Annotated in this window: 96 protein-coding genes (2 of these 96 cut by a window edge); 47 read left to right on the top strand and 49 right to left on the bottom strand. The window is 53.1% G+C overall.

What is annotated here, in order from left to right; all coding sequences use genetic code 11:
* On the top strand, positions 1-474 hold the end of the coding sequence (locus ABD843_RS07295) for a c-type cytochrome (RefSeq protein WP_345080775.1). Its footprint begins 510 nt before the window's first position; only the last 474 of its 984 coding nucleotides appear in the window; its start codon lies beyond the left edge, outside the window; the stop codon is at positions 472-474.
* 7 nt (positions 475-481) lie between these two features.
* Here ABD843_RS07295 and ABD843_RS07290 read toward each other — a convergent pair whose 3' ends face one another.
* The 4 genes from ABD843_RS07290 to ABD843_RS07275 all read right to left on the bottom strand — a co-directional run bounded on the left by ABD843_RS07290 (position 482) and on the right by ABD843_RS07275 (position 3,363).
* Positions 482-1,360 (bottom strand): diacylglycerol/lipid kinase family protein, encoded by an 879-nt coding sequence (locus tag ABD843_RS07290; RefSeq protein ID WP_345080772.1) that lies wholly within the window; start codon positions 1,358-1,360, stop codon positions 482-484.
* Positions 1,357-2,196 carry a carboxylating nicotinate-nucleotide diphosphorylase gene (nadC, locus tag ABD843_RS07285; RefSeq protein ID WP_345080769.1) on the bottom strand — a complete coding sequence of 280 codons (840 nt, stop codon included), beginning with the start codon at positions 2,194-2,196 and terminating at the stop codon, positions 1,357-1,359. The genes ABD843_RS07290 and nadC overlap by 4 nt, the downstream gene beginning before the upstream one ends.
* Before the next feature lie 89 nt (positions 2,197-2,285).
* Positions 2,286-2,825, bottom strand: coding sequence for a YcxB family protein (locus ABD843_RS07280; RefSeq protein ID WP_345080767.1), 540 nt, complete (start codon positions 2,823-2,825; stop codon positions 2,286-2,288).
* A 94-nt stretch (positions 2,826-2,919) separates the two neighbouring features.
* A complete protein-coding gene (locus tag ABD843_RS07275) occupies positions 2,920-3,363 on the bottom strand; it encodes a hypothetical protein (protein ID WP_345080764.1) in 444 nt (147 codons plus the stop codon).
* A 149-nt stretch (positions 3,364-3,512) separates the two neighbouring features.
* Here ABD843_RS07275 and ABD843_RS07270 point away from each other — a divergent pair, with 149 nt between their 5' ends.
* From ABD843_RS07270 to ABD843_RS07255, 4 genes are all read left to right on the top strand, one after another.
* Positions 3,513-3,965: a hypothetical protein gene (locus ABD843_RS07270; RefSeq protein WP_345080761.1), complete on the top strand. Its 453-nt coding sequence runs from the start codon at positions 3,513-3,515 to the stop codon at positions 3,963-3,965.
* Positions 3,966-4,064: 99 nt separating this feature from the next.
* Positions 4,065-5,900 (top strand): DNA mismatch repair endonuclease MutL, encoded by a 1,836-nt coding sequence (mutL, locus tag ABD843_RS07265; protein ID WP_345080758.1) that lies wholly within the window; start codon positions 4,065-4,067, stop codon positions 5,898-5,900.
* A 360-nt stretch (positions 5,901-6,260) separates the two neighbouring features.
* A complete protein-coding gene (locus ABD843_RS07260; RefSeq protein ID WP_345080755.1) occupies positions 6,261-10,865 on the top strand; it encodes a PKD domain-containing protein in 4,605 nt (1,534 codons plus the stop codon).
* 8 nt (positions 10,866-10,873) lie between these two features.
* The gene (locus ABD843_RS07255; protein WP_345080752.1) at positions 10,874-11,977 is read left to right on the top strand and encodes a PorP/SprF family type IX secretion system membrane protein; all 1,104 of its coding nucleotides are present in this window, start codon (positions 10,874-10,876) and stop codon (positions 11,975-11,977) included.
* A gap of 74 nt (positions 11,978-12,051) precedes the next feature.
* On the opposite strand, the gene nhaD is transcribed toward ABD843_RS07255, so the two are convergent.
* Complete coding sequence (gene nhaD / locus ABD843_RS07250; protein WP_345080749.1) at positions 12,052-13,320, bottom strand: sodium:proton antiporter NhaD; 1,269 nt, start codon at positions 13,318-13,320, stop codon at positions 12,052-12,054.
* Positions 13,321-13,666: 346 nt separating this feature from the next.
* Between nhaD and ABD843_RS07245 the strand changes: the two genes are divergently transcribed.
* The 3 genes from ABD843_RS07245 to ABD843_RS07235 all read left to right on the top strand — a co-directional run bounded on the left by ABD843_RS07245 (position 13,667) and on the right by ABD843_RS07235 (position 17,897).
* Positions 13,667-14,674 (top strand): proline and serine-rich protein 1 family protein, encoded by a 1,008-nt coding sequence (locus ABD843_RS07245; RefSeq protein ID WP_345080746.1) that lies wholly within the window; start codon positions 13,667-13,669, stop codon positions 14,672-14,674.
* A gap of 293 nt (positions 14,675-14,967) precedes the next feature.
* Positions 14,968-17,199 (top strand): TonB-dependent receptor, encoded by a 2,232-nt coding sequence (locus ABD843_RS07240; RefSeq protein ID WP_345080743.1) that lies wholly within the window; start codon positions 14,968-14,970, stop codon positions 17,197-17,199.
* Positions 17,200-17,240: 41 nt separating this feature from the next.
* Entirely contained in the window at positions 17,241-17,897 is a 657-nt protein-coding gene (locus ABD843_RS07235; RefSeq protein ID WP_345080740.1) for a hypothetical protein, read from the top strand.
* Between the two features lie 74 nt (positions 17,898-17,971).
* On the opposite strand, the gene ABD843_RS07230 is transcribed toward ABD843_RS07235, so the two are convergent.
* Positions 17,972-19,117 (bottom strand): acyloxyacyl hydrolase, encoded by a 1,146-nt coding sequence (locus ABD843_RS07230; protein ID WP_345080737.1) that lies wholly within the window; start codon positions 19,115-19,117, stop codon positions 17,972-17,974.
* A 124-nt stretch (positions 19,118-19,241) separates the two neighbouring features.
* Here ABD843_RS07230 and ABD843_RS07225 point away from each other — a divergent pair, with 124 nt between their 5' ends.
* Complete coding sequence (locus ABD843_RS07225) at positions 19,242-19,952, top strand: response regulator transcription factor (protein WP_345080734.1); 711 nt, start codon at positions 19,242-19,244, stop codon at positions 19,950-19,952.
* On the opposite strand, the gene ABD843_RS07220 is transcribed toward ABD843_RS07225, so the two are convergent.
* From ABD843_RS07220 to ABD843_RS07210, 3 genes are all read right to left on the bottom strand, one after another.
* Positions 19,942-21,090, bottom strand: a complete 1,149-nt coding sequence (locus ABD843_RS07220; protein WP_345080731.1) for a methionine aminotransferase — start codon at positions 21,088-21,090, stop codon at positions 19,942-19,944. The two genes, ABD843_RS07225 and ABD843_RS07220, sit on opposite strands and share 11 nt — an antisense overlap.
* Positions 21,091-21,178: 88 nt before the next feature.
* Positions 21,179-21,424, bottom strand: a complete 246-nt coding sequence (locus ABD843_RS07215; RefSeq protein WP_345080728.1) for a hypothetical protein — start codon at positions 21,422-21,424, stop codon at positions 21,179-21,181.
* A gap of 32 nt (positions 21,425-21,456) precedes the next feature.
* Positions 21,457-21,606, bottom strand: a complete 150-nt coding sequence (locus ABD843_RS07210; RefSeq protein ID WP_345080725.1) for a hypothetical protein — start codon at positions 21,604-21,606, stop codon at positions 21,457-21,459.
* A 100-nt stretch (positions 21,607-21,706) separates the two neighbouring features.
* Between ABD843_RS07210 and ABD843_RS07205 the strand changes: the two genes are divergently transcribed.
* Positions 21,707-22,741 (top strand): glycosyltransferase, encoded by a 1,035-nt coding sequence (locus ABD843_RS07205; RefSeq protein WP_345080722.1) that lies wholly within the window; start codon positions 21,707-21,709, stop codon positions 22,739-22,741.
* Between the two features lie 5 nt (positions 22,742-22,746).
* Here the strand turns inward: ABD843_RS07205 and ABD843_RS07200 are convergent, their stop codons facing one another.
* Complete coding sequence (locus tag ABD843_RS07200; RefSeq protein ID WP_345080719.1) at positions 22,747-24,474, bottom strand: hypothetical protein; 1,728 nt, start codon at positions 24,472-24,474, stop codon at positions 22,747-22,749.
* A gap of 132 nt (positions 24,475-24,606) precedes the next feature.
* Between ABD843_RS07200 and ABD843_RS07195 the strand changes: the two genes are divergently transcribed.
* Positions 24,607-25,938, top strand: a complete 1,332-nt coding sequence (locus tag ABD843_RS07195) for a dihydroorotase (RefSeq protein ID WP_345080716.1) — start codon at positions 24,607-24,609, stop codon at positions 25,936-25,938.
* A 143-nt stretch (positions 25,939-26,081) separates the two neighbouring features.
* On the opposite strand, the gene ABD843_RS07190 is transcribed toward ABD843_RS07195, so the two are convergent.
* Positions 26,082-26,522, bottom strand: a complete 441-nt coding sequence (locus tag ABD843_RS07190) for a nucleotidyltransferase substrate binding protein (protein WP_345080714.1) — start codon at positions 26,520-26,522, stop codon at positions 26,082-26,084.
* Positions 26,523-26,758: 236 nt separating this feature from the next.
* Between ABD843_RS07190 and rplM the strand changes: the two genes are divergently transcribed.
* The 5 genes from rplM (at position 26,759) to ABD843_RS07165 (ending at position 30,622) form a co-directional block, all read left to right on the top strand.
* Positions 26,759-27,202 (top strand): 50S ribosomal protein L13, encoded by a 444-nt coding sequence (rplM, locus tag ABD843_RS07185; protein WP_345080711.1) that lies wholly within the window; start codon positions 26,759-26,761, stop codon positions 27,200-27,202.
* A gap of 54 nt (positions 27,203-27,256) precedes the next feature.
* On the top strand, positions 27,257-27,646 hold the full coding sequence (gene rpsI, locus ABD843_RS07180) for a 30S ribosomal protein S9 (protein WP_345080708.1): 390 nt from the start codon (positions 27,257-27,259) through the stop codon (positions 27,644-27,646).
* 75 nt (positions 27,647-27,721) lie between these two features.
* Entirely contained in the window at positions 27,722-28,705 is a 984-nt protein-coding gene (gene rpsB / locus ABD843_RS07175; protein WP_345080705.1) for a 30S ribosomal protein S2, read from the top strand.
* A gap of 126 nt (positions 28,706-28,831) precedes the next feature.
* The gene (gene tsf / locus ABD843_RS07170; RefSeq protein ID WP_345080701.1) at positions 28,832-29,674 is read left to right on the top strand and encodes a translation elongation factor Ts; all 843 of its coding nucleotides are present in this window, start codon (positions 28,832-28,834) and stop codon (positions 29,672-29,674) included.
* 102 nt (positions 29,675-29,776) lie between these two features.
* A complete protein-coding gene (locus ABD843_RS07165) occupies positions 29,777-30,622 on the top strand; it encodes a DsbA family oxidoreductase (RefSeq protein ID WP_345080698.1) in 846 nt (281 codons plus the stop codon).
* Positions 30,623-30,750: 128 nt separating this feature from the next.
* Here ABD843_RS07165 and mreD read toward each other — a convergent pair whose 3' ends face one another.
* Genes mreD through ABD843_RS07150 form a run of 3 tightly spaced genes read right to left on the bottom strand, consistent with a single transcriptional unit; the run spans position 30,751 to position 33,238 of the window.
* Positions 30,751-31,296 carry a rod shape-determining protein MreD gene (gene mreD, locus ABD843_RS07160; protein WP_345080696.1) on the bottom strand — a complete coding sequence of 182 codons (546 nt, stop codon included), beginning with the start codon at positions 31,294-31,296 and terminating at the stop codon, positions 30,751-30,753.
* Between the two features lie 4 nt (positions 31,297-31,300).
* A complete protein-coding gene (gene mreC / locus ABD843_RS07155; RefSeq protein WP_345080693.1) occupies positions 31,301-32,149 on the bottom strand; it encodes a rod shape-determining protein MreC in 849 nt (282 codons plus the stop codon).
* Between the two features lie 48 nt (positions 32,150-32,197).
* A complete protein-coding gene (locus ABD843_RS07150; protein WP_345080689.1) occupies positions 32,198-33,238 on the bottom strand; it encodes a rod shape-determining protein in 1,041 nt (346 codons plus the stop codon).
* A gap of 318 nt (positions 33,239-33,556) precedes the next feature.
* Between ABD843_RS07150 and carB the strand changes: the two genes are divergently transcribed.
* The 4 genes from carB to ABD843_RS07130 all read left to right on the top strand — a co-directional run bounded on the left by carB (position 33,557) and on the right by ABD843_RS07130 (position 39,915).
* Entirely contained in the window at positions 33,557-36,466 is a 2,910-nt protein-coding gene (gene carB / locus ABD843_RS07145) for a carbamoyl-phosphate synthase large subunit (RefSeq protein ID WP_345080686.1), read from the top strand.
* 88 nt (positions 36,467-36,554) lie between these two features.
* Positions 36,555-38,030, top strand: coding sequence for a hypothetical protein (locus ABD843_RS07140; protein WP_345080683.1), 1,476 nt, complete (start codon positions 36,555-36,557; stop codon positions 38,028-38,030).
* Positions 38,031-38,087: 57 nt separating this feature from the next.
* Positions 38,088-38,603 carry an acyl-CoA thioesterase gene (locus tag ABD843_RS07135; protein ID WP_345080680.1) on the top strand — a complete coding sequence of 172 codons (516 nt, stop codon included), beginning with the start codon at positions 38,088-38,090 and terminating at the stop codon, positions 38,601-38,603.
* A gap of 28 nt (positions 38,604-38,631) precedes the next feature.
* Positions 38,632-39,915 (top strand): M16 family metallopeptidase, encoded by a 1,284-nt coding sequence (locus ABD843_RS07130; RefSeq protein ID WP_345080677.1) that lies wholly within the window; start codon positions 38,632-38,634, stop codon positions 39,913-39,915.
* Positions 39,916-39,922: 7 nt separating this feature from the next.
* Here the strand turns inward: ABD843_RS07130 and ABD843_RS07125 are convergent, their stop codons facing one another.
* From ABD843_RS07125 to purD, 5 genes are all read right to left on the bottom strand, one after another.
* Positions 39,923-41,482 carry an Rne/Rng family ribonuclease gene (locus tag ABD843_RS07125; protein ID WP_345080674.1) on the bottom strand — a complete coding sequence of 520 codons (1,560 nt, stop codon included), beginning with the start codon at positions 41,480-41,482 and terminating at the stop codon, positions 39,923-39,925.
* Between the two features lie 289 nt (positions 41,483-41,771).
* Positions 41,772-42,635, bottom strand: coding sequence for a tetratricopeptide repeat protein (locus tag ABD843_RS07115; protein ID WP_345080671.1), 864 nt, complete (start codon positions 42,633-42,635; stop codon positions 41,772-41,774).
* 66 nt (positions 42,636-42,701) lie between these two features.
* Complete coding sequence (locus ABD843_RS07110) at positions 42,702-43,022, bottom strand: HU family DNA-binding protein (RefSeq protein WP_345080668.1); 321 nt, start codon at positions 43,020-43,022, stop codon at positions 42,702-42,704.
* 442 nt (positions 43,023-43,464) lie between these two features.
* Positions 43,465-45,723, bottom strand: coding sequence for a DUF5723 family protein (locus tag ABD843_RS07105; RefSeq protein WP_345080665.1), 2,259 nt, complete (start codon positions 45,721-45,723; stop codon positions 43,465-43,467).
* Positions 45,724-46,088: 365 nt separating this feature from the next.
* Positions 46,089-47,375, bottom strand: a complete 1,287-nt coding sequence (gene purD / locus ABD843_RS07100; RefSeq protein WP_345080663.1) for a phosphoribosylamine--glycine ligase — start codon at positions 47,373-47,375, stop codon at positions 46,089-46,091.
* A gap of 85 nt (positions 47,376-47,460) precedes the next feature.
* On the opposite strand from purD, the gene ABD843_RS07095 reads away from it, so the two are divergent.
* From ABD843_RS07095 to mqnC, 5 genes are all read left to right on the top strand, one after another.
* Positions 47,461-49,005, top strand: coding sequence for a peptide MFS transporter (locus ABD843_RS07095; protein WP_345080660.1), 1,545 nt, complete (start codon positions 47,461-47,463; stop codon positions 49,003-49,005).
* Between the two features lie 176 nt (positions 49,006-49,181).
* Positions 49,182-50,681: a peptide MFS transporter gene (locus ABD843_RS07090; protein ID WP_345080657.1), complete on the top strand. Its 1,500-nt coding sequence runs from the start codon at positions 49,182-49,184 to the stop codon at positions 50,679-50,681.
* 52 nt (positions 50,682-50,733) lie between these two features.
* Positions 50,734-50,973, top strand: a complete 240-nt coding sequence (locus tag ABD843_RS07085) for a hypothetical protein (RefSeq protein WP_345080654.1) — start codon at positions 50,734-50,736, stop codon at positions 50,971-50,973.
* Positions 50,930-51,187, top strand: a complete 258-nt coding sequence (locus ABD843_RS16395; RefSeq protein ID WP_425575691.1) for a type II toxin-antitoxin system RelE family toxin — start codon at positions 50,930-50,932, stop codon at positions 51,185-51,187. Before ABD843_RS07085 ends, ABD843_RS16395 begins: the two co-directional genes overlap by 44 nt.
* 77 nt (positions 51,188-51,264) lie before the next feature.
* Complete coding sequence (gene mqnC / locus ABD843_RS07080; protein WP_345080652.1) at positions 51,265-52,392, top strand: cyclic dehypoxanthinyl futalosine synthase; 1,128 nt, start codon at positions 51,265-51,267, stop codon at positions 52,390-52,392.
* Between the two features lie 76 nt (positions 52,393-52,468).
* Here mqnC and ABD843_RS07075 read toward each other — a convergent pair whose 3' ends face one another.
* Positions 52,469-52,939, bottom strand: a complete 471-nt coding sequence (locus ABD843_RS07075) for a GNAT family N-acetyltransferase (RefSeq protein ID WP_345080649.1) — start codon at positions 52,937-52,939, stop codon at positions 52,469-52,471.
* A gap of 140 nt (positions 52,940-53,079) precedes the next feature.
* On the opposite strand from ABD843_RS07075, the gene mazG reads away from it, so the two are divergent.
* From mazG to ABD843_RS07050, 5 genes are all read left to right on the top strand, one after another.
* A complete protein-coding gene (gene mazG / locus ABD843_RS07070) occupies positions 53,080-53,853 on the top strand; it encodes a nucleoside triphosphate pyrophosphohydrolase (RefSeq protein ID WP_345080646.1) in 774 nt (257 codons plus the stop codon).
* Entirely contained in the window at positions 53,854-57,582 is a 3,729-nt protein-coding gene (locus ABD843_RS07065; protein ID WP_345080643.1) for a sensor histidine kinase, read from the top strand.
* A 160-nt stretch (positions 57,583-57,742) separates the two neighbouring features.
* Positions 57,743-58,459, top strand: coding sequence for a DNA/RNA non-specific endonuclease (locus ABD843_RS07060; protein WP_345080640.1), 717 nt, complete (start codon positions 57,743-57,745; stop codon positions 58,457-58,459).
* Between the two features lie 191 nt (positions 58,460-58,650).
* Complete coding sequence (locus ABD843_RS07055; protein WP_345080637.1) at positions 58,651-60,123, top strand: glycoside hydrolase family 10-like protein; 1,473 nt, start codon at positions 58,651-58,653, stop codon at positions 60,121-60,123.
* A gap of 70 nt (positions 60,124-60,193) precedes the next feature.
* On the top strand, positions 60,194-60,826 hold the full coding sequence (locus ABD843_RS07050) for a hypothetical protein (protein ID WP_345080634.1): 633 nt from the start codon (positions 60,194-60,196) through the stop codon (positions 60,824-60,826).
* Positions 60,827-60,859: 33 nt separating this feature from the next.
* Here the strand turns inward: ABD843_RS07050 and ABD843_RS07045 are convergent, their stop codons facing one another.
* Entirely contained in the window at positions 60,860-61,408 is a 549-nt protein-coding gene (locus tag ABD843_RS07045; protein WP_345080631.1) for a hypothetical protein, read from the bottom strand.
* A 127-nt stretch (positions 61,409-61,535) separates the two neighbouring features.
* Here ABD843_RS07045 and pheS point away from each other — a divergent pair, with 127 nt between their 5' ends.
* Positions 61,536-62,672 (top strand): phenylalanine--tRNA ligase subunit alpha, encoded by a 1,137-nt coding sequence (gene pheS / locus ABD843_RS07040; RefSeq protein WP_425575689.1) that lies wholly within the window; start codon positions 61,536-61,538, stop codon positions 62,670-62,672.
* Between the two features lie 117 nt (positions 62,673-62,789).
* Here the strand turns inward: pheS and ABD843_RS07035 are convergent, their stop codons facing one another.
* Complete coding sequence (locus tag ABD843_RS07035; RefSeq protein ID WP_345080628.1) at positions 62,790-65,738, bottom strand: M16 family metallopeptidase; 2,949 nt, start codon at positions 65,736-65,738, stop codon at positions 62,790-62,792.
* A 159-nt stretch (positions 65,739-65,897) separates the two neighbouring features.
* Positions 65,898-66,434 carry a peptide-methionine (R)-S-oxide reductase MsrB gene (msrB, locus tag ABD843_RS07030; RefSeq protein WP_345080625.1) on the bottom strand — a complete coding sequence of 179 codons (537 nt, stop codon included), beginning with the start codon at positions 66,432-66,434 and terminating at the stop codon, positions 65,898-65,900.
* Between the two features lie 115 nt (positions 66,435-66,549).
* On the opposite strand from msrB, the gene ABD843_RS07025 reads away from it, so the two are divergent.
* Complete coding sequence (locus ABD843_RS07025) at positions 66,550-67,857, top strand: cryptochrome/photolyase family protein (protein ID WP_345080622.1); 1,308 nt, start codon at positions 66,550-66,552, stop codon at positions 67,855-67,857.
* A gap of 30 nt (positions 67,858-67,887) precedes the next feature.
* Positions 67,888-69,411, top strand: a complete 1,524-nt coding sequence (gene gltX, locus ABD843_RS07020; RefSeq protein WP_345080619.1) for a glutamate--tRNA ligase — start codon at positions 67,888-67,890, stop codon at positions 69,409-69,411.
* 222 nt (positions 69,412-69,633) lie between these two features.
* On the opposite strand, the gene ABD843_RS07015 is transcribed toward gltX, so the two are convergent.
* Positions 69,634-72,093: an outer membrane beta-barrel protein gene (locus ABD843_RS07015; protein WP_345080617.1), complete on the bottom strand. Its 2,460-nt coding sequence runs from the start codon at positions 72,091-72,093 to the stop codon at positions 69,634-69,636.
* A 236-nt stretch (positions 72,094-72,329) separates the two neighbouring features.
* Here ABD843_RS07015 and ABD843_RS07010 point away from each other — a divergent pair, with 236 nt between their 5' ends.
* The 3 genes from ABD843_RS07010 (at position 72,330) to ABD843_RS07000 (ending at position 75,189) form a co-directional block, all read left to right on the top strand.
* Positions 72,330-73,037 carry a hypothetical protein gene (locus ABD843_RS07010; protein WP_345080613.1) on the top strand — a complete coding sequence of 236 codons (708 nt, stop codon included), beginning with the start codon at positions 72,330-72,332 and terminating at the stop codon, positions 73,035-73,037.
* A gap of 169 nt (positions 73,038-73,206) precedes the next feature.
* Complete coding sequence (locus tag ABD843_RS07005) at positions 73,207-74,211, top strand: hypothetical protein (protein WP_345080610.1); 1,005 nt, start codon at positions 73,207-73,209, stop codon at positions 74,209-74,211.
* 75 nt (positions 74,212-74,286) lie between these two features.
* The gene (locus tag ABD843_RS07000; RefSeq protein ID WP_345080607.1) at positions 74,287-75,189 is read left to right on the top strand and encodes a ribonuclease Z; all 903 of its coding nucleotides are present in this window, start codon (positions 74,287-74,289) and stop codon (positions 75,187-75,189) included.
* Positions 75,190-75,202: 13 nt separating this feature from the next.
* On the opposite strand, the gene serC is transcribed toward ABD843_RS07000, so the two are convergent.
* From serC to ABD843_RS06965, 7 genes are all read right to left on the bottom strand, one after another.
* Positions 75,203-76,303 (bottom strand): 3-phosphoserine/phosphohydroxythreonine transaminase, encoded by a 1,101-nt coding sequence (gene serC / locus ABD843_RS06995; RefSeq protein ID WP_345080604.1) that lies wholly within the window; start codon positions 76,301-76,303, stop codon positions 75,203-75,205.
* The gene (locus tag ABD843_RS06990) at positions 76,287-76,874 is read right to left on the bottom strand and encodes a DUF502 domain-containing protein (protein ID WP_345080602.1); all 588 of its coding nucleotides are present in this window, start codon (positions 76,872-76,874) and stop codon (positions 76,287-76,289) included. The genes serC and ABD843_RS06990 overlap by 17 nt, the downstream gene beginning before the upstream one ends.
* A gap of 66 nt (positions 76,875-76,940) precedes the next feature.
* The gene (locus tag ABD843_RS06985) at positions 76,941-77,675 is read right to left on the bottom strand and encodes a hypothetical protein (RefSeq protein ID WP_345080599.1); all 735 of its coding nucleotides are present in this window, start codon (positions 77,673-77,675) and stop codon (positions 76,941-76,943) included.
* Positions 77,676-77,697: 22 nt separating this feature from the next.
* Positions 77,698-78,432 (bottom strand): RluA family pseudouridine synthase, encoded by a 735-nt coding sequence (locus ABD843_RS06980; RefSeq protein WP_345080596.1) that lies wholly within the window; start codon positions 78,430-78,432, stop codon positions 77,698-77,700.
* Positions 78,429-78,869, bottom strand: a complete 441-nt coding sequence (ybeY, locus tag ABD843_RS06975; protein WP_345080593.1) for an rRNA maturation RNase YbeY — start codon at positions 78,867-78,869, stop codon at positions 78,429-78,431. The genes ABD843_RS06980 and ybeY overlap by 4 nt, the downstream gene beginning before the upstream one ends.
* 64 nt (positions 78,870-78,933) lie before the next feature.
* Complete coding sequence (locus tag ABD843_RS06970; RefSeq protein ID WP_345080590.1) at positions 78,934-79,200, bottom strand: type II toxin-antitoxin system RelE family toxin; 267 nt, start codon at positions 79,198-79,200, stop codon at positions 78,934-78,936.
* Entirely contained in the window at positions 79,200-79,397 is a 198-nt protein-coding gene (locus ABD843_RS06965) for a hypothetical protein (protein WP_345080587.1), read from the bottom strand. The genes ABD843_RS06970 and ABD843_RS06965 overlap by 1 nt, the downstream gene beginning before the upstream one ends.
* Positions 79,398-79,536: 139 nt before the next feature.
* Here ABD843_RS06965 and ABD843_RS06960 point away from each other — a divergent pair, with 139 nt between their 5' ends.
* Positions 79,537-80,442: a carboxypeptidase-like regulatory domain-containing protein gene (locus ABD843_RS06960; RefSeq protein WP_345080584.1), complete on the top strand. Its 906-nt coding sequence runs from the start codon at positions 79,537-79,539 to the stop codon at positions 80,440-80,442.
* A 103-nt stretch (positions 80,443-80,545) separates the two neighbouring features.
* Here ABD843_RS06960 and ABD843_RS06955 read toward each other — a convergent pair whose 3' ends face one another.
* Positions 80,546-81,208, bottom strand: a complete 663-nt coding sequence (locus ABD843_RS06955; protein WP_345080580.1) for a putative polyvalent protein kinase domain-containing protein — start codon at positions 81,206-81,208, stop codon at positions 80,546-80,548.
* A gap of 81 nt (positions 81,209-81,289) precedes the next feature.
* Between ABD843_RS06955 and ABD843_RS06950 the strand changes: the two genes are divergently transcribed.
* The 4 genes from ABD843_RS06950 to ABD843_RS06935 all read left to right on the top strand — a co-directional run bounded on the left by ABD843_RS06950 (position 81,290) and on the right by ABD843_RS06935 (position 85,207).
* A complete protein-coding gene (locus ABD843_RS06950; RefSeq protein WP_345080577.1) occupies positions 81,290-81,670 on the top strand; it encodes a DUF3574 domain-containing protein in 381 nt (126 codons plus the stop codon).
* Between the two features lie 116 nt (positions 81,671-81,786).
* Positions 81,787-83,154, top strand: coding sequence for an FAD-dependent oxidoreductase (locus ABD843_RS06945; protein ID WP_345080574.1), 1,368 nt, complete (start codon positions 81,787-81,789; stop codon positions 83,152-83,154).
* Entirely contained in the window at positions 83,154-84,872 is a 1,719-nt protein-coding gene (gene recJ, locus ABD843_RS06940; RefSeq protein ID WP_345080571.1) for a single-stranded-DNA-specific exonuclease RecJ, read from the top strand. Before ABD843_RS06945 ends, recJ begins: the two co-directional genes overlap by 1 nt.
* A gap of 32 nt (positions 84,873-84,904) precedes the next feature.
* A complete protein-coding gene (locus tag ABD843_RS06935; protein ID WP_345080568.1) occupies positions 84,905-85,207 on the top strand; it encodes a nucleotidyltransferase family protein in 303 nt (100 codons plus the stop codon).
* Between the two features lie 173 nt (positions 85,208-85,380).
* Here the strand turns inward: ABD843_RS06935 and ABD843_RS06930 are convergent, their stop codons facing one another.
* On the bottom strand, positions 85,381-86,358 hold the full coding sequence (locus tag ABD843_RS06930) for a hypothetical protein (protein WP_345080565.1): 978 nt from the start codon (positions 86,356-86,358) through the stop codon (positions 85,381-85,383).
* Positions 86,359-86,774: 416 nt separating this feature from the next.
* Between ABD843_RS06930 and ABD843_RS06925 the strand changes: the two genes are divergently transcribed.
* Both ABD843_RS06925 and ABD843_RS06920 read left to right on the top strand, forming a co-directional pair.
* The gene (locus ABD843_RS06925; protein WP_345080562.1) at positions 86,775-88,688 is read left to right on the top strand and encodes a tetratricopeptide repeat protein; all 1,914 of its coding nucleotides are present in this window, start codon (positions 86,775-86,777) and stop codon (positions 88,686-88,688) included.
* An 83-nt stretch (positions 88,689-88,771) separates the two neighbouring features.
* The gene (locus tag ABD843_RS06920) at positions 88,772-89,386 is read left to right on the top strand and encodes a hypothetical protein (protein WP_345080559.1); all 615 of its coding nucleotides are present in this window, start codon (positions 88,772-88,774) and stop codon (positions 89,384-89,386) included.
* A 133-nt stretch (positions 89,387-89,519) separates the two neighbouring features.
* Here the strand turns inward: ABD843_RS06920 and ABD843_RS06915 are convergent, their stop codons facing one another.
* The 3 genes from ABD843_RS06915 to ABD843_RS06905 form a co-directional block, all read right to left on the bottom strand.
* On the bottom strand, positions 89,520-91,343 hold the full coding sequence (locus tag ABD843_RS06915; RefSeq protein WP_345080556.1) for a tetratricopeptide repeat protein: 1,824 nt from the start codon (positions 91,341-91,343) through the stop codon (positions 89,520-89,522).
* Positions 91,344-91,422: 79 nt separating this feature from the next.
* The gene (locus ABD843_RS06910) at positions 91,423-91,815 is read right to left on the bottom strand and encodes a hypothetical protein (RefSeq protein WP_345080553.1); all 393 of its coding nucleotides are present in this window, start codon (positions 91,813-91,815) and stop codon (positions 91,423-91,425) included.
* Between the two features lie 32 nt (positions 91,816-91,847).
* A complete protein-coding gene (locus ABD843_RS06905) occupies positions 91,848-92,351 on the bottom strand; it encodes a dihydrofolate reductase (protein ID WP_345080550.1) in 504 nt (167 codons plus the stop codon).
* A 67-nt stretch (positions 92,352-92,418) separates the two neighbouring features.
* Here ABD843_RS06905 and priA point away from each other — a divergent pair, with 67 nt between their 5' ends.
* The 3 genes from priA to ABD843_RS06890 all read left to right on the top strand — a co-directional run bounded on the left by priA (position 92,419) and on the right by ABD843_RS06890 (position 97,753).
* Positions 92,419-94,887: a replication restart helicase PriA gene (priA, locus tag ABD843_RS06900; protein WP_345080547.1), complete on the top strand. Its 2,469-nt coding sequence runs from the start codon at positions 92,419-92,421 to the stop codon at positions 94,885-94,887.
* A 148-nt stretch (positions 94,888-95,035) separates the two neighbouring features.
* The gene (locus tag ABD843_RS06895) at positions 95,036-96,412 is read left to right on the top strand and encodes a LutB/LldF family L-lactate oxidation iron-sulfur protein (protein WP_345080544.1); all 1,377 of its coding nucleotides are present in this window, start codon (positions 95,036-95,038) and stop codon (positions 96,410-96,412) included.
* Positions 96,413-96,418: 6 nt separating this feature from the next.
* Positions 96,419-97,753 (top strand): polysaccharide deacetylase family protein, encoded by a 1,335-nt coding sequence (locus ABD843_RS06890; protein WP_345080541.1) that lies wholly within the window; start codon positions 96,419-96,421, stop codon positions 97,751-97,753.
* On the opposite strand, the gene ABD843_RS06885 is transcribed toward ABD843_RS06890, so the two are convergent.
* From ABD843_RS06885 to ABD843_RS06835, 11 genes are all read right to left on the bottom strand, one after another.
* The gene (locus tag ABD843_RS06885) at positions 97,731-98,456 is read right to left on the bottom strand and encodes a class I SAM-dependent DNA methyltransferase (protein ID WP_345080538.1); all 726 of its coding nucleotides are present in this window, start codon (positions 98,454-98,456) and stop codon (positions 97,731-97,733) included. The genes ABD843_RS06890 and ABD843_RS06885 overlap by 23 nt on opposite strands.
* Before the next feature lie 13 nt (positions 98,457-98,469).
* Positions 98,470-99,507, bottom strand: a complete 1,038-nt coding sequence (locus ABD843_RS06880) for a CgeB family protein (protein ID WP_345080535.1) — start codon at positions 99,505-99,507, stop codon at positions 98,470-98,472.
* The gene (locus tag ABD843_RS06875) at positions 99,470-100,849 is read right to left on the bottom strand and encodes a hypothetical protein (protein ID WP_345080532.1); all 1,380 of its coding nucleotides are present in this window, start codon (positions 100,847-100,849) and stop codon (positions 99,470-99,472) included. Before ABD843_RS06875 ends, ABD843_RS06880 begins: the two co-directional genes overlap by 38 nt.
* Positions 100,850-100,980: 131 nt before the next feature.
* Positions 100,981-104,511, bottom strand: a complete 3,531-nt coding sequence (gene smc, locus ABD843_RS06870; protein WP_345080529.1) for a chromosome segregation protein SMC — start codon at positions 104,509-104,511, stop codon at positions 100,981-100,983.
* Between the two features lie 202 nt (positions 104,512-104,713).
* Positions 104,714-106,951, bottom strand: coding sequence for a TonB-dependent receptor (locus ABD843_RS06865; protein WP_345080525.1), 2,238 nt, complete (start codon positions 106,949-106,951; stop codon positions 104,714-104,716).
* Positions 106,944-107,300 (bottom strand): heavy-metal-associated domain-containing protein, encoded by a 357-nt coding sequence (locus ABD843_RS06860; RefSeq protein WP_345080522.1) that lies wholly within the window; start codon positions 107,298-107,300, stop codon positions 106,944-106,946. The genes ABD843_RS06865 and ABD843_RS06860 overlap by 8 nt, the downstream gene beginning before the upstream one ends.
* A 101-nt stretch (positions 107,301-107,401) precedes the next feature.
* Complete coding sequence (locus ABD843_RS06855) at positions 107,402-107,710, bottom strand: hypothetical protein (protein WP_345080519.1); 309 nt, start codon at positions 107,708-107,710, stop codon at positions 107,402-107,404.
* Positions 107,711-107,814: 104 nt separating this feature from the next.
* The gene (locus ABD843_RS06850) at positions 107,815-108,288 is read right to left on the bottom strand and encodes a hypothetical protein (RefSeq protein WP_345080516.1); all 474 of its coding nucleotides are present in this window, start codon (positions 108,286-108,288) and stop codon (positions 107,815-107,817) included.
* 152 nt (positions 108,289-108,440) lie between these two features.
* Positions 108,441-109,181 (bottom strand): glycosyltransferase family 2 protein, encoded by a 741-nt coding sequence (locus ABD843_RS06845; protein ID WP_345080513.1) that lies wholly within the window; start codon positions 109,179-109,181, stop codon positions 108,441-108,443.
* A gap of 63 nt (positions 109,182-109,244) precedes the next feature.
* Complete coding sequence (locus ABD843_RS06840; protein ID WP_345080510.1) at positions 109,245-110,309, bottom strand: NAD-dependent epimerase/dehydratase family protein; 1,065 nt, start codon at positions 110,307-110,309, stop codon at positions 109,245-109,247.
* A 3-nt stretch (positions 110,310-110,312) separates the two neighbouring features.
* Positions 110,313-111,386, bottom strand: a complete 1,074-nt coding sequence (locus ABD843_RS06835; RefSeq protein WP_345080506.1) for an NAD-dependent epimerase/dehydratase family protein — start codon at positions 111,384-111,386, stop codon at positions 110,313-110,315.
* A 219-nt stretch (positions 111,387-111,605) separates the two neighbouring features.
* Between ABD843_RS06835 and ABD843_RS06830 the strand changes: the two genes are divergently transcribed.
* Complete coding sequence (locus tag ABD843_RS06830; protein ID WP_345080503.1) at positions 111,606-113,072, top strand: hypothetical protein; 1,467 nt, start codon at positions 111,606-111,608, stop codon at positions 113,070-113,072.
* 53 nt (positions 113,073-113,125) lie between these two features.
* Here ABD843_RS06830 and ABD843_RS06825 read toward each other — a convergent pair whose 3' ends face one another.
* Together ABD843_RS06825 and ABD843_RS06820 are read right to left on the bottom strand one after the other, a co-directional pair.
* The gene (locus ABD843_RS06825) at positions 113,126-114,409 is read right to left on the bottom strand and encodes a hypothetical protein (protein WP_345080499.1); all 1,284 of its coding nucleotides are present in this window, start codon (positions 114,407-114,409) and stop codon (positions 113,126-113,128) included.
* A gap of 61 nt (positions 114,410-114,470) precedes the next feature.
* On the bottom strand, positions 114,471-115,343 hold the 3' portion of the coding sequence (locus tag ABD843_RS06820) for a hypothetical protein (protein ID WP_345080497.1). 330 nt of this gene lie beyond the right edge of the window; 873 of the gene's 1,203 nt are visible here — the last part of the coding sequence; its start codon lies off the right edge, out of view — the gene reads right to left on this strand; the stop codon is at positions 114,471-114,473.

The following is a 115,343-nucleotide window of genomic DNA, read 5'->3' as shown; positions in this document are numbered from 1 at the left end:
TCGGACTTTCCGATGAACATCATCATCAATACCATACCGGCCAAGGCCGTACCGGGCAAGCGCCCAAGCCCGGCAGATAAGCTGGCATATGGCGCCTACCTGGTGAATGCCAGCGGCTGCAACGAATGCCATACCCGCGAGAAACGCGGACAGATAATAAAAGAGCTGGAATACAGCGGTGGCAGGGAGTTCCGTTTCCACGACGGATCGATACTGCGCTCATCGAACATAACGCCTGATGTGAACACGGGCATAGGCAGCTGGACAGAGGATGTGTTCATCAACCGCTTCAGGGCATTTGCCGATAGCGGCTATGTGGCGCCGGGTGTGCCCATGGGCTCGTTCAACACTATAATGCCATGGACCATGTATGGCAAAATGAGCCGCGAAGACCTGGCGGCCATATATGCCTACCTGCGCAGCATACCACCGCAGGTGAACAATGTGACCAAGTTCGTGCCGGCAACGAAGTAGGACAGAATTACGGAACTATGACCCGCTGTGCGCCGGGCTTTATGCGGAAGGTGATGCTGCTGGCACATTCATGCGCATCGCCGTCCGTCTGCATGAGGCGTAGCTGCGGGTGCGATATGGTCATCTCCCTGCCTGTGAAGTGGCGTACATAGCGGCTCTTATCTATGGTGCCCGTCATGGCGCGCAGGGCTATGATGCCACCGAGTATCTTGGGGAAACGGCGCACTATTATCACATCCAGCAGGCCATCGGTATAGCTGGCCATGGGCGCTATGCGAAAGTTGTAGCCGAACTGGGTGCCATTGGCCACTACCACCATAAAGGCCCGCTCGTTCATGATCTTTCCATCTATCTCTATATGGAAGTTCCAGGTCTTGTAGAGCCACATATGCTTGGTCACAAGCCAGCTATACACGGCCAGTCCGCGCTTCTCGCTCTTTGCGAATTTTTTGGAGATAAGGGCATCGAAGGCCACACCTGCATTGCTTATGAATATGCGTTCGTTGGCATAGCCAACATCCATGGCCAGGGTCTTGCCGGCGCTGATGACCTTAACGGCCTCATCGGTAGTGAGGGGCAGACCTATGGTGCGCGCCATGCCATTGCCCGAGCCTTTGGGTATGACGCCCAGTACGGTATCGGTACCGGCAAGGCCATGTACCACATCGTTCACAGAGCCATCGCCGCCAACGGCCACTACGGCATAGGCGCCCTGTGCTGCGGCTTCCCGCGCCAGCAGGGTGCCATGTTTGGCATATTCGGTAAGGCGTATCTCGTGCGTGTACAGATCGCTATCGAGGTGGGCATCTATGGCATGGCTTATCTCTTTTTGCCGCTCTATGCCCGACCTGGGATTGACGATGAACACTATGTGCCGCTTGCTCATGTGAGTTGGGCTTTCAGGCTCAGGTCCAGGCTGACGGCATGGTGTGTGATGGCGCCCACCGAAATGAGGTCGACACCGGTAGCCGCATATTCGGCAATGTTCTCTAAGGTGATACCGCCCGATGCTTCTGTTTCGTACTTCCCATTTATAAGTGTCACGGCCTCGGCAAGCTGGGTGGGTGTGTAGTTATCGAGCATGATGCGATGCACCTGGCCAACGGCCAGTACACGGCGCACATCGTCTATGCTGCGGGTCTCTATCTCTATCTTCACATTCTGCCCGGTGGTGCGCAGGTAGGTATTGGTGCGCTCTATGGCCTGCTCTATACCACCGCAGAAGTCGATATGATTGTCCTTGAGCATCACCATATCGTAGAGGCCCATGCGATGGTTGCGGCCGCCGCCTATGCGCACGGCCTCTTTCTCGCACATGCGAAAGAGAGGAGTGGTCTTGCGGGTATCGAGCACCCGGGCCTTGTGGCCCTTTACTGCGGCCACATACAGGCTGGTGAGGGTGGCTATGCCGCTCATACGTTGCATGCAATTGAGCACCAGGCGTTCGGCCTTGAGTATGGTATGTACGCTGGCCGATACCTCGAAGGCCGTTTCGCCGGCATGTACGCTATCGCCATCGTGCTTGTAGAGGGTAAAAGTAGCCTGCGGCTCCAGGTAGTGAAATATCTCTTGTGCCAGCGCCACACCTGCCAGCAGGCCATCTTCCTTTATCTTCAGTATGGCGCGGCCGGTGGCGGCGGGCGCTATACAAGCCAGTGTAGAAAGATCGCCGGCGCCTACATCTTCGCGGAGGGCCGCCTCTATGAATTCCCTGCTGTTCATCCGTATTCCTTTGGTGGGTGGGCAAAATTAGGGATAACGGATGGGATGGATGATAAATTATTATTAATGCTGTGTATGTGTGCGGTGCATTATTTCCATACCCATGTGCGGTCATCGACATAGGGTATGCTGTGGCGGGTGGCTATGTCTTTGAGCAAGGAGGTGAGTGCGGCAGCATCGGGCACCTGATCTTTGGGTATAATGATGGCCTGTGTACCCATGCGCAGCAGTATCTGCCCGGGCAGCTCGGCTATCTCTTCGAAGGTGCTGTAGTGTAGCGTGGCATGTGAGGTGGCGGTATCTTGTGTGGCCTCATCGGGGCCGAAGGTCATGCTAACGGGAAGCTCATCGGGCCGGGCATTCTCCCGCACAAAGGAGAGGTAATGTTTGCGGTAGTGACGGGGCTCGTACCAGGTGTACCAGATAACATATGCCACGGCAAAAACGGCATATATGCCTGCCAGTGTATAATGCCCCATAGCTATGGTGTAGGCTATGACAATGGCCATGATGATGGGGAAGCGGATCTTGGCATTGCGGCGCTTCTTCCGGATACGCTCTGAGCGCGAGGCGAAGTAGAGCTGGTAGGTAAGGCTGTCGTCTTCGGTGGGCTTGAAGTGGATGGTCATAAGGGTGTAAGATACGAAACCCTCCCGACCTCTGCCTAAAGGGAGGAGGTGGGCAGCATGCCAGACTTTCTAGTGGCCGGGAGGCAAACCGGGGTCATTTTATGCCAATGTAGCGTGGTGTATGCCCTTGAACAACTTCAGGTTTTAGAAACAGCTTACTAGCATTTATGTTTATCAGTAATGAGCCAAAGCTGGCCTCATCGACTTTCTTAAAAGCGTCTCTGAAGGGTAAAAATGTATTGTCGCTATCATCATCTGAGATGATGTAACAAGGATCATTGTCACTTATATGCAGCAAACTTTTTACTTGTAGGTATCCGGCCCGGTCTTTATCAAGGCTTACCAGTGGCAGGGTATCTAAAAGGTCGTCCCAGTTATGGTTCAGCTTATCAGTAAATTTCTGTCGTTTATTCTCACTATTAAGTAGAAACAACGAACGCTCTCGCTTGTCCTTTGAATAAAGTTGCGGACAAAATTTTGGATAACTTCCGATCGGTCCATATGATGTAAAGCTTCTAAAGTTAGAGAACAAAGACATATGATATTTGGAGCAGAGAAAAATGGGCATGTACATACCTAAGGCAAAGAAGGGCGTTGCATGATGTTTCTCGTACCAAAGGTGATAAAAACATGTATCTATTATTTTTTATAGTTTCGTGTGTGTTCAGGCAACATTCCTGATCGTTTATGGAAGTAGGCTTAGCAGAAATATCGAGTTTGAGAAATGACCGATCCCAACAGGTCACCGATCTGTCGGATGCGCTTACACATTTCTTTGCTGACAAGAACTGCGGTGATGGTATAAAGATGTTCACAATAGGGATCATTTGCATAGGACCGGAATTCACACTTTTTAAAAAGAAGGAGCCCCGCGTTAGATACACAAGGGGAAAAAAGAGTATGGTAGTGCATGGTGTTCCTTTTGAAATAGAAGACAGTTTTGAATATAGCATATCTATTGATCATGATGCCTTTGTAAGTGCGCCTACTAAGCTAGAAGCTCAGAAAGTAATTGCATCAGCGATATGGAGTTCTTTAAATGTTCTTGACAGATGGAAAAGAAAGATACCTGATGTGGATCTTGACCTGCTCAAGCTATATTTTTATCTATTCTTCAAATTAAATGAGCTTATAGAGTAAGCGGTCATTGTGGTGACGCCTAATGAATATGGGAAGAAGTACACCTTTCTGCCTTGCATCCAACCCATTACCTTTGCACACAAATAATTTCTTTGTAGCGTGGCTGATGTAATAGAACTGTTATCGGAGCATATAGCGAACCAGATAGCCGCGGGCGAGGTGGTGCAACGACCGGCATCGGCGGTGAAGGAGCTGTTGGAGAACGCCATAGATGCGGGCGCTACCGATATACAGCTGATAGTGAAGGATGCGGGCAAGGAGCTGATACAGGTGACGGACAACGGCAAGGGCATGAGCCCTACGGATGCCCGCATGAGCTTTGAGCGGCATGCTACATCGAAGATAAAAAGCATAGAGGACCTGTTCACCATTCGCACCATGGGCTTCCGTGGAGAGGCGCTGGCATCTATAGCGGCGGTGGCACAGGTAGAGATGAAGACACGCCGGCACGATGTGGAGGCAGGTACGCGCATAGTGATAGAGGGCACCGATGTAAAGGTGCAGGAGCCCTGCGCCACAAGACCGGGCACCAGCATAAGCGTGAAGAACCTGTTCTACAACGTACCTGCGCGCCGCAACTTTCTGAAAAGCACTACCACAGAGATGCGCAATGTGCTGGACGAATTTACCCGTGTGGCGCTGGCCAACCCATCTATAGGTTTCAGGCTGTGGAACAATGGCACAGAGCAGCACCGGCTGGAGCCGGGTACGCTGAAGGCACGGATAGTGGCTCTGATGGGGGCATCGTACGAAAAGAACCTGGTGCCCGTAGAGCAACGTACCGACCTGCTGAACATATATGGTTTCGTAGGCAAGCCGCAGGCCAGTACGCGCACGCGCGGCATGCAGTTCTTCTTCATCAATGGCCGTTTTATAAAACACCCCTACCTGAACCATGCTGTGGTACAGGCATATGAGGGGCTGATAGAGAAAGATTCGTTCCCGTTCTATGTACTGTTCCTGGAGGCCGACCCGGCAAGGGTGGATGTGAATGTACACCCTACGAAGCAGGAGGTGAAATTCGAGGACGACCGGCTGATGTACTCTTACCTGGGTGCGGCCGTGAAGCATTCGCTGGCGCGGTACAACATAGCGCCCTCGCTGGACTTTACCCTGAACCCCGAGATACAACGACTATCCAGCGTGAACCTGCCTGTGACCGACCGCCAGCGGGAGGAGACGCAGAAGGGCTACCTGTTCAACACCTTTAGCGGGGGCGGGCAGGCACATGCCATAGAGCGCAACGACAGCCTGCGCCACTGGAAAGAACTATACGAGATAGCTGCAACGCCGGCAGCAATGAACATAGCCGGGGCACAGCCACCGCCTGCAGAGCAGCAGGGTGCAGCATTTGGCGATAGCGAGGGTAAAGGCAAGAGCAATATGATGCTGATACAGGGCGCTATGCTGGCCACTACGGTGAAGAGCGGCATGATGCTGATACACATTCGCCGGGCGCAGGAGCGCATCTGCTACGAGCGCCTGCTGCGCGAATGGAACACAGAGAGCGCTGCATCGCAGCGGGTACTGTTCCCGGCATCGTATGAGTTCAATGCGCAGGATGCGCTGCTACTGCAGGATGCCCTGCCGGACCTGGCGCGGATAGGCTTTGATATATCGGCGCTGGGCAAGAACACCTTTGCCGTGCAGGGCATACCGCCCGGCCTGCCTGCGGGCGAGGAAAAGAATGCCATGGACGAAGTAGTGGAGCAACTGAAACATGAGGCCCCCGATGCCGTGAGCCGCCGTACGGATATGCTGCTGGCAGGCATGGCCCGAAGGATGTCGCTGAGCACGCAGGGCATGAACCAGCCCGAGAACCAGCAGGCGCTGATAGACGAGCTTTTTGCCTGTACCCAGCCAGAGCTGACACCCGATGGCAAGAAGACCTTTGTACTGCTAAAGAAAGAAGAGCTGGAAGGGATGCTGGGGTAATGCTTTTTCCATGAAAAATACCGATCACTTCTTATGCAACGGCTATGTGCCGGTATGCCCGTTATTGAGCGTACTAACATTTGGGCTACTACATTGCGCCATAGTTAATAACATCTACCATCCTATCTGCTCCCGAACAGGCCTGCGCTCCTATCGGCCTGCTCGGAGAACACATATATGCATGCCATATGCAACCCGTTCGCCAATATTAAGGGGATCAGCAACTAATATATGGCAGCAAATAAATTTTAATATATTTTTCTCTTATTCTAACCTTTTGTCGTTCGCACCCGTCTATTTTTAACACAATATTATTATCTTTATTTTTCTACATCACCTTGAATTAGAACTATACACCATATGAGGTCCTTGAAACTGGCATTTTATATTGCCATACTGGCACTGTTCGCCACCCCTGAGGTAGGCGCACAGGTCACAGCTAGCTTTACGGCTACCCCGGCCGTAGGATGCGCGCCATTGCTGGTGAACTTCACCAATTTTACAACACCGGCCGGTGGTACCACCTATTCGTGGAATTTCGGCGTGTCCGGCTCATCGGTGCTTACCAATCCGTCTACCAGCTTCACTACGCCCGGCACGCATATAGTGACGCTTACGGCCACTAACGGCTCGTCGGTAGGTACCTATACCGTGGCCATAACAGTGTACCCCCCACCCACGGTAACTTTTACGGCCAACGATACATCGGTATGCCCCGGTACGCCCATCACCTTTACCAATACCAGCATTGCCGGTGTACCCGGCGGCATGACCTGTACCTGGAACTGGGGCGATGGAAGCCCTACCACAACATCGAGCCCGGCGATGCATACCTATGGTGCGCCCGGCAACTATACGGTGACCCTTTTTGTGACCAATGCGCAGGGGTGCCAGGCATCGCTGGTAAAAAGTGCGTATGTACATGTCTTCAACCCGCCGGTGGCGGGTTTTACGAGCCCGGGCGGCGGGTGTAACCCACCTATAACCATACCTTTCTCATCGACCAGCACCGGTACACCGGGGCTTACTTATGCATGGGATTTTGGCGATGGCGGCACAGGAACGGGCGCATCTCCGTCTCACACATATGGCGCTACCGGTACCTTTCCCGTGCGGCTGATAGTGACGGATGGTAACGGCTGTATGGATACCATCGTATCGAACGTAGTGATAAGTAATCTGGCGGCGGCATTTACCGGGCCTGATACCATATGCATCAACTCCCTGGCCTCTTTTACCAATACCACCACCACGCCATTCTCGGGCGCATCGTGGAACTATGGCGATGGCGGCACCAGTACCGGCACGCATGGGTCGCACACCTATACCACACCCGGTGTGTACAATGTGACACTCACCGTGACACAGGGACCATGCAGTCACTCGGTGATACACACTATAGTAGTGGTGGATGCACCACCCATGACGATGAGCATAAACCCGCTGGAGCCATGTCCGGCACCGGCCACTATAACGTACTCGGTAACGGGTGCAGCCCCCGGATCGACGTATAACTGGAGCTTCTCATCGGGCGGCGGCACCGGGACCACCAACCCGATAAATGTGACCTATCCCACCAATGGCGTGAAGACCGCCACCGTGACCGTGACAGACCCTGACCATGGCTGCCCCAGGAAGATAGTAGGCAGCATAACCATATACGACATACTCTTTACCGCATTTGCAAGCCCACGCAGGGGTTGTGTACCACTGACGGTGAACTTCACCACCAGCCTGCAGACATCCATACCCGGACCCGGTGTTGCGCCCTACCCTTATGGGCCGCTGGGTTCCTTTGTATGGAACTTTGGCGATGGCGCGCCTACCAGCGGTGCGTCCGCACCATCGCACACATATACTGCGGTAGGTACATATACGGTGACGGTAACGGCCATCACTGCCAACGGCTGCCCGGTGACCTATTCGCTGGAGGTGGAAGTGGGCACACCGCCGCAGGTCATATTCAGCGCATCGCCCAGGCATGTGTGCTATGGCGACCATATACCGGTCATCTTCACCCCCACGGTGGTAGTAGGGCCGGTAGATGAATACCATTGGGAATTTGATGACGGTATATCGCTTATAGATACTACAGGCCTTCCTGTATCGCATGTGTATACGGTGCCGGGGGTCTACTTCACGCCATCGGTGACGCCATATTATAATGGGTGCCGGGGAACGACCTACCAGATAGTGGATTATATAAGGGTAGACTCTCCGAAATCGATAATAGGCAAGACCATACTGTGCAGGCCACGGCACAGGGTGAACTTCTTCAACAACTCGATGGGCGATGACAGTCACCTGTGGATATTTAGCGATGGTACTACATCCACGCTAGAGGACCCGGTACATGACTTCCCCACCTTCGGTACCTTTACCATACAGCTTGCCACCTACAATGCTGCCAGCGGATGCCGCGATACTGCCATTACCACGGTATACATAGACAGCCTGATACCCAACTTTACCGCAGACCGAACGGCCATATGCCGGGGCGAGACCGTGACCTTTACGGCATCGGTATCGGGGGGGCCGGAGATGGAGTATCAATGGTATGAGAACGGTACGCCGATAGGCACTACGATACCCTTCCCGGGATCGCCAACAGTGTCGCATACCTTTACCGTAACGGGCTACCATACCATAATGTTGCGGGTGCGCAATACCAATAACTGCTGGGACACCATGAGAATGGTGGACATGATACTGGTAACGGCGCCATCGGTGGGCTTTACCATAGCGCCATCAAGTGGCTGCGCGCCGCTGAATGCGGTCTTTACCAGCACCAGTACGCCTACTACAGGCTCTTCGCTGGTGAGCTATGTATGGACCTGGGGCGTGGGTACACCACTGGGCACCGGTACGGGTACGCCGGCCACATTTACCTACACCGCCGGAGGTACCTATACCGTGAAGCTGGTAGTGACGGACAACCTGGGCTGTAAGGACTCTGCGCAGCAAACGGCGGCAGTGACGGTATGGGACCCTGTGGCATCGTTCTCGGGGGCGCCTACACGGCCTTGTATAGGATCGCCGGTCACGTTCACCAGTACTTCATCGGGCGGGCCTATATCCAGCTATACATGGGATTACGGAGACGGATCGCCGACGGGATCGGGGTCTACATCCACACACTCATACTCAGCAACGGGATCGTACAATGTGAAGCTGACCATAGTGGACTCGCATGGCTGCACCGATGAGGTGACCTACCCGGGATATATACAGGTAACGAAACCGACGGCGGCCTTTACCATGAGCGATTCGGTATCGGTATGCCCGCCGCTCTTTGTGAACTTTACCAATACCAGCACCGGCGCTACGGGGTATAACTGGGCCTTTGGCGACGGGGGCACATCTACCATAGTATCGCCGAGCAATATGTACATAGCATCGGGGCTGTACCCTGTGCGGCTGATAGCCACCAATATGTATGGCTGCAAGGACACTGCCCTGCACTATGTGAACATATTCGGCTACGCAGGTGCGCTGTCTTACAGCCCGCTGCAGGGCTGTGCGCCGCTTACCGTCTACTTCACGGCATCGCTCACCAATGTGCCCTTTATAACGTGGGACTTCTCTGATGGTTATACGAGCACGGTATCATTTACCGATACCATATCACATACATATGTGACGCCGGGTGCGTATGTGCCCAAGCTGCTGCTGAGCGACAATACAGGTTGCCAGTCGGCAAGTGTGGGCCTGGACACGATAAAGGTAGATGCGGTGACACCTAAATTCAATACCGAGCCGAGCCCTGTATGTATCGGTATGCCGTTCACCTTCATAGACTCCAGCACAGGATACTGGAACCCCGTCAATAGCTGGACATGGACGTATGACGGCAATACCAGCACACTGCCATCGCCCACATATACCATCACTACCCCGGGCACCTACCCTGTGACACTGGTGGTATCGAACGCATGGGGCTGTACGGGCACCATTACGCATACGCTGGTGGTAGAGCCGCCACCCGTGGTGACGGCCGATGCCGATACCGTAGTATGTGTGGGCGACCCTGCTACGCTGCATGGCTATGGTGCAGTGAGCTATACATGGGCCGGCCCACCCACGCTGAGCTGTACGGCCTGCAACCCCACCAATGCCAGCCCCAGCGTAGAGAGCATATATACCGTAACGGGTGCCGATGCCCGCGGCTGTATAGATACGGCAACAGTAACAGTGAAGCTGCGTACACACACCATAGCCAATGCATGGGGCGATACCGCGGTATGCTTTGGCGTACCGGTGCCGCTCTTCGATACGGGAGGGCATACCTACCTGTGGCTGCCTGCAACAGGGCTGAACGATAATACTATATCGAACCCGATAGCTACGCCGCCATATACGGTGATATACACCGCCATAGCGCAACTGGGAAGCTGTATACCCGATACCAACTATGTGACAGTGGTGATATACCCGCTGCCTACGGTAGATGCAGGCCCTAACCAGCGACTGGTGGCAGGTTCATCTGCCCAACTGAACGCTACGGGTACCGAGATAGCGGCCATAGAATGGTCGCCGACGGAGACACTGAGCTGCGGGGATTGTATGAACCCAGTGGCCACCATGTCGGTCAATTCGACCTACTATGCCGATGTGGTATCGAAGCATGGCTGCCGTGCATCGGACTCGGTGACGATACTGCTATACTGCGAGAACAGCCAGGTGTTCGTACCCAACTCCTTTACACCTAACGGCGACGGGCAGAACGATGTCTTCTACCCCAGGGGTATAGGGGTGAAGGCGGTGAAGGCCTTCCGTATATACAACCGCTGGGGCGAGTTGCTCTTTGAGCGGGAGAACATAATGCTGAACGATGCGGACAACGCATGGGACGGCTCTTATAAGGGCGGCATACCCAAGCCCGATGTATATGTATACATAGTAGAGGCGCTGTGCTATACCGGCGAGGATATATTCATAAAAGGCGATGTAACGATAATAAGGTAGGATAGAGAATGAGCAATAGAGCTACAGATACAAAGTGGTGCGCCGGCCTGAACAAGGCCGGCGTAGCGCTGCGATATACCCGCAGGCGTGCCATAAGGGCGCTGGCCCTGCTGCCACTGTGCTGCCTGCCTATGCTGGCCGCGGCGCAGGCAGATATACACTTTTCCCAGTTCTATGAAACATCCATACTGCGAAACCCCGCACTGACGGGCGTGTTCGCCAGCGACTATAAGGTGGGCGTGTACTACCGCAACCAGTGGAGCACCATAAGCCACCCTTTTGAGACCAAGCTGGTGAGCGGCGAGGGCCGTGTGCCGGTAAGTTCTATGTCGGAGGATTTTTTCAGCTTCGGTGTGCTGGCCTTTGGCGATAAAGCAGGCAGCATAGACCAGAAGATAACAGGCGTATACCCGGCCATAAACTATAACAAATCGATGAACGTGGACAAGAACGCCTACCTGTCGGTGGGGTTCACGGGTGGGCATCTGCAATATAGCTTCGACCCGGCAAAGGCCACGTTCAACAACCAGTTCCAGGGTGGGCGCTTCGACCCCATGCTGCCCAGCATGGAGAACATAGCCAATGCGCAAATGAGCTTCTGGGACCTGGGCGCGGGTATCAACTACAACTCCAGTGGCGGCAGGGACAACAATGTGTCGTACATGATAGGTGTATCGGGTTATCACTTCACACAGCCGAAATTCTCTTATTACCAGGTAGAGGATGTGAAGCAGAACATGCGCCTGAATGCCAACGGGGCCGCAGGCTTTAACGTAACGGAATCGGTGCTGATACAGATGCAGGGCAATGTGGCCATGCAGGGTACCTACCGCGAGATAATAGCAGGCACACTGGTAAGCTGGACCCGCTACCTCACCGAACAGCAGACCTTTGTGCTGACGGGCGGCGCCTTCTACCGCCTGCGCGATGCCGTGATACCCGTGCTGCGCGTGAAGTACAACTCCTTTGCATTGGGTGTGAGCTACGATGTGAACACATCGACCCTGGTGCCGGCCAGCAAGATGGCAGGTGGTGTAGAGGTGACACTCTTCCATACGGGCGACTTTACCAATAAGGGCATAGCGAAGAAGATGGTGTGCCCGAAATTCTGAGGCCTCTCCGAAGGAGAGGGAGGTGTTATCCGACACTATTGAATGATGAATTCGACGGCCTGTCGGTATGGGCATTATGCCATGAACATATAGAACAGGGCGCCTGCAAAGAAACCTATGAGGGCCAGCCAGCTGATGTGGCGCAGGTACCATGTGAAGCTGATCTTTTCCATACCCATGGCTGCCACGCCTGCGGCAGAGCCTATGATGAGCACACTACCGCCGGTGCCTGTGGTATAGGCCAGGAATTCCCAGAAGAAATGATCGGTAGGATATTGCTGCAGGGAGTACATGCCCTGTATGGCCGCCACGAGGGGTACATTATCTACCACCGACGAAAGCAGGCCTATGGAGAGCGCGATGGCGTTCTCGCTGGGTATGTTCTGTGACATCCATGTGGCGGCCTCGGCCAGTATGCCCGTAGACTGAAGGGCAGATATGCTGAGGAGTATACCCAGGAAGAAGAGGATGCTGGGCGTATCTATCTTTTGCAGGGCGCGGCTTACGGAAAGCTTGTTCTTTTCCTGTGGCGGGCGACGGCCATGCATCACCTCGGTGATGGTCCACAATACGCCGAGGCCTATGAGTATGGCCATGTAGGGCGGCAGATGCGTGAGGGACTTGAAAATGGGCACAAAGACAAGGATGGCGAAACCCGAGCAGAGTACGATGTACTGCTGGCGGCGGGGAAGGATGATATCGGTATGCTGATCGGTAGAGGCGGGGCGTGTGACCGTTCCCTTCATTTTTACAGACAGAACAAGCAGGGGCACTACCAGGCTGAGGAGGCCGGGTATGAAAAGCTGGCGGGTGATATTGGCAGCGGTTATCTGCCCGCCTATCCACAGCATGGTGGTAGTGACATCGCCTATGGGCGACCATGCGCCCCCGGCATTGGCTGCTATTACCACCATGCCCGCGAATATGTACCTGTCGTGTGGGGCGTCTATAAGCTTGCGGATAAGCGATACCATGACGATGGTGGTAGTGAGGTTATCGAGCAGGGGAGAGAGGAAAAAGGTGATAGCGGAAATGATCCAGAGAAGTTTTCTTTTATCTGTCTGTATTATGCGGTCGGTAATGATGTTGAAACCGTCGTGGGCATCTATAAGCTCTACCACCGTCATAGCGCCGAGCAGGAAGAAGAGTATGCCCGACAGATCGGCCAGGTGCTCGGTGAGCTGGTGCGATACTATTTCCTTATCGGAGGTGGAAAGGATATATATGGTCCAGCAGAGGACGCCGGTAATGAGAGCGGTGGCGGCCTTGTTGATATTGACGGTATGCTCTAGCGCTATGAGAAAATAACCTATGATAAATACGGATAGTAAAGCAGCGACCATGGGAAAGATAAATTGAATGGATATATGAGCAAGTATACCGGCAATGCCGGGTGCGGGTATCTTGTAAAAATACGTTCTTTACGCGCATTAGGGGTGGGTGGAAGCAGGACGAAGGGGCATTTTGCAACAACATTATACGCATTTGCAACATTTTTGAACGCACACAGGTACGCGATCTGATACTTTTGCAGGTATAGATCAGCCCTTGTTCTTACCCTTTTACCGCGCCCTATATCTGTACTCTCTCGTCATATTTTCCTGATATTAACTGTGGGATATATGATAGTGAACAGCTATTTTTATTAGTATAGTATTATTTTTGCTCTTAAATAACAGTAATATGAAAATGAGATCTTTTTTGGTAATGCTGCTGGCGATGGCCCCGATGTCTTTGTTCGCGCAGAGCGCACTGACCATTTTTTCGGAAGATGGTTATAAATTCTACCTGGTGCTGAACGGCCAGAGGCAGAACACCATACCGATGACCAACATACATATAGATGGCCTGATGCAGCCCAACTATGCGGTGAAAATAATATTTGAGGATGCGACGAAGCCCGAGCTATCGAAGAACATACCCGTGGTAGACCCCGGCACGAGCGCGCCTGCCGATGTGACCTATAAGATAAAGACACAGAAGGACGGCGATATGAAGATACGCTTCTTCTCTGCCACACCTGTACCGCCCAACTATGTGGCGCCGCCAGATATGTATGTGATGCACTATGGCCAGCCGGTACCACCGCCTCCGCCACCTGTACAGGGTGGTACCACCGTAACACAGACCACGGTGACACAGACATCGGGCGGCAGTATGCAGGGCGGTAATATGAGCATGAACGTAGGCGGCATGGGCGCAAATGTGAATGTAGGTGTAGGCGGTGCAGGCGTGAATATGAACATAAACATAAACGACGATATGATGGGTGGCAGCGCCAGCACCACCAGCCATACCGTGACGCGTACCACCACTACCACCACCACAAGCGGCGATATGGGCTATGGCAACAATGGCGGGTACAACACACCTCCCCCGGCGCCACCTGCACGCGGCAGCGGCTGCGGCTATGCCATGGATGGCGGCAGCTTCCGCTCGGCAAAGGAGACCATAAACAAGGCGAGCTTTGAGGACACGAAGCTGTCTACGGCAAAGAGCATACTGTCATCGAACTGCATGACATCGGACCAGATAATGCAGGTGTGCAATACATTCTCTTTCGAGGCTTCGAAGCTGGAATTCGCGAAGTATGCATATGACCGCTGCACCGATAAGGGCAACTACTTCAAAGTGGGCAATGTGTTCAGCTTTGATGCAAGCCGCACCGAACTGAACGAGCATATAAGCGGTAACTAATATGCACCCTGATCTCTTTAATAAGGCCCTGCCGGTAAAAGGCAGGGCTTTTTTGTGCAATAATGTTGTGGACCACAAGGGCCACAAAGGGATATCACAAGGGGCGCAAGGAAATTCGCATAGATGGGCACAAGGGCGTGGAATATGTGAGGCTTGATGTGCCGGAACGGTCTTTAACAACATTTTCACCGTTCGCACAGGGGCATTTACCGACAACACCTACCGCTTAGCCGAAATAGAGGTGCCTGTGTGCGGGACGCGACATAGTTTTGCGTCATAATTAAGGATCATACATGAAACACACTTATTCTCTACTCTTATTCTTTCTACTGCCTTTTCTGCCACTTATAGCCGGCGGGCATACCATAAGCGGCAAGGTGGTCAATAACAGGAACCAGCCCGTAAAGGGCGCCAGTGTGTACCTGGACAATACTATAGACGGCGGTACTACGGACAGCGTGGGCTTTTTCAGCTTTACTACAGATGAAACAGGCAACCAGACGATAGTAGCATCGGAAGTGAGCCATGCCACGGCGGGCCAGCCCATAGTGATAAACGGCGATGTGACGGGTATACTGATAACCCTGAAGGCCAATATGAGCAGGGACCTGGACGCGGTGGTGATAACGGCGGGATCGATAGATGCGACGAACGATAAGTCGAAAACGGTGCTGAAGCCGCTGGATATAGTGACAACGGCAGGCTCTGGCGCAGATGTGGTGAAGGCCATGCAGATGCTGCCCGGCACCCAGCAGACCGGGCCGGACAATGGCCTCTTCGTACGCGGTGGCGACGCCAACGAGGCGGCAGTGATAGTGGACGAGATGGTGGTGCAGAATGCCTTCTTCAGCGGTGCGCCGGGTGTGGCCACGCGCAGCAGGTTCGGCGCGTTCCAGTACCAGGGGGTGGCTTTCAGCAGTGGCGGCTATAGCGCCAGGTACAGCCAGGCGCTATCGGGCATACTGGAGCTGAACACTACCGACCTGCCCGACAAGAGCACCATAAACCTGGGCGTGAACATGGCGGGTGCATACGCATCGGGCGTGAAGAAATGGAAGAACAGCTCACTGGATGTAGGCGGTGGCTATACCAACCTGTCGCCCTTTTATGAAGTGGTAAAGAGCAACTTCAAATTCTACAAAGTGCCGCAGGGCGGCAATGGCAACATACGCTATGCCTGGAAACCCAATAAGGACGGCATACTGAAAGTGACACTGAACACGCAGCACAACCTGACGGGTGTGAGTATACCCAACCCTATGAGGGCCGGAGCGGACACCCTGAACTTTCTGACCAAGGATCAGAACTACTACAGCAATGTGTCTTACAAGCAGATGTTCAAGCATAAGTATATGCTGTACACGGCGGCATCGGTGAGCCGGAACAAAACGAGGAGCGAGTTCTCCAATGTGTTCAATATGGATAATGTGGACTACAGGAACCAGTTCCGTATAGAAGGCAAGCGATATATGAACAGCAGGCTGAACCTGCTGGTAGGTACCGATGTGCAGAACTTTGGCCAGGAGCGCACTATGGAGATGCAGGATAGTGCAAAGACCATCTACAAGCAGGATTTCAACGAAGTACTGACAGGCGGCTATGCCGAGCTGGAGTGGGTGCCCGTGAACCGCTTTGCCATAAAGCCGGGTGTACGTTACGAGCACAGCACACTGATGAATGTGGACAAGGTAGCACCCCGCCTGTCTATGGCCATAAAGACAGGATCGCACAGCCAGGCATCGCTGGCGGGTGGTATGTTCTACCAGCAGGCATCGAACTTTTACCTGATAGCTCCTTTTATGAACGGCTATAACGACCTGGATATGCAGGTAGCCACACACTACATAGCCAACTGGCAGTGGAGCCAGGACAACCGTACCCTGCGCCTGGAAGGCTACTATAAGAAGTACGATAAGCTGGTACTGGAAGAGGGCGCTGCTACCTTTGACCCTAACACATACCGTGTGCTGACACCTGCCAGCAACATAACCCTGACCAATAATGGCAGCGGCTATGCACAGGGGCTGGAACTCTTCTGGCGCGATAAGAAGACGATAAAGAATGCCGACTACTGGGTATCGTACAGCTATATAGATACCAGGAGAAGGTACATGAACTATCCCACGCAGGCCACACCTACCTTCATAGCCAACCACAACCTGAACGTAGTGGGCAAGTACTGGATAGACAAGCTGAAAACGAGCGTGAACGCTACCTACAGCTTTGCCAGCGGCAGGCCTTACTACAACCCCAACATATACAACGTTACAGACCACAGCAACTTCCAGACAGAGGTGACGCCCGACTATCACAGCCTGTCGCTGTCGGCGGCCTACCTGCGCAGCTTTGGCAAATGGTTCACGGTGTTCTACATAAGCGTGGACAATGTGACGAGGCAGAAGAATGTGTTCGGCTACAGGTATGGCGCAAATGGCGAAATGAGCAAGATAGTGCCTGCGCTCTACCGTACCGTTTTCTTCGGCGTGAACATGTCGCTGTCGGAATTCAGCAAGGACGAACTTTAATAACATAAGCAACCAACCACCATAACTCACAAAAACAGACAATGATGAAAAAACACATCCTTATTGCAGCTACGGCCCTGATAGCTACCGCAGCCACGGCCCAGGATTTCAGGGTGCCGCTGGAGAAGACGTTCCTGGCATTTGACACCACCATGGATATGAAGGTGAAAGTAGAGCAGGCCAACAAGCTGGCCCTGATAGCCAAGAAGTGGGATGCCGAATGGAGCACACACTACTATGTGGCATACAGCAAGGCACAGCTTTCGTACATGGAACAGGACGCCAAGAAACGCGATGCCTACCTGGACGAGGCAGAGAAAGAAAGGGAAGATGCTGTGAGCATACTGAAGAAGGACAATGACGAGACCTATGTGCTGGCCGCCATGATAGCCAATGCACGCATGGCCGTAGATCCCATGAACCGCTGGCAGAAGTATGGAGAGCTCTTTACCCAGAACCTGAAGAGCGCGCAGGAGGTGAACCCCGAGAACCCCCGCATGTACTACCTGCAGGGTGTGAGCAAGTACTTTACCCCAAAACAATTTGGCGGGGGAGCGAATGCGGCCATGCCCTACTTTGAGAAGGCCAATGGACTTTTTGCGAAGGAGGCCGGCGTGACCGATATAGCGAAGCCACACTGGGGCAAGGACAAGAACGAATACTTTATGGAACAGGCCAAGAAGAACGACAAGGGATAGTTGGCCCTTTATCGAATGCTACAGCAAAGGACGTATGCCGCAGGGTGTACGTCCTTTGTGTTTTTATGCGGACATCAGAGACCTAGACCTATACCCAGCTCGCCCATCTCGGCAACATTGAGGTGGGTCTTGAGGCCGGTAAAGAAGAAGAGCTCTTTGAGCGCGCCATGCTCGCGCTGTATGCAATAGTAATTGAGGGTCACCTTCTGGTATACATCCTCGCGGCGCAGGTAGGCCTGCCTGATGTAGACTCCTGCCTGCAGTGTGATGCCCACACGGCCCAGCAAGAACTCGTTGCCTGCCAGGAGGGCGGCCTTATAGGAGCGCTGCGGCTCGTGCCCGGCCTCCAGGCCATTGTTGCGCAGGAAGGCATTGATGCTTTGATGGTAAGAGAGGTCTAGCCCGGCGAAGACCTTGTTGTGGCTGCGCCAGCGGCGGCTGGCATATGCCGTGGTGATGTAGACCGGGTATAAAGGCCCGCCCCATGTATAGGCCGATACGAGCGACATACTGTAGCGCAACTGGAAGAGGTAGCGGGCTGGCAGGGGGCGAAGGTCGCGCACCAGCAGGGCGGGGCGCGATGTGACGGGATAGTAGCTGATGCCCGCTGTGATACCCGCTACATTCACACCGAGATTGGGCTTGCGTACGGAGCCATTGGATATGTGCGTGAGGAAAGCCCCGGCATGAATGGTGTAATGATCGCTGAGGTGGTATTCGGCATCGGAGCGGAGCATGATGAGGTCGTTGACATGGGCACTGATGGCCACATTGACGGTATTTACCGGACCGGTCCTATCGAAGCGGCGGGTGACATAACTGATGCCGGTGCCGAGGCGCAGGGTCCACTCTAATGAGGGGGTCTTTGCCAGAGGCAGGGTGATATTGGGGTATATGCCGAAGACAGAACCGTATACGCTATCTATACCATAGCGCATACCTGTGATGCCCAGGCCCAGCCGTGGGTAGTGGCGGCGCTGCTGCCACTCTTTGCGGCCGTAGGTGCGCCATACCAGGTTGGCATCGGCGCCGGTGGTAAGGGTGGGTATGGGCAGGGTGAACTTGGCCTCGTGTTTGAAAACCTTACCTGCCAGCAACGAGGCCTGTATACCGAAGCCTGTACCGGCAGAGGTACCCTGTGCATGGATGACCATAGGGCATAGGAGACCACACAGCAATATGCCATGCAGTAGATGCCGCCATAGGTAACGTCCATTCATGTAGAAAAGAAATGTAACACAAGATAAAGCAGAAAAAGGTGGGATAGGCTTTAACAAGTACTTATGTCTCCATATCCATTCTTTATGAATGATGCAGTAGTTTTGTATGAGAAAAACGACCATTATGGCAGGTAAGCAATACAGGGCATCTTTACTGATAGCAGAGGACGAGGAGAGCATGCGCGAGACGTTGAAACTGAACATGGAGCTGGAAGGCTACGAGGTGACCACGGTAGACAATGGCCCCGCTGTGATAAAGGCTGTGAAGAACGAATACTTCGACCTGATAATACTGGACATAATGATGCCCGACATGGATGGCATAACTGTATGCGAGACCATACGCATGCAGCACAATGATGTGCCTATCATGTTCCTGTCGGCAAGAAATAGCGGAGCCGATAGAGTGGAGGGTCTGAAGAAGGGGGGCGATGACTACCTCACCAAACCCTTTAACCTGGAGGAGCTACTGCTGCGTGTGGACAAGCTGGTAACACGCAACAAGAAAATAAAGGAGCCGCGTGCGGTGAATGATACCTATGAATTCGAAGGTGGGGTGATAGACTTTGGCGCGCACGAATGTATAGACAAGAACAAACAGAAGCAGGAACTGAGCAAGAAGGAGGCCGCGCTGCTGCGCCTGCTGACGGAGCACGAGGGTGAAGTAGTATCGCGCGAGCAGATACTGCAGATAGTGTGGGGCTACAATGTGTACCCTACTACACGCACCATAGATAATTTCATTCTCAACTTCCGCAAGTTCTTCGAGAAGGACAGCCGCAACCCCAGGCATTTCCACTCTATACGGGGTATAGGGTATAAGTTCACAAAGTAGGGACATTCTTCAACCGCTCTACGGCCTGCTCGAGGGTCTCTTCCTTTTTGGCAAAGCAGAAGCGGATGAGCCTGTCGTCATGGCCAGAGCTGTAGAATGCACTGACGGGTATGGTGGCCACACCGTATTCTTTGGTGAGCCATTCGGCGAACTGTTTGTCGTGCATATCGCTGATGCGCTCATAGCTCATCACCTGGAAGTAGCTGCCCTGCGCTGGGGTATGCAGGGTGAAGGGCGTATGTGCCATGAGGGACAGAAAATGATCGCGCTTGCGCTGCATGATGCTGTGTATGGGCTCTGTAGCATGTGCCAGGTGCTGTGCCAGTGCATACTGTGCAGGTGTATTGACGGTGAAACAGAGGAACTGGTGTATGCGGCGGAAGGCCGTAGTGAGGGCAGGTGGCGCTATACAGTAGCCCATCTTCCAGCCGGTATTGTTGTAGACCTTGCCAAAGGAGTAGAGGGCAAAGCTGCGTGCGCGAAGCTCGGGGTGCTGCAGTACAGAGATGTGCTGCCGGTCATCGTACACCAGTTGCTCGTACACCTCATCAGAGAGTACTATGATATCGGTATCGCGAACGGCATCGGCAAGCATGTTCCAGTCGTTGATGGTCCATATGGCGCCCGTGGGATTGTGCGGCGTGTTGACGATGATGGCGCGGGTGCGGGGCGTGATGGCATTGCGTACCCGCTGCCAGTCTACACTGAAGGACGGCGCGGAGAGCGGTATGCAAATGGCGCGTGCACCGTTCATCTCTATATTGGGTATGTAGCTATCGTAGGCTGGCTCTAGCACTATCACCTCGTCGCCGGGCGATAGTATGGCCGTGAATGCCGTATATATTGCATAGGTAGCCCCGGGGGTAATGGTAACTTCGGTATCGGGGTCTACAGTTACATTATACCTCTTTTGAAAACTCTCTGCTATGGCCTGTCGCAGCAGGGGCAGCCCGGCCATGGGTGCATACTGGTTATACCCGTCTGCGGCTGCGCGGCCAAGCGCCGAGGCGAGGCGTTCATCGATATGGAAATCGGGGAAGCCCTGCGAAAGATTGATGGCATTGTGTTGCTGGGCCAGCGCGCTCATCACGGTGAATATGGTAGTGCCGGTGGCGGAGTGTTTTTGAGGTAGCTGCATAACGCAAGGTATAAAAAAGAAGGAATGGTGCATATAGATGTCCTGAGTAGGTGGGCTACTCGTCAGCATACCTCAGATTCTTACCATCTTAATTTTTGCAGGCAACAAAGATGAAAGGCTTTCTGCCTTTTTCGCGCAGGGCGTTCCTGACCTTTGCGGCAGCGCGTACCACCTTGTACTGCTGCAGGTCGAAGACCTCGAGGGAGCCGGCATATTCTTTGGTGATGCCCATACGGCGGCTGTAGCGCTCCAGGAATTTTGCGGAGTCACTGTCGGTAGCCATGATGTTCTTCAGGTATTGTATCCAAACCCTGTCTCTCTTCCTATACCACATAATACATGTTTTTTGGCACCGCTCTGCTAGCGTTATCTATATCTTTTGGGTGCTTTGTAGCTGCCGAATATATCGGAGCCGCAGCCACAGTTCTTCTGTGTCTTGCAGCCAGAGCCCACCAGGGCCATGCCCAATAGAACGAATAAACAGATAACGTATCGCCTTGCCGGTCTTCTTTTCATAAAAACTACTTTTGTAAAAATAAGGATATTGACAATTTCCCGGCCTAAAAAAATTTTGATAGCCCCATTGGATTGGGGAATGGGGCATACTACACGGTGCATGCCCCTTATAGGCCATATACTGGAAAAGGGCCATATGCCTGTATTCGCGGGCAATAGAGCACAACAAAGCATAGTGAGCGAGGCCTACGGAAAAGATGTGCCGTTGCTGCCATTGCAGGGGTACGATATCACCTATTCGCCGCTGAACCGGGTAGCACAGGCCGGCCTGCTGCTGCAAATACCCCGTGTGCTGCGCACCATAAGACAGGAACACCAGTGGCTGCAAGAGGTGGTAAGGGATCATAAGATAGGTGGTATAATAGCTGACAACAGGTATGGGCTATACCATGCTACCGTACCTGCGGTGATAATGACGCACCAACTGCATGTACTGAGCGGAATGGGCAGTGTGGCAGATGGACTGGTACAGCGTATGCACTACCGTTACCTGCAGCGTTTTGGAGACGTATGGGTGGCCGATACAGCGGGCGGGCATTCGCTGGCGGGTATGCTGGCGCAGCCGGAGGTGCTGCCAAAGAATACAAAGTATATAGGTCTATTGTCGCGCTTTGCGAATGGGAATAATGTACCTACTGATACCAGTACCGCCGATACTCTGCTGGTACTGCTATCGGGGCCGGAGCCGCAGCGAAGCATGCTGTCGCAGGTATTGTGGCGGCAGGCGGCAGGGTATGAGGGGCGGGTGATATTTGCCGAAGGCAGCGACAAGGCAGCGAGACCCGCCGATATACCACCACATATAACATGGCATGCACGACTGGCGGGTAGTGTACTAGAGGAGGCTATGCGTGCGGCCCGGCTGGTGGTATGCCGCAGCGGGTACTCTACCCTGATGGACCTGGCAGCAATAGGAAAACGAGCCATACTGATACCCACACCGGGGCAGACCGAACAGGAATACCTGGGGCGGAGGATGCATGAACAGGGAATACATCATACCATGCCGCAGAACGGTTTCGACCTGGGTATGGCCGTAAAAGCAGCCGGGCATCTGCATGGCTACAATGCCATACCGGCCACAGCTTTCGCTGCATACCGGCATGTGCTGGATGAGTGGCTGGCTACACTATAGGCGCACTAGAAGAGGTCGTAAGCCCTGCGCGAGGCATTGATCCTTACCCCAAAATAGAAGTATGTGGTAGTGAGCGGGCCTGTCCATGTACCGGTAGTGCTGCTATGCGGGTAAATGCCTGCTACATTCTCATAATTGCGGTACACCCCGCCGAGGTCGGCAAAGAGATTGGGGCGCAACTGGTAGGACGCATTAAGAGATACCATCTTGCAGCGGCTCTCGGGGCCGTTTATCATCTTCACACCATACTGCGTAGTAGCCGTGGGGTATGGCTTGAAGGTATTGTTGCCATAGTTGGCATTGCCGGTATCGTTGCCGCGCATATAGTAGGTGATGCGGGCCGTGAGCACCAGGTTCTTCACGGGCTCGTAGCGTGCCTGGCCGATGGCCTTGATGAAGCCCGACCCCAGCGGATCGGCCATCGGCTGATTGTAGTTGGTATAGTTGGCAATGGTATCCTGGGCAGAGTAGGTGTATGGGCGCACGGCATCTACCTCGCCCTGCAGGTCCAGGTTCTTTATACCAAAGGCATTGAAGTATTTGCCGCCCATCTGCACGCCCCATTTGTTGCCATACCATTTGTTGCCACCGGTAAGCTCTTTTATACGGAACTCATTGAGCAGGAACTGGCCATAGAATTGGAAGTGGCGTGCTACCAGGGCCTTGGCGCTAAGGCCCAGCATAGATTTATCTCCCGCGCCATTGTAGCGGCTCATGGCCGTGGTAAGGATCATGGGGTTGAGGTAGGCTATCTCGTAGCCGCCCGTGCGTGCGAACACTTGTGATTCGAACAGGCCGAGGTTGAGCCAGCGAAATACATTGGCATTTAGGTAGCGGATGGTAGAGTACTTGTGCGGCAGTATCCTGTCGGCGCCTTTTATGTACTGCGGGGTCAGCTCCATGTACAGGCACTCATAGTTCAGCTTCCAGATGCGTGTTTGTATGCGCAGGAAGGGAACATTGGAGGAATTGTCGGTGAGGAAGAGGCTGGTGAAGCCATCGCCTATGAAGTGCTTGCCGAAGCCGAAAGTGGCATTGACATGGTTCTTCACGATGTCGGCATTAACGTAGCCGTTCACCTGCAGGTAGTCGTATGTACCGAACTGAGTGAGGGGTCTTTTGAAATAGTCGGCGCCGGGTACAGCCTCGTATGGGCGGCGCGCCCAGTTGTTCACAAAGTAAGGAAAGCGCTCCTGGTTGTCGGTGAGCATGGTGTAGAAGCCTATCTTCTTGCCTATCCAGCCGCGCACCTCGGCCCCCTGGAAGTTGGAGCGGGTGGTATTGGGTATCGCGGTGCCTGTTACAGGATCGGCCGATATGTCGTTGTTCTGCATCACGGCCTGTGCGCCGGCCACGGGGTTCACTACCACAAAGAAGTTGTTGGTCTTCACATATATCATGTTGAACTGCTTCTTGTAGAAGGTGTTGAGTATAGGGTGTTTGGAATCTATGGCCCCGTTCTCATCTCCCGCCCACTCGCCGCTTTCGGATACCATCTGCTGCATATTGTAGCGGTCCACATCGCTCATGTGCCTGTAGAGGCCCAAGGCGGTATCGCCGGGGTGCGATATGCGCTCTATGAAACGAACTACGTTCCTGCGCGATTCGGGTTTGTCGCCATTGGCGAGGCTGTCGCACAGGCGGCCGTTAAGGGTCTCCCAACGGTCTATATTGTGGTAGCCGTCGGAACCCAGCCTGAGAAAGGTGGTCTGGGCGGCGGCGATGCCTGACATAAGGAGTAACGAAGGAAGCAGTGCGTATCTTTTGAGCATAGCGGGGAGCTTTAAGGGCGTATTTTGGTAGATTTGCATTGCATTGTATGCAATAACAAATAACACACCCTGTACAGGGACGAAGATAACGATATGTACTCAAAACTGATAAAAGGCGCTACCGTGGTGAACGAGGGCGTAAGCCGCATACAGGACGTACTGGTAAAGAACGGCCGTATAGAACGCATAGGCAGTAACATACAGCCCGTTGGCAACTGTACCGAGATAAATGGCGAAGGCCTGCACCTGCTGCCGGGAGCCATAGACGACCAGGTACACTTTCGCGAGCCGGGGCTGACGCACAAGGCCACCATAGGTACAGAGGCACGCGCTGCCGTGGCCGGTGGGGTGACGACCTTTATGGAGATGCCCAATACCAACCCCGCTGCGCTGACACAGGAACTGCTGGAGGACAAGTATGCGATAGCCGCGGCCACATCTGTGGCCAACTATTCGTTCTTCATGGGGGTATCGAACAGCAATGCCGATGAGGTGCTGCGTACCAACGAGAAGAAAAAGGATGTGTGCGGGGTGAAGATATTCATGGGGTCGAGCACGGGCGATATGCTGGTGGACAACTATGTGACGCTGAACAGGATATTCTCGGGGTCGGAGCTGCTGATAGCCACACACTGCGAGGACGAACGTGTGATAAATGCCAACAAGGAAAAATATGCCGATGCCGACCACGCAAGCTACCACCCGCTGATACGCGATGTGAACGCATGCTTTGAAAGCTCTTTCTCTGCCATACAACTGGCAAAGCAGTGCGGTACACGCCTGCACATACTGCATATATCTACTGCAAAGGAGCTGCAACTCTTTTCCAATATGATGCCGCTGGCCGATAAGCGCATCACATCGGAGGTGTGTGTGCACCACCTGCACTTCACCGCCGACGACTATGCGCAGTATGGCAACCTCATAAAATGCAACCCCGCCATAAAGGCCGCCGAGAACAAGGCCGCACTATGGGAGGCCCTGCTGGATGACCGGCTGGACATAATAGCCACCGACCATGCGCCACACACATGGGAAGAGAAGCAACTGCCCTACCAGAAGGCGCCATCGGGTGTGCCGCTGGTGCAGCACTCGCTGCTGCTGATGCTGCAATATGTAAAGGATGGCCGCATAAGCATAGAGAAAGTGGTAGAGAAGATGTGCCATGCGCCTGCGCAGTGTTTCAATATAGCGCAGCGCGGCTACCTGCGCGAGGGCTACCATGCCGATATGGTGCTGGTAGATATGAGGGGCGGTACCACGGTGAGCAAGGAGAACATACTGTATAAATGTGGGTGGTCGCCATTTGAGGGACACAGCTTTCCGGCCAGGGTGCATATGACCTTTGTGAACGGCGAGGTGGTGTATGAGAACGGCAGGGTGAACGATGTGGTGAGGGGAGAACGGCTGAGGTTCGAGAGGTAGACCGTTATCGTTGGTAGAACTCTTAACCACTAAGGACACAAAGGTCTTCACTAAGTTCACGAAGAGATGCTCGATCTTTTAGGGACACAAAGACGCACAAATGACGAGGATGGAAGAAACGCTGACGTCTATAAGGGTGTTATTTAGATATGAGTAGAGATCGCGGCCTCATAACGACGATCTTCCAATGAGTGCATTTTGTCTTCGAAAGTTACGAACAGTACATAGTATAGACCGAATATCTTATCTTTTGTTTCGGTAGCTATTGTTTCTTCGTAAGAATGTGAAGAGATATTGCGGCTTTTTATCATTTCCATCCATCCTTCACCGTCGGTTATCAGGCCATTTGCGAAGGCTTCTCTTGTAGCATCGCGAGAGCCGGTGATATTTACAATGCCCTGATATGAGAGGTGGTCCTTCATTACATTCCACGCAAGCTCATGTGTGAATTCAAAAGCCTGTATGATACCTTGCTCCTCTAGTTCGTTCAGGTCTTTTTTCTGAATGAACATGCTAAGACGTGCCAGCGCTTTCCTGTAATTGGAGAACCGCTGTAACCAACGTATGTCTTTATTATCGGTCATGATGTGTGCTCGTGAACAAAGATAGCCATTTAGTATTCGCCCTTCGGGAAGGGAGGTGTTTCTAGTTGATGCTTAAAATATTTTTCCTTTATTTTTATTGATAATCAATTAGTTGCAATGGTGTCATAAAATTTCTTAATGAAATTCTTGGCACTTTGAAAGAGCGGATCTACCTTTGCGCTCCAATTTTTTATATTTCATTTATCTGCCCCGGGCAGACAAAAAGATCAAAGGTAATGAGACACTTAAGTTTTAAAACACAGTCGGCCAACGCGACCATCGTAAAGCGCGAATGGCATGTTGTTGACGCTACCAACCAGACGCTGGGCCGTATGACCTCTAAGATAGCATCTGTACTGCGTGGCAAGAACAAGGCATACTATACTCCACACTTCGATTGCGGCGATTATGTGATCGTAGTGAACTCTGGCAAGGTGATACTTACCGGCAACAAGATGGAAGACAAAGAATACCAGACATATTCTCTGTACCCAGGTGGCCAGAAGATAGAAAGCGCCAAGAACCTGGTGGCCCGCCGCCCCAACCTGATGATAGAGCGCGCCGTAAAAGGCATGCTACCTAAGAACCGTATGGGCCGTGCAATGGCGAAGAAGCTGTTCGTATACGAAGGCGCTGAGCACCCGCACAAGGCACAGAACCCCAAAGCCATGAGCATCTAATGCTGGGACAGGTATAAAGATCTTTCACAAAATATCAAATCATTATAATATAAAATGGAAAAGCAGAAAAACGCCGTAGGCCGCCGTAAGGAAGCTGTAGCCCGTGTGTATATAAGCAAGGGTACCGGCAATATCACTGTTAACGAGAAGGAATACAAACAGTATTTCCCCATCATGTACCTGCAGAACCAGGTAGAACTGCCCCTGAAAATGACCGATACAGTAAGCGCATTCGATGTAGTGGTGAATGTGCAGGGTGGTGGCCCCAAAGGCCAGGCCGAAGCTGTGAAGATGGCCATATCGCGCGTACTGTGCGAGATCAACCCTGAATTCCGCCCGGTATTGAAAAAAGACGGCCTGATGACCCGCGACAGCCGCTCTGTAGAACGTAAGAAATTCGGTAAGCGCAAAGCACGTCGTAGCTTCCAGTTCTCTAAACGTTAATGGATACCAGGCAGGAGCGCGGCTTGCCGCGTTCCGCCACCAAACAATTTTTATAACAACCAAGAAATCATTAAAATGGAAGATAATAAAACATTGCATCAGCAGCTTCTGGAGGCAGGTGTTCACTTCGGTCACCTTAAAAAGAAATGGAACCCCAAGATGCTGCCTTACATCTTCGCTGAGAAGAATGGTATCCACATCATAGACCTGAACAAGACGATAGAAGGCCTGGATGAGGCTGCTGCAGCGCTGAGGTCTATAGCCAAGAGCGGTAAGAAGATAATGTTCGTAGCTACCAAGAAGCAGGCAAAGGAAATAGTGGCAGAGGCAGCAGCACGCGCCAACATGCCATTTGTTACCGAGCGCTGGCTGGGTGGCATGCTCACCAACTTCACTACTATACGCAAGAGCGTAAAGAAGATGCTGAGCATAGAAAAAATGCTGAACGACGGTACCATGGACAGCGTTACCAAAAAGGAGCGCCTGACCCTGACCCGCAGCAAAGAAAAAATGGAAAAAGTACTGGGCGGTATATCGCAGATGGGCCGCGTGCCTGCTGCTATCTTCATGGTGGATATAAGCCATGAGCATATAGCACTGGCCGAAGCCAAGCGCCTGGGCATAACTACCTTTGCTATGGTAGATACCAACAGCGACCCTACGAAGGTAGACTTCGCAGTACCTGCCAATGACGATGCTACAAAATCTATAGCCATCATCACGCAGTACCTCACAGCGGCCATACTGGAAGGCCTGCAGGAGCGTGCACAGATGAAAGAGTCTGAAGAAGATACACAGGAGGAAGAAGTAGAAAATCATGGCCGTGGTATGGAAATGACAGAAGAAGACGGTGAAGGTGGCCGCCGTGGTGGCGGTGCAGGCCGTGGCCGTGGTACAGGCGCAGGTGCAGGCCGCTCTGGCGGTGGCGCAGGCCGCAGTGCAGGTGGTCCGGGTCGTCCGGGTGGTGCAGGTCGTGGTCCTGGTGGCGGCGGCAGCCGTCCGGGTGGTGCAGGCCGTGGTCCCGGTGGTGGTGGCAGCCGCCCCGCGCCAAGGAGCTAAGCCCCGTGGGTTTTGATGTAAACTTAACAGAACAATATATATCTATTAAAGCCCCGCATTTGGGGCTTTAATGATAAAATGCGAATTTCGCACCCTCAATAACCAGAACAATAAAAAATACCTCATATGAGCACAGTAACAATATCGGCAGCAGACGTGAACAAGCTGCGCCAGCAGACAGGAGCAGGCATGATGGATTGCCGCAAGGCCCTTATGGAAAGCAATGGCGACTTTGAGGCCGCTATAGACTACCTGCGCAAGAAGGGTCAGAAGGTGGCTGCTAACCGCAGCGACCGCGATGCGAAGGAAGGTGTGGTGATAGCCAAGGCCAATGCCGAGAACACATACGGCATAGTGCTGAACCTGACCAGCGAGACCGACTTCGTGGCAAAGAACGCAGACTTCATAGCTTTTGCACAGGAGATAGCCGACATAGCACTGGCTACCAAGGTGACCACTATAGATGAGCTGAAAGCAGCATCTATGGGCAACGCCACAATAGGCGAAAGGCTGATGGAGACCGTGGCCAAGATAGGCGAGAAGATAGACGTATCGCGCTTTGAGCAGGTAACTGCCGATGCTGTGGTGCCTTACATACACTCTGGCTACCGCATAGGTGTACTGGTAGGTATGAACCAGGCCGCTAACGAGGGTATCATAACTGCAGGTAAGGACGTGGCTATGCAGATAGCAGCCATGAACCCACTGGCTGTGGACGCGGATAGCGTACCCGCAGAGACAGTGGCCCGCGAAAAGGCGATAGCTGTAGAGCAGATAGTAGCTGAAGGCAAGGCCGCCGATATGGCCGAGAAGATAGCTGCAGGCAAGCTGAACAAATTCTTCAAAGACAATACACTGCTGCCACAGGCTTTCGTAAAAGACAATGGCAAGACCGTGGCCGAATACCTGAACAGCGTGAACAAGGGCCTTACTGTTACCACCTTCAAGCGTATAGCTGTAGGTGCTTAATAAGTTCCCTGATACTTTATGATATGGCCGGCGCTCAAAGAGCGCCGGCTTTTTTATGTGACACATGATGGCCGATAGGTTACCTTCGTGATACTGGCATATATGAGAACGAGTATAATAGCGACCTTTGCAGTATGGCTGCTGATAATACCATTGTGTACCAATGGACGGCAGAAACTGAACAAGAAGACGATAACGACAGAAAAAGGAAAGACAATGACGACAGGAACAAAGATGAAGGTGGAAATATGGAGCGACATCATGTGCCCGTTCTGCTATATAGGTAAGCGCCACTTCGAGGAGGCCATGGGCAAGTTTGCCGATAGCGGGTATGTAGAGATAGTATGGAAGAGCTTTCAGCTAGACCCCTCTATACCCGACCATATAGAGCCGCGTACCGATGTATACACCTACCTGGCCACAAGGAAGGGCCTGAGCGTTGACGAATCGAAGCGGATGCATGAGCGCGTGGTGCAGATGGCAAGTGCTGCAGGGCTGCAGTATAACTTTGACAAGGCAGTGGTGGCGAACTCGTGGAGGGCGCACAGGCTCATACAGATGGCCAAGACCAAAGGGCTGGGCGATGCTGCAGAGGAGCGCCTGTTCAGGGCCTACTTTACAGAAGGGCAGGATATGGGCGATACTGTGACACTGACCGCACTGGGCAAAGAGATAGGACTGACCGAGACCGATGTAAAGGAAGCGCTGACGAACGATGTGTATACGCACAAGATAGAACAGGATATAAAAGAGGCAGAGGCCATAGGTGTGAATGGTGTGCCGTTCTTTGTGTTCGACAGGAAGTATGCGGTATCGGGTGCGCAGCCGGCAGATGCCTTTGTAAGGACGCTGGAACGCGCAGTGGCAGAATGGAAGAAGGCCAACCCTGCGGCAGCGCTGCAGATAGAACAGGGCGCGGTATGCAAGCCGGGCGGCGAGTGCGAGTAGGCCGCAACCTTGATGAACAGCAGGTCTGAACCTTGATGGATAGGATGGCTTGGTGAATAGGATGGCTTGATGGCCTTGATGCCGCTAATTGCTTCGTAAATAGGAATGCTCCCTTATTTCTGAGAACGTTACATACGGGAGTTGTCCTGCCTTGAGAACAGCAGCAGGTATACTACCACAAAGAGCATAGAAGTGACCACAGAGGCCAGTGTCTTCAGCAACAGTTGCCCCAGGTTCGAGAAGTTCCAGAGCTCTATAGAGAAGAACACCAGGTGGTGCAGTATTATCAGGAATCCACTATACACCAGGAAGGGCATCCATCCCATATTTCTTGTAGATGGCTGCGACCCGCTGTACTCCGACAGGTTGCGCGGCAGCAGGGCCGTCAGCACATTGGTACGCAGGTAGGCTATCAGCACCGTAGCAAAGGCATGCATGCCGGCCGTATTGGTAAAGGCATCTACCGTAAGCCCCAGCACAAAGCCGCACAGCAGCAATGCCCATACCGGGGTCTCAAAAGGAAGCAGCAGCAGGAAGAGCGGGTATACATACGGTATGAACACGGGGAACCCCGATGGATCGCTCCACCAGCGCAGCGTTATCTTGTTCAGGATCAGCACCTGCAACAGCACTATCACGCAGAAACGCAGTATGTTCTTCAGGTACACGTTCATCGCATCATTTGTTTTGTGTCTCCTCCAGCTCGTCCTTCTCCTGGGCCATCTTGTTCTCTACCACATACACATATTGCAGGTTCTGGAAGTTGGTAGATGAGCGCAGGTATATACGCTGCGTCGTGTTCTTCTTTACCTGCTCGGTCTTTACCACGGTACCTATCAGCACCCCCGGCGGAAAATACAAAGACAGGTTGCTCGTCACTACAGAGTCGCCCTTCTTCACCACTACCTGCTGCGGTATCTCTGTCATCACCAGCGTAGTAGGGTTGCGGCCCTCCCATATCACCACACCTATATTGCCGCTCTTCAGCTTTGCGCTCACCTTTTGCTTAGAGCTCAGTACCGACAGCACACTTGCAAAGTGCCGTGACACATGCTCTACACGGCCCACCACGCCCGTGCCCGATATCACGGCCATGCTCTTGTACACACCATCATCGGTACCGCGGTTCAGCGTTATATAGTTGTCGGTAGCATTGGTAGAATTGTTGATGACCCGCGCAGTACGGTATATATACTCTGAGAAGCGCACTATATGTTTGGCAGTGTCGGAGTTGTCTATGCGCACCACCGAATCGCCCAGGGTATCCAGGCTGTTATACATGGCTATGTTCTGGCGCAGGCGCGCGTTCTCGCGCAGCAGGCTGTCGTTCATCCTGCGCAGGCCGAAGTAGTAGGCCACATCGCTCTTCTTCTTGTACACCAGCCCCGATACCGCGTTGGCCGAGCTCACTATGTCATTTCCCTGCAGTGTGGCCGTGCGCTGTATCATCACGATGCACACCACCTCCAGTACAAGGAACAGGATGAGGTTGAAAAAGCGGCGTATGAAAAAAATGAAATTGCGCACCTTGTTGCTAGCACTTTATTGAGCGGTTCACTACATACTGTTCAGGGCCTACATGCTGCCCTTCATCAGGAACGGCATCCTGGCTATGTTCTTCAGCGCCATGCCGGTACCACGCACCACTGCACGCAGCGGATCGTCGGCCACATGCACAGGCAGCTTTATCTTGTGCGATATACGCTTGTCCAGCCCGCGCAGCAGCGCGCCGCCGCCGGTGAGGTACAGGCCGCGCCTGTATATGTCGGCGGCCAGTTCCGGTGGTGTGCTTTCCAGTGCCTTCAGTATGGCCTCTTCTATCTTGAAGATAGATTTGTCCAGCGCCTCGGCCACTTCCTGGTACGATACCATTATCTGCTTGGGTATGCCTGTTACCAGGTCGCGTCCGTTCACTGCTATATCATCGGGTGGGTTGTCCAGCTCTTTCAGGGCCGAGCCTACATGTATCTTTATCTGCTCTGCGGTACGCTCGCCTATCATCAGCGAGTGGTAGCGGCGCATGGCCTCCATTATATCGCCGGTGAACTCATCGCCGGCTATGCGTATGGACTGGTCGCACACTATACCTGCCAGCGCTATCACCGATATGCCTGTAGTACCACCGCCTATGTCTATTATCATGTTGCCGGTAGGCTCTTCTACATCTATACCTATACCCAGTGCTGCGGCCATAGGCTCGTGTATCATGTATACCTCCTTTGCGCCCGCACGCTCTGCGCTGTCGCGCACCGCACGTTTCTCTACCTCGGTTATGCTCGATGGTATACATATCACCATGCGCCAGCTGGGCGGGAACATAGGCTTTTTAGGGTATACCAGTTTTATCATCTCGCGCAGCATGTTCTCTGCCGCATCGAAGTCGGCTATCACACCATCCTTCAGCGGGCGTATGGTCTTCAGGTTCTCATGCGTTTTTTCGTGCATCATCATGGCCTTTTTACCTACGGCCACTATCTTGTTGGTAGTGCGGTCTATGGCTACTATAGAGGGTTCGTCCACTACTACCTGGTCACTGTGTATTATCAATGTATTGGCGGTGCCAAGATCTATGGCTATTTCCTGGGTGAGGAACTTGAAAAGGCCTAAAAAGCTCATTACGGCTATGGTTTATTATATGATCGCAAATGTGCGAAAAAAAGCGTGTCGTCAAAGGGCACGAAATGCCCCGTGCAAAATTAGGTAAATAATACTGCTGCTACGGGTAATTTGTTGAATACGACATATTTTAATTAACCATGTTATTCACATATGCCCGCATACTTCAAAACAAATATTTTCTCTATACGTCCGCACCGCCGGGCGGCTCAACTATCCGGTTTTTTTGTACTTTTGCGCCCCGGGCGTTGAGCCCGGTATATTACCTGCTCATCGCGACCTTGTTATTTATTCTTTACATTTTTACTTCATCTGCAAATGCCGCGCGATCTCTCTATTAAAAGTGTGCTCATCATAGGCTCGGGCCCCATTGTTATAGGCCAGGCCTGCGAATTCGACTATTCCGGTTCACAGGCTGCCAGGAGCCTCAGGGAAGAGGGCATAAAGGTCGTCCTCATCAACTCCAACCCTGCCACCATCATGACCGACCCCATAATGGCCGACAGGGTATACCTGCTGCCCCTTACGGTAGAAAGCATAGAGCAGATACTGGAAGAGAACGACATAGACGCCGTACTGCCCACCATGGGCGGCCAGACGGCCCTGAACCTTGCCAAAGAGGCCGAGGAACTGGGCATATGGGAACGCTTTAACGTGCGCCTCATAGGTGTGGACATAAAAGCCATAGACAAGGCCGAGGACAGGGAGCTCTTCCGCAAGTGGATGATAGAGCTGGGCGTGCCTATCGCAAAGGCAAGAACGGCCAACTCGCTGCTGGAAGGAAAGGAGTTCGCACAGGAACTGCAGGTATCGGCCGCAGGCAATACCGGCAACAGCCTGCCCAGCTCCAATGTTGTGTACTCCGGTTTTCAGCCGGTAGTTATCCGTCCTTCTTTCACGCTGGGCGGTACGGGTGGCAGCATCGTTTATCATAAAGAAGACCTGGATGCGGCATTGGACCGCGGCCTCACGGCATCGCCCATACATGAGGTGCTGGTAGAGCAGGCAGTAATGGGCTGGAAGGAATTCGAGCTGGAGCTGCTGCGCGACAGCAACGACAATGTGGCCATCATATGCACCGTAGAGAACTTCGACCCGATGGGCATACACACGGGCGACAGCATTACCGTAGCGCCTGCCATGACCCTGAGCGATACCGCCTTCCAGCTTATGCGCAATACCGCCATCATGATGATGCGCGACCTGGGCAACTTTGCCGGTGGCTGTAATGTACAGTTCGCGCTGAACCCCAATACCGAGGAGATAATAGCCATAGAGATAAACCCACGCGTAAGCCGCTCGTCGGCACTGGCATCAAAGGCCACTGGCTACCCCATAGCCAAGATAGCCGCCAAGCTGGCCATAGGCTATGCGCTGGATGAACTGAGCAACCAGATCACCAAGACCACATCGGCCTACTTCGAGCCCGCGCTCGATTATGTGATCGTAAAAATGCCCCGCTGGAACTTCGACAAGTTCAAAGGCGCGGACGATACACTGGGCTTCCAGATGAAGTCTGTAGGCGAGGTGATGGCCATAGGCCGCACCTTCCCCGAGGCCCTGCAAAAGGCCTGCCAGAGCCTGGAGAACAATGCTACAGGCCTTTCATTCATCAGTACCAGCAGGCTGCGCCCCGAAGAGCTGATAGATACACTGAAGCGCCCCACATGGGACCGCATCTTCCGCATAAAGGAGGCAATGGCCGCAGGCGTATCTATAAAGACCATACGCGAGCTTACACAGATAGACCGCTGGTTCCTGTACCAGATACAGGACATAGTGAACATGGAGGCAGAGGCCAAGAAATTCAGGCACCTTTCTGCTATGCCCGCACCCTTCCTGCGCAGCATGAAGCAGATGGGCTTTGGCGACGAGCAGATAGCCGACCTGCTGCTTGACTGCACTGCCGAGGAAGTGTACGAATACCGCAAGAAGCTGGGCATCACCCGCGTGTTCAAGATGGTGGATACCTGCAGCGCCGAGTTCGAGGCCAAAACGCCATACTACTACAGCACATTCGAAGCCCCCTCTATCTCCCTTCAAGAGGGAGGGGCTAACGAAAGCATACGCACCGACAAGAAGAAGATAATAGTGCTGGGCTCGGGCCCCAACCGCATAGGCCAGGGTATAGAGTTCGACTACTGCTGCACACACGGCCTGATAGCCATACGCGAAAGCGGCTACGAGGCTATAATGGTGAACTGCAACCCCGAGACCGTTTCTACCGATTTCGATATAGCCGATAAGCTGTACTTCGAACCTGTGAACTGGGAACACCTGTGGGAGATAATAGAGCATGAGCAGCCCGAGGGCGTAGTGGTGCAGCTTGGTGGCCAGACCGCACTGAAGCTGGCCAAGAAACTGCATGAGAAGGGTATCAAGATCATCGGTACATCGTTCGATAACATGGACATAGCCGAAGACCGCGGCCGCTTCAGCGATACGCTGAAAGAGCTGAACATACCTTATCCACGCTACGGTACCGCATACACTACCGACGAGGCCATAGATGTGGCCAAGGAAGTAGGCTATCCTGTACTGGTGCGCCCATCATATGTACTGGGTGGCCAGCGCATGCGCATCGTCATAAACGATGAAGAGTTGGAAAAGAGCGTGGTAAGCCTGCTGAAGCACCTGCCCGGCAACAAGATACTCATAGACCACTTCCTGGACCGCTGCCAGGAGGCCGAGGTAGATGCCATATGCGATGGCGAGGAAGTACACATCATGGGCATAATGGAGCATATAGAGCCCGCAGGTATACACAGCGGCGACAGCCATGCGCTGCTGCCCGTCTTCAACCTGGGCCCGCTGGTAGTGGACGAAATGGCCGACATAGCAAAGAAGATAGCCCTGCGCCTGAATGTGAAAGGTCTCATAAACATACAGTTCGCCATAAAGGATGGCAAGGTATACGTTATAGAGGCCAACCCCCGCGCCAGCCGCACCACACCATTCATAGCCAAGGCATACGGCATACCTTACCTCAACATAGCTACTAAAGTGATGATGGGCGAGAAGAAACTGAAGGACTTCAAAATAGAGAAGAAGCTGGAAGGCTTTGCCGTGAAGGAGCCTATCTTCAGCTTCAACAAGTTCCCGAATGTGAACAAAGAGCTGGGCCCCGAAATGAAGAGCACCGGCGAGGCCATCAGGTTCATCAAGAACCTGCGCGACCCATGGTTCCGCCAGTTGTACAAAGAGCGCAGCATGCACCTCAGCAAGTAGGCCTGTCCTTAAAGTATTATGACCTATTTTTACAGCACATACCCATTCGGTATGTGCTGTTGCTTTTTATACATTTCAGCTATATCACTTGAGCAAAGAAAATACCTTTAGCGCCCCACTCTCGCCCGGAGATGCCTCCATGCAGCGTACCGCATATGTAGCGTTGGCAGGGCTTTTCCTGCTGGCAGTAGGTGCTGTGCTGTGGTACCAGGAGCGTATGTTCGCCGATACGGCATTCATAGCGTTCAGCATCACCAACTACAAGCGGCTCTATATACAGAACGAGCGTTATGGCTCCTTCATCACACAGATAGTGCCGCTCATAGGCACCAAGCTGCACCTGTCGCTGCGGGGCATACTCATAGCCTATTCGCTTAGTTTCAACCTATTCTATTTTCTTGTTGCCGGTATACTGGTAAAGGGGCTGAGGCAGTATGGCCTTGCTATACTCATGTGCCTCTACTATTTCCTCTTTGTCAGCGACTCTTACTTCCTCATCAACGACGAGCTGCACCAGGGCATAGCATGGATGTTCCTCATGTTCGGGCTGCTGGTATACATGTCTCAGCGCAGGGTCCACTTCGTTCTGTTGCTGCTACCATTTGTAGTGCTGCTCTTCCTCGCGGCATCCAGCCATTTCATAGTATTCGTGCCGCTGGCCTATATATGGGTGTATATGATGCTGCAGAAAGACAGGCCGGTACCCATGCGCACCATGATAGCGCTCAGTGCCCTGTTAGTAGGGCTTTGCCTGGTAAAGCTCAATTCATCGGGCTCCTCGCAGACCTACGAAAGAGAGCATCTGCACGCCCTTTTGAAGATCTCCATCCCCGACCTCTGGAAGGCCTTCGATACTACAGTGATAAAGCTGTTCCTTCAGCGCTGCCTCACCAATTACTGGAGTGCTGCATTGCTGTTACTTATCAGCCTAGCGCTGCTTGTAAAACATGGCTACAGGCTCATTGCCGGCTACCTGGTGCTGGGTGTGCTGGGCTATTGCTCGCTCATGGGCATCGTGTTTGCCAACTATGGCGACTCTACTGCCCTTGCACACATAGAGACCGAATGGGCCAGCCTGGGCATCATCATTGCAGCGCCTTTCGCGCTCACCCTTGTGCAGCACATGCGGGCCCGCACGGCCATCATCATGCTTGCTGCTATTATACTGGTGCGCTCGGGCTACATAGTAGCCTCTTCAGAGAAATTCGTCTGGCGTACCACCTTCATGAAAGAAGTGTTCGCGCAGATGCGCAAAAAGAACATCACCAAACTGGCCCTCTCCGACCCCGGCGATCTTCCCCGAAAGTTGCAGCTCCACTGGGTGCTGCCCGAAGAATCCCTCTTCGTATCGGCCGCCATGGGCGATATGCCGCAACGCTCTTTCCGTTTCATTGACTTCAACAACCGGGAAGATAAGCAGGCCTTTGCAGCCATGAAGGCCGATAGCACCGGCTTTAGTTTCTGCTTTACCTACCTCACCCCCAAGGATCTGAACCCCGACTATTACCACCCCGATACCACACAACCATATGTGGTAATGCCTTACGCAGAGTTCGTTAAATAACAACATTCCTATAACAGCATTATAAGATACCTTTGCGCGCAAATAAACAGCCGTAAAATGAAAGCAAAACGCCCGCAGGACACCTTCGTAGTGATGTCGGAGCTGATACTGCCCAACGATACCAATGTGCTGGGCAACCTGATGGGTGGCCGCCTTATGCACTGGATGGACATAGCCGCTGCCATATCTGCCCAGAAGCATTGCAACTGCCCGGTGGTAACGGCATCGGTAGATAATGTATCGTTCTCCAACCCTATAAAGCTGGGCAACCTGCTGACCATAGAGGCCAAGCTCACCCGCTCGTTCAATACCTCTATGGAGGTATACCTGCGTGTATGGGGCGAAGACCTTACGGCACAGTACAAATATGTTTCTAACGAGGCTTACCTCACATTCGTGGCCCTGGACCCCAATGGCAAGCCCCGCAAGGTACCCGAGCTCATACCCGAGACCGATGAGGAGAAGCGCATGTTCGATGGTGCGCTGCGCCGCAGGCAGGTGAGGCTGGTACTGGGCGGCAAAATGAAGGCCGAAGAGGCAGGTGAGCTGCGCGCGCTTTTTGTGAAACCATAGTACTACATTCGCTGTAAATACCTGCTACATGCCACTAGACCGTACCATAACCCCCGCCATACACGATGCAGTAGAGTTCGAATACCTGCTGCCGCCCATCACTACCACTACGCTGGGTAATGGCCTGCCGCTCTACTGGCTCAATGCCGGTGTGCAGGATGTGGTGCAGGTAGACTGGGTATTTCCTGCGGGCCTGTGGTACGAGCACAAGGCATCGGTGGCCCAGGCCACTGCCGCGCTCATGAAGAGCGGCACATCGCGCTATACCGCTGCGCAGATCAATGAGTCGCTGGAGTATTATGGTGCCACGCTAAAAGTGGGTGCCAGTAACGACTATGCTACCGTCTCGCTTTTTTCGCTCACAAAGCACCTGCCGGTACTACTGCCTATAGTACACGAGATACTCACCGATAATACATTCCCCGAGCACGAGGTGGCCCTGCACAAGCGCAATGCGGTGCAGAAGCTGCTGGTGAGCCTGCGCCAGTGCGAGTTCGTGGCCAATCAGCGTATAGATGCACTGCTCTATGGCAGCGAGCATCCCTATGGCAGATTCTCGCGGCAGGAGGGTATAGAGGCCATCACCCGCGATGACCTTGCAGCATTCTATAAGACACAATACAGCCTGGCTAACGTAAAGATGTTCATGGCGGGCAACATAGGCGACAAGGAGGTACAGTTGCTGAACAGTGTGTTCGGTACTACGGTATACCCTGCTGTCAGCATAGTACGCGGCCTGCATGCCATACAGACCGTACCGGAGAAGATACACAGGGTAAGCAACGACCCCAATGGTGTGCAGGGCGCTGTACGCGTAGGCCGCCTGTTCCCCAACCGCCACCACCCCGACTATACGCCTATGGTGGTGCTCAATACCGTTTTCGGCGGCTATTTCGGCTCGCGCCTCATGAGCAATATACGCGAGGAGAAAGGCTACACCTACGGCATATACAGCTCTATAACGCCCGAGATAGGCGGCGGCTCTATGATAATACATACCGAGACCGGCACCGAGGTGACAGAGAAGGCCGTGAAAGAGATATACCATGAAATGGAAGTGCTGTGCAACGAGGCCGTGGACGATGAAGAGCTGCTGCTGGTAAAGAACTACCTGCTGGGTGGCATTCTCGGCGACCTCGATGGTCCCTTCTCTATACTGCGCCGCTGGCGTTCGCTCATTCTCAATGGCTTCGATGCGAACTATTTCTACAGCAATGTGCAGACCTACAAAACAATAACGCCTGCATCACTGCAGGCGCTTGCTCAGAAATATCTTGTCCCTACCGATTTCCACGAAGTAGTGGTGATATAATGCTGCTTTACAGCTTTATAAGGTCGTCGGTCTGGGCGTCGTAGAAGTTATATTCGGTGATGGGCGAATTGTTGTCCACCACTATCTTCAGCTTTGTCTTGTGCTCTTTTTCCCACTTTTTGGCTATGGATGGCTTGAAGAAGGTACCCTTGGTAAGGTAGGCCTCTACTATAGGGTGTACATATAGCTTCAGCGATCGCAGGCCCTGGCTTACCACATACTTCAGGTCTTTCTCTATATCGTCTGCCAGTAGTATGGACGGGCCTATCTTGCCGGTGCCTTTGCAGGTAGGGCATACCTCGGCCGTACTGATGTTTATCTCGGGCCGCAGGCGCTGGCGCGTTATCTGCATCAGGCCGAACTTGGATATAGGCAGTACCGTATGGCGTGCGCGGTCGTTCACCATCAGTTGCTCCACGGCATCGTGCAGTTGCTTGCGGTTCTCGGCCAGCTTCATGTCTATGAAGTCGATGATGATGATGCCGCCAAGGTCGCGCAGGCGCATCTGGCGCACTATCTCCTGTGCGGCTTCCAGGTTGGTGGCAAGGGCATTGGCCTCCTGTCCGGCCTCGGGGCTGCGGGTGCCGCTATTCACATCTATGACGTGCAGGGCCTCGGTATGCTCTATGATGAGGTAGGCGCCGCTATTGAGGTTCACGGTCTTGCCAAAGGCGGCCTTCACCTGCTTTGATACGCCAAAGGTGTCGAATATAGGTTGTCCGTTGCTGTGCAGCGTTACTATATCCTCCTGCCCGGGCGACACCTTGGATATATAATCCCGGGCTACGCCCAGCAGGGCCTTGTCGTTCACCACTACTTTCTGAAAGCTGTCGTTGAGCATGTCGCGCAGGATGGACGTTGTCTTGTCCTGCTCGCTCATTATCATTTGTGGTGGCTTGGCGCCTTTCAGGTTCTTCTGTATGCCCTTCCACATCTTCTCCAGCTCCAGCAGGTCGGTATGCAGCTCGGCAGTGTTCTTGCCTTCTGCAGCGGTACGCACTATCACGCCAAAGTTCTTCGGCTTTATGCTTTCTACTATGCGCTGCAGGCGTTTGCGCTCCTCGGCAGAATGTATCTTGCGCGATATGGCCACCACATCGTTGAACGGGGTCATGACCACAAAGCGGCCGGGCAGCGATATCTCGCAGCTAAGGCGCGGGCCTTTGGATGAGATGGGCTCTTTGAGCACCTGTACCAGTATCTCGGGTTTGCCGGTAAAGACCTCGGTGATCTTGCCGGACTTCAGTATCTCGGCCTCGTTCTTGAAGCGGCCGAAGTCGTCGCCCCAGTTGGCGGTATCTTCTATGCTGCTTTTGGTGAACTTGAGCAGGGAGCGCAGGTATGGGCTGAGGTCGGTGTAGTGAAGAAAAGCATCCTTTTCGTATCCTACATCTACGAACACGGCATTGAGGCCGGGCATGAGCTTTTTGACCTTGCCGAGGTATATATCGCCCACGGCAAATTGGCCCTGCCCCCGTTCGAAGTGTAGTTCGACGAGCTTTTTGTCTTCAAGCAACGCTAACTCTACCCCCTCGCCCGACGAGTTGATGATAAGTTCTTTGTTCATTGGTATGAGACCGGGTCTCAGCTTCGGCTGCAACGCCCCCAAATAGTATCAGCGAGGCTTTTAGGGCTGTAATAATAGACCTGCACACCGGCCGGCTCGCATATGGGCGTGCGCAGGCAGATGTGCGGGTCAGGAATGGCAGCGTTAAATAATGAAGCTAAGGGTGGAATGAATAGCCTACTTATTCTTCTTATGACGGTTCTTCCTCAGACGCTTTTTACGTTTGTGAGTGGCTATCTTATGACGTTTCCTCTTTTTACCACAAGGCATAATATGAGTTTTTAAAAAGTTACTTTAATGAATTTATATGCAGGTCGATATCCTTACTGAATTCGGGGTTATTGACCACCTTTTTACATTTTTCAAGCATTTCTATCGCTTTCGCTTTGTCGCCTGCACCTTCGTAGGCCTGTGCGGCAAAGTATAGCGCCTCTTTATTTTCGGGTTCCACCTTCAGCACGGTCTCAAAGCGTTTCACGGCCTTGTCGTACTGGGCAGACTGGATGGACATTCTGCCGAGGAGCATATTTGCCTGCACATCTTCCGGCTTTTCGCGGGTGATGGCCAGCAGCATCTGCACTCCTTTCATGGGTTCTGCTGTACCTTGTATGTAGGCCGAGGCCAGCGCCAGTGTTGCTTCTTCGTTGTCCTTGTTCAGGGCCAGGGCGCGCTCCAGGCAGCTTATCGCTTCGGTCGCTTCCCACATCTGCACACTGCGGTCTTCCTCGTGTTCCAGCAGCTCCAAAAATAATTGGCCTGCAAAGGTGAGGCTTTTTTCGGAATTTTCCAATTTCGCGGCACGGGCCTCATAATATATAGCTACACGCGGCTTGCGGGCACGGCCCCATACCCTCGCCAGTTTCTTAAAAACAACAGCCATCTGCGAGCTATCGCTGATGGCTGTTAGTTCATTTTCAATGGTCGACACCGTGTCGGCAACTGTTTTCGGGAGTTGCTTTCTCGACACAGCTATTATAGAGTCGACAGAGGCGGGCTTCATGGTGCCAGGGCCCGGGGACACCTCCCCTGCGGATGATGGACGCTGCATAGCGACCTCGTTCTTGCCGCGGGGGGGAACGGTATTACCTCCCCAGTATAAAAGAGCGATGAGTATGACCGCAACTGCAAGTGTTATATAATGTACTGTGCGCAAAAGAAGATTTTTATTGATCTGGTGCGCAAAGGTAGCGAAATAGCGCTTGCGGCGGTCGCGGGCTGTTTATTGGTCTACCATTTCACCATCATGAGCTACGAGCTCGTGAGTGGAACCTTTTACTGCCTGTACGAACTCGCGTGCAGGTTTGAAGGCGGGAATGAAGTGTTCGGGTATCTCTACCGCTACGTTCTTCTTGATGTTCCGGCCTATTTTGGCTGCGCGCTTCTTCAGGATGAAGCTGCCGAAGCCGCGTACATACACAGGCTCACCTTCTACCAGAGAAGTTTTCACTTCTTTGAAGAACGCTTCGAGCGCAACAAGAATGTCTACCTTAGGGATCCCGGTCTTTTCGGCAATGCTGCCAACGATGTCTGCTTTTCTCATGACTGTTCTGTTTTTGTGTGAGTTATCAATAGTGAGGTGATCAGGTATACTACATACTGATAATCAACTATCAGACCATTTGCGGCACACTTACCTCTTTTCTTTGCAAAGGTAAGACGGTAACTGTTAAATAATATTTATTGTTTTGTGTAAGTTGTTTATTGTGAATGTGAAAAGAATTTTATTTATACATAGAAAATATTTCTGCTTTTATAGATCATTATAATATAATCCATTGTGAGAAATGCTAAAGGGGTATTAAAGTTGTGGAAGTGGGGAAAATGTTCTACAATTAAGTGTGTGTCTTTCAATGCATTAGCAGTTTTAGGGGTAAAAACAGGAATAATATGATATAATAGAAATTAGCCAAAACGGAATACCCGGCCTTTGGGCCGGGTATTCACGTATCCCCACGAGATCCTAACCACACATAAAAAGCATCTTACTGGCCGCGTACCTTCAGGGTCATCTTCACGCGGCGGTTCTGGGCGCGGCCTGCGGCGGTATTATTGCCGGCCACCGGCATCGATTCGCCCATGCCCCTTACCACCAGCCTGTCGGGGGCTACACCTTTATTTATAAAGTACTCCTTCACAGCGCCTGCACGCTCTTCGGACAGTATGAGGTTGCTGGCATCAGAGCCTACATTATCGGTATGGCCTTCTATATCCATATAGTGGTCGCTGTATTCGTTCAGCAGTTTTACTATATCGTCGAGCATACTATAGGAGCTCACCTTTATAACGGCCTTGCCTGTCTCGAACTCTAGCGCTGTAGCAGCATGCGAGAGGCGTTTTATGACCTCTACGCGTACCTCGGGGCAGCCATAGTTGCTGGCGGGGCCGGGTTTGTTGGGGCAGCGGTCCACATTATCGGCCAGGCCGTCCATGTCGGTATCGGGGCAGCCACCCAGGGCTATGGGGCCTGCCTTGGTGGGGCACTTGTCCATATTGTCCTGCAGGCCATCGCCATCGGTATCGGGGCATCCTTTGAAGGCGGCTATACCGGGTACATCGGGGCATGCATCTTCGCCATCGGCTATGCCGTCCTTATCGGTATCGGGGCATCCGGCCAGTGCGGCTATGCCGGGTACATCGGGGCAGCGGTCGGTAGCATCGGTCACACCGTCCTTATCACGGTCGGGGCAGCCCTGTGCTGTGGGCGAGCCGGCCACATCGGGGCAGCGGTCCTGTGCATTGGCTATACCATCCTTATCACGGTCGGGGTCGGGACAGCCGTGGAACTCCCATATGCCGGGTGTATCGGGGCATTTATCGTTGCGGTCGGTGATACGGTCATGGTCGCGGTCGCGGGGTTTGGCATAGTTGATGGGTACTGCCAGGCCTGTGTAGATATTGACACCATACTGGTTGTTGCTTATGAGGCCCAGCAGGTCGTCGCCACCTATGAAGAAGCCGCCCACCCGCAGGCCCAGACCTGCCTTGAACGACTCGGAATATATATTGTAGGTAATGGGTATGGCTATGCTGAGGATATCCTTATCGAAGCGGGGAGTGACAGTTACCTGGTCGTAGAAGTAATTGCCCGTGCGCTCTTTGCCCGCTACATTGATGAGAGAGGTACCATTGATGTAGAAGTTGCGCCATATCTTATAGTCTATACCCAGCACCATGGTGGTGGGCAGGTAGTAGACGGCATCCTGCCGCATGGTATCTACATCGAAGCCCTGCTGGCGCGCATAGCTGGTGAAGTTGCGGTAGTTGTTCACATTGTCGCCCACCTTGCTGCCTATTATATAGCCATTGCCGGTGGCTACCGCCTTGCGGTTCACCCCGTTGGCAAAGCGCATGCTGCCTATATCGGTAACGGCGGCAGATATGCGTAGCTTGTATTGTACGGCGCTGTGGTCTTTTATCCTCTTTTTGCCACGGCTGTCTATAGGCTCGTAGAGGTATTGCTCGGGGTTGGGGCGAAACTCGTAGTGGAAACCTATATCGCCGCCTATGCCCGAACCACCCTGCTTGCCAAAGTAGCGGCTGAACATGCTGGGGCTGGAATTGGCCTCGGTGGTGGCATCTACCCTGCGGTAGCTGTGGGCCACATTGCTGGAGAACTCTATATTGGCATTAGAGATGCGCAGGGAGTCTTGTGCGGCATAGTAGGTGGCATTCACATTGTTGCCCTGCATAGATACATAGGCCGCGGCGGCCAGGTACCTGACGGTACCGCCGAGGCTCAGGAAATTCTCGCCCTCATCTACCAGTACACGTGCATAGGAAAAGCCTATCTCGCCCCATGTGGCGGCATTCCACTTGAAGTTGCGGGAGGTAGTGGTATAGTCGCCATTGGTGGTGGCATAGGTGGGGTCCAGCACGGTGCGGTATATCTTTTCGTTCACCCCGGTGAACTGGTTGGCGCCGCGCAGGCGGGTAGTGATGCCTATAGTGTTCTTGTGGTCTATGCTCCACAGGAAGCCCGGGCCGCGTACCTCGGCATAGGGCAGCATCAGGTTCACCTGCGAGCGGCCATTGAATTTGAATACGTCGTTCACCTTCAGCAGCTCGCGGCTATTGAGCTGGGAGAAGAGCGTTCGGTTGTTGATGGTGCCGAGGTCGTTCTCTACAAAGGCGTTCAAAGCCAATACATCGATAACGGTCCTTTGCCGGGAACCGGCTATACCGGCAGGATCGAGGTAGAGAGAAGAGGTGCCGGCCCAGTTGCCGGTGGCGATGCCAAGCATGCGCTGCCCATATGAATGTACCGGAAAAAGGAGGGCGCACAGTAAGGATAGTGATAAGTAGCGTGTGTGCATATAGGTGCGTTTTAGGGTGTGTGTGATGACCCTTGGTCCCCTTGCCGGAACACTGCGCTGAGGAAGGCAGGTGCCGGGAAAGGGAGCCGGGCCTGAAACACAAAGCTAGTATTGCCGATGCCCCGGATGCATTATACGTTTCGGGCCTGTTTTATATCTATCACACATTTCGTGTCTACTATTGCCAAAGCCCTGTTAAAAGGCTTGTGGTGGGGTTTGCGCATTGTTAAAAAAGCAGGAACGGCCGCCCTTTCGGGCAGCCGTTCTGTAAAATTTTGACAATAAAAGGAGCGTTAGAACTCCCAGCCTATATCGCGGCGGTAATAGCAGCCCTCGTAAGAGATATGTGCTGCATTCTCATAGCTTTTTGCAAGCGCTTCTTTTATATCCCTGCCCATAGAGGTGATGGCCAGCACACGCCCGCCACTGGTAACCACGTTGCCATCCCTGGTAGTAGTGCCTGCATGAAAGAGCATGCTGCCCTGCACCTGTTGGAACCCGGTCATTATCTTGCCTTTAGCATAGTCGCCGGGATAGCCGCCCGACACCAGCATTACAGCGCCTGCGGCCTGTGCGCTGTGCTTTATTATGCCCTCGGTAAGGCGGCCCTGGCCCATGAGCAGTATCAGCTCTACGAGGTCGTTCTCCAGGCGGGGCATCACTACCTCCGTCTCGGGGTCGCCCATGCGGCAGTTGTACTCTATCACATATGGCTCTCCCTGCACTTTTATAAGGCCGAAGAAAATGAAGCCGTTGTATACTATGCCTTCGCTCCGCAATCCATCGACCGTGGGCCGTACGATACGGGTGATCACCTTGTTCATGAACAGTTCATCGGCAAAGGGTACGGGCGATATAGCGCCCATGCCACCTGTATTGAGGCCGGTATCGCCCTCGCCTATGCGCTTGTAGTCCTTGGCCTCGGGCAGCAGGGCATAGTCCCGGCCATCGGTAAGGGCGAAGACAGAGAGTTCTATACCATCGAGGAACTGCTCTATGACCACCTTGCTGCCGGCATCGCCGAACTGGCGGTCCATGATCATGGAGCGGAAGGCGGTGAGCGCCTCGTCGGTGCTTTGGGCTATCACCACGCCCTTGCCTGCGGCCAGGCCATCGGCCTTCAGCACTACGGGTATGGGCTGCTGCCTGATGTAAGCCTCGCCCTCGGCATAATTATCGGCAGTGAACTCGCGGTAGGCCGCAGTAGGTATGCCATGCCGCTGCATGAAACGCTTGGAGAATGCCTTGCTACCCTCTAGCTGTGCGCCCTCTTTTGATGGTCCTGCCACTATGATATGCTTTAGCTGGTCATCGGCCTTTATGAAGTCGTATATACCGGCCACTAGCGGGTCTTCGGGGCCGGGCAGGAGAATGTCTATCTGGTGATCGAGGCAGGCTTTCTTTATGCCCTCGAAGTCGCTCACGGCAATGGGCAGGTTGGTGCCATATTCGTGTGTGCCGGCATTGCCGGGGGCTATATATAAATTATCGCAAAGGGGGCTCTGGCGCAGTTTCCAGGCCAGTGTACACTCGCGGCCGCCTGCCCCCAAAAGGAGGATATTTTGCTTTTTTACGGACATAAGTGCAAAAAAACTAAAAAAACGCCCGTGGTACGGTAATTATTTTACTAAATTGGCAGTTCGGTAAAAAAATATAAATATATCTATGAGTAATTCGAATGAGAACGTTGTGACCCAGAAAGGGCACCCTAAGGGGCTGTATGTGTTGTTCGCTACCGAGTTCTGGGAGCGTTTCAGTTATTATGGTATGCGCGCCATCTTCATGCTGTACATGACGAAGATGCTGCTGCTGGATAAAGCACTGGCCAGCAACATATATGGCAGCTATACCGGCCTTGTGTACCTGACCCCCCTGATAGGTGGCTATATGGCCGACAGGTACTGGGGCAACCGTAAATCGATATTCATAGGTGGCCTGCTGATGGCGCTGGGGCAGTTCCTGCTGTTCTTCTCGGCCAGCATGGCGGGCGGGGCCGATAAGGGAGCTGCCATATCGCTGATGTGGGGCGGCCTTACGCTGCTCATATTCGGCAATGGTTTCTTCAAGCCCAATATATCTACCATGGTGGGCCAGCTATACCCCGACAATGATAGCCGCAAGGATGCCGCCTATACCATATTCTATATGGGTATCAACGCGGGCGCTTTCCTGGCACCGCTGGTGTGCGGCTACCTGGGCGAGAACGTAGACTTCAAATGGGGTTTCCTTTCGGCGGGTGTAGGTATGCTCATAAGCCTGGTCATCTTTTACATGACCAAGGACAAGTATGTGATAGACCCCATGGGCAGGCAGCTGGGCGTAGGCCCCAATAAAATGAACGATGCCCCTGCCGACGGCAAGAAGGATGCGGGCTTCAGCAAGCAGCAGCTAACGATACTTATAGGTGGTATAGTAACGGTATTCTCCCTGCTGTTCTGGGGTGCCGGGCTGGACGTATGGGGATCACTGATATATGGTATGACACTGGTAGGGCCGTTCGTGATCATTACCGACCCTACGCTGACCAAGGTAGAGAAAGACAGGCTGTGGGTCATCATACTCATCATGATATTCGTGGTGTTCTTCTGGATGTGCTTCGAGCAGGCGGGCGCTTCGCTCACCTTCTTTGCCGATGCCCAGACCGACCGTCACATCTTTGGCAAAGAAATGCCTGCCAGTTATTTCCAGAGCTTCAATGCGGCATTCATAGTACTGCTGGCGCCCATCATCAGCGCTATGTGGGTGGGCCTTGCCAAGAAGGGTATCAATCCCGTGGCGCCCTACAAGCAGTCGTTGGGTCTTGCCTTCCTGGCGCTGGGCTACCTCTTCATAGCCATGGGCTCTAAGAACATACCCGCTGCCGGTACCAGCATGGTATGGCTCACAGGTCTGTACTTCCTGCATACTATAGGCGAGCTGTTCCTGAGCCCCATAGGCCTGTCTATGGTGAACAAGCTGACACCGGGCCGCTTCACATCGCTGATGATGGGTATATGGTTCCTGGCGATAGCTACCGGCAACAAGCTGGCAGGTACCATGAGCTCGCTCTATCCCGACCCTGCGCTGCCTACGCACCCGCACTTCCTGGGTATAGAGATAGACAGCCTGTATACATACTTCATGATATTCGTAGGTTTCTCGGGCGCTGCGGCTGCCATACTCTTCCTGCTGTGCAGGAAGCTGCAGAAGATGATGCACGGTGTACACTAGGCAAAAGCTATTCAAATAGTTATCAGAAAAGCGGGACATGGTTCCCGCTTTTTTATTGCAAGTGCTTCGTACATTACTCACATATCACCTCCCTGTCCTTCGGAGAGGGTCGGGGGGAGGTCCTTGGGGTATAAAATAGGGGTAGATAAAAAATATCTCTTATTTTGTTCGGACAAATGACCGATATAATGGAGACCAAACAGGAAATGACGCTGGAACAGGTGCAGGATTTCAAGGGTAGCTACCCCAAACAACTGTGGTACCTGTTCTTTTCAGAGATGTGGGAGCGTTTCGCATTCTATGGCATGCGCGGTATGCTCACAGTGTTCATGGTAGAGCAACTGATGCTGAGCGAGCGCGATGCCAACCTGAAGTACGGCGGCATACAGGCCTTCATATATGCAATGACCTTCATAGGCGGCCTCTTTGCCGATAAGATACTGGGCTTTCGCAAATCGATATTCTGGGGCGGCCTGCTCATGATCATCGGCAGCTTTACGCTGGCCTTCTCGCCCAAGGATATGTATTATGTAGGTATAGCCTTTACCATAGTGGGCACGGGTTTCTTCAAACCCAATATATCTACGATGGTGGGCAGCCTGTATAAGGAGGGCGACCCGAGGCGAGATGCGGGTTTCGGCCTGTTCTACTCGGGTATAAACATAGGCGCCCTGCTGGGTGGGTGGCTGTGTATAGAGACGGCCAACAGGTATTCGTGGAACGCGGCCTTTTCGCTGGCGGGCATAGGTATGATAATAGGGCTGGGCATATTCATCTTTACCCGTACCCAGATAGGCCCCATAGGCCTGTCGCCACTGAGGGGGAAGATGCCGAAGAATAAAATAAGGATGAACGATATAATGGTATATGCGGGATCGCTGCTGGTGATGCCGCTTATATACCTGCTGGTGAAGAACAGTGAGTATACCGATTACTTTATGTACATAGTGGGGCCGGTGGCCGTACTATACATCATGTACGAAATGATGAAATACAGCAAGAAGGAACGCGAGAAGCTGGTGGCGGCCTTTGTGTTCATCATATTCAGCATCTTTTTCTGGGCATTCTTCGAGCAGGCGGGCGGATCGCTGAGCCTTTTTGCCCGCTACAACCTGCACGATAACGTGATGGGCATCAAGATAGACCCCAACGTGGTGAACAATTCTTCCAATTCGTTATTCGTTATCATCTTCAGCCCGCTGGCGGGCCTGCTGTGGCTGGGACTGGCCAAGAGGAAGATAGAGCCCAATACGGTCATAAAGTTCGGGCTGGCGTTCCTGTTCGTGGCGGTATCGTTCTACCTGTATTATTATACCCGCTTCTTTGCCGATGCCGAGGGCAAGACCTCGCTGAACATCTTTACGCTGGCATATCTTACGTCTACACTGGGCGAACTGTGCCTGTCGCCCATAGGCCTGTCGCTAATGACCACGCTGGCCCCCAAGCCGCTGCATGGCATGATGATGGGTATGTGGTTCCTGGCGAGCGCCTATGGCCAGTATGCCGCCGGTATACTGGGCGCAGGCATGACCACCAGCGAGAACGCCTCCCTGACACAGAAGCTGATAGCCTATACCGATGGTTACAAAGACCTGGCGCTATACGCGCTGATAGCGGGTATAGCCCTCATAGCCATATCGCCGTTCGTGCGAAAGCTGATGCATGATGTGCATTAAGACCATAGAACAGGAAGAGGAGTAAATAAGTTATTTTTGTAAAAAAGAATGTATGAAAGGTGTGAGCTTTGTGACCGATGAAACACGCAAGAGGCGTTATGTTCAGATAGATCTGAAGGGCATTGCCAATTTTGATAACGAGATGCTAGAAGACCTGATGGACATGATAGTTGCAGAGGCTAGAAAGGATGAAAAAAGCATCCCTTGGGAAAGCGTTAAAGCAGAGCTTGCAAAAGAGCGTAAAATAAATGTACCGAATAGTCGTAAAGCCATCCGCAGCAAGAGAGCTTAAGAAGCTGCCCAGGATAATAGCTACCGCTATAGCTAAAAAGATAGATGGCCTGGCAGATAACCCAAGGCCGGAGGGGTGTAAAAAGCTTGTAGGAAACAAAGAAGATCTGTGGCGGGTAAGAGTGGGGAACTACCGTGTATTATATGCCATCGACGACACTATCCGTATAGTAGATATTCATCACATAGGTAACAGGCGCGACATTTATAGATAGAAGAGATCCCTCGAATAGTATTATCGATACGGTCCTCCCTATTATTTCCCTAATTTTACGCCCACAAATAATTGTAGATGCAGGAATTGCAGAGTTTATACGACAGGGCCATACGTTTCGACAGCCTGACAGCAGAAGAGGGTATATACCTTTTTGAACATGCGCCCCTGGCCGACCTTATGCATATAGCCAACGAGCTGCGCAAGATACAGGTGCCGCATGGCAAGGTGACATGGCAGATAGACCGCAACGTGAACACCACCAATGTGTGCGTGGCCAACTGCAAGTTCTGCAACTTTTACCGCATACCCGGCCACCCCGAGGCATACATAACCGATATAGACACCTACAAGCGCAAGATAGAGGAGACCTTTCGCTATGGCGGCGAGCAGCTGCTACTGCAGGGCGGCCACCACCCCGAGCTGGGACTGGCCTTTTATGTGGATCTCTTCAAAACGCTGAAACAGCTATACCCCACGCTGAAGCTGCACGCCCTGGGCCCACCCGAGGTGGCGCACATAACCAAGCTGGAGAAAAGTACGCACTACGAGGTGCTGAAAGCCCTGAAAGAGGCCGGTATGGATAGCCTGCCCGGTGCAGGCGCCGAAATATTGGATGACCGTGTGCGCAGGCTGGTGAGCAATGGCAAGTGCGGTGCACAGGAGTGGCTGGATATAATGCATGAGGCGCATAAGCTGGATCTGACCACGAGCGCTACCATGATGTTCGGGCATGTGGAGACGCTGAAGGAGCGCTTCGAGCACCTGGTGAAGCTGCGCGAGGTACAGGCAAAGAAACCGGAGAGCGCAAAGGGTTTCCTGGCCTTCATTCCGTGGACCTTCCAGGATGTGGATACGCTGCTGCAGCGCATACGCGGCACCAAGAACCTGACCACACCCGAAGAATATATACGCATGATAGCCCTGAGCCGCATAATGCTGCCCAATGTGAAGAACATACAGGCATCGTGGCTGACGGTGGGCCGCAAAGTAGCACAGATATGCCTGCATGCAGGTGCCAACGACTTTGGCTCTATAATGATAGAAGAGAACGTAGTGAGCGCCGCAGGGGCGCCGCACCGCTTCACATCGCGCAGCATACAGGAGTGCATACGCGAGGCCGGCTTCGAGCCACAGCTGCGCAACCAGCAGTACGAATTCCGCGAAATGCCCGCAGCCATAGAAGAGCAGGTAGTGAACTACTAGACCTTATATAGCCATACCATATTCCCAAAAGCGCAGCAGGAAACTGCTGCGCTTTTTTTATTGTCTATAAAACTCTTTAAGGCAGCACCATCCGTAGCATAGCCATATCGCGCAGCTGCACGCCGTTATCATATAGCGGGTCGGGGTAGTTCTCTATATAGAAGTCCTTCCTGGTACCGGCCTCTGCAAAGCCGTTCCTTTTGTAAAAGCCTATCTCTTTGGTAGCTATATCGGGTGTGCCTACCCATAGTGTGGTACAGCCTGCCTGTGCGGCTATTTCTTTTATCTTGCCCACCAGGTAGCTGCCTATGCCCATCTCCTGGAAGCTGATGGACACCGCTATGTTCTTCAGCTCCATTTCGGCATGGCCCTGCTGCTGCAGTACAAAGACCGCTATCGGCTTCCCGGCCTTGTCCTGCCGGGCCACATACACGTCCGATGTGTAGATATATTTCTCTATGGCCTCCGTCGTCTCATCGGCCAGCAGTAGCAGGCCAAAGGGCATATCATCGCCCGGGCCCAGCTTTTCTATTATCAGCGCGTTCATATTCATCAGGTCTCATTCAGGGGGGTATACCTCGAATATCGCTACAATATTAAGCGATCCGCGCAAAGGCTCATAAGGTTATGCCCATTCTCTACCAATGATCTTATAACTTTAGGTTCCGGCACATACCGGCCATACATATGCGATATTCACATTCACTGGAAAGGCTGAGGAAAATAATGGACGAACTGCGCGAGCAATGCCCGTGGGACAAGAAACAGACCATACACACCCTGCGCCAGCAAACGCTGGAAGAGGTGTACGAGCTTACCGACGCCATCACCAATGAGGACTGGAAAGGCATGAAGGAAGAACTGGGCGATATGCTGCTGCACATAGTCTTCTACAGCCGTATAGGCGCCGAGCAGGGCCACTTCTCTATAGACGATGTGATAGAGGGTGTATGCAACAAGCTGGTAAGCCGCCACCCGCATATATACAGCACCGTGAAGGTAGAGGACGATACGGCCGTGAAGCAGAACTGGGAGCGGCTGAAGCAGCAGGAAGGAAAAAAGTCCATCCTTGCAGGGGTGCCGGCATCTATGCCTGCCCTCATAAAGGCCCTGCGCCTGCAGGAAAAAACAAAGCAGGTAGGCTTTGAGTGGGAGAACACCGCACAGGTACAGCAGAAGGTGGACGAGGAGATAGGCGAGCTGTACGAGGCCGTACAGAGCGGCAATGCCAATGCCATAGAAGACGAGTTCGGCGATGTGCTTTTTGCCCTCATCAACTATGCACGTTTTGTGAAGGTAGATCCCGAGCATGCGCTGGAGCGTACCAATAAAAAGTTCATGCGCAGGTTCATGCGGGTAGAGGAGATGGCCGCCGAAAGCGGCCGTACCCTGCACGATATGACCCTATGGGAGATGGACGACCTCTGGAACAAGGTAAAAACAGAGGAGTATAACCGATAAATGTTCAGGCGCTATCCATATTGGGGCTGGCTTTTGCTGTGTGTGCTGCTGTGGAGCATCACGGGCTACTACTTCTACACCCATACGCAAGAGACCACACCCGTGCGCATGACGGCCGCTGTGAACAGCGACATGCACAACCGAGAGGCTGCTTTCGATAAACTCATCAGCGATGAAGCACTTGTCAGTCGCATGTTCTCCGACTCGCTCTCGCTGCAAGAGGTAAAGCGCATCAGCGATATGCCTTTCTACGTCTTTGCATACGAGCACAATTACCTCAAGTTCTGGAACACCAATGCCATCATCCCCCTTCGCTCCGATACTGGCAATGGCAGGCCTGTACTGCTCACCAACGACCGTGGCGTTTTCGTGCAAAAAAGCATAAAGGCGCCCCGCGGTGCCCGCCAGCTGGTGGTCATGTTCCCGGTGCTTATCACTTACCCGGTAGAGAACGATCACCTGCGCTCTCACTTCGTTGCATCTGCCCATATACCCGCCACTACACGCGTTCTGCCTGTCAATGGCAGGCCGGGTGGCTCCTTTCCCGTCACCATGAACGATGGCAAGACCCTCTTCTACCTCGTATACAACATACAGGATATACAGAAGTGGTCTCCCGGCCCGGTCTTCATCGCACTGCTGGCGCTGGCCGTGCTGCTTAGTATATCGTGGGTACACCTCATCATCATTTACCTCATGCGCAATAGGTCTTCGCTGGTGGGCTTTTTCAGCACACTGGCGGTTATAGTGGCCCTGCGCACCTATCTATACATGGCGGGTCCGCCCTTCCACCTCGATACCTTGCTGTTCTTCTCGCCCCTGCTCTATGCCAGTAGCTCTGCCCTGCCCTCCTTCGGCGATCTGTTCATCAATACCCTCTGCATACTATGGCTGGTGGTCTTCATCACCCGGCATACGCCATACAAGACCTATTTTGCGCACATACGCAGTGCGCGCCTGCGTATGCTGCTGCCTGCGCCATTGGCCATGGCCATGGTGGGTTATATGCTGTTGTTCGTGGCCATCATACGCGGCCTCATTCTCGACTCCAGCATATCGTTCGATGTAAGCCGTTTCTACTCCATAAATATATACACCATACTGGGGCTTACGGTCATATGCACCATCACCGGCATATCCTGCATGATCATCAATGTCTTCAACTTCCAGTTGCGCACCCTTGTGCCCGACAGGATGCGCAGGTATGGTGTGGTGCTCTTTATGGGTATACTGGTGTTGTTCATCAGCGGCTATTATACCGATGTGCTTTACTGGTGCCTGCTGGGCTGGCTCACGCTCTTCCTTGCCCTGCTGGATACGCCGCGGCTAAAGCTCGTGTCCGACCTCTTCGAGCCGCAAATGCTCATTTGGGCGCTCTTCATAGGTGCCTTCTGCACCGGCCTGGTACAGTACTTCAACATATACAAGGAGAACGAGGAACGTAAGGCCTTCGTAGAGCAGCGGCTGGCCCCCCATCGCGATAACCTTCTGGAATATACCTTCGATCGCACGGCCGATGCTATCTCTAAAGATGCGCAGCTCAAGCAGTTCTTTTACAGGCCTTCGGCAAATGACCGCCGCGTAGTGAACAAACATCTCGATACCCTGTACCGCAATACCACCACCGCACGCTACGATGCCAATATCTATATCTTCGATGTACATGGTGTGCCCCTCTACAACCGCGACTCACTGTCGCTGGCATCGCTGCAGCGGCAGCGGAACGAGGCCACGCCCACCGGTTCGCCTTACCTGTTCTACAAAGAATCCATGCCCGATAAGAATGCTTACCTATCCTTTATACCTATATACAGCGATACCATCAACAATAAGATAGGCTATGTGATGATAGACATGAGCCTGAAGAAACAGGCCGCATCTACTGTATATCCCGAGCTGCTGCTGCCATCGGCCAGCAAGAACACACCTCAGGAGAACGAGTATTCCTATGCCGTATATGTGAATGGCAGGCTGGTGAGCCAGGAGACCGACCGTGCATTCCCTACCTTCCTCTCCGGCGATACCATAGCCGGGCAGGATTACCGCTTCCGCTCCGAAGGCAATGTATCAGAGCTTCGCTATCGCGTATCTGATAAGCGTACCATAGTCGTTGTTCACGACAACAAACAATTTATCGAGACCATCACGGTCTTTTTCTACATCTTCTGCATACAGGTGGCGCTTGCGGTCATCATCCTGCTCTACCAGATATACCTATCCTATTTCGCCAGCTCTACCGTCACAGAGCGGTATGTGCGGCTGGACCTCCGCAAGCGTATACAGTATTCCATGCTGGGTATCGTGTTCTTTTCTTTTTTACTGGTAGGTGTTGTCACCGTATGGTATTTCTCCAACCGCTATCGCGATGAGGGTACCGCTCGGCTACAGAGCGCCATGCACGCGGCCCGTCAGTCGGTACAGGGCTACCTCAATGCTGCCCGCGCCTACGAGACCGATGAGCGCTTCGACTCCGTTACACAGTCGGTATCGTTCCGCAAGTTCATCTCCGTTCTTGCCGATAACCAGAAGATAGACATCAACCTCTTCGACAACAACGGCAACCTCTTTGCTACATCCGAAGAAGAGATATATCAGAAGGGCCTTGTGTCGCGCATCATACGGCAGGATGCCTATTACCAGCTCAATACATCAGGCACATCCATTGTCATACAGAACGAGAACGTGGCAGAGCTCTCCTACCTTTCGGCCTACGAGCCCATGCTCGATGAGCAGGGTGTTGCCCTTGGCTACCTGAATGTGCCCTTTTTCTCCTCAGAGAAAGAGCTGCGCTCGCAACTGTCGGGTATAGCCATCACGCTTATGAATGTCTTCGCATTCATATTCCTGGTGTCCAGCCTCATTACGGTATACATTACGCGTTGGGTCACGGGCTCGTTCAATGTAATCAAAGAGCAGTTCGGCCGCCTGAACCTGCAGCGCAACGAGCGCATAGAATGGCCCTATGACGATGAGATAGGCTCGCTGGTAAAGGAATACAACAAAATGGTGGATAAGGTAGAGGAGAATGCCGCCCTGCTGGCCCAGAGCGAACGCGAAACGGCCTGGCGCGAGATGGCACGCCAGGTGGCGCACGAGATAAAGAACCCCCTCACCCCCATGAAGCTGAACATTCAATACCTGCAGCAGGCCGTGCGCAACGATGCGCCCAACCTCAAAGAGCTGCTGCAGCGTGTATCGGCCTCCATTATAGAACAGATAGATAATCTCTCTTATATAGCTTCCGAGTTCTCCAACTTTGCCAAGATGCCCGAAGCACGCCCCGAAGAACTGGACCTCGGTGACCTGCTGCAACTGGCAGTGGGGCTCTACCGAAACGACGGGCAGGCAGAGGTAGAACTATCCATACCTTCTGAAAAGGTCTTTGTCCATTCCGATCACAGCCAGGTGCTGCGCATGCTCACCAACCTGCTGGAGAACGCCAAGCAGGCCATACCCGAGGACAGGCAGGGCAAAATAGTGGTGACGCTGAATACCGATGACAGTAAGGTCACCATTTCGGTGGCAGACAATGGCCGGGGCATCAGCGCCGATGTGGCGGCCCGCATCTTCCAGCCCTATTTCACCACCCGTTCGTCGGGCACGGGCCTGGGCCTGGCCATGACCAAAAAAATGATCGAGTTCTGGAAAGGGGCCATCTGGTTCGAGTCGGAAGAAGGGCAGGGCACTACCTTCTACCTCATGCTGCCCCGGTCGGCCGGCAATGCCTGATGCACGGCCTGAAAATACCCGGAACGGCCCGCCGGCAATGCCCAATATATTAAAATTGCAAAGATCCCTATCTGATTATAAAAATTTCAGTGAAAGTCATATCTTTATCGCTGAACAAGTCCGATCCTTGTATATTTGCTAACTTGAACAAAAGGCACACATGCAAAAAATAAGTCTGAATAAGGTCTCAAAACTGGTCTCTGTACTGCTGGTGGCGCTTAGCTGCAACACCTTCGCGCAGGACATTGTTAAGGTAAGGAATCTCAATTTCACTTCTTACTTCTCCAAGTCACAGCATATACCTGTTCTGGTCGTTTATTCCCTCACTCCGGACATGTTCAACTGCTCTAAGCTAAAGGGCGACCACACTGTGAAACTGGCCGAAGACCCCCAGCTGCCCGAGTATTCGAACCTGGTGAACGACTACCGCACTACCCTGTTCGAAGAGGCGCATATGATGGCCCCTAACGAGAACAACTGCGATAAGGACGCATATATAGAGAGCCACTATTTCACCAATGTGATGCCAATGCCTGCCAATCTCTACAAGTCGCTGTGGGAAAAACTGCACGAAAAAGAGATACTGAAGGCCAAAAAATACAAAAAGGTAAAAGTATTTTCGGGTACTGTAGGCCGCAACTGGGTGATAGGTTACAACCACAACGTGATAGTGCCTGAGTGGTGCTGGAAGGTGATATACATACCCAGCACCGACGAATACCTGTGCTACCAGTTCCACAACATAGAGCCTTACAACCCCAAGGATAACCTGGCCAACCACAAGGTGGACATCAATACCATAGAATCTCTGGCCGGTGTGCGTTTCGTGAATGGCGTTATCTCTGCCAGCTACGTTACCGCTACCCCCAACAACTAAACTACTACCTGTGCTCTGAAAAGAGCCGATATAATGAAAGGCATACCCATCCGGTATGCCTTTTTTGTTATGTGGGTGCGAAGTGCCGGTAAGATATTGCAGTATCGCCGGTACAGATCTTTTCATTAACGATCTGATCGCAAATTGTGCCGAATGTGGTACTTTCACACGTCACAACTCCTTGCTACATCATGGTGCGTTTTTCGTCTTTGCTCGCAGCATTCTGCCTGTTGTTCCATATCGGTTCTGCTCAATCGCCCAAGCGCGAGTTCCGCGCCGCCTGGATCGCCTCTGTGGCCAATATAGACTGGCCGTCCAAGCCCGGGCTTGCCGCAGTAGAGCAGCAGCAACAGTTCATTCGCCAGCTAGATATGCTGCGCTCTGTAGGCTGTAATGCCGTCATAGTGCAGATACGCCCCGTGAGCGATGCCCTCTATGCATCCAAAAAAGAACCCTGGAGCCACTACCTCACCGGCAGGCAGGGCGAGCCACCATTTCCCTATTACGACCCCCTCATCTTCATGATAGAAGAGGCTCATAAGCGCAATATGGAGTTCCATGCATGGTTCAATCCCTTCCGCGCCCTTATGGACAGCAAGAAGAACCCCAACCCCCAAACGCATGTCACCCACACCCATAAGGACTGGATAATAGCCTATGGCGGCAAATCTTATGTGGATCCCGGTATACCCGAGGCCCGCGAATATGTGATAGATGTGATAATGGACGTGGTGAAACGCTACGACATAGATGCCGTGCATCTGGACGATTATTTCTACCCCTACCGTGTGCCCGGCCAGCAGTTCGCCGATACGAAGAGCTATGCCCGCTATGGCAAGGGCACCGACAAGGAGGACTGGCGCCGCGACAATGTGAGCCGCTTCATATCGCTGCTCAATACCAGCATCAAGAACGAGAAACCATGGATGAAGCTGGGCATAAGCCCCTTCGGCGTATGGCGCAATAAAAGCAAGGACCCCGAAGGCTCTGACACCCGTGGCGGCCAGACCACCTACGACGACCTGTATGCCGATGTGCTGATGTGGCTGCAAAAAGGCTGGGTAGACTATATGATGCCCCAGCTATACTGGGAGCACGATCACAAGGCCGCGCCTTTCTCTGTGCTGCAGCCCTGGTGGTACGAGCACTGCTACAAGCGCCATGTATACTATGGCCTGGGCCTCTACCGCATGACCACCGCCAAGAGCGGCCCATGGGCCAGTGCCAATGAGCTGCTGTGGCAACTGCGCGACATCAGGCAGCGCTGCCCCAATTCCGGCTATTCGTTCTACAGCTCTTCCTGCTTCGAAAAGATAAAAGCCCCCATCATGGACAGCCTGCGCGAGGGCCACAGCAAATACCCCGCCCTGGTGCCGCCCATGCCCTGGCTTGATGATAAAGCCCCCGCCGCACCCGTGGTAAAGAACACCGGCAATATGCTGGAATGGCAGGTGCCCGGCCACGATAAGGAGCGCCTGCGCTATGTGGTATACCGCTTCGGCGCCAATGAGCAGGTAGACCTGGAGCGTACCGACCGTATCCTGTCCATACAGCAGGAGCGTACATACAAGGTCACCGAAAGCCGCAAAAGCGCCATCTATGTGGTCACCGCGCTCGATCGCCTATCGAACGAGAGCGAGGCCAGCAATACCATAAAGCTATAAGTATCGAATATCGCTTACATAACACGCCTGTGACCTTTCTTGCCCATAAGGCGCTAAATTTGCCTCACGAATGGAATTGAACACATTACTTGCAGAAGTGACCGACAGGATAGTGCAGGACAATGCACTGCATGCCAAATGGCTCAATAGCCTGTCTATGATGGAAAATACCGGCGCCCGCAAGATAGCCCGCTACGAAGACCCCGTGCATACAGGTATCATAGTGCTGAAGCATGCGGCCGAAGAGGCGCGCCATGCCTACTACCTGAAAAAACTGATAGGCAAGCTGGATGCCAGCGCCTGCCCCGATTATACATATCCCTACCTTATAGCCCCGGTAGAGAGCTACCAGTATCTGAACAGGCTGGATGTAGAGGCCTGCCGCTACCTGAAAGAGCATATGGGCCTGCAGGGCCGCGCTATGATGCATGGCGCCTACCTGCTGGTCACCTACTCTATAGAGGTGCGGGCCGATATGCTCTATGGCATATACCAGGATGCCCTCTCTCGTCACCGCAGCAAGGTGAACGTGAAGTCTATAATAGCTGAGGAAGAAGGCCACCTGGAAGAGATGCAGCGCATGCTGGTCACCTTCCACCCCGAATGGGAAAGGATAGCTGCCGATGTATGCCGCATAGAGGCTCGCCTCTTCCGCCAATGGATAGTGGCCGTAAACGCAGCCGTGCAGCCTGTGGCCGCATAGCTATATGCAATGTCATAAATATCTTGCAGAAGATCAGTTATAGCTGCCGGTCTCGCGTAGCATGGTACCCGCATATGGGTAGTAGGTAAGTACAGGCTCACGCTCGTCTCCGTAGATGGGCATTTCGTAGGTGGCCACCAGGTGCTCTGCCAGCAGGTGCTCGTCCGCATCGCGGCCTATTGCCTCCTCGGCATAGAAGCTGTATGCCTCAAAACTGTCGAACACATTTATGGCAAAGGAAGGGTCGTTCTTTATCTCCTCGCTCAGGTCGGCTATTATATCGTGGCAGTAGGTCTTGTAGGTGTCTACTCGCGGGTCCAGGTCGCGCATCACTACATTGTACTCTGTACGCGTGGTATTGCCGGTGCGTATGTATTTCTTATGCAGCTCAAAGCCTATCAGCTCGGTAGCGCTGTCAGAGCAGGGAATGGTCTTGTACACCGTCTTGCCATAAGACACAAAGCTCAGTTCCCGCTCATGCGGTAGCTGCATATAGTTCATATCGCTCTGCAGGGCAGCTATCGCTACCGCAGATACACCTGCGAATAGTATGGTCCTTTTTATCAGCTTCCTGCGCGGCATAGAATAGTATTTAGTGTGTTGTACACGAAATTATAGATACACCATTTTAAAAGATCCACATAGACAAAATATTAACATTTTTATCGCGTAGCGGCGTAGCTAAATGGTGTAGAAAAATGGAATTCTTATGTCGTTATGCGCCATAGCGGGCTACCACAAGTACGGTCACATCCCATCTCCTCCCCTTGGGGGAGGCCGGGTGGGGCTCCTTATTCCCATTTCCAATATCTTTGCGCCCATGCCATCATTACAGGAACAGATACAGGCTTTCGAGCAGGAGATAAACGCATTCACCCCCGCCAACGCGGCAGACCTTGAGCAGTACCGCATACGCTTCCTTGGCGCAAAGGGTATAGTGAAGGCGCTGGCAGGCGAAATGAAGAACGTGCCCGCCGAAGAGCGCAAGGAGGCGGGCATTATGCTCAATGCCTTTCGCCAGCTGGCCGAGGCCCACTACGAGCGGTATGCCCATATGGGCAATGCAGGCAAGGAGAGCGACCGCAAAGGCGACATCAGCCTGCCGGGCTATCCCATGCCTGCCGGTACACGCCACCCGCTGCGCATGGTAGAGAATGAGATAGTATCCATCTTCGAGAAGCTGGGTTTCAGTGTGGCCACCGGCCCCGAGATAGAGGACGACTGGCACAACTTCACCTCGCTGAACATGCCCGAGCATCACACCGCCCGCGACATGCAGGACACCTTTTATGTGCAGCAGAACCCCGACCTGGTGCTGCGTACACATACATCATCGGTACAGGCGCGCATACTGGAGACACAGCCGCTGCCCGTGCGTGTGATATGCCCCGGCCGTGTATACCGGAACGAGACCATATCTGCCCGCGCCCACTGCTTCTTTCACCAGTGCGAGGGCCTCTATGTAGATAAGAACGTATCCTTCGCCGATCTGAAGCAAACGCTTTACCACTTCGTTACCGAGATGTTCGGCCCCGATACCAAGGTGCGCTTCCGCCCGTCCTACTTCCCCTTTACCGAGCCCAGCGCCGAGATGGATATATCCTGCACGGTATGCGGTGGCAACGGCTGCAACCTGTGCAAACATAGCGGCTGGGTAGAGATACTGGGCTGCGGCATGGTACACCCCGAGCTGCTGCGCAACTTCGATATAGACCCCGAGGTATACTCGGGCTTTGCCTTCGGTATGGGTGTAGAGCGCATCACGCAGATAAAATTCCAGGTCAATGACCTTCGCCTCTATTCGCAGAACGATGTGCGCTTCCTGCGGCAGTTCTCTTCCGTATAGATACAACTACACATACACAAGCAAGGGCGGCTCATTACAGCCGCCCTTGCTTGTTATATACTTTATCGCATTCCCCACATTATCGCATTCCCTCACATTCCCCACATCGTCACACTATCAGTACCCGAATATCTCCTTCAGTGTCAGTTTCCTTACAGGGCCGCACTTCTTCATGTCGTCTGCGCTCACCTTTTTTTCCGAGGCCACTATACAATAGGTATATGGCTTGGCGGCCAGGTTGGCCGCGTGGAATTTTTTCAGGTCGTCATAGTTCATCTTGTCAGTTGCCTGGTACACCAGCTTGCGTATGTCGTCTTGCACGCCGCGTTGCTCGGCTATCAGGTAGTTGGCTATTATATCGTCCTGCATTATGCGCTCTGTCTCCAGTTCTTTTTTCAGGGACTCTTTTGCCGTGCTTATACTATTCTGCACTGAGGGCAGGTCGTTCAGCAGCTCGTTCATCGCCGTCACCGATTCATTGAATTTATCGGCTTGGCACCCCACATAGGCCGATACCATGTAGGGATCCTCCTTCTTCTGCGGCAGGCCTACATAGGCATTGGTGGCATAGGCCAGCGCCTTGCTTTCCCTTATGGTCTGGAAGACCAGTGCGCCCATATTGCCGCCAAAGTAGTTGTTGAACAGGTCTATCACCGGCTGCTGCCCGGGCTCATAGCCGGGCACATTGCGCACCCAGCGTATCTCGCTCTGCACCATATCGTAGTCGGCAAAAAGCACCTCGTTGTCCTTCTGCTCTCTGAAGCTGAACTGCACAGGCTCCGGCGCTGCGGTGAACATGCCCGGCAGCTTGTGTGCCGCCTTCATAGATGTAGTGAGCGTGGTCATAGATGCGGGACCATAGTAAATGATGCGGTGACTGATACCCGATAGCCGGTGCATCATATCTACCATCCATGCGCCCGATAGCTGGTTCAGCTCATCTTCGGACAGTACATTGTTGAAGGGGTTCTTTTCGCCATAGCGGGCATAGTTCACCAGCCCCTGCATTATCATATTCTTGTTGCTGCGGGCATCGGCACGCGCCTTGGTCATACGCGCTTTCAGCGATGCCAGTGCCTCTTCATCTACCTTGCAGTTGGCCATCAGGTCTTCCAGCAGCGCTACGGCCTTGTCAAAGTTCTCCTGCAGCCCTTCCAGCGTTATGGTGGTGTGGTCGGCATCTACGCGCATACCATAGTTACAGGCCAGCTTGTAGAACTCTTTCGATATATCCTCTGCACTCTTGCTGTTCGTACCCAGGAACTGTATGTACTGTGCCAGCACTGCCAGCCTGCGCTCGCTGCGTGTGCCTATCTTGTACCTGTAGCTCATGCGGAAGAGGTCATTGTCGGCATTGTGTACATACAGTATCTCGGCAGGGCCTACACTGCCACGCTGCATGTCTTTGTTATAATCGATCCATACGGGCTTTATAGCATCTGTGGGGGTGTTCACCACCATCTTCACAAAGGCCGACTGTGCGTCCCTGTTCGTTTCTACAGGGGTTATGGCAGGCTTCGGCACCTTCACCACGTTCTTGTCCTCGCCCTTGCGCTTGTACACTACTACATAGTTATCGTTCAGGTACTTGTTGGCAAAGGCCACTATATCTGCCTTCGTCAGTTTCGACAGACGTTCGGCATATGTCACATTGTTCCTCCAGTCGTCCTCTGATGTGAATACGGCCATCAGTGCATAGGCGCGTGTGTCATACTTCTCGTTCTGCTGCATCAGCGTCTTCTTCGCATTATTGATGATGGATGTAAGCAGTTCTTCGTCAAAATTGCCCTTCCTCAGGTTCTCTATCTCGCCCAGCATCAGTGTTCGTACATCTTCCAGGCTCTGGCCCATGGTGGCATTGCCCTGCAGTACCATATAGCCATGGTCTATCAGTATGTCAGTATAGGCCGATGCCCTCAGCAGCTTCTGCTTCTTCACCAGGTTCAGGTCTATGAGGCCGGCGCGGCCATTGGTCAGCACCTTGCCTACCAGGTCGGCCAGCAGCGCATCTTTGTCGTGTATGCCCGGCATGCGGTAGCTGATGGTGGCATACTCGGCATCGGGCCCGTATACATCCTTTACTATAGGCGCGGTTATAGGCTGCTCGGGGCTGAAGGTATACTTCGGCACATCTGCCTGCTGCATGTAAGAGAAGTGGTCGTCTATCTTTTTTATCATCACATCGGGGTCAAAGTCGCCCGATACGATGATGCCCATATTGTTAGGTACATAGTACTTGTTGTAGTACTTGCGTATCTCTACCAGCGATGGGTTCTTCAGGTGCTCCACAGTGCCTATGGTGGTCTGCCTGCCATAGTTGTGGTTGCGGAAGAGCTCTGCCAGCGCCACCTCGTATACCTTCTCATTGTCGTTGTCCAGGCTTATGTTCTTCTCCTCGTACACGGCTTCCAGCTCGGTATGGAAAATGCGGAACACCGGGTCGCGAAAACGTTCCGCCTGCACCTTCAGGAATTTATCTACCGCATTGGCAGGTACATCCTCGGTATACACCGTCTGCTCGAAGGAGGTAAAGGCATTCGTGCCCTTCACGCCTATGGCTCCCATCATCTTGTCGTACTCATTGGCTATGGCCAGCTTCGCAGCCTCGCCCGATATCGAATCTATGCGCTTGTATATAGCCGTGCGCTTGGCCTCGTCCGTTGTCTTGTTATACTCCTCGTACAGGTGGGTTATCTTCGATATGTAGGGCTGCTCTTTCTTCCAGTCCTTCGTGCCATATGCCGTAGTACCCTTGAACATCATATGCTCCAGGTAGTGCGCCAGCCCCGTATGTGTTGCCGGGTCGGTCTTGCTGCCTGCTTTCACCGCTATGTAAAAGTGCATGCGCGGCTCCTTGTTCACCGGGCTCAGTATCACGGTCATTCCGTTCTTCAGCTCGTAGAACCGGGTCTTCGTGGCATCGCCGGCCACATATTTGTAGCTATACCCTCCCGACTTCGCGGTGGTCCATTGGTGTACGCCGCCATTGTCTTTGGCCTGCAATGCAGGTGCATACAGCAGGGCCGTCATCAGTAGCATACCTGCCGCTTTTCTTATCTTATTCATATCTGAAAGTATATGGGACATCAAAATTATGCATAATATCTGACCTGAGATGCAATAGTTAAAGAGATATAACGCGCTCACTCATGCGCTACATTATAGCGCTTCAAAAGCACGAATGGCATACTGTACCAGTATGCCATTCGCCTATATTTTATCGCGTCATTGCTTGTCAGGGTCAAAGTCCAGCACGGCCGAGTTCATGCAGAAGCGCTTGTACGTTGGCGCAGGTCCATCGTCGAATATATGCCCCAGGTGCGAGTCGCAGCGGCCGCAGCGCACCTCGGTACGCTCCATCCCGTGCGAGTTGTCCTCCAGGTATATCACACTGTTGGGCCGCAGGGGCTCATAAAAGCTGGGCCAGCCACATGTGCTCGAAAATTTTGCCGTGGAGCGAAAGAGCGGGTTGCCGCATACCACGCAGTAGTAGGTGCCCTTTACATCGGTCTTCCAGTACTTGCCCGAGAAGGCATACTCTGTGCCTGCCTGTCGCGCTATGCGGTATACATCGGGCGATAGTATCTTTTTCCACTCCTCGTTGCTCACGTTCAGGTGGCCGGTATCCGTGCGCGAGTAGTACGGGTTCTTGTTCGTCTGTTCTGTCATATCTGTTCTCTTTTGGGTCTTGTTCTGCGCATTGCTGCATGCTGCCAGCAGCAGGGCGCACAGAAGGGTCACAACAATTCTGGATCTGCGCATATCCATCCTATTTATGTAAAGTTACCACAATGTAGCGGCGCTTCCGCATACACTGCTCCCTAATAGCCTATAAGTAAGAATTATACTGCACTACCTCTGCCTTATCTTTACATTCATGCCTCCCGTTTCCATATTCTGGTTCCGCCGCGATCTTCGCCTGCACGACAATGCAGGCCTTTACCATGCGCTCCGCTCCGGCCTGCCAGTGTTACCCATTTTCATTTTCGATACCGATATACTCGATACCCTTCCCGACAGACAGGACCGGCGGTTACAGTTCATACACGATGCCCTCACAGGCATGCAGCAGAAACTGGTAGCTATGGGCAGTACGTTACAGGTATTCCATTGTTCCCCGCTGGATGCATTCCGCGCACTCGTCACGCAGCACAGTATAAGGGCCGTCTATGCCAACCACGATCACGAACCATCTGCTATTCGCCGCGATAGCGATGTGGCCGCGTTCCTGCATACGCTGGGCATCAGCTTCCATACTTTCAAAGACCAGACCATCTTCGAGCGTAGCGAGGTACTGAAGGACAATGGCGAACCCTATACAGTCTACACTCCCTACAGCAGGCGGTGGAAGGAACGTCTGAATGACTTTTATCTTCGTTCATACCCTACAGAAAAATACTTTGGCAACTTGCTTCGCTGCGCCCCATATCCCATACCCTCGCTGCAGCAGATAGGTTTCCTGCCCGCACCTTACCATGCAGTACCACCCGCGCTGGATGCCGGCATAGCCGCTACTTACGATACCACCCGCGATCTGCCGGCTATCAATGGCACTACCCGCCTCGGGGTACACCTTCGTTTCGGTACCGTAAGCGTGCGACAAATGGCCTTGCAGGCACAGCACCTGAACCCCATACTGCTCAACGAGCTCATATGGCGCGAGTTCTATATGGCCATCCTCTGGCACTTCCCCCATGTGGTCAACGGCTCTTTCAAAAAGGAATATGACAACATACAGTGGCGCAACAATGAGCAGGAGTTCGCCCTATGGTGCAAAGGGGAAACAGGCTACCCCATAGTAGATGCCGGTATGCGCGAGCTGAACGAGACCGGCCATATGCACAACCGAGTACGCATGATAGTGGCCAGCTTCCTCACCAAAGACCTGCTTATAGACTGGCGCTGGGGCGAGGCATACTTTGCCGAAAAGCTGCTGGACTATGACCTTGCCGCCAACAATGGCAACTGGCAGTGGGCCGCAGGTTGCGGCTGCGATGCGGCCCCTTATTTCAGGGTGTTCAATCCCCACTTGCAAACGCAGAAATTCGACCCCCGGATGGAGTATGTGGAACGCTGGGTCCCCGAGTACGACCAGCTTACCTATGCCCGCCCCATAGTACAGCACGATATGGCCCGCGAACGCTGCCTGCGTGTATATAAGGCCGCATTAGGTGCTGTCAAATAAGAATTCCCTTTTTCAGACTATTTTTGGCCCATGAAAGTCAGAGTACGTTTCGCGCCTAGCCCCACGGGTGGCTTGCACCTGGGTGGCGTGCGCACTGTATTATACAACTACCTCTTCGCAAAGGCCCATGGCGGCACCTTCGTGCTGCGTATAGAAGACACCGACCAGAACCGCTATGTGCCCGGCGCAGAGCAGTACATCATCGATTGCCTGGAGTGGTGCGGCCTCTCGCCCGATGAAAGCCCTGTAAAGGGCGGCCCTCATACGCCCTACCGCCAGAGCGAGCGCAAGGAGCTGTATCACAAATATGCCAAGCAGCTCATAGCATCGGGCCATGCATACTATGCGTTCGATACGCCCGAGGACCTGGAAAAAATGCGCCACGACCTGCGCAAGGACGAGCATACCCCTGCCCAGTACGATAGCAGCACCCGTATGAAGATGCGCAACTCCCTCACGCTCTCCGATGCCGAGACATGGGAGCTTATAGAGAGCGGTACGCCCTATGTGGTGCGCATAAAGATGCCCGAGAATGTGACCGTACACCTCAGCGATATGATATGCGGCGATATGTCATTCGAAAGCTCCCTCAGTGACGATAAGGTACTGCTGAAGGCCGATGGTATGCCTACCTATCACCTTGCCGTGGTGGTGGACGATCACCTGATGGAGATAACGCATGCCTTCCGTGGACAGGAATGGCTGCCCAGCGCGCCCGTACATGTGCTGCTGTGGGAGTACCTGGGCTGGAAGGACAAGATGCCCCGCTGGGCGCACCTGCCCCTGATACTGAAGCCTGATGGCAATGGCAAGCTGAGCAAGCGCGATGGCGACAGGCTGGGCTTCCCCGTTTTTGCCATGAACTGGAACGACCCCAAGACCGGCGAGCTCACATCGGGCTTCCGCGAAATAGGTTTCATACCACAGGCATTTGTGAACATGCTGGCCATGCTGGGCTGGAACGATGGCAGCGGGCAGGAGATATTCTCTATGCCCGAGCTCATCAGCAAGTTCTCTATAGAGCGTGTACACAAGGGCGGCGCCAAGTTCGATTTCGATAAGGCCAAGTGGTTCAACCACCAGTACATGCAGCAGATGGATACCGCTGCGCTGGCACAGCTCGTCGCCCCTTATATGGATAAGGAAATGGGCCCCGGCAACTGGGATATGAATACCCTGCTTACAGTGATACCCATGATAAAGGAACGCTGCACCCTGCTACCCGATGTATGGGCCCAGGGGCACTTCTTCTTCCGCACACCTGAATTGATAGAGAAGGCCGCCATAGCCGATAAGTGGAACGACCAGAAGCAACTTTTCTTCACCACCTGGGCTGATGTCCTGGCCACGCTCGATGCGTGGGACGAACCCACTATCGAGGCCTCCTTCAACGAGCATGTGCAGCAGCACGGTATGAAGAAGGGCGACCTGATGCTGCCCTTCCGCATCATGCTGGTAGGTGGCAAATACGGCCCCGGCGTCTTTGCCATAGCGGCCCTGATAGGCAAGGGCGAGACCCTGAAAAGGATACAGGTCACACTTGCTGCGCTCTAACAGAGCATAGGGAACAGATACTAAAGAGGCTGCCACACGGTAGCCTCTTTGCTTTTATCAAAGACCTGTAAGCATACAGCGATACAGATCCCACCTCCCTCTCCTAGGGAGAGGTTAAAAGGAAAACCATCCGGGATAGGGGGGCTCCGGATGGCTGCGCTGTAACAGATACAGCTTTCACTTGCTAATATATAGAGGCGGGAAGAATGGTGCGTTGTTGTTCTAGCCGGTGGCATTGCCTGCTCGGCGTTTCTCATCTTCTGCGCCACCTCTGTGGCGCATAGTTGGTGGTACCGTACGCTTGCCAAAGCGGTAGGTGAATGACATGGTCACTTGTCTTGTATCTCTCTGTGCTACGAACGACTCGCGGTAGTCCACATAGGTGGATGTGGCGCGTGGGTAGCCGCGCCAGAAGATATCGGTAGCGTTCAGGCGCAGCGTTGCGCGTTTCTCCAGCAGGTTCTTCTGTATGCCTACGTTAAGCATCCATGTAGGGCGCAGGCTCATATAGCCATATAGCTGCGGCGCCTGGTAAAAGCCGCTCACCTCTGCGCTCCAGTCCTTGGGCAGCAGGAAGCTGTTGCTGCTGTTCGCGTCAAAGGTCACGCGGCCTGCGCTCAGGTTGGTGCCTGCTATGTCGCCCGTATAGTGGGCATAGTATACGTTGGCATTGGTGGTATTGTTCCACCAGCGCGTCACCTTTACCTGGTACGATCCGTTCACCCCGAAGTACTGCATGCTCTTCAGGTTCTTCTGTGTCTGTATGGTCACACGCGCTTCGGTGGGGCTGGGCTGTATCACCTCTGTTATGGGGTGTGCTGTACGCGTATAGTTCAGGTTGGTGATGAACTTCTGGTCGTGTACCCACGATAGCTCTGCCGAGTACGACAGGGCAGGTATCAGGTATGGGTATCCCTGCTTGAAGGTAGTAGGGTCCAGGTAGTAGGCCGATGGGTTCAGTTGATCGTAGTTGGGGCGTTCTATGCGCCTGCTCAGTGTCACGCCCAGGTCGTTCTTCTTGTTCAGGTGGCGCTGCACGGCAAAGCTGGGGAAGAGCTGCATATACCTGCGTGTGAATGTAGAATCTCCCTTTAGCGTAGTGGCATGCCCGTCAGCTATGGTCTGCTCGGTGCGCAGGCCCAGTTGTGTGCTCCATTTGTCATACTCCTTGCTCAGGTTCACATAGCCCGCGTTTATGTTCTCGTTGTATACAAAGTGATTGGTACGTCCCGCGTCTTCTACACGCTTGCCGCTGCTCAGGTCATAGAAGCGCAGGTCGTTATCCGATGTCACAAAGCTCGTCTTCGCACCTACCTCCATGTTTATCTTCCCGGGCAGTGTGCGGGTATGGTCCACCTTGCCCGATCGTATCTGTGTCATCCCGCGCAGGTCGCCGTTCAGTATCACCGGCGCTGCTATGGGCCGTGTATCACCCGCTACATCATTGTAGTAGGTAGTGGTAAAGTCTTGCGTGCCGCTGCTGGGGTATGCCGCATAGTCGGCATCTACCGTCAGGCTTTTGCCCCCGCTGTCAAAGGTGTGGCGCAGGTTCAGGTTGGCGGTGCGGCTGCCCCATATGTTGGGTGCGCGGTTCTCGGTTATGAAATGCCTGGGCATATCGGGCCTGTCGGCATCTTTCACCAGGGAGTAGTTATAGCCCTCCCGCAGAAAATCTGTCTGGTCGCCGTTGAACGCGCAGCCTATCGTGGTCTTTGCCGACAGGCTGTAGTCCATGCCTATGTTGCCCGAGTTCGATCCTATCTTGTACAGGTAGTTATTGTCCTGTATATACGCGCTGGCGAACTGCCCGCCCTCGAAGAAGTTCCTGTCCAGCGTCAGGTGGTTGAAGCCCTCGCGGTAGCTGCCATTGTAGTTGGCAAACAGGTTCACCTTCTTGTTCCTGTAGTTCATGTTGAAGCCCCAGTTGGTCTTGCCGTATATGCCCTGTCCATAGGTGCCGTTCACGCTGCCGTTCAGCCCTATCTTCTTGTCGCGCTTCAGCTTTATATTGATGATGCCTGCCGTACCTGCCGCATCATACTTTGCCGATGGGTTGCTTATCAGCTCTATGCTCTCTATAGCGTTCGATGACATGCTCTTCAGCATATTGGCCAGGTCCTGCCCCGATATAGGCTGTATCTTGCCATTTATCATCACGTTCACGCCCTGCTTGCCCTTCAGGCTTATGTTGTCGTTGTTGTCCACCGTTACCCCCGGCGACCGTGCCAGTACTTCCAGCGCCGTGCTGCCTGTGCTCACTATACTGCCCTCTACGTTCACCACCAGCTTGTCGGCACGCACCTCTACAAAGGGTTTCTGGGTGCGCACGGCCACTTCTTTCAGCTCGGTGGCCCTGGTGTGCAGCTTTATGTCGGGCATGGGTACATCGCTGCTGCCAATGGTAATAGGGGCCGATGCATACTCCTCATATCCCATCATGTTCACCCTTAGTATATAAGAGCCATCGGCAATAAGGGTGAGATGGTACTCCCCCTTTTCGTCGGTCAGCTCTGTCTTTGCCAGTACCGAATCGGTAGCCCGCAGCAGTAGTACACTGGCCAGCGATACCGGCTGCCCTGCCTCGTTCGTTATCTTGCCAGATACGCTACCGGCGCGGCTTACAGCGGCAGAAAGACCTATGATGATGAGGGCGGGGAAGAGCGTGCGAATGAGTGTGTACATGATGTTGCTGTTGACCATCCAAAAGTATCTGCACCCCTGCTGTGCGCGTTCACCCGCCGCGGGTGATTTGCATTATTCTAACAGATGCGTCCTTTATACGACCCCGAAAAGTGCGCTTGCGTTACACCATTCACAAAAAATGCAGGCCATTGCCAAAGAACCGACATGCACTCTGCCCAATGCGCCACCGCTGGCACATACTTTGCGCTTGTCTTTGTACTTAATATTCCGAGACCATGAGAACGCTGCTTACATGTACATGCATATGGGTCACCATCCTCTTCCTGCTACCGGGCTGCACCCGGGTCGACTCTAACGACCTGAAGGAGGATGTTCCCTATCACCAGAACTACAACATCACCTTCAGCAAGACGGACGATGCCACATATGTATCGGCCTATTTCCGTGTGCGCTCTGCAGGCGGCGCGCGGGTCATGCTTGCCAATGGCTCTTCCGTTACCATGAACGGCCGTACCGGCGCCACCTCCGATCCCTTCGACCGCACCCTGTACACATGGCAGTTCGCCGGCCTGCAGGACATCAATGCCGTACTTACAAAGAACGGCAAGGCCATCGTCAATACCACGCAGTTGTCAGATATAGGCGATGTGTCCTTCCCTGCCACGTTGGCCGCAGACATCAGCAAAAGCACAGGCTATACCTTTGTGTGGGAAGGGCCTGCACTGGCCACAGGTGAGCGCATGTATGTGGGCGTGGCCGGCCGCAGTACTACCGATACATCGCTCAATGCCAGCAACGAGATAGAGGTATCCGGCGCAAAGGCCATCATCACTGCCGAAGACCTGCAGCTCATTGCCCCCGGCAAGCTTACGCTATCGCTGCGCAGGCAGAAAAATATGAGCCTTGATGCCTACGATGGCGATGGTACGGGCTTTACATCGGTGACCCTCATCACTGCCAAAGAGATAACATTAAAGAACTGATACCATCTTCCTTTTCTGCTATGAGCCTATAACCTCTCTGTAGACCCTATTTTTTCTCCTGCAACGCTGGCGCACAGCATTGAAGCGTGATATTGTTGCGCTTATATTATTTGTCCTTCTTTGATATGTTTTATTTAGTTTTGCGCAATTATCACAAGCTACCCCTCTGATGCGCAAAATACTCACCAAGATATGCCTGCCTCTATGCCTGATGGCCCAGCCGGGTATCACATATGCTAAGGGCAAGGTGGATACCATCTTTACCCGCGATGGGGTGGATGTGTACATCAGGAAGAACAAGGGCAAAAAGCTGAAGATGATAGCCGAGCTGCGCCTTGCCGACCTGGAGACCGGTGTCACCGATCCCGGCCGCCTGTCTACCGGTGTCAATGCCGATTACTTTCTGCCTCGTTATGCTTCCTTCACCGGTAATATAAAAGGTACCTACTACAGCGTACAGCAGAATTTTGCCGAGGAGAAGAACAGGAGCAAGAACGTACTGGTGCCACATGTAGGCGCCAACATAGGCGCCCGCATACACTTCCTGGATAGGAGGGGAGAGGTGTGGAAAAAGGTGACCCTCGGCGTGTACGACGAATTCAACGAGGATGGCTCTCCGCATACGGCCATACGCTACCTGAGGGCAAAGTACCCGTGCAGGCGCATACTTGCTGTACGCGCAGGTCTCTACTACAACAATACGCCCGTATCTGCCGATATGAATGGCGACCTCCTGCGTCCCAGCGTACCCGGGGAGCTGTATACCGAGGATGGCACCAAATTCACAGGGCATTATTACACCAATAGCTACACCAAGGGTTACTATGTTGGCTTCAACCGCATACGCAACATCAATATCATGGTGAGCAGCAATGTTGATACCTTCGAGGGAAAAGGCAGGCACATTGCTTTCTACCGCGAGCTATATGCCGATGTCATCTTCGGCGATACCCGGTTCGATCCGCTGCAGGTGGCCAATAAAGAATACCCCATCGTCCCCAATGCTCCCGGCAGCTTTCGCACAGGTGCACTGGGTTTCCGTGTAGGCGGCCGCGCTATGTCGCGCCGCAGCCCCGGTACTATCGGTGGCTTCTACGAAATAGGTATGCGGCCGGGGCTCTACCTCAGGGGGGCATATGCCTGTGTAGGTTTCACTTTCTGCTATATAAAGTAAGGGTCGTTCTTCCTGTAGCGGTCTCTTCTTCCGCCCCTCTTTCATCTGTGGCCCTTCTTGTTTAAATTTGTTCAGATGAGAGTCACCATACTCGGCAACAATTCCGCTTTACCCGCTTTTGGCCGCCACCCCTCTGCGCAGACCGTCACCGTATTTGGCGAGGTGCTGCTGCTGGATTGCGGCGAGGGCACCCAGCTACAGATGCAGCGCTATGGTGTGAAATGGAAGAACGTACACCACATCTTCATCAGCCATCTTCATGGCGATCATTACTTCGGCCTGCCCGGCCTCATCAACAGCATGAGCCTGCTGGGCCGCATAGCGCCGCTGCACCTCTATGCCCCTGCAGGCCTCAGGCCCATTATCGATGCAATACTGGCCGTGGCCGATACCCGCCTGTGCTACGAACTGCATTTTCACCCACTGCCTGCCGGTACCGAAGTGATAGCAGATACCGATGTTTTCTCCGTTACCTGCTTCCCACTGCAGCATGGTATAGAGTGTCATGGCTTCCTGGTGACCACTAAGACACGCGGCCGCAGGATACTGCCCGACAGATGTAAGGAATACGGCATAGCGCCAGAATATTTCGAGGCCCTGAAGCGTGGCGAGGACCACACTATGCCCGATGGCACAGTGGTAAAGAATGCATGGGTGACCGCCGATGGCCCTGCGCCCAAAAAGTATGCCTACTGCTCCGATACCGTATATACCGAAAGTTTTCTGCCCCTTATACAGGGCGCCGATGGCATATACCACGAGGCGACTTACCTTCACCAGGACGCAGCCCGCGCCGCTATGCGCCATCACAGTACTGCCATACAGGCCGCCACGCTGGCACAAAAGGCCAATGCACGCACCCTGCTGCTAGGGCATTTCTCATCGAAATACAAGGAACTGGAACCCTTCCGCGAAGAGGCTGCAACTATCTTTCCCAATGTTGTGATAGGAATGGAAGGCATGGCCTACGATCTCTAATTATGCATACTATTTACCTCCCTCTCCGAAGGAGAGGGCTGGGGGAGAGGTCCTCGAACTCGCGCATCACATCTACCAGTGCCGCCACATCTGCCAGCGATACCGCATTGTACATAGACACCCTGAAGCCGCCTGTGTACCTGTGCCCCTTTATGCCTATGATGTTGTGCCGCGCACACATATCCAGGAAGGGCTGCTCGTGTGCCATATCATTGGTGGTAAAGCATACGTTCATTTGGCTGCGGTGTGCCTTTTCGCTCACCCTCGGCACGAATATCCTGCTCTTGTCCAATTGTCCGTATAGTAGTTCGGCCTTGGCCGTGTTCTCCTTTTCTATGGCTGCTATACCGCGTTGTTTTGTCCAGCGCAGCATCAGCAGAGCCGTATATATACCCGGCACATTGGCCGTATTCACCACAGAGCGTTCCGCTGCCTGTGCCTTATAGCTGAGCATGGGCGGCAGTGGCCGCGCGGCTTTCCGCAGCATATCCTTATGCACCACGGCCAGCGCCACACCGGGCACACCCAGGTTCTTCTGCGCAGCCGCATAGAACATGGCATACCTGCTATGGTCGTGCCTGCGGCTCAGTATATCGCTGCTCATATCGGCTATCAGCGGCTTGCTGCATGCAGGTATATCATGCCATTGTGTGCCGTATATGGTATTGTTGGTGGTGAGGTGCAGGTAGGCGGCTTTTGCTGGCAGCCTTGCAGGCCACTGGGGCAAATGCGCATAACCACTCTCCCGCGATGATGCCACTATCTTCGTGTCGCCATAGTAGGCCGCATACTGCATGGCCTCGTGTGCCCACTGCCCGCTATCTATATAGGCAGCCACTTTTCCCTCAGGCAAAAAATTCATTGGTATCATGCAGAACTGCAGCCTGCCACCGCCATGCAGCCATATCACCTCGTATTCGGGGCCTATGCCGCATAGCTCGTGTACCAGGGCATTGCATTCCTCCAGTATCTCGCCAAATGCGCTGCCCCTGTGCTGCAGCTCCAGCACGCTTGTGCCTGTCTTGCCATACTGCAGTGTGGCCTTTGCCAGCTCTTGCAGTACGGGTTCCGGCAGTGTGGCCGGCCCTGCATTGAAGTTAATTTTTCTTTTCATGCTCGGCCTCTTCTACTGTGGTGATACCGCCGCTCACCGCAAATTTCATTGCCTCGCCTGCGGTCATGTCCTCTACCGTCTTTACATTGCTGCCATCCACCAGTATCACCCAGCCAGATATGGCATAGGCGTGTGGCATGTACACGGCCACCTTGCCCTTCATGCCCAGCGGCTCCATATCGTCCTGCGTCAGAAAGCCTATGCGCCATATCTCGGGGCTCATGTTCACGCGTACCCATACCGGGCGGTTGAAGCGTTTCTTGTCGCCCACGAAAGAGCTCACCACATCGCGTATGGATGAGTATATATACTTAATGCCCGGCGTATGCGTCATCACATAAGAGAACGAATCGAACAGCCACCGCCCCACAAAGAAGCGTGTGCCCAGGTAGCCTATCACCGTCACTGTGACTATGATGATGAGAAAGCCCCAGCCCCTGGGCATAGAGGGTACCAGCCCATCTACGCTGTTGAATATGGTGTACAGCAAATAACCGGTAAGGACAATAGGACTAAGCAGGATAAGGCCCTGCAGGAACGAACGTAAGAGAACGGAAGCTATGCGCCGCATGGCGCAAAGGTACATAAAAGCGCAATGTATGGTCGCAGGTCAGTACACCCACCTGTTATAGTTGTGTCAAGGTTTGTACCAATGGTATTTCCATGGTGTCGCGGGCGAGAACAGTACGGGGTCATATTCCTTGCCGGCCACTATATTCCGGTAGTATTCCCTTTGTTGCAGCTTGCCGTTTATGTAAAAGGTCACCTCGGTCTCGCACCAGCCCTTGCCTATCTTCTTATGGTCCTCAAAAACGCCCTCCTCCTTTTCCTTGCCGCTATATTTCACGAATTTCACCACCCTCATCCGCTTCTTGTCTATCCATATCTGGTTGCCTTTCTCTTGTGCGTTCGCAGTGCCCACCACATATACGGCCTTGCCATTGTGCTCTGCCTCGTAGCCCTTGCGCACATCATAGCCCATCACGGCATAGCGGCTTACCACTTCGTCATAAGAACCGGCAAAGTACATGCCGCCCAGCATAAAGAGCAGATCGTTCGTATCTACCCGGCCGCGCACCAGTCTGTGCGTTCTGAAGATGTAGGCCGAATCGTTGCGGTATATCACGCAATTGCCACTATCAGGCACGCCCAGGTCAATACGGAACATGCGCGGGTACACTATCGTCTCGTACCAGGTAGACGTACTGATAAGGCTGTCGTTCCTGTACCTTTTCGTTTCCTGCACAAATCGCAGCGAGCTGTGCCATTTGCCATGGTAGCGGTCATACATCTTCTTCATGGCAGGGTCGCCCTCGCCAGCCCATGCGGTACATGCTATCAGCAGCAGCACGCTTGTGAATATGTTTCTCATTTTTCTTACAGGGTTTATCGGGTTACATCTTATCAGCAGGTGGGCACCATTTGTTCAGCTGCTTCACGCAGGCTGCTATATCCTTGGGCAGCTCGGCCTCGGCCACTATATGCGTGCCATCTTCTTTCTGAAATTCCAGCTTGTATGCATGCAGCGCCAGCCTGCTCAGTAGCGGCCTCTCGGCCTCTTCCTTGTCCGACAGGCGGTATTTGCGCTTTATCTCCGACAGCATAAAGGGTTTGCCATCGCCATACAGGTCGTCGCACACCAGCGGGTGGCCTATAGACCGCATATGCACGCGTATCTGGTGCGTGCGCCCGGTATGTATCTGGAATTGCATGAGGGCATACAGCGGCCACTGCTCTGCCACCCTGTAGTCGGTCACGGCCAGCTTGCCCTTGCGGGCCACCATCATGGTGCCATTGTTGGCGGGGTGCTCGGCAAGGTAGTTCTCTATACGGCCCTGCTCAGGCACCACTACGCCCTTCACCAGGCCGGCATAATACTTGTTCACATCGCGCTCCTGGAAGAGTATGGACAAATAACGGTGCGACTGCTCGTGCTTCGCAAAACATATCACGCCGCTCGTCTCCCTGTCCAGGCGGTGTACCACCCACATCTTCATACCCACCTGTTTTTCCAGTGCCTTGTTCAGCGATGGCAGCGCGTTATTGAAACGGTCAGGCACCACCAGCATACCGGCAGGCTTGCTGGCCACCAGCAGGTCATCATCCTCGTATAGTATCTCTATGTTCATTTGTCTGTCTCTTTCTTATAGGCCGCCAGGCATTCGTCCTCTTTCTGGCGCATCACTTTTTTGTCTGCCTCTTTTTTGTCCTTGAAACCGCACAGGTGCAACGCCCCATGAAATATCACCCTGTGCAGCTCATCGGCCACAGGCACTTTATATTTCGCAGCATTATCGGCTATCCTGTCGGTGCTTATGTATATCTCGCCTATTATCTTGTTATCCTCCTCGCTCAGGTCGAAGGTGATGATATCGGTAAAGGTATCATGGTCCAGGAATTGCCGGTTCATCTGCAGCAGGTGTTCATCACTGCAGAAGATATAGGTAAGCTGTGCCTTTTTTACATCGGGCCTGTAGCGTGCCACCACAGCATCGAGGAAGGCAGACAGCTTTCGCTTGTCCTTCAATCCCGATCGTACATCCTGTTCGTAGAATTTTGCAGGCATTTTTTTAGCTATATCGCCCGCAAAGGTCGCATTAATGTGGGAATGTGCAATGAATAGTGCCAGGTCAGGGAAATATCTTGTATATCTCTTTCCTGTTGGCAATAGTGATGAAAAGTACCGTGTCCTTCTTTATTTCAAGACCTATGCGGAAGTCCCCTACCCGTATTCGGTAGTACGTCTTGAACCCTTCCATCTTTTTTATGCTGTGTATTTGCTGAATACCTTCGGCACTTTCTACGTTGAGAATTACCTTCTTTATCTTTTCCAGCAGTGTCTTGTCATCTATTTTTATAAGTCGCTTATGAAAGCTCTGGTCGAAAATTACTTTCATTAGCGTTCAAGATGTTTGAATATCTCTTTTCTGTCAACTGTCTTCCCCGTTTTTTCTTTTTTCATCAGTTTGCCCAGTTGCATATCCTCTATCTGCGATGGCGATAGTCGGCTTACTCGCTCCCCCAATTGCTCGGCGAGGGCAGCAAGCAGTTTTAAATTCCTGGCATTCTCACTGTTTATGACGATGGCCCCCATAATTCTCTTTTTACAAAAATACGAAAACGAACGCCGATTGTTTACGACCCCCCCACAAAACCGCTTGTTCCCCCCACTTACGTTAAAAAACCACCCGCACCTTGGGCGGGCAGCTTATTGGGCCTATTTTTGACCCGTCATGAGGTCTCTGCTGTTACTGCTTTCCATTGTTATCGCGTGCACATGCGCCGCGCAAACGCGCGCCTTCCGTGGCCGCGTGGTGGACGATAAGCACAACGGCATTCCCTTTGCCGTCATAGAGGCCCGCGAGCGGCATGAGGGCGTATATACCGATGCCAATGGCTATTTCGCGTTCAGTGGCGATACCGCCATCATCCGCACCCTTGCCGTTTTCTGTATGGGCTACGAAGAGCAGGTACTGCATACCGCCACCCTCCCGGCAGACTCCCTCACCATACAGCTTCGCCCCAAGGCCACCACCCTGCGGGCCGTGCAGGTAAAGCCCCGCGAGGGCAAGGTGCGCAACGGTATCCTGGGCAGAAGCAAACGAAAATTATCGAAGGACGGCGACCTCTTCCGTAAGTACGGTGCCGAGACCGCCATACTCCTCACCGCCGATACCGGCCAGTACGATGCCACCCTGCGGGATGTATATGTATACATCACCGGTGAGGGCGCTCCCACCAGCTACTTCAGGGTACATGTATACGAATACGACTCCCTGCCCGGCCGCGAGGTCACCGATAGCAATGTTGTGGTCCATGCCCGCAAAGGCAATTCATGGGTACGGGTAGACCTGCGCAGCAAGTACATACCCGTAGGCAAAGGCCTTTTTGTATCGGTAGAGTGGGTATCCGGCTTCGGCAATACCATGAGCGCACTGGCCTCAGAGCAGCATGCCGAAGTAGTGGGCTTCAATGGGCAGGTAGTAGGCATCACCGCCGACTATGGCAAACCCTCCTGCACCTACAGCCGCGCCCCCTTCAGCGACCAATGGGAGTATTATGATGACCCCGCCGCACAGCGCAAAGGCGGCTACTTCCTCAATCCTATGATATACTGTACCTATACATATATCAAATGATGCGGTAGTCAGTAGGCCATCCACTGATCAGCGCATTAGTGCAAATAATTTCGGTGATAATTTTCATACACATATCCCGCATACACATATCCCGGTGCAAGGGTCATTGGGCTGGCCGCAAAGGAGCAACTGTATAAAAAACCGAGTCTATAAAGAATAGCATGTCCGAGTTCACTAACACATTTTCATCATGCATGTCTTCAAGTATTAGCCCAAGATCGTCATTTGCATAGTCGTTCCTGCGTACATGACCGAATCCATTGAACTCCAGGAAACTTCTGATATCATTTATGTCTGCCTGTGCAGTGGCAGCAATATATATTTGCTCCAAGGCCGCATATAGAATGCCTTCCTCTTTTATGAAACCCAACAGGCGATACTGTGTATTTGTAAAAATGAGGTTGTGTAGAAGTATGCTATTCAGAAACTCGAGCCATGTTGCATAATATACTGCGTCATTTAGCTTTATAACATGCCTGTTGTCATCCGAAAGGTAGACCCTGGCCTCGCCGCCGCGCGTCAGGTATCTGTTGGCATTGGGAACATTCTCAAACCAGCACCGGTGTTCGGTACAATAGGCTTCTATAAGGTCTGCCTGTTCTTTTTTAACGAGGATGTTACTTTCGAAACCTGTTTTAACCACTCTACTTGTTGCAAAGCGGCTGCATAGTTCGTTTCTGATTGCTGCGCAATGACCTTCGCACCCATTAAGGATAATTCCTGAAACGATATTTTCAATTTTCTTTCTGGTATCATTCGGCAGCATTTATATGCAAAAATAAGAAAATGTCGATACTTTCGGCCTATGCGCTACTGCACATACATCTATGTCAAATAATTCGCTGCCATGAGATATTTTTTGCTGCTCGTTGCCATATGCTTTTACACAGGCCTGGCCGCGCAGGACACCACCTATACGCGGGTAGAGCTTTTCTTTGGCCTCAGCGATCATGGTAAAAAAATACCGGGGCGCAAATGGAGTGCCTTTGTCAATGAGTACATCACTCCCGCCTTTCCCGATGGGCTTACCATTACTAATGCATATGGCCAGTGGCGCGAAAAAGATGGCGCTATCACCCGTGAGCGGTCAAGGGTGGTCACCATCATATGCAAAAAAGATGCTGCCGCTACCGATCGTATCGATCATATAAGAAAAGCATACTGCGAACGTTTCCACCAGTCCTCTGTGCTGGAAGTAGATAGCCGTCCCTCCCTTATCTCGTTCTGAGCTTTGTCACTTCCGCCTCATTTTACACGCTACGGCCACCTATTTACTCACATACCTGACCAAACTCACTTACTTTTTGGCCATAACAGGCTATTTTTACACACTTCGCTTTATTTATGTCTCGCAATGTAACTATACTCGGCGCAGGCCTGGTAGGCTCGCTACTGGCTATCATACTCCGCAAAAGGGGCCATGACGTAACCCTGTATGAGCGCCGCCCCGATATGCGGGCCGCCCATATGAGCGCGGGCAAGTCCATAAACCTGGCCATGAGCGCACGCGGCTGGAAGGCCCTGGACCTTGCCGGCCTCCGTGCCGAGATGGAGCCCATAGCCATACCCATGTATGGCCGGTACCTGCACCAGCCCGATGGCCAGACGGCATTTCAGCCATACAGCAAGAACAACGAGGCCATATACTCCGTGAGCCGGGGCGAGCTCAATAAAAAGCTCATGACCCTTGCCGAGGAGAATGGCGTGAACATACATTTTGAGCACCGCTGCACCCAGGTAGATGTGCCCAACAATGCCCTGCGCCTCGCGCACAATGGCGAGGAGCATGTTGTCACCACCGATCTGCTCTTTGGCGCCGATGGTGCATTCTCGGCCCTTCGTGCCAGCTACACCCATATGGATAGGGTGAACAGCTCGCAGCACTACCTGGAGTACGGCTATAAAGAACTGGCCATACTGCCCGGCGCCAATGGCGAATGGCTCATGGAAAAGAACGCCCTGCACATATGGCCGCGTGGCAAGTACATGATGATAGCCCTGCCCAATACCGATGGCACCTTTACCTGTACCATGTTCATGCCGTTCGAGGGGGAAGTATCTTTCAGCAAGCTGCAGACCGAGGCCGATGTACACAAGCTCTTTGACGAGCAGTTCGCCGATGCCAAGGCTCTCATGCCCACCCTCATCCACGATTTCTTTGCCAATCCTACATCTTCCCTCATTACTACGCATATATTCCCATGGCATTACAAGGACCGCAGCGCCCTCATAGGCGATGCTGCCCACGCCATAGTACCGTTCTACGGCCAGGGTATGAATGCGGGTTTCGAGGATTGTACAGTTCTGTCGGGCCTTATGGACAGGCATGGCGATGACTGGGCCACTATACTGCCCGCATACGAGCGCCTGCGCAAGCCCAATGGCGATGCCGTGGCATCCCTCGCCCTCACCAACTTTGTAGAGATGCGCGACAAAGTGGCCGACCCCCGCTTCCTGCAGCGCAAGAAGATAGAGAAAGAGCTGGGTACACGCTACCCACACCAATTCATATCCGTTTACGAAATGGTATCGTTCAGCCATATACCCTACAGCACTGCCATACAGTGCATACAGGCGCAAGACCGCCTGCTGGAGCAGGTAATGGCCGAGGGAGACTTTTTTGACAACATAGCACACGATAGTTTCTGCGACAGGATCGGTCATTGGGTGGCCGACTATCACAAGGCGGTGCAGCAACTGGATTTCGGATAATGGGTACAGAGAAGAGGTGGACGATAAAGCCTGCTGATGAGCAAGTGGTGAGCAGGCTCTACAACGAGCTGCAGGTACAACCGGCCATATGCCGGCTGCTCGCCGTGCGTGGCATCACCGATTTCGAAAGCGCCCGTCTCTTCTTCCGCCCCGAGCTCTCCCACCTGCACGATCCCTTCCTGATGAAGGGCATGAAAAAAGCCGTAGACCGCATAGCCGAGGCCATAGACTGGCACGAGCGCATAATGGTATATGGCGACTACGATGTGGATGGCACTACTGCAGTATCGGTGGTGTACAGTTTCCTCAAAGAGTTGTATAAGGGCGAGGTCTCCTACTACATACCTCACCGCTACCGCGAGGGTTATGGCATATCGCGCCAGGGTATAGACCATGCCCATAGCAATGGCTACACCCTCATGATCACCCTCGACTGTGGTATCAAGTCTACCGAGATGATAGACTATGCCCGGTCGCTGGGTATAGATGTCATTGTCTGCGATCACCACCTGCCCGATGCTCACCTGCCACCGGCCTACGCTATACTGAACCCCAAGCAGGCCGACTGTACCTACCCCTACAAAGAGCTCAGCGGCTGCGGTATAGGGTTCAAACTCATATCGGCGCTGGCTACGAGGTTCGGGCGACCTATGGAACAGGTATATCACTACCTCGATCTTGTGGCCACCAGCATAGCTGCCGATATAGTGCCCATAGATGGCGAGAACCGCATACTGGCCTTCTATGGCATGAAGCAGATCAACGAGTCGCCCTGCCAGGCCATTGCCGTGCTCAAAGAGCTGGGCGGGGTACAGCGCGCACTCACCATATCCGATCTCGTCTTCGTCATAGGCCCCCGTGTCAATGCCGCCGGCCGTATGGACGATGCAAAGAAGGCCGTCGAGTTCTTCACCGAGACCGACCACGATAAGATAATAGAACTTGCGGCCATTCTGCATTCCGACAACGATGACCGCAGGGAGATAGACAAGAACATTACAGAAGAGGCGCTATCCATCCTCAACGATGATGATACTGCTGCCGCCCGGCACTCCACCGTCCTCTATCGCCCGCACTGGCACAAGGGTGTGGTAGGTATAGTAGCTTCCCGCCTTATCGATCATTATTACCGCCCCACCATAGTGCTCACCAGCGCCAATGGCAAGGCCACAGGCTCTGCCCGCTCGGTATCGGGCTTCAACATTTACGAGGCCATACATGAATGCCGCGACCTGCTGGATAACTATGGCGGCCATTTCTTTGCCGCCGGTATGACCATGCCCGAAGAGCGCGTGAACGAATTCATAGACCGTTTCGAGGCCACCGTTGCCGCCACCATCACACAGGAGCAGCGTGTGCCCGAGATAGAGATAGATGCCGAGATACCCCTCACCCTCGTAAAGCAGACCTTCTACAACCTCATTCGCCAGTTCGAGCCCTTTGGGCCCTTCAACATGAAGCCCGTGTTCCTCACGCGCGGCCTCTACGATCACCAGGGTTCATCACAGCTTATCCGCGATGCACACATACGCATAGTGGCCCACCAGCACAATGGCCCCATCATAGAGGGCATAGGCTTTGGCATAGGCGACCGCTTTCCACATGTGAAGAACGGCCCCTTCGATATGCTCTACAACATAGAAGAGAACGAATACAACGGCACCACCCGCCTACAGGTAAAGGTGGTGGACATACGGCCTACGCCGTTGATGCAGTAGGCGGCAAACTATTTTTCGTTAATTTTAGGGCAATGGACAAGGTAATAGAACAGCATTTGCCTGCGATAAAACAACTCATGCTCAGGTATGGGGTGGAAAGGGCCTATCTGTTCGGTAGCGCTGCAAAAGGCACCATGACCGCAGACAGCGATGTAGACCTTATCATCAGGTTTCCCGATAGTATGCATTATACTACATACTCCGACAATTATTTTGCCCTTGCCGACGACCTTGAAACACTGCTGAAAAGGCCTGTCGACCTTGTTACCGAAAAGACCATCCGTAACCCATACCTGCGAGAGGTCATAGATCGTTCCAAAATGCAGGTCATATGAGTTCTGAAGAGAAAAAACTGCTGAAGGATATTGAAGGTGCCAAGCGTTCTATCCGCACTTGTTAAAATAAAAAAGCCCCTATTGGGGCTAAGTTTTTCGAAGTTAATAATTGGTTTCGACTATCCGTTTCCTCCAATTAAGCTGTTTTTCATGTTAGTCCAATTTTAAGTGAGTCATTTCTTTCGTATATTAATATAGTAGCCCTGTTCTGGGTATATTAATCCATCGTACACAAACCGTGCCGAATTAGCTGTAATGTTTTCATCAGAATTATATTTGGCTAAAGTACCGCATTTTTTAAACTCAATAGTAAGCTTATCTTTTGGATAATGCAAATTCACAGTTAACCCTTTAAGAATTTTATTACTCTGAAAGAATAATATGTTATCGTTGTATATGTTATAGCTTACCTCTTCTTCCCGTTTTATATCATACTCTTGCTCTCCAAAAAGCTCCACTGAAAATTCCTTTCCAAAGTTACCATCCTTGGCAACAAAATCTTCTTTTTGTCGTAGAGCTGTTTCCAATTTTATTTGTCCATTAACATACACCTTAGTTGCGAAAGTGGCTGCCCCGATATATGCAGCGGGAATAGATATTCCAAATGTGTAAAAATGTTCACAATTTGAATGTTCCGGAATAGCTTTTAATTTAAATTTCCGTTTTAAACGACATTCCCCTGTTAACTCATTATCTAAAAGTATTTCAATAGTGTGTTCCGTCCCTTCATAATACATTATGGAATTTGTTGGCAAATAAAACTTTCTTATGTCTTCTAAAAGTCGATGGCTGATATCGGGAAATTTATCTTCAAATAGAACTCTTGAGACTTTTGCCCAATAGTCCGATAAGTCTTTCCGATTTGCTAAGTACTGTGTTGTAGAAATCACTTTTATAAGTTCCTCTTTAAATACATTAGTGTACTGAAAAGACTTCATCATAAATGTGAAAATGCCAGCACCCAGTCCTAATTCTCCTAATTTAATAACTAAATCATTTATTCTAGTTGATTTAATCCAGTGTAAATTACCAAGAACAAGAAAAACAAATCCAATAATCAACACTATATATGGAAACCCAGATGCAAAGAAGTGTTGAAATTCTTTCCATCGCATTATCCACCAAACTTTCCAGCTAGATTTCTTAGTCATTATCGAGTACAAATATAACATATTTTTAAAAGAAAACATTGTAAAAGAATATTTTTCTTGTCTTTAAAGATGCGTGACAATACTTAAATCCTGACCATACCTAATGATGAGGCAACGGATTCGGTACGCAAGCTAAAGAAGCCCCATCACCACAGTAAAGTTCGGAAGGATGTTATTGCGAAGACCAAAAGATATACATGATGTGTAGCGCAACGTACTATGATATGCAGACGAATGTACATCATGTTACATCCTATTCCTTTCCCCCACTCGTCCTCGTTTCCAAACGAGGATGCACCGGCCCGGCGTTTACAACGCCCTCAGTATTCCCCACATTGCCCTACATTCTCTAATTTTGAACACTTATGTCGGCCCGGTCGTTGAGAAAGGCGTTGTTGGTACTTGCATTGTTCGCTATGACATTGCCTGCCTTCTTTTGCACATCGCCGGGTAGCAATGGGCAGGGCACAGCAGAAGACGAGCACCCCACATCGGCCTGGCTGAATGTCTACGATACCTCTGCCCGCTATGTGGGCATGGATGTGTGCCGGGGCTGCCACCCGGGCGTGTACGAGACCTTTATGCAGACGGGTATGGGGCAGTCGTTCGGGCTGGCTACGCGAGAAAAGTCGGCGGCCGACTTTGCGCCCGCACATGCCATAGTGTATGATACCGCGCTGGACTATTACTACAAGCCCTACTGGAGGGGTGATACCTTTTACATAATGGAATACCGCCTGCAGGGCAGGGACACGGTACACAAGCTGGTGCAGCGGGTAGACCATGTGGTGGGATCGGGGCAGCATACCAACTCGCACATCTTTGATGTGAACGGCTACCTGTACCAGGCGCCCATCACCTTCTACACACAAAAGCATAAGTGGGACATGGCGCCGGGCTTTGAGAAGGGCGCCAGCAGCCGCTTTCGCCGCATGATACAGCTAGAGTGCATGACGTGCCACAATGCGCTGCCGGGTTTTGTAGCGGGCAGCGAGAACAAGTATACGCAGGTGATGCACGGCATAGACTGCGAGCGCTGCCACGGACCGGGCAGCCTGCATGTAGCGGCGCGGCAGAGCAGCCCGCCGGTAGATACATCGAAAACGCCCGACCATACCATAGTGAACCCCCGCAGGCTGAGCACAGAGCTGCAGAACAATGTGTGCCAGCGCTGCCACCTGCAGGGCATAGCCGTGCTGAACGATGGCAAGACCTTCTTCGACTTCAGGCCGGGTATGCGGCTGTCGGAGGTGATGAACGTGTTCATGCCTGAGTATGAGGGGGCGCAGGACAAGATGATAATGGCATCGCATGTGGAAAGGATGAAAAAGAGCGACTGCTATGTCTCGTCGGGGAAGATGAGCTGCATCACCTGTCACAAGCCGCATGTGAGCGTGAAATTCACCCCGAGGACGCAATACCTGGCGGCCTGCCAGGGATGCCATACCGGCAGTGGCAAAGCAGAATGTAAGGAGACCATGCAGGCACGCATGGCAAAGAAGGACGACTGCGTGACCTGCCATATGCCCCGAAACGGCAGCATAGACATACCCCATGTGGCCGTGACCGACCACTACATACGCAGCAGGCCCGTACCGGCAGAGGAGGCAAAGAAGATAACGGCCTTCCTGGGCATGAAGTGCTATAATAATGATAAACCGGATGCCATAACGGTGGCAAGGGGCTACATGGAGTTCTACGAGCGGTATGCGCCATCGCGCGGGCTGCTGGACTCGGCACTGAAGTACCTGGGCATGCAGCCCACAGAGGAAGCAGGAAAAAAACAGAACCGCGACCTGATACGCGCCTACTACCTGCTGGAGGATCATGCAAAGGTGACCGGGTATGCCGCAGCCATGCAGCCGGCGGCTATAGCCGATGCGTGGACGGCATACAGGATAGGCGAGTCCTACTTTCAGGTAGGAGCGGCAGACAAGGCCCTGCCATGGTACAAGCGCGCCACAGAGATATGGCCGCATGCGCTGGACTTCAACAACAAATATGGCACCTGCCTGCTGGCGCTGAACAGGCTGCAGGAGGCGCAGCAGGTATTCGGCTTTGTACTGAAAGAGGCACCGGGGCATGTGAGCGCCAATACCAATATGGGCTACATATACATGCAGCAGGGCAATGGCACTATGGCATATGAGTACCTGATGCGTGCCAATGCCAATGACCCCGACCATGAACAGAACCTGCTGAACCTGGCCGTGTGGCACTATACCAATAACCAGTATGACAAGGCCCGGACCCGGGTAGAGCACCTGCTGCAGAAGCACCCCGGCAATGAGCGCGCACGCGCCATGCTGCTGGACCTGAGCAATATGTAATGGCCCGGCCAACGGGCATTAGCGTACATAACTGTGTGGTGGACCGGAATATTATATATATTTGGGTGAGAAAACCGTACCTTATGAAAAGACAGGTCCTGCTTGTGGTGGCGCTTCTGGCCTTTGCCTGTGCAAAAGCGCAGGACGACCATGTGGTCACCGACCCCAACTATCGCATAAAGAAACAGGCACGCTGCCCGAAGCTGCTGGTAGACCTGAGCACGGGCATCAACAACAATGGCGGGCTGCTGGGCGCAGGGCTTGATTACCACTTCATAAGCGATGTGTCGGTGCATGGGGGTATAGGGCTGCTGTCTACCTGGGGTACAAAATTCTATGGTGGTATAAAATGCCACCTGAGACCATGCCATACCGGCTGGGCCTTTGGCGGCGGCTATAGCTACAGCACAGGTATACCTGAGTATTCGGCGAGGTTCCAGACGGTGAATGGTACGGACGAGGTGGTGACACTGAGGTACCTGCCACAGAGCAATGTTTTTGCCGCAGGCTACCGCAGCTGGTATGTAGGGCACAACCGTAACCGTATAACCCTGCAACTGGGATATTCGATATCGATGACATCGAGGAAATATGAACAACTATCGGGAACTCAGCTTTCTAAGCTGGGCTCGTCGGTAGCCAAGTTCGGCTCGCCGGGCGGCTTCATAGCGGCCTTCATCTTCTCGCTGGGAACGTAGATAGTACGAAGTACAGGAGGAACACAAATAAAATAACTTACTTTATCTGACGACCGGGGTACCGGTCGTTTTTCTTTTGGGTAAAGGGGGGAAAGTTGTTAGTGCTGTGTAGTATAGCCGATGCAGGGACACATTACTGTATACCTTGGGCCTTCATCTCGTTCAGCCGCTGGCGGGCCGTCTGCACCCATGTGCTGCCGGGATAGTCTATTATCAGTTGTTCGTAGTGCTTCCTGGCCTCCTGCGGCTGGTGCAGGTAGTTGTAGTATATCTCGGCCGTCATGTATACGGCATCATCGCCCAGTACATCCTTGCCATACTTGTCCACCACTGTTTTCAGGTGCTCCAGCGCACGGGTATACTCGTGGTGCTTCACGGCTATGCGTGCACGCATCATCACCAGGTCGTCGTTCAGCGGATGCTTGGGAAAGGCTGTAGAGATACTGTCCACCAATGCTTCTGCCTCCTTGTCCTTGTTCTGGAACAGCAGCAGCCCTGCATAGGCGAACCTGTGCAGCGGTACGGTATTGCTGTCCTCCACATTTTCGGTTATCAGTACCGACAGGTCTATCGCATCGTTCGATATGAGGTTGGAAGTGCCCGACTTCAGTATGCCCAGTTGCTTCTGTGCCAGCTCGAAGTCGCCCATATAGTAGGCCAGCCGCGCATTGCGAAAGCGGGCATCCTCGCCCATCACATCCTGTTTAAAGTCCTTATCTACCTGGCTGTATGTGAGCGAGGCATCCCACATGCGCCCCTGCAGCAGGTAATAGTCGCCCAGTTGCAGCTTGAAGATGCCCATCATATTGCGGCGGGTGTCGGGTTCGGCTATGGCGCGTTTCAGTATCTCTATGGCGCGTTTTACATTATTGCCATACTCGGCATGCAGCCTGGCATATTCCGATGCCGTGAGTTGTGTATAGTACTTGGGGTACTGCACCATAAAGCTGTCGTACAGTGCGGCCAGCGCGGCCACATCCTCGGGTTTGCGCTCATTGTTATCCTGCAGGCGTTCCAGCGCAGCCGTCAGCTTTTCGCTGCGTGCCAGCATATAATATGGCTGGTCTTTGCCCTTGGCTATTATATCGTCAAATGCTTTGTCGGCTATCTCATATTTATTTGCGGCCACTGCCGTGCGCGCCAGGTCCATTATGCGCTTGCCGTTCTCGCGGTTGCGCTCGTCTATGGCCTGTATCTGTATCAGTGCGCCATCCCAGTCGTCCTTTTGCGTGTACACCCATGTCAGTATCTCGCCATAGTAAGTATTCTCAGGTTCCTGGTTCAGCTTTTTTATGATGGCCTTCTGTACCAGTTGCAGCTTTTTGGTATCGGCGCCTATCATTTCCAGCAGCAGTTCTTTGGCATTATCGGCCGTGGTGAAAACACTTGGCCCGCCGCGCAGCAGCGCATCTACGGCCCTGTCCACATTACCCAGCTTGTTGTACAGCATGGCCAGTTGCCTGCCATACATGGGCGGGTGGCCCAGGCGCTGCAATGCGGTCTCATAGGTGAGTACGGCATAGTCGTCATGCCCTATCTCAGAGAACGCCTTGGCTATATTGTTGGTAAAGATGTCGTCCCCGTTTATCATGCGCAGCACACTGTCGTACTGCACTTTGGCCTTGTCGGGTTTGCCCGCTTTCTCATATACCTGCCCCAGGTCCATGTTCATGTTGGGGTCGGGTGGCCATTTGGGCGCTAGTGCCGCCTTTTTCTCCACTATCTTCTCTGCCACCTTGAACTTGCCCGCCTCGAAGAGCACATCCAGGTATTCGTCATAGAACGAATCGGGCGCTTTTTTGTAAAGCTCCTCATATATAGGCAGGGCCTTGTCGTAGTTCTTTTCTACAGCCAGCTTGCGTGCCTCATCTGCGCTCTGCGCATGCGTTGCACCGGCCGTTGCAGTAAACAACAGCGCCAGTGAGGCTACTTTCAATATATGAGTAAGCACAGCCATTTTCGAGCGGTCTCAAATGTAGGATTTATTATCGTTCGCCATCCTTAGAGAAAAGATAAAATATGAGCATCCCCCGGGCTCAGTAGCTCACCACAAAATGCTGTTTCTCTTTGAATTCGGGCTTGCTTATCAGCAGGCCCATACCGTAGAGGTCTATGCTCATACTTACTCCGGCATTTGCGCATAGCGCATCCCATGCATGTGTATGTGCAGCGGTATCGTGTATACCGGGTACGGCTATCATGCTGCCTGCCTGCAATGCAGGTAAATGCTGCGTTACCTGCTTGCCCCATGCAGCGGGCTCACCCGTCAGCAATATCACCGGGCAGCCATAGTGTTCGCGAATGCGCATCAGCAACCGTTCGTACTTGCTGCCGGGCAGGGCTGCCGTATGCGGGCTCTGCGTCACATTTTCTACAAAGGCATATACAAAGGGCGAGTGCGTACCATGGCGGCCCTTTGCCACCATCATGTATCGCAGACGTTGTGCAATGGCATGCAGGCTCATAGCTCTATGCGCTCGTATAGCTCAAAGGTGTGGTCGTGGGGGTTCTTCTCATCGGCATTGTGGTGCTCGCTCCAGGTCAGCTTCCAGTGGGTGTGGTCCACATCGGGGAAGAACACATCGGCATCGGGAACGGTGGTGTGTATGCGGGTTATATACATCTTGTCGGCCACCGGCATGGTCTCTTCAAATATGCGGCCACCGCCTATTATGCAGGCCTCTTCCACGTTCATGGTCTCCAGGTGGGCAATGGCATCTTTTATGTGGTGGAAAAGCAGTACCCCCTCGGGCAGTTGCAGGTCCTTCTGGCCCGATAGTACTACGTTCAGCCTGCCGGGCAGTGGCTTGCCCATAGAGTCGTAGGTCTTGCGTCCCATTATCACGGGTTTGCCCATGGTGGTGCGCTTGAAGAACTTCAGGTCGTTGGGCATATGCCAGGGCAATGCGTTGTTCCTGCCTATGGCATTATTATCTGCTACCGCTACTACGAATGAAAGGATCATATATCTGGACCACAAAAGTAAAGATATATGCCGAGGTTGCGCAGCCGTTCTTTGCTGCTCTGGCATAATGCAGTTACTTTGCTGTACGCCCATGTTCGCCGATGTTATTTTGCCGCTCAACCTGCCACAGGTACTCACATATGGGGTGCCTGTAGACCTGCACCACCGCCTACGGGTGGGTATGCGGGTAGAGGTAGCGCTGGGCAAGAACAAGCAGTACGCGGCCATAGTAGAGCGCCTGCACCACGAAAAGCCACAGGCCTACCAGGTGCGCCCTATACGCGCCATCATAGATGAGCAGCCGGTGGTCACCGAAAAGCAACTGCAGTTCTGGCGGTGGGTGGCCAACTACTATATGGCCGCGCCCGGCGAGGTGATGCAGGCCGCACTGCCTGCTCACATGAAACTGGCCGGCGAGACCCGCCTGCAATGGGCCGGCGATGATAGCATAATATATGACTGGAGCGATGCTGCCCACAAGGCTGCCGAGGCACTGCGAAGCCGCCAGGAGCTAACGATAAGCGAGCTGCGCGAGATAGTAGGCACCTATGGCTTTGCCGCAGCCCTGAGCGAGCTGCTGGAAAAAGAGGCTGTCGCCATAAACGAGGCACTGGAAAGCGACTACAAGCCCCGCCGCGAAAAGGTGGTACGACTGGCTGACATTTACAGCGAAGAAAAAGAACTGGTAAAGCTCTTCGACCAGCTATCACGCGCACCCAAACAGTTACAATTACTGATGGCCTATACCGAGCTGAACAGGAAACAGCACGGCATAGTAAAACAGCAGGAGCTATTGGAGCGCGCGCAGGCATCGGCAGCGCAGCTAAAGGCCCTTACCGATAAAGGTATATTCATAGTGCAGGAGCAGAATGTGGACCGCCTGCCCGATAATGCCGGGGTCACGGCGCAGGAGATAACCTTTACCTCCGCTCAGCAGGCCGCCTATGATGCCCTGAACAAGGGGCTGGAAGAAAAGAACGTATGCCTGCTGCACGGTGTTACCGGCAGTGGCAAAACACTGCTCTATGTAAGCAAGATACTGGAATGCCTGGCAGCAGGCAGGCAGGCCATACTGCTGCTGCCGGAGATAGCCCTTACTACCCAACTGGTGCGCAGGCTGCTCTCCTACTTTGGTAGCGAGCTGGGTGTATACCACTCGCACTTCAGCAACAACGAGCGGGTAGAGATATGGGAGAAAGTGCGCCGTGGCACCTACAAGGTGGTGGCAGGGCCACGATCGACACTGTGGCTGCCCTATAGCGATGTGGGCCTGATAATAGTGGACGAGGAACACGACCCATCGTACAAGCAGCGCGACCCCGCACCGCGCTTCCATGCCCGGGATGCGGCCATATACATGGCGGCCATGCACAATGCCAGGGTGATACTGGGATCGGCCACGCCATCGGTAGAGTCGCTATACAATGTGCAACAGGCCAAGTATGCCTATGTGCCGCTGAAGGAACGCTACCAGGGCGCTGCCCTGCCACAGATACAGGTGATAGATGCGCGGTCGCTGGCGGTGGTAAAGGGCATCGGTATAAAGCTGCTCACCCCCGAGCTGATAGATGCCATAAAGAGCGCCCTGCAGCAAAGGCGGCAGGTGATACTCTTCCAGAACAGGCGGGGCTATGTGCCCTTCATGATGTGTACCAGTTGCGGGTGGACGCCCAAGTGCCGCAACTGCGATGTGTCGCTCACCTATCATAAGAGTACCGATAAGCTGCACTGCCACTACTGCGGCTTCAAGGCCCCGGTGATGCATGCCTGCCCTTACTGCGGCAGCGAGGGCATAGCCGGCAAGACCTATGGCACGCAGAAGATAGAGGAAGAGATACAGCAGACCTTCCCCGATGCCCGTGTGGCCCGCATGGATGTGGACAGCATGAGAGGGAAGAACAGCATATCGGAGCTCTTTGGCAAGCTGGAGAAACGCAAGGTAGATATACTGGTAGGTACCCAGATGGTGGTAAAGGGGCTGGACCTCGAGGCCGTATCTCTTGTGGGTGTCATCAGTGCAGACAGCCTGCTCACCTTCCCCGACTTCCGGGTGAACGAGCGGGCATTTCAACTGATGGAGCAGGTGAGCGGTCGTGCCGGTCGTGCCGATGGCAATGGTACCATGCTCATACAGGCATACAACACACAGCACCCCGTGCTGAAGTGGGTGCGCGACCACGATGTGGCCGCCTTTTACCGCAACGAGATAAAGAACCGCGAGCATTTTTTCTACCCCCCTTATAGCCGCATCATTCGCATACTCTTTCGCCATGCGCAGGAAGAGAAGGCCGCCGCCGCCGCGCAGATGATGGCCGATGGCCTGGCCACCGTGCCGGGCATAGTGGTACAAGGCCCGGGGCCTGCCATCATACCGCGTGTGCGCAACTTATACATACGCGAGATATGGATAAAATGCCCCCGCGATAATAAGCTCATAGACTCCCTGCGCACCTTCCTGAAGGCCCAGCGCCAGCACATCACAGCCACCAAAGGCTACACAAGTGTGCAGGTAGCTTTTGATGTGGATCCTATGTGATGCCCCTCATCATTTTCCATATCACAGGCACTACCAGGAATTCATTATATTTTGTAGGTTTGTATAAGCCCCTCCGATATGTATCTGCGCCACTGCACAGATAGCAGCATGTGTGTACCTTCGCTGTACTTTTTATTTTTTTGTATAAATGGCCGATCAGCACAACATATTTCTCGCGAAAAGCGAGGTAAAAGCAGGCGACCTTGAGCACAAGCGCAAGGTGGCTTTCAACATACAGAAGTACAACGACAGCGTAGTGAAAGGCAAGCGCCAGTTCACCGAGCTGGAACTGGCCCGCCAGAAAGCCAAGAACATAAAGTGGAAGACCATAGAACAACTGGATGTATACCTGGAGCAGTTCGAGAAAAAATTCACGGCCAATGGCGGCAGGCTCATATGGGCCGAGACCATAGAAGAGGCACAGCAGGCCATACTGCAGATATGCCGCGAAAAGAACACCACGCAGGTGGTAAAGGCCAAATCGATGGTGACCGAGGAGATACACCTCAATCACTTCCTGGAGCAGAACGGCATATCATCGGTAGAGACCGACCTGGGCGAGTACATTCAGCAGCTCGATGGCGAACCGCCCTACCATATAGTGACGCCCGCCATGCACAAGAGCAAGGAGGATGTGGCACGCCTTTTCCACGACAAGCTGGGTACCGACCCCAACCTCACCCCTTCGGAGATAACCATGGTGGCACGGCACAACCTGCGCAGCAAGTACACGGCAGCACAGGTGGGCATCACCGGCGGCAACTTCCTGCTGGCCGATGTGGGTGGCGTATGCGTTACCGAGAACGAGGGCAACGGCCGCCTCTGCAGCGCTTTCCCCCGCACGCACATAGCTATAGTGGGCATAGAGAAGATGCTGCCATCCATCAACGATCTGCCACTGTTCTGGCCGTTGCTGGCCACCTATGGCACAGGCCAGCAGGTAACGGTGTACAACAGCATATTCACCGGCCCCCGCAAGGACAAGGAGACCGATGGCCCCGACGAGATGTATGTGATACTGCTGGACAATGGCCGTACCGGCCTGCTGCGCAAAGAGGTGCGCGAAAGCATGTACTGTATACGCTGCGGCTCCTGCCTCAATGCCTGCCCGGTGTACAAGAACATAGGCGGGCATGCATATGGCACTACCTATAGTGGCCCCATAGGCAGCGTGGTATCGCCACATATGGCGGGCATGAACGAGTACAAGCACCTCAGCTATGCATCGAGCCTGTGCGGCAATTGCACAGAGGTATGCCCGCTGAAGATAAACATACACGAGATGCTGCTGGAGAACCGCAAGATAGCGGTAGAGCAGAACCTCAACGGCTTTAAAGAGCATGTGGTATGGGCCCTGTGGGAGCGTGCCATGCTCAGCCGCACCATACTGAATGCCGCAGGCACCGGCATAAAGAACAAGGTGGTGAACAGCATGTTCAAAGACACATGGGCAAAACACCGCTCCGGCCTGCATTTCGCAGAGCGTTCCTTCAACAAGATGTGGAAAGAACGAAACACTAAATAAACGCGCATGGAAACCATAGTTGTATATAGCCCCCATAGCAGCCCGCGCCTGGCATATGTGCTGGACTGGCTGATGAGGGAGCGATGGCAGCTACGGTATCGTATGGTACACAACAGGCGCGATGCCGAAGGGCATGCCTGCATCATATCTTACGGAGAAGCACTTCCCGGCAGCATATCCATACCTGCGGCGGGCCTGCTTACGCGTACAGGTACAGCGGCCGAGGACCCCGCCACCGGCACATGGCACAATATACCCACCCTCTATGCCACCGGCGATAAAGGGTATACCCTGCCGTTCGATGCGCTGTCGGCCATGTTCTACCTGCTGTCGCGGTACGAAGAGTACGGCCCCTACACGCCCGATAAGCATGGGCGCTACCCCGCTACGGCCAGCATACTGCACAGGCAGGGTATACTGCACAGGCCGGTAGTAGATGAATGGGCGCATGCCATATACCTGCTGATGCAGGAGACATGGAAGAAAGACCTGCCGGCACAGCCCTTCACCTTTCGTCCTACCTACGATATAGACATGGCCTACTCGCACCTGTACAAGGGTGTACGGCGCATAGCGGGCGCCTATATACGCGCCCTGCTGCGTATAGACATCAGGCAGATAAGCCTGCGCACACAGGTACTGAAGAAAAAACAGAAAGATCCCTACGACTCCTTTCGCTGGCTGCGGCAATTGCATAAGGAGTACGGTTTCTCACCGCTCTACTTTGTGCTGTCTGCCACACGCACTACCCGGTTCGATAAGAACATACACCCCACGCACCCGGCCATGGTGCGCATCATAAAGAACCTGATGCGCGATGGCAGCATAGGTATACACCCGTCCTACTATTCGCAGCAGGGCGATACCCTGCACCGCGAAAAGTCTACGCTGGAACAGGTGGCCGGGCGCAGCACCACCATATCGCGCCAGCACTATATACGCGCAGTGCTGCCGCATACCTACCGCATGCTGCTGCACAACAATATAGCCGACGATCATAGTATGGGCTATGGCTCGCACCTGGGTTTTCGCGCAGGCACGGGCAGCTCCTTCCTGTGGTACGATATAGAGCATGAGGCTGTTACCACACTGCGTATACACCCCTTCTGTTTCATGGATAGCACCGCCCATTACGAGGCCGGTCATACTGCTGCGCAGGCCTTTGAAAAGCTCGATGCCATGTGCCGCATACTGCAGCGCACCGGCAGTACGCTTATCACGGTGTTTCACAATTTTTCCCTGGGTACCGATGAGGAATGGAAAGGCTGGCGTGCGGCTTACGAGCATTTCATGCAGCAGCAGGCTGCCGGTGAGGGCGCTACTTACGAGCCACCCCTATGATGTTCTGTGTGAAGATGCCGCGCGGGCTGCCGGTCTCTACCATCTTCCAGAATTTCAGCTTCCACACCATGAATTTCCACAGCACATAGCGAACGGTAGAAGTAAGGCCGTGCGGTACGGGCCCGGTAGGGTAGCAGCTCACATCAGAGAAGCCCGTGTTCAGCATCACCTGGCGAATGGAGCTTTCGGTATAGGCCATCTCGTGCGTGTAGTCGCCGTAGAAAATAGAGGTATAGAAAAATCCCTGTCCGTTGGGCACCTGCATGATGAAGGTGCCTCCCTCTCGTAGTACACGGCTTATCTCTATCAGTATCTCGAAGACCTCATCGCGGGTGAAGTGCTCTATCACATCCTTCGCTATTATGGCATCATACTTGTCCTTGCTTTCGCGAAGAAAGGTGATAAGGTCGCCACAGTGCAGGTTCCTGATGCCCATACTGCGGCCTTTCTCTATCTGCTCTGCCGATACATCTATACCTGCCGCGTTCGCATAGCCCAGCTGCTGTATATGCCATACGAAGTTGCCATCGCCGCAGCCTATGTCCAGTATACGCGCCTGCTTGTCGGCGGGCAGGTGCCTGCAGTAGTAGTGGTTCAGCGCGGGGGCATATGCCTTTATACGTTCCAGCGACATCTCGCCATACAGGTTCTTGTTATGATTGCTGATGTAGTTGTCGTAAATGATCTTTTTGTACTTATCCATTGTGGCCGGGGCGTTAATGCTTAGAAAGATGATCGATGATGAAGGCCGCGCGCGCATCCAGCGAATGCTCTGCCATGGCCCTCTTGTGTCCGGCTATTCTTATGCTTTCCCTTGCCGCACCATCGGCTAGGTAGCGCTGCACTTGTGCTGCCATTTCCTCGGGCCCGTCAAAGAATGCCGCCTCCTCTTCTTCCCGGTAATATAGTACAGATTCTTCATTCCGCTCGTGCAGCATGAAGCCCGATGCCCCGGGTATATGAAAGGTGCGGGAGGTGATGAGATCGCCCGATGAGGAGCCCGCTATCTTCTCAGACAGTATGCCCAGGTTTATGGTAGAACATTGTATGGCCAGGGCATACAGGTCACCTACTATGGGCTTGCCCTGTACGCACGCGCGCAGGGCAGGGTCTGTGACCCTGTGCCACTGGTCGCCCCATACCTTCAGCTTTATGCCGGGCACCTTGTGTACCAGGTGTGTGAGCCACTGCTCTTTCTTCGGAGACCATGTACCTATGAAGGAGGCATCGCAACTGAATATGGCCCGCTCTTCGGGGCCAATGGCGATGAACGGCCTATGTATATCGGGGTCGAAGCCATGGGGGATGAACATGGCGTTCTTTACCTTGTACTGCTCCTGCATATCGCGTATGCCGAAGGTCTTGGTGGTGAAAATGGTATCGTATACGGGTATGGATGCGGGTATGTGCGGCCCGTGCGCGGTCGTGCTCACATCGGGGTAGAAGAGCACCGTGCGGCAACCTTTCTCTTGCGCATAGCGCAGTGTTTCGGGCAATACGAAAACGCCCTTATACACCAGCAGCACACCCGGCTGAAAAGTGTCTATGCTTTTGCGGATGGTGGTATTGAACTCGCGCACCTGCATGGGGCGCAGAAAACGCTCCATCGTCTTGATGGTGCGGTTGCTGGTGCGCAGGCTCACATGGTAGAACTCGTCCACCACTTCTATAAAGGCCCCTGCGCGTGAGAACGCCCGGAACAGCCCGCCGGCATTGCTACCCCTCCATAGCGGGCCTACGTTGAGAATGCGCATACAGCGATGTGTATATTTTTTTCACGATAAATATAGTAAGATAGGTAGAGCAGAAGGTAATGAATATCTGCAGGTCGGCGCCGATACCCAGTATGGCATAGAAAAGCAGGTAGCCGCCCCACAGCACACCCATCACATTATAGGGCGATCCATTGAATTCGGCAGCGTTCCAGAACATGGCCAGTACCGCGCCAAAGAAGAGACAGCCCAATGCCACGCCTATCCACCCGAAATCGAGAAAGAACTGGCCCGGTATGGACATGTTGATGGAGTTGTTGGCCCTGCCCGTCTGTGCCGATATAGCGGCAACACCTATCTCCAGCGCGAACCATGCACCTATCTCGATAGTGGGTTTTTCGGGCCACAGCACCCTGGGGATGAAGGCAAATATCAGTGGTGCGGATGCCTCTCCATTATAGTGGCCATTGCGCTCTACCAGCTTGCACACGTTAGATATCTGGGCGATGTTACCTCCCCTGATAAGAAGGCTGTTTCGGTCAGAGTTCTGCGTGGATGAGATAGTATAGGATGGCGCCACTTCTTCTACAGGATTGGTGAATGTGTCGATAAAGTGCGACCTGTTTGCACCCAGGTTGCCGAATACCGTAGAGAACGCGATGACCACCACCGCCATAGGTATGACCCGGTAGCTGAACAGGTAACGTATACTGCCCAGGCCTATGAAGTACCCGCCAAAGAACACGATGAAGGGCGTGGCAAGGTCGATACGCAGAAAGCCCTGGAAGAGCGCCACTGTGGCCAGTGCAGCACATATGCCCATGGCGTAATTGCGGTAGAGCAGCGTGCCCTGCTTGCCCCATAGCCTGGCAAAAAGCAGTACGCTCATGATACTGGACAGGGCGAACAGTTTCTGAACACCGCCCGATATGAAGTTGAGGTCGATGAAAGTACCCGATAGCCTGAGCATACAAAGCCCTATAGATACCCAAAAGATATTGCGGAGCGCCCTGGGGCTATCGACTATTATGGAAAGACTGGGAAATGACCGCTTGGCGAACATCTCGTAACCTATGAAGATGAACGAACACCCCACAGACCACACAAGGGCGGCCTCATTGAGATGCGGGGCAGAGACATAGTAATACATGGAGCTCGAATCGACCCCGTGCTTCACCACTTTGGAAGCAAAGCTGGCATTACCCAGTGTGATGATGACCACCCCTGCCGCAAATGCCGATATCACGTTTATCTTACGCCCCGCCGCCGCCGATACGGCTATAGTGGTCATGGAGTGAACGATGAGCATTATCGATACCAGTACCGGGTCGTTAATGGTGCCGACAAAAACATGCAGTATAAGAAAGATAATATGTAGGCCCACTCTAAAAACTCCTTTTCATGTGCCGTAAATGCTAAAGGGGACGTACACTATACGGCAAACTCAAAATTACTCATAATTGCCGATACTGCCCCGCGAAAACAGGGCAGTGCCGGCAATAGCTCACAATTCTTTTAATTGAGGCTGCGGAAATCGACAGGCACCAACTTGCTCACACCGGGCTCCTGCATGGTCACACCATATATCACATCCACTGCGGCCATGGTCTGCTTGTTGTGGGTAACGATGATGAACTGCGAATTGTCTGAGAACTTGCGGATCATCTGCGTGAATTTGCCCACGTTGGCATCGTCCAGCGGCGCGTCCACCTCATCCAGTATACAGAAGGGCGCAGGCTTTATGAGGTATATGGCGAACAGGAAGGCCGTAGACGTAAGCGTCTTCTCCCCTCCCGATAGCTGGGTAAGGGTGCTCGGCTTCTTGCCCTTGGGCTGTGCGTATATCTCTATGCCGCTGTCGGCTATATTGTCGGGGTCGGTAAGGCGCAGGTCACAGTTGTCCTCGGCCGTGAAGAGGGCCTTGAACACCTGTATGAAGTTCTCCCGTACCATATCGAATGTCTCGCGAAACTTGCTGTTGGCGGTATTCTCTACCTCTTCTATGGTAGACAGCAGCGAGTCTTTGGCATTCACCAGGTCGTCTCTCTGCTCTACTATGAAGTCGTGGCGCACCTTCATTTCGCCGAAGGCCTCTATGGCAGTAGGGTTCACCTCGCCCATGTTCTCCAGCCGTTTCTTCATCTTCTCGGCATCGGCCGTCAGCTCTTCTATGCTCAGCTCACCGGTACGCGGCTGGTCCAGTATATCGTCCAGCTGCACCTTGAACTCTATGGCCAGCCTTTCGCTCATGCCTGCCACCTGCAGCTTCATGCTGCTCAGCTTGTCCTTTATGCTGTTCAGCAGGGTCTCGGCATGGTCTTTCTCGCGGCGTTTCTGGTTCAGGTTGCTTTCCTGGGCGCTTATGGTATTGCGCATCTCGTAGTAGGCGCGGTCCTTTTCGTTCAGCTCCTTCTCTTCGGTCTCCTTACGGCTCAGTAGCTCATACAGCTCATTATCGCCGCTGTGCAGGGTTTTGCCTGTCTCTTCCAGTTGTGCGCTTACCTGCTGCAGTTGCTCGGTATTGGTGGTCACCTGGCGGTTCAGGTCGGCCAGTTGGTTGGTACGGAACTGCAGTTCCTGCTTCAGGTTGTCCAGCTTGCTCTGCTGGCGCGCTACGGCCAGGTTCTGGTCGTTGTACTGGCGGGTGGCATCGTTGAATGCCTGCTCTACCTTGCGGAACTCCTCTTCTGCGCCCTGTATCTTCTCTTGCAGCCCGTGCAGCTCGCTCGTTATTGCTTCCAGCGCATCGCGCGTATCCTGTATGCTTTCGTGTGTAGCATCCAGCTGATCCTGTATCTCGGCCAGGCGCTTGTCGCCGTTCTGGTTCAGGTGTTCGAAGTTCTCTATCCTGTGGCCCAGGTTCACTATATGGTTCTGCAGGGTGTTCACATCGCGGCGGCCCTGCTCTATGGCCTTGTCGTTCAGTTCTGTATTGAAGCCTGCTATCAGTGTCTGTGTGTCCGATATCTGCTGTTTCAGCGCTGCGGTAGTGGCCGTCAGTTCCTGTATCTCCTTTGCCAGTCGCTCCAGGTTCTTGGCGCGGCCTATCTTGTTGCCCTCGAAGAGGCCCACCGATCCGCCGCCCAGCGTATACTTGCCGCGTACCATCTTGCCCGACCGGGCTACCAGCACCGTTCCGTTCTGCAATGCTGCGCCTGCTATATCGGTACCGTCTTCGGTCACATACACATGGCCCAGCAGTCTTTTGGCAAGGCCCGCATATTGCTCGTCCACCGTCACCACATCCAGCGCGGGTATGGCCCCTGCCGGTGCTTCTGATGTTGCAGGCTCATATGCCCCCAGGTGGTCCAGTATGAAGAAATTGGCTTTGCCCTTTTTATTGCTGTCCAGCAGCGATACCGCCTTGGCGGCCTCCTGCGGGTTGGCCACTATATAGTAGTTCAGGTAGTTGTCCAGCACGTTCTCCAGCGCGGTGCGGTATTCGTTCTTTACCACGAACACATCGCTCAGCAGTGGCGCACTGTTGTCCCACTCCTTGTTCTTCTTTAGGAATTTGATACTGTCAGGATAACCCTCCAGGCTGTCCACCAGGCTCTTCAGCAGGTCGTGCTCGTTGCGGCGGCTGTCCAGCTTGCGGTTCTCTTCCACCAGTTTGGCGCGCAGCCCTTCTATCTGCTCCTGGCTGGCCAGTATCCTGGCCTTCACCTCTTCGTGGCGGTCTATCAGCTCCTGCAGCTCGTCCTGCTTGCCTGCCAGTTTGTCTTCGGCATCGGTCTTCTCTGTGCCCAGCTGTGCTATCTGCGATGCACGCTGTGCCATCTCGGCCTGCACCTGCTGCATGCTGCGTTGCAGGTTCATCACCGATGTATCGGCTATAGCTACTTTCTTCTCGGCCTCGAACTGGCCACGCTGGCGCTGCTGGTACTCATTGCGCATCTGCTCCAGCGCCTGCTTGCCGGCATCGTATGCTTTGCGCTTCTCGTCCACGGTGGCGCGCAGGGTCTCCAGCTCGGTCTTTATCTTATCCAGTGCAGTGGCCTCTTCGGCTATCTGCTTGTCGGAGAATGTTATCGAATCTTCCAGTTGCTTCGTCTGCCCGCCTGCTCCCGCCAGGAACTCGTTCAGGTTCCTGCTGCGCTCTTCCAGGTGTTCCAGCCGCTGTGCGGCCAGTTTCTTATCGCTTTCCAGCTGGCGCAGCCTGTTCACCAGTTCGTTGAACTGTTTTTGCAGTCCGTTCAGTTCCTGCTCCCGCTCTATCATCCTCACCTTCTGCTGCTCTACCGATGCCTCTTCTGTGGCCACTATAGCCTCTAGTTGTGTACGGCGGTCGGTCTCGGCATCGTTCTGCTCGTTCAGCGTGCGGTATTGCTCGTTGAAGTGCTCCAGGCTGGCCTTTGCCAGCTCTATGCTCACCTCCTTATATTCTCCCTTTACCTGGAAGTAGCGCTCGGCTTTCTTGGCCTGGCTTTCCAGCGTGCGCAGGTTGTTGCTTATCTCGAAAAGCAGGTCCTCTATGCGCGATATATCCTGCTCGGTGGCCTCCAGCTTTTGCTTTGCCTCTTTCTTGCGTGTCTTGTAGATGGATATACCCGCTGCTTGCTCCAGCATGCGGCGGCGGCTGCCGTCCTTGTCTTTGATGATGTCATCGACCATGCCCAGTTCTATGATGGCATAGGAGTCGTTGCTGACGCCGGTATCGAGGAAGAGGTTGTGAATGTCCTTCAGGCGGCAGGTCACATCGTTCAGGCGGTATTCGCTCTCGCCGTTCTTATAGAATTTGCGGGTGATGGTAACGGTAGTGAACTCGGTAGGCAGCAGGTTGCGCGTGTTCTCGAACGTGAGCGACACCTCGGCCATGCCCGATGCATTGCGCGTGCGCGATCCGTTGAAGATCAGGTCCTCCAGGTTGTCCGATCGCAGGGCCTTTATCTTATGCTCGCCTATCACCCATCGTATGGCATCAACAATGTTCGATTTGCCACAGCCATTAGGCCCTACAATGCCCGTAATGGGATTGTCCAGTATCACATGGGTCTTGTCGGCGAACGATTTGAACCCTTTTATTTCCAGCGACTTTAGCTTCACTACACAAATTTTTTATGAGGGAAACAAAAGTAATGATAATGTGGGAAAGTTGTGGATTGATGAGCGAGTGGATGGATATATGATTTGGAGATATGGCGAACGCGCTAATTATTTATATGTTTTATTCAAATGTAGATATGAAAAGTGCCGGCAAAAGAAGATAAGATACCCTCTTGCCGGCACTCTTTGACCGCTTGAATGATCACTTTATCGCATATCGCACGCCCACATACAGCTCCCGGCCCCTAGTAGGGCCCCATACCGAGGAGAGGTCGAAGTAGGGGCCGAAGGGGTTGGTGGCGCTGATAATGGGGTCGGGCTGGCGGTAGTTCAGCAGGTTCTCGCAGCCGGCATATACGTCCAGCGTGCGCCACTTATAGGTAAGCTGCACATTGTAGCTGGCATAGGGTACCGAATACAGTGGTCTGCGGTACTCCACAGGGTTGTTGCGGGTGTCGGGCAGCCGCATGCGGTCGAACCAGTGCATATTGGCATCGGCCTGCCAGTGCTTGTTGCGCGTGGTATAAGATACCGCCGCCATGGCCCTGTTGCGCGGGTTGAAGGGCAGCATGTTCTTCCCTCCGTTCTCTATGCGGTATACATACAGGTAGTTATAGGCCGCACGCACCTCCAGCTGTTTGAAGAACGTGAGTGAGGCATCTACCTGCAGCGCATTGGACCGAGACACACCCGTAAAATTGCGGATGATGGCCCTGGTAGGGTCGCTGTCATAGTCGGGGAAGAACTGGTTGCTGAAGCGTGTGCTGTAAAAGTCGCCCGTCACCGCACCTGTCATATCTCCTGCCTCGAACCGGTAGTTGTGGCTCACGCCCCAGTTCATGGCCTGCTCAGGCTTTAATGCCTCGGCAAATACCACATCGCGCGAGCTTGCCAGCAGGTTCACCTGCTCTGCGAAGAGGTTCACCTGCCGCCAGCCCGTACCTGCCGATGCCCGCAGGGTATGGTGGTCGTTTATCACATACTTCAGCATACTGCGGGGTGTAAGGTATGCGCCCCACTGCTGGTGATGGTCCAGCCGCAGCCCGGTTATCAGGGTATACTTTTCATCCTTCCAGTGAAAGGTATTCTCAGCAAATAGGCCCGGTACCCGCAGGCGGGTATCATAGCGGCCGGCATAGGTCCTGTGCAGAAAGGTATCGGAGAAAGCGATCTGCTCGTTCAGCTCCTGGTAGCGGTAGCTGGCGCCATATTTCAGCAGGTGTTTTTCGCGCCACAGCCATTCGTGCTGCAGGTTCAGGTAGCCGCTCTGCTGCCGGGCATGGTAGCTTGTAGTACCGAACCACGACCGCTGCTGCTGCGCAAAACCCGATGCCGCCAGCGATACCGCATGGTCGTCAGAAAGACGGTAGCCTGCCTTTACATAGGCCTCGGGCTGTGTATAGTGTACGCATTGGCCATATATACTGGTGCTGCCTTCGTTCTCAGCAGGGGCATAGCCCGTCTGCCCGCCTATACGCCGCTCGCTCACTACGCGCACCATGCCCTGCAGCGACAGGCCCTTTTCCCGCTCATTGCCATAGCGCCACTTGTTCAGCGCCATGTAGCGGGTCAGCAGCGGCAGGTCCAGGAAGCCGTCATTATTGCCATCTACCTTGCCCGCAGGCTGCACCGTATGCAGCGACAGCATGGTATGCCACTTCTTGTTCCTGCCTACGGCAGTGGCCAGGTTGGCATTGGCATGTTTCTCGCCAAAGCTGTTCATGTAGCCGTTCAGCAGCAGGCGTTCGGTCTTATCGGGCTGGCGGCTCTCCATGTTTATCTGGCCGCTTATGCTCTCGTACCCCTGCAGTACCGATGTGGTACCCTTCGATACCATTATACTATTGACCAGCGTACCCGGATAGGTGCTGATACCATAGGTATAATTCAGCCCATATACCATAGGCAGTCCATCGAACAGCACCTGGTTGTACACGCCGGATAGCCCCAGTATGCGTAGCTCCTGCGCATTGGTGACAATGTTGGTGGTCTGCGGCTGCACCGATGCCTGCGTACCGAAGCAACCCGCCAGGTCACAGCAGGCGGCCTTGCTCAGTTCGCGCTGGTTTATTATCTCGGTCTGCCCTACGCTGGTGGTAGACAGGCGCGCGCCACTGCGATCGGTAATGGTGACCGTGCCGAGGTCCTTAGCATCGCGGCGCAGGGTGATGCTCACATACGTCCTATCGCCCACGGCTATAGTATCGGTCACAAAGCCCATGTTCGATGCTATCAGCCTCCGGTCCTTTATGCTGCTTACAGGCAGTTCAAAGACCCCGTTCTCATTGGCAAAGGTGGCCACATCAGTGCCCAGCCAGCGCACCATGCCGCCGGGCAATATCTCCTTGCCCTGCACCCCCTCGCCGAATAGTTTGCCCTTTATCGTCTGCGCGCCGCACATATGTGCCAGCAGCAGCAGCACAATGGTCATCCTACTCATGGGCTTTCTTTTTACGGCCGTTCTCCTTCCTCACCCTATATGGCGTACTGTTCTTGTCATCGCAGCCGGGTGTGGTCTCTATAGCTTTCTCTATCTGCTCCTGGCTGGTCACAGAGGTATGGTATACTATGGTAAAGACCGAGGTCTCTCCGTTTATACCGCTATATGTCACCTCGTCTATCCCATCATTGTTCAGCAGGCGCTTCTTTATGGTGGGCATATCATTGTTGCAGTGCAGGTTGGTCACCTTTATCACTGCGGTCTTTACGCTATCGGCCTGTGCATAGGTGGCAGGGGCAAATAGCAATAATGCAGCCATCGCTGCTATAAAAGCAAATGTCTTTTTCATTGTTTTAATGAATTACCTGATCAGTAAAATAGTTGTAGCGCCCATCTCTACACGTCACATCCCCTTTGGGGGAGGCCGGGAGGGGCTTAAAAAGGAAACGATCAGGCCCGGGGAGGTTGCCAGAAGCCCGAGACAGGCTCTTCGGCTATGCCGGCTATGAATGTGCCCCATTGCATACGGGGCATCTCTGTATGTACAGTAGGAATAAAGGATATCTGCTGTGGCACCACTACGCTGAAGGCGCAGCACCCGCAAGACTGGAACGGATTGCAGATGCTGCTGCACTCCTTATCGTGATGGTCGCCTGCATCCTCTTTCTGCCCGGTGGCACAGCCGTCCACGCTGCAGCATTCGCCTGCCGATGCGCTCATTGCGCACACAGGTTGCTGCACCGACAGCATAAGTACCATTAAGGCCAGGATAAAGCTCAACACTCTCACGATAGCAAATATAACATATAATGCGATCTCACTCTGTCACACCACTATAAAAATATCTTATAACATCATGTAGCTCAATACGCTATTTCCAGCCCGCCATCCTGTATATCGCCGGTGGCCACTGTGATGTTCGAGTCGCGTGTGTAGTAATAGGTGTTCAGGCAGCGTACATCGTCATCGGCCGGGGTAAAGAGGCTTTTCTGTATGGTGGTTTTGCGCTGGTTCACTCTTATGTCCTCTATCAGGTACTGCCTGCCTGATGGCAGCAGCGTTATGCGCCAGTCCTGCGTGGGCACCGATGCATCGGCTATGAAGTGTTTGCGGTGGGCATCGCCTTTCAGTGGGTCTCGCCGGTAGCCCAACGGGCCTTCCTTGAACCTCGTTCCCTGCAGGAAACGCTCTACATAGGCGCCCGTATCGGTTATCTCGCCCGCGCTGCTGATAAAGGTGAACCCATTTAGCGGAGGCGTATCGCAGGGTACCTCCCGGGTACATGATGCTGCCATACAGCAGGCAATGGCGATGGTGGTGAGTAATGTGTTTTTCATGTGTTCAGGTAGTTTTTAGGGATAAGCTATTCAAATATACTATCACAATTACATGCATGTTTCCGCTTCACCAAAAATTAAGAAAACATTAAAGGAGGTAAAAAAGCAGGGCAGCCGTTCCGGGCTGCCCTGCAATGTATTTTCGGTATCAGTTACCATTTCTTTTTGAAATCGCCACGGCTGAAGAACTTCTCTATGAGGCAGTACAGTACTATAAAGAAGTAGCGGCTGCCCATCTCCCTTATCTTCAGGTTAGATGTGCCATGCTTGCGGTTCTGCCACGAGTTGGGCACTACTGCAAATGAGTAGCCGCGTACTATGGCCTTCAGCGGCAGCTCTACCGTCAGATTGAAGTGGGGCGACATAAAAGGCTTCAGCCCTTCCATGCACTGGCGGCTGTAGAGCTTGAAGGCATTGGTGGTATCCCTGTACCGCAGGCGGAAGACGATACTGATCATGCGGTTCACAAAGCGGTTCAGGTACAGCTTGTTCTTGGGGTAGTCTATCACCCTGCCACCCTTGCTCCACCTGTCGCCAAATACACAGTCCACTTTCTTCTCCATCCATGTGTTGTAGAACTTCACCAGATCTGCCGGGCTATCGCTCATATCGGCCATGACGATGGCCACACAGTCGCCGCTGAAATTCTCCAGTCCCTTGCGTATCGCATACCCAAAGCCATTGTGCGGCGGGGTATTAAAGATGGTGCGCAGTGTAGGAATGGTCTTCTGCAGCTCGGTTATCACCTCTATGGTATTATCCTTCGAGTTGTCGTTTATCACCAGCAGCTCGTGGTCTATATTATGGGCACGCAGCTCTGTATGGAACGCATTCAGCGTATCGGGCAGATTCAGCGCCTCGTTATAGGCCGGTATCACAACACTTAGCTTCATGCCTGATGATAGAATTTGAATTTGAAATTTACTATTTGGAATTTGGGATCTGAACTTTGGAACTTATACCCTTGCTTTCATGTTCTCGAATATCTGCTCCATGGTCACATCCAGCGAATATTTGTACTCCCATGTGGGGTAGTGCTGGCGGAACTTCGTAAGGTCGGATATGTACCAGATATGGTCGCCCGAACGGTTGCCATCGGTATAGCTGTAGTTCATCTTATTGCCGGTTATCTTCTCGCATATCTCTATAGCTTCCAGCATAGAGCAGTTGCTGAAGCGGCCACCGCCTGCGTTATATACCTGCCCGCCGGGCTGTGGGTTCTGGTAGAAGTGCCAGAACATGTTCACGAGGTCCCAGGCGTGTATGTTGTCGCGTACCTGCTTGCCTTTGTAGCCGAATATGGTGTAGTGATCGCCGGTTATAGCGCACTTCATCAGGTAAGACAGGAAGCCGTGCAGTTGCGCGCCTGAGTGCTGTGGGCCTGTGAGGCAGCCGCCGCGGAACACCGCCGTGTTCATGTCGAAATACTTGCCATACTCCTGTACCATCACATCGGCTGCCACCTTCGATGCACCGAATACCGAGTGCTTCGAGTTGTCTATGCTCATCGCCTCATCTATACCTTCTTTGAAGTAGGGATGGCTTTCGTCTATTTCCCACCTCTTTTCCAGCTCTACCAGCGGCAGGAAGTTGGGCGTATCGCCATATACCTTGTTGGTGCTGGTGAATATGAATACCGCCTTGGGGCAGTGCAGGCGTGTCAGTTCCAGGAAGTTCAGCGTACCGTTCGCATTGATGGTGAAGTCGGTGATAGGCTCCTTTGCCGCCCAGTCGTGGCTGGGCTGCGCGGCCGTATGCACCACTATCTTTATGTCATTGCCATACTGCTTGAAGATGGTCTCCAGGCTTGCATAGTCGCGTATGTCCACGTTGTGGGCCTTGTAGTTGCTGTACTTGCTTTCCAGCACTTCCTTGTTCCACTTTGTAGATGCCGACGGGCCGAAGAAATAGGCCCTCTGGTCGTTGTCTATACCTATGACAAGGTCCATCTTATCAGAAAGAAAGCTGACGCTTTCGCTGCCTATGAGCCCGTTAGAGCCGCTGACGATAGCAATATTCATCTCTTATGCGTTTAATATAGGTTTTAGTTGTTGTTCGTTCTTGTGTATCCAGTTAAAGGTGTCTGTCACTATGTCCCTTACGTTGCGTTTGGGGGTCCAGCCGGTCACCTCTGTTATGCGCGTATTGTCGGTTATGTACAGGGGTATATCGCCCTTGCGGTTCTCCATCACCGATGAGGCGCCTACCTTATTGCCGGTCACCTCGGCACATATGGCCGTCAGTTCCTGCAGCGATACGCTCGATGCCAGGCCGCCGCCCGCGTTCATTGTCTTGCCGTTCACCTGGTCGAAGTTGTGTATCTCGTGGTCCACAAGGTCGAAGAGGTCGAAGATGTGCAGGGCGTCGCGTACTTGCTTGCCCGTGCCGCCATAGCCAAAGTAGGCCACATCGCGGCCCCAGTAGTGGCGGGCCACCCACAGGGTCATCACACCCTGGTCCACTTTGCCCATCTGGTGCGGACCGGCTATCACCCCACAGCGGTTTATCACATAGTTCACGTCGAAGAATTCCCTGAACTCCTCTATCAGCAATTCTGATGCCAGTTTTGTAGAGCCGTATACCGACCGCGCCTTGTCCAGCGGAAAGTTCTCGGCTATACCCTTGCTGCTCACGCCCGGTATCACCTGGCCATCAGGCAGGTCGAAGCGGGTAGTGTTCTCGGTATATTTTATATCCTCCAGGTACGATATGGGGTACACCCTGCTTGTAGACAGGAATATGAACTTTGCCTTGCTGCGCGCGGCCAGTTCCAGAGTATTGATGGTACCTGTGAGGTTGGTGTTTATCACATAGCTGAGCATGGCGCCCATACCTGCCATTACCGATGGCTCTGCCGCTGCGTCTATGATGAAGTCGAAATCGCGGTCCATTTCCAGGTCCTCGCGGTTGCGTATATCGCCGTGTATGAATTCTATGCCGGCCGCCTTCAGCTTTGGCAGGTTCAGCTCCGATCCGCGGCGTTTCAGGTTGTCCAGCGCCACTATAGTATAGGAAGGATACTTTTCCTTGAGCATGAGGGACAGGTTGGAGCCTACAAAACCGCAGCCACCTGTCACAAGGATGGAAATATTATTCACGTTCTTTATTTGGTGTGCAAAAATACATGGAAAACCTTTCCTAAAAGAATTTTATTCCAGTTTTAATGAATGTATCATATAGCTGCTCAAAACCTTATGTACATACAGAGACATGATGAAATAATATAAAGACAAAGCCACTATAGCACCCTTCCATTCTATACTTGCCGCTAACAATATTACTTTTGTTCTGCCATACCCCTCCTACTTCAGCAGCACATGAGCAAGATCAGATACAGTACCCTGGCCGTTATATTACTGGTCGCTATCATATTCATAGCGTATGCCGTCAGGGTATTTCCCATACCGGGTACCGATTCTTCCTCCTTTCTTCCGCCCTCTCTCACCTTCGGCCAGGGCAGGGGCCTCGCCAATCCTATCTATTACCTCAGTTCCCTTACCGATGCCACGGGTACCCTCCGGTACAATTATTATGTGCCCTTCTATACATGGTTCCTGGGCTTTTTTGTGGCTGCAGTACCCGGCATCAAGACCCTCTTTGTGGTGTGCGCCCTGCTCACCATTATGGCCCTCCTGCTCTACAGGCGCACCATCCTCGGCAGCGGTATCGATGGCAATAACAAGCTCCTCACCGCTACCATACTGCTATCCATTCCCTACCTGGCTACCTATTCCCTGCCTACACTGGGTAGACCGGAGCAGCTCACAGCCCCGCTGTCCCTGCTGCTCTACCTGCTCTACCACCACCGTGCCAAAATGAATACCTGGCTCTATAACGGCCTGCTGGTACTCATTTTCGCCCTCCTCCTCACCTCGCAGATCACCGGTTTCTATTTTGCCTTCCTCTTCTTCCTCATAGCAGAGTTCCTTGGAGCAGCAGCACCCGGGCGTTCGGTATGGGTAAATGCCGTGCGTGGCATAGCCGTCCTGCTCGTTTCCTATCTTATTATGGAGGCCAGTCCCAATGGCTTCATGGCTACCGTTCAGGGTATATCGCGCCATTCGCAGGTACTGTTCGCACGCACGGCAAGGAGCATCGGCCTGTTCACCTACTATTGGGTACTCAGCCCGTTCAACTTCGGTTTTCTTATCATTTTCCTCGCCGGTATGCGCTACTGGTATCTGTACCTCCGCAGCAGCCTTCCGGCCGTGGGCATGTTCAATAAGCTGGTAATAGCTGCGCTTCACCTGGCCATCGTAGCGGGCATGCTGAAGTTCGTGCTGCATACCTCGCCTACCGTATACAATGCCACGCAGTATATCTATGTCATCCTGCTCATCCTGCTGCTCAACCATCACAGGTTCTCTGGCAGCAGGTACAATGCCCTTGTGCTGCCCTCGCTTATGCTTACATTCATTGGCGGTGGTCTCATTTTCCTGCGCACATTCCTACTGTTCGCAGACAACGAGGCCGATGGCAAGACCTACGATGCTGCCAAAAGCAAGCTGATGGAAGTGGAAAATAAGTACGGCAAATGCTACACCTCCTTCAACCTCTGGGCCCTCTACGACGACCCCTACCGGGTACACCAGCTAGATGAGCGCTACATAAAGCCGGGAGATATAATAGTGCTGAACCAGGCCTATAACGCACTGCCCGCATCTATCCTGAGCCGCAGCGAGATACTGGAGGACTGGCGCACTACCGATGTGCGCACCCTGCTGGGTATACCCCTCACCCGCCACCCGCAGGGCTACAGTTTTGTGGTGGTAAGGGTAAAGTAAGATCCGCCCATATACTTCATTAAAAAAGGAGCCGTGATCGCGGCTCCTTTTTCTTAGTTCTTTTTCTCTTCCTTTTCCCCGAACAGGCCGGGCATCTTATCGGCCCGGTGTTGTTCTATGCAGTATATGTTCTCTTTGCAGGTCTCATCGGTCACCTGTTTTGCCCTTATGGGGTCGGGGTATTGGTAGGGTACCAGTGTCAGGTCTTCGCGGAAGGCCTGCATACCGTATTTGCCGTCTTTCATGTTCCAGTTATAAAAAAAGAACAGGCCTACTATCAGTACTACTGCCATGGGGCCTGTATACTTCCAGTTCCTTACATATATCACCAGGAAGACGTACCCCAGCAGTGTGGCCAGGTGAGAATATATGCAATACCTGCTAGCCGTGGGGGTCCACATGGGTACATTGCCCCTGAAGATGGATGTAACACCTACAGACGCGAATACGAACAACCCCAGGCATACCAGTGGCAGCACCTCCGGCGCTATTCTCAGCCTTTTACCTATAGGCACCGTCCATAGCAGCAATGCAACAAGGATGGCACCGCCCCATATACCGCGGCCCCTGTCGAAGTGTGCGCCCAATGTCTGTAAGAAATAGGGTACGAATTTCGTGGGGTCCAGCGTGAACGCCCCTGTCTGCAGCTTCACATACTCATGATAATACACCAGCACGCCCAGCACAAGTGAGGTCGCTGCGGCAGCCATTTTCACCTTGTCCCTTGTATATATGGTATATAGAATGAGGATAGCAGCGCCCAGGATGCCGTTGCCGCTAGATAGGATGCATAGCACCTGTAGCGGCATGGCCCCTGCCAATGCCCATCGGTTCTTCATGCTATAGAACAGCATACTGCCGGTAAATGCCAGTATCACACCAAAGTTCTGTATACCTGCCATGGCAAAGACCATGTTCTCGTAGCTGTTCAGGTCGAACACACACATACTTGTCACCAGTACGCATGGCATCCAGTGCTCTGGTATGGCCTTCTTCACGAACCATGCTATATTCAGGAACAGCAGCGATAGCACCACGCCACTCAGCATCATGATATGCCTGAAGTTGATGACCCCGAATGTCTTGTAGTAAAGCACGAACATGAGCCTCGATAACACTATCCTGTGCTCATTATGTTGTTTCAGCAGCAGGTCTACGCGCGTGGGCAGGTCGGCACGCTGGTAAGAGAGCGTGAAGTCCAGTATGGCATCATAGTCGTCCTGGCGGGGCATATTGGTGGCATACCTCCATACAAGGTATGTGCATACCAGCATAGGTAGCGCTATGGCTATATACCAAAGTGGGGTCTTTAGTCTGTTCAGATAACTGCCTGACATAGTCCTGGGTTTCGGGTCGTGGGTTTCGGCCATCTCAGCAGTGGCCACGCATTGTCTTTCTTTACCTGCCTTTATAAGGTGGCAGCCTGAATTTCCATCCTTCAGGGTGTATGTCTATCTCTTCCCGCTTACCTGCTTTGTACTCTCTCATCTGCTCCTTCCATTTCTTGTCCTCATAGTTGAAGCGCATGCTATTGGCATGGAACAGGAAGTAGATGAAATACACCACTATATCCTTTATCCGCATTATACTGTCTGCCCCCAGTATGAAGATCCAGGCGGCGCATGTATAAGGCACGAAATAGTAGCGCGGGCAGCCAAAGGCCAGTACCTTGGTCTCCATGGGCCAGAACACAGCTATAAAGCTGGCCAGGAACATGATGGGCGCCAGTACCAGTACATATTTGCGGTCGGCCGTTATCCGCCTGTAATGCCTGAACAGCATGTACACGATGAAGGCAAAAAGGCTCAGCAGCAGTATAGACAGTTCCTTTTCTCCTATGGACGGCAGCAGGTTGTTGCGCGAGTATATCAGGTCGGCCATATTGTACTTTATCAGCCGCACCAGGTGGTGGGGCTCAGGGTCGCCGGGTATGGCCCTGTTGTGCGGCGAAGACCGGATGAGCATGAACTGCACCAGCCCGCACACCATTATCAGCCCCATGGGTACCAGCCTTTTCATGGTCATGGTCTTGCGCTCCAGGAATATGATAAGCGCTGCCACAGGGCTCAGCAGCAGCGAGAAAGGCCCGGTAAGCGATACCAGCATTATGCATATCAGCTTCAGCCATTTCCTGTTCTCTGCCTCATAGTACTTGTACCCCACAAAGAGGAAGTTCACCAGGTAGAGCGATGTGACCCATATGCTGTTCGTTATGTTCATGAACATCTCGGGGCCCACAGGTACAAAGGGAAAGATGCTCGCGAACAGTAT

Origin of the sequence: Nemorincola caseinilytica, assembly GCF_039540515.1 — a bacterium.
GTDB classification, from domain to species: domain Bacteria; phylum Bacteroidota; class Bacteroidia; order Chitinophagales; family Chitinophagaceae; genus Nemorincola; species Nemorincola caseinilytica.
The sequence above is the reverse complement of the archived record's forward strand: the minus strand, read 5'-3'. Positions and strand labels throughout refer to the sequence as shown.

What these genes read in the sequence shown, in the direction of transcription:
- ABD843_RS07290 (WP_345080772.1), bottom strand. Translation starts at nt 1,360, where the DNA reads ATGAGCAAGCGGCACATAGTGTTCATCGTCAATCCCAGGTCGGGCATA.
- nadC (WP_345080769.1), bottom strand. Translation starts at nt 2,196, where the DNA reads ATGAACAGCAGGGAATTCATAGAGGCGGCCCTCCGCGAAGATGTAGGC.
- ABD843_RS07280 (WP_345080767.1), bottom strand. Translation starts at nt 2,825, where the DNA reads ATGACCATCCACTTCAAGCCCACCGAAGACGACAGCCTTACCTACCAG.
- ABD843_RS07275 (WP_345080764.1), bottom strand. Translation starts at nt 3,363, where the DNA reads ATGTCTTTGTTCTCTAACTTTAGAAGCTTTACATCATATGGACCGATC.
- ABD843_RS07270 (WP_345080761.1), top strand. Translation starts at nt 3,513, where the DNA reads ATGGAAGTAGGCTTAGCAGAAATATCGAGTTTGAGAAATGACCGATCC.
- ABD843_RS07260 (WP_345080755.1), top strand. Translation starts at nt 6,261, where the DNA reads ATGAGGTCCTTGAAACTGGCATTTTATATTGCCATACTGGCACTGTTC.
- ABD843_RS07255 (WP_345080752.1), top strand. Translation starts at nt 10,874, where the DNA reads ATGAGCAATAGAGCTACAGATACAAAGTGGTGCGCCGGCCTGAACAAG.
- nhaD (WP_345080749.1), bottom strand. Translation starts at nt 13,320, where the DNA reads ATGGTCGCTGCTTTACTATCCGTATTTATCATAGGTTATTTTCTCATA.
- ABD843_RS07245 (WP_345080746.1), top strand. Translation starts at nt 13,667, where the DNA reads ATGAGATCTTTTTTGGTAATGCTGCTGGCGATGGCCCCGATGTCTTTG.
- ABD843_RS07240 (WP_345080743.1), top strand. Translation starts at nt 14,968, where the DNA reads ATGAAACACACTTATTCTCTACTCTTATTCTTTCTACTGCCTTTTCTG.
- ABD843_RS07235 (WP_345080740.1), top strand. Translation starts at nt 17,241, where the DNA reads ATGATGAAAAAACACATCCTTATTGCAGCTACGGCCCTGATAGCTACC.
- ABD843_RS07230 (WP_345080737.1), bottom strand. Translation starts at nt 19,117, where the DNA reads ATGAATGGACGTTACCTATGGCGGCATCTACTGCATGGCATATTGCTG.
- ABD843_RS07225 (WP_345080734.1), top strand. Translation starts at nt 19,242, where the DNA reads ATGGCAGGTAAGCAATACAGGGCATCTTTACTGATAGCAGAGGACGAG.
- ABD843_RS07220 (WP_345080731.1), bottom strand. Translation starts at nt 21,090, where the DNA reads ATGCAGCTACCTCAAAAACACTCCGCCACCGGCACTACCATATTCACC.
- ABD843_RS07215 (WP_345080728.1), bottom strand. Translation starts at nt 21,424, where the DNA reads ATGTGGTATAGGAAGAGAGACAGGGTTTGGATACAATACCTGAAGAAC.
- ABD843_RS07210 (WP_345080725.1), bottom strand. Translation starts at nt 21,606, where the DNA reads ATGAAAAGAAGACCGGCAAGGCGATACGTTATCTGTTTATTCGTTCTA.
- ABD843_RS07205 (WP_345080722.1), top strand. Translation starts at nt 21,707, where the DNA reads ATGCCCCTTATAGGCCATATACTGGAAAAGGGCCATATGCCTGTATTC.
- ABD843_RS07200 (WP_345080719.1), bottom strand. Translation starts at nt 24,474, where the DNA reads ATGTCAGGCATCGCCGCCGCCCAGACCACCTTTCTCAGGCTGGGTTCC.
- ABD843_RS07195 (WP_345080716.1), top strand. Translation starts at nt 24,607, where the DNA reads ATGTACTCAAAACTGATAAAAGGCGCTACCGTGGTGAACGAGGGCGTA.
- ABD843_RS07190 (WP_345080714.1), bottom strand. Translation starts at nt 26,522, where the DNA reads ATGACCGATAATAAAGACATACGTTGGTTACAGCGGTTCTCCAATTAC.
- rplM (WP_345080711.1), top strand. Translation starts at nt 26,759, where the DNA reads ATGAGACACTTAAGTTTTAAAACACAGTCGGCCAACGCGACCATCGTA.
- rpsI (WP_345080708.1), top strand. Translation starts at nt 27,257, where the DNA reads ATGGAAAAGCAGAAAAACGCCGTAGGCCGCCGTAAGGAAGCTGTAGCC.
- rpsB (WP_345080705.1), top strand. Translation starts at nt 27,722, where the DNA reads ATGGAAGATAATAAAACATTGCATCAGCAGCTTCTGGAGGCAGGTGTT.
- tsf (WP_345080701.1), top strand. Translation starts at nt 28,832, where the DNA reads ATGAGCACAGTAACAATATCGGCAGCAGACGTGAACAAGCTGCGCCAG.
- ABD843_RS07165 (WP_345080698.1), top strand. Translation starts at nt 29,777, where the DNA reads ATGAGAACGAGTATAATAGCGACCTTTGCAGTATGGCTGCTGATAATA.
- mreD (WP_345080696.1), bottom strand. Translation starts at nt 31,296, where the DNA reads ATGAACGTGTACCTGAAGAACATACTGCGTTTCTGCGTGATAGTGCTG.
- ABD843_RS07150 (WP_345080689.1), bottom strand. Translation starts at nt 33,238, where the DNA reads ATGAGCTTTTTAGGCCTTTTCAAGTTCCTCACCCAGGAAATAGCCATA.
- carB (WP_345080686.1), top strand. Translation starts at nt 33,557, where the DNA reads ATGCCGCGCGATCTCTCTATTAAAAGTGTGCTCATCATAGGCTCGGGC.
- ABD843_RS07135 (WP_345080680.1), top strand. Translation starts at nt 38,088, where the DNA reads ATGAAAGCAAAACGCCCGCAGGACACCTTCGTAGTGATGTCGGAGCTG.
- ABD843_RS07130 (WP_345080677.1), top strand. Translation starts at nt 38,632, where the DNA reads ATGCCACTAGACCGTACCATAACCCCCGCCATACACGATGCAGTAGAG.
- ABD843_RS07125 (WP_345080674.1), bottom strand. Translation starts at nt 41,482, where the DNA reads ATGAACAAAGAACTTATCATCAACTCGTCGGGCGAGGGGGTAGAGTTA.
- ABD843_RS07110 (WP_345080668.1), bottom strand. Translation starts at nt 43,022, where the DNA reads ATGAGAAAAGCAGACATCGTTGGCAGCATTGCCGAAAAGACCGGGATC.
- ABD843_RS07105 (WP_345080665.1), bottom strand. Translation starts at nt 45,723, where the DNA reads ATGCTTGGCATCGCCACCGGCAACTGGGCCGGCACCTCTTCTCTCTAC.
- purD (WP_345080663.1), bottom strand. Translation starts at nt 47,375, where the DNA reads ATGTCCGTAAAAAAGCAAAATATCCTCCTTTTGGGGGCAGGCGGCCGC.
- ABD843_RS07095 (WP_345080660.1), top strand. Translation starts at nt 47,461, where the DNA reads ATGAGTAATTCGAATGAGAACGTTGTGACCCAGAAAGGGCACCCTAAG.
- ABD843_RS07090 (WP_345080657.1), top strand. Translation starts at nt 49,182, where the DNA reads ATGACCGATATAATGGAGACCAAACAGGAAATGACGCTGGAACAGGTG.
- ABD843_RS07085 (WP_345080654.1), top strand. Translation starts at nt 50,734, where the DNA reads ATGAAAGGTGTGAGCTTTGTGACCGATGAAACACGCAAGAGGCGTTAT.
- ABD843_RS16395 (WP_425575691.1), top strand. Translation starts at nt 50,930, where the DNA reads ATGTACCGAATAGTCGTAAAGCCATCCGCAGCAAGAGAGCTTAAGAAG.
- mqnC (WP_345080652.1), top strand. Translation starts at nt 51,265, where the DNA reads ATGCAGGAATTGCAGAGTTTATACGACAGGGCCATACGTTTCGACAGC.
- ABD843_RS07075 (WP_345080649.1), bottom strand. Translation starts at nt 52,939, where the DNA reads ATGAACGCGCTGATAATAGAAAAGCTGGGCCCGGGCGATGATATGCCC.
- mazG (WP_345080646.1), top strand. Translation starts at nt 53,080, where the DNA reads ATGCGATATTCACATTCACTGGAAAGGCTGAGGAAAATAATGGACGAA.
- ABD843_RS07065 (WP_345080643.1), top strand. Translation starts at nt 53,854, where the DNA reads ATGTTCAGGCGCTATCCATATTGGGGCTGGCTTTTGCTGTGTGTGCTG.
- ABD843_RS07060 (WP_345080640.1), top strand. Translation starts at nt 57,743, where the DNA reads ATGCAAAAAATAAGTCTGAATAAGGTCTCAAAACTGGTCTCTGTACTG.
- ABD843_RS07055 (WP_345080637.1), top strand. Translation starts at nt 58,651, where the DNA reads ATGGTGCGTTTTTCGTCTTTGCTCGCAGCATTCTGCCTGTTGTTCCAT.
- ABD843_RS07050 (WP_345080634.1), top strand. Translation starts at nt 60,194, where the DNA reads ATGGAATTGAACACATTACTTGCAGAAGTGACCGACAGGATAGTGCAG.
- ABD843_RS07045 (WP_345080631.1), bottom strand. Translation starts at nt 61,408, where the DNA reads ATGCCGCGCAGGAAGCTGATAAAAAGGACCATACTATTCGCAGGTGTA.
- pheS (WP_425575689.1), top strand. Translation starts at nt 61,536, where the DNA reads ATGTCGTTATGCGCCATAGCGGGCTACCACAAGTACGGTCACATCCCA.
- ABD843_RS07035 (WP_345080628.1), bottom strand. Translation starts at nt 65,738, where the DNA reads ATGAATAAGATAAGAAAAGCGGCAGGTATGCTACTGATGACGGCCCTG.
- msrB (WP_345080625.1), bottom strand. Translation starts at nt 66,434, where the DNA reads ATGCGCAGATCCAGAATTGTTGTGACCCTTCTGTGCGCCCTGCTGCTG.
- ABD843_RS07025 (WP_345080622.1), top strand. Translation starts at nt 66,550, where the DNA reads ATGCCTCCCGTTTCCATATTCTGGTTCCGCCGCGATCTTCGCCTGCAC.
- gltX (WP_345080619.1), top strand. Translation starts at nt 67,888, where the DNA reads ATGAAAGTCAGAGTACGTTTCGCGCCTAGCCCCACGGGTGGCTTGCAC.
- ABD843_RS07015 (WP_345080617.1), bottom strand. Translation starts at nt 72,093, where the DNA reads ATGTACACACTCATTCGCACGCTCTTCCCCGCCCTCATCATCATAGGT.
- ABD843_RS07010 (WP_345080613.1), top strand. Translation starts at nt 72,330, where the DNA reads ATGAGAACGCTGCTTACATGTACATGCATATGGGTCACCATCCTCTTC.
- ABD843_RS07005 (WP_345080610.1), top strand. Translation starts at nt 73,207, where the DNA reads ATGCGCAAAATACTCACCAAGATATGCCTGCCTCTATGCCTGATGGCC.
- ABD843_RS07000 (WP_345080607.1), top strand. Translation starts at nt 74,287, where the DNA reads ATGAGAGTCACCATACTCGGCAACAATTCCGCTTTACCCGCTTTTGGC.
- serC (WP_345080604.1), bottom strand. Translation starts at nt 76,303, where the DNA reads ATGAAAAGAAAAATTAACTTCAATGCAGGGCCGGCCACACTGCCGGAA.
- ABD843_RS06990 (WP_345080602.1), bottom strand. Translation starts at nt 76,874, where the DNA reads ATGCGGCGCATAGCTTCCGTTCTCTTACGTTCGTTCCTGCAGGGCCTT.
- ABD843_RS06985 (WP_345080599.1), bottom strand. Translation starts at nt 77,675, where the DNA reads ATGAGAAACATATTCACAAGCGTGCTGCTGCTGATAGCATGTACCGCA.
- ABD843_RS06980 (WP_345080596.1), bottom strand. Translation starts at nt 78,432, where the DNA reads ATGAACATAGAGATACTATACGAGGATGATGACCTGCTGGTGGCCAGC.
- ybeY (WP_345080593.1), bottom strand. Translation starts at nt 78,869, where the DNA reads ATGCCTGCAAAATTCTACGAACAGGATGTACGATCGGGATTGAAGGAC.
- ABD843_RS06970 (WP_345080590.1), bottom strand. Translation starts at nt 79,200, where the DNA reads ATGAAAGTAATTTTCGACCAGAGCTTTCATAAGCGACTTATAAAAATA.
- ABD843_RS06965 (WP_345080587.1), bottom strand. Translation starts at nt 79,397, where the DNA reads ATGGGGGCCATCGTCATAAACAGTGAGAATGCCAGGAATTTAAAACTG.
- ABD843_RS06960 (WP_345080584.1), top strand. Translation starts at nt 79,537, where the DNA reads ATGAGGTCTCTGCTGTTACTGCTTTCCATTGTTATCGCGTGCACATGC.
- ABD843_RS06955 (WP_345080580.1), bottom strand. Translation starts at nt 81,208, where the DNA reads ATGCTGCCGAATGATACCAGAAAGAAAATTGAAAATATCGTTTCAGGA.
- ABD843_RS06950 (WP_345080577.1), top strand. Translation starts at nt 81,290, where the DNA reads ATGAGATATTTTTTGCTGCTCGTTGCCATATGCTTTTACACAGGCCTG.
- ABD843_RS06945 (WP_345080574.1), top strand. Translation starts at nt 81,787, where the DNA reads ATGTCTCGCAATGTAACTATACTCGGCGCAGGCCTGGTAGGCTCGCTA.
- recJ (WP_345080571.1), top strand. Translation starts at nt 83,154, where the DNA reads ATGGGTACAGAGAAGAGGTGGACGATAAAGCCTGCTGATGAGCAAGTG.
- ABD843_RS06935 (WP_345080568.1), top strand. Translation starts at nt 84,905, where the DNA reads ATGGACAAGGTAATAGAACAGCATTTGCCTGCGATAAAACAACTCATG.
- ABD843_RS06930 (WP_345080565.1), bottom strand. Translation starts at nt 86,358, where the DNA reads ATGACTAAGAAATCTAGCTGGAAAGTTTGGTGGATAATGCGATGGAAA.
- ABD843_RS06925 (WP_345080562.1), top strand. Translation starts at nt 86,775, where the DNA reads ATGACATTGCCTGCCTTCTTTTGCACATCGCCGGGTAGCAATGGGCAG.
- ABD843_RS06920 (WP_345080559.1), top strand. Translation starts at nt 88,772, where the DNA reads ATGAAAAGACAGGTCCTGCTTGTGGTGGCGCTTCTGGCCTTTGCCTGT.
- ABD843_RS06915 (WP_345080556.1), bottom strand. Translation starts at nt 91,343, where the DNA reads ATGGCTGTGCTTACTCATATATTGAAAGTAGCCTCACTGGCGCTGTTG.
- ABD843_RS06910 (WP_345080553.1), bottom strand. Translation starts at nt 91,815, where the DNA reads ATGATGGTGGCAAAGGGCCGCCATGGTACGCACTCGCCCTTTGTATAT.
- ABD843_RS06905 (WP_345080550.1), bottom strand. Translation starts at nt 92,351, where the DNA reads ATGATCCTTTCATTCGTAGTAGCGGTAGCAGATAATAATGCCATAGGC.
- priA (WP_345080547.1), top strand. Translation starts at nt 92,419, where the DNA reads ATGCAGTTACTTTGCTGTACGCCCATGTTCGCCGATGTTATTTTGCCG.
- ABD843_RS06895 (WP_345080544.1), top strand. Translation starts at nt 95,036, where the DNA reads ATGGCCGATCAGCACAACATATTTCTCGCGAAAAGCGAGGTAAAAGCA.
- ABD843_RS06890 (WP_345080541.1), top strand. Translation starts at nt 96,419, where the DNA reads ATGGAAACCATAGTTGTATATAGCCCCCATAGCAGCCCGCGCCTGGCA.
- ABD843_RS06885 (WP_345080538.1), bottom strand. Translation starts at nt 98,456, where the DNA reads ATGGATAAGTACAAAAAGATCATTTACGACAACTACATCAGCAATCAT.
- ABD843_RS06880 (WP_345080535.1), bottom strand. Translation starts at nt 99,507, where the DNA reads ATGCGCATTCTCAACGTAGGCCCGCTATGGAGGGGTAGCAATGCCGGC.
- ABD843_RS06865 (WP_345080525.1), bottom strand. Translation starts at nt 106,951, where the DNA reads ATGAGTAGGATGACCATTGTGCTGCTGCTGCTGGCACATATGTGCGGC.
- ABD843_RS06860 (WP_345080522.1), bottom strand. Translation starts at nt 107,300, where the DNA reads ATGAAAAAGACATTTGCTTTTATAGCAGCGATGGCTGCATTATTGCTA.
- ABD843_RS06855 (WP_345080519.1), bottom strand. Translation starts at nt 107,710, where the DNA reads ATGGTACTTATGCTGTCGGTGCAGCAACCTGTGTGCGCAATGAGCGCA.
- ABD843_RS06850 (WP_345080516.1), bottom strand. Translation starts at nt 108,288, where the DNA reads ATGAAAAACACATTACTCACCACCATCGCCATTGCCTGCTGTATGGCA.
- ABD843_RS06845 (WP_345080513.1), bottom strand. Translation starts at nt 109,181, where the DNA reads ATGAAGCTAAGTGTTGTGATACCGGCCTATAACGAGGCGCTGAATCTG.
- ABD843_RS06840 (WP_345080510.1), bottom strand. Translation starts at nt 110,309, where the DNA reads ATGAATATTGCTATCGTCAGCGGCTCTAACGGGCTCATAGGCAGCGAA.
- ABD843_RS06830 (WP_345080503.1), top strand. Translation starts at nt 111,606, where the DNA reads ATGAGCAAGATCAGATACAGTACCCTGGCCGTTATATTACTGGTCGCT.
- ABD843_RS06825 (WP_345080499.1), bottom strand. Translation starts at nt 114,409, where the DNA reads ATGTCAGGCAGTTATCTGAACAGACTAAAGACCCCACTTTGGTATATA.